This window comes from Sphingobium sp., assembly GCF_033795625.1.
Lineage (GTDB): Bacteria > Pseudomonadota > Alphaproteobacteria > Sphingomonadales > Sphingomonadaceae > Sphingobium.
The window spans coordinates 57,672-157,225 of record NZ_JARYGI010000005.1; the positions used below are offsets into that span (position 1 = coordinate 57,672).

Consider the following 99,554-nt stretch of genomic DNA (forward strand, 5'->3'; position numbering starts at 1 on the left):
CAAACTTCTCCGCAGCCGCTTCCGCCAGAGCCACCAGCAACGTGCCGGGCGGCAGCCGGGCAAGCGGTTGCCCGGCAGAATCGTCCGCCTCGACGCCCCAGCGCTTAAGATGCGCTGCGACCCGCGTAGCAAGCGCGCGGTCCGGGGTGACGAGCGCGGCAGTGCGTTCCGGCGTCTCCAACACTTCGCGCAGAGCAATGGCGATCGCCTGCGCTTCCTTCGCGGGCGTCGCGACTTCCATGGCCTCTACCCCGGCAAGCGAACGCTCTGAAGTCTCCAGATCACGCCACTTGGATGTGAGATGAGGAACCAGCATCGCATGGGAGATATTCCGGCTCCGAACAGCGCGTGCGTCATGCCCCCCGCCCCAGCGCCACAATGCGACTTCTTCACGGGCTACGCCCATCAGATCGAGCAAGCGCTTCAATCCGAATTGCGGATGCGTTTCATGCGGGCGGCGGCTGCGGCCGGTGATCGGGTCTGGAGGGAACGGGCCGATGGCGTCCCATTCCTCCTTCGTCATGTTCTGATCGAGGTCAGCGAGGACCACCTGACCCCGTTCCATACGTGCAACTTGACGCAACAGGGCTGCTATCGCCGGAGCCGTGGTCGCTATGCCGGCCGCAACGATAAAGCCGGGCGGAGGGCTTTCAGACCATCGACTGGTCACGTGAGCAAGCAGGCGGTTCCGGCGATCAGCCATATCGATCATGCCACGTTCAGCCAACATCTTCGGCCAAATATCCAGCAATATATCAAAAAGTTGCAAGGACTTTTGCCAATGAGATGACAACTCCCCGGCAATATCCAGATCGCGGATCTTCCGGGGGTCGACTTGCTCGATCAGCAACTGATCCAGGGTGCTGGCGAGCGCCTGTGCCAGACGAATCGCTTCTGCCGCATCCACGGCTTGGCCCGTCCGCGCGCGGGCATATTGCACCAGCTTGGCCAGCAGCATCTGCCGTTCCATGGGCGATATGGCCGGAGGAATGCCTGCGCCTGCTCCTATGGGATCTAGGGCGCTGCTGAGAGTTTCATCGAGTTCCGGGTCGCCCACCGGAACAAGCCGGGGCAACAGGAGGCCGCCTTCCGAGCGGCGGACGAATGCTTCGGATATGGAACGCGCAGCACGGTTGTTCGGAACTAGCACTATGCCGCGGGCCAACCCCATGGGATCGCGTCCATGCTGGGCCAGAATTCCTGCCGCTAGTGCGTCGGAGAAGGCTCGATGTGCCGGAATGGTGTAGACGGCAGGCTTGGTACGCTCTCCCATCGACCCGCTACTCCTGCGCGATCACGGATTCCACGACGGGAATAGCCTGCGGGGTCCCAACGTCGAACCAGAGGCCTTGATGGGAAACGCCATAAAGGCGCCCGGCTTCCATGGCCCGGTTCCAGAACACGTTCGTCGAGAACACGTCGCCAGGCGGATCGACCAGCAGCCGCGGCGACATGATCTGTACGCCTGTGAAGACAAACGGCGCGACATGACCAGACTTGCGCCGCGTCAAGCGCCCCACCGTATCCATGTGAAAGTCGCCCGGGCCGCTGTGGCAATTGGCGCGCGCATGCGGGATCATCAGCAGGAGCGCGTCCATCCGTGAATCGTCCCAATGATCCGCCAGCAACGCTATGCTGTTCCGCGGACCATCGATCCAAAGATTGTCGCTATTCGCACAGAGAAAAGGCGCGTCGCCGAGCAGAGGCTTGGCCCGCATCAGCCCGCCACCCGTCTCCAGCAATTTTTCCCGTTCGTTTGAAATCTGGATTTCCATGGCACTTTTGCGCGACTTCAAATGTGCTTCGACGGTGCTTGCAAGATAATGGACATTGACCACCACCTTCGTGACACCGCCCGCCTCCAGCCGATCAAGAGCGTGATCCATCAATGCCTTACCGGCAACTTTTACCAAAGGTTTGGGGCGCGTGGCAGTCAGCGGGCGCATACGCTTCCCCAAGCCAGCCGCCATCAACATCGCAGTGGTTATGGGAGCACTCATCGGTCGGAAAACGCTTGGTGGCGCTTGTCGGCCGGGATGTTGGTAGCGAACCAACGCGACACCGGGGCCAATGCGGGATGCCTCAGGTCGCGTTCGAGCAACGTCCACATTCGGGGCAGGAAGTCGAGATAGCGGAGCTTCCCATCACGTTTCCACAGGCGCGTAAAGATCCCGATGATCTTCGCATTCCGCTGGGCTCCCAAGACGGCATAGGCCGCATCGAAATTGCCTCGAGGAGCAGCAAGCGCCTTGTAATGCGCGATCATCGCCGTCTCCACGGCTTCCGGAACGTCGCGCCGGGCGTCCTGAAGCAAGGAAACCAGATCATATGCGGGATGACCGATCAGCGCATCCTGAAAGTCGAGCAACCCAAGTCCGCGCGACTGCTCATGGCCTGGGATCAGCATTATGTTCTCGGCGTGATAATCGCGCAGGACCGTAACGCGCGGGGCATCATCTTCCTCCACCACATCAAGAACGGCATCCCAGGCCTTGGAATAAGCTGCATCGTCCACGGAGAGCCCCACTGCTGGAGCATACCATTCGGGTAGCAGTGCGGCCTCCCGCTGATAGACTCCGCGATCATACAATGGAACACTGGCGGGCGGCTGGGCGTGCAGATCGGCCAGGAGCGATACGGCCCTTTCGTAGACGGAATGCTCCTCATGCGGCGCCGCGTCGAGATACTCGCGCACGCGGATGTCCCCGAAATCCTCCAGCAGAACGAGGCCATGCTCCAGATCATGCGCAAGAATGGCGGGAGCGGCGAACCCCTGCCCGGTGAGATGATCGGCAATCGTGAGGAAGGGGCGCGGGTCCTCATGGGGCGGCGGCGCGTCCATCAGCACCGCTTGGCGTGCCGTGTCGTGAATGCGGAAATACCGGCGAAATGACGCGTCCCCCGCCAGCGGCAAAATCTGAGCATCGCCCCAACCTGCACGAGCGAGAAAAGCGGGAGCGGCAGCGGGCGGAGTCATTTCAGAGGCCATCGGTCTCTCCAAGCGTCCGGCACCTGCGCTGTCAAGCGTCGGGTGCCTTCGCTCTCGACATCGATCGTCAATATCAGGCTATGGTTCCAAAGACGCGATCCGAGACGCTCGGGCCACTCGACGATCAGCAAGCTGTCCTCGAGGTAGTCGTCCAGCCCTAATTCCTCGACACTCGCGCCATTTTCAAGTCGGTAAAGATCCACATGCGCGACGGGCAGCGTCAGCAATGGCCGTTCGTAAGGTTGAACCAGCGCAAAACTCGGGCTAGGCGCATCTTCTTCAAGTCCGAGAGCCGAGAGGATGGCACGCGCGAGCGTGGTCTTGCCGGCACCCAGGCCGCCTTTAAGCGCAATGACATCCCCGGCCTGACTGACGGACGCCAGCCTCGCGCCAATCTCCCGCATGGCAACTTCATCCACGATCATCGATCAGCCACTCAGGGCGTTTTCACGCGGAAGATCGATCGTGACCAGAGTACCCTGCCCCGGTTCGGAAACGAGCGTCAGCGTACCTCCATGGGCATCCACCAATTGTCGCGCGAGTGGCAGGCCGAGACCAAGTGCTTCGCCTCTCGTCGCTTGATCAGCGCGGTTGAAGCGATCGAACGCACGCGCCTGTGCAACGGCGTCGATGCCAGAACCATTGTCGGACACGATGAGGCGGGCGGTGCGCATCTGCCCATCGCCGTACAGCAACACCCGACTCCCGGCCGGGCAGTAGCGAACCGCGTTGTCCAACAGCCTATCCAGTGCTTGTCCCAGCCGACGTGCGTCGCCAGTAACCCGACCCAGAGATGGCTTTAGGTCCACGACGAAATCCAGCCCTTTACCCTTTGCCGCATCGGCTACGCGCTTTGCACTCTCTCTCGCAACAGTGGCAAGATCGACGGACCGGCTCTCCAGCGGCAGCGTTCCCGCCTCCCCTTGAGTAAGGTCGAGGACATTGTCGATCAGCACCGCGAGCCGCCCCGTGCTCTGCATGATCGCGTCCACATATTCCCTGGCCGCCTCAGGCAACTCTCCAGCAAACCCGGCCTGCATCATCTCCGCAAAGCCGGAAATGGACGTCAGCGGCGTACGTAATTCGTAGCTCATATTGGACAGGAAGGCCGTTTTCAGTTTGTCGGTTTCAACCAGCGCTTCGTTCCGGTCGCGCAAGACCTGCTCCATGCGGCGGCTGTCGGTCACATCCAGCATCGTAAACAGCGCGTTGCCGTCTGGCAGGGGGATGGCCGCAAAATCGAACACACGCCCATCGGCGAAGGCCACGCGCCCGCCACGCTGCTTGCGTTCCACCGTAGCGGCCCGGACGAGTTCGCGGACGAGGCTCGCTTGATGCGGCTTGGCGAGTGATTTGGCCACCTTTTGCATGAGTTCGTCGATGCGAGGATGAGAGCCCAGCAGTTTTTCCTCGACGCCCCAGATTTGCCTGAACCGGCTATTCCAGAGATGAAGGCGGCCATCCGAAGCAAAAACGCCGATCGCCTCGAACAGGTTGTCGAAAGTGGCGGTCCGGACCCGCAGCAGCGTATCGCGGGCACTGGAAAGCTGGACCTGCTCTGTCCGATCTTCAAAGATCAGCAGAAGCCCACCGTCCGGCAACGGCTGCGCGAACACGCGTAAATGCGTTCCGTCCGCCAGCAACCAGTTCTCTTCCTGCGCTTCTGCCGAAAGGAACCAGTCGCGGCGTTCCGCGCGCCATGCGGGAAAGTCGCGGTGCTCAGGGATGCGGCCCGCTTCCCGCATCCGATCGAGCACGCGCTCGAATTCAGGCCTGTCGGTCAGATGCTCGGGCTTGAGCGCGAACAGGCTGCTGAACGGCTGGTTCCAGAATTGCAGCGACCGATCCGCCGCGAACTGCGCCACGCCCGCGGAGAGCCGGTCGAGCAGATCGTGCTGAGCGTTCTCGAACCGGCGATGTTCGGCGCGGGCCTGCTCCAGTTCGTGCATGTCGATGGCGAAGCCGGCGATCCCCGCGTCGCCAAGCGGCACGTCCACCACGCGCATCACCCGACGCGCGCCGTCGATCGTAGCGGGCACCAGCCGTGCCAAAGGCTCCGCACTTTCCAGAGCCTGCGCCGCCGCCGCCATCGGGCTCTTTCCGTCCAGCGCTTCCACCAGTTCGATGCCTTCACTGATGACTTGCTGGGCAGATTCCGCATCCACGGCAGTGACATAGGCGCTGTTCACGAGAGCCAGACGCAAGTCCGGCGTGCGATGCCACATGGGCAAAGGCGCGGCTTCAATCAGGCCGGATAGCGATTCCAGCGCAGCGCGCAGTTGTTCACGCTCAGCCTGCAAGGCATGTATTTCCGACTGCGCATCGGTCGCATCGAAAATCCAGAGGATGACGGTCCCCGGTGCCCCCATGCTCGGCCCCGCTGGAGCGCCGCGCACCAGCAACGACCGAGCCGATCCGACAGCGCTGACCGCGCGAGAGAAGCTCTTCCCCGCCCGCTGAGCGGCCGCTATGTCCGTCGCCAGCAACGCGCCATCTTCCGGGCGGAGGCCGCTGTCTTCTGAGGTAAGTTCGGAGACGAAGGCAGGAACGCGATCTCGCCCGAGCCAGTTCTTCAATCGCTCGGGCGTTTCGATACGGCCATCCGTGCGGATCATGACCGGCAGGGCGGGCGCTGACTGCAGCAGACTACCCAGGCGGTCGGCCTGCATCCGAGCGTGAGCGCCCTCACGACGCATCGTCAGGCCAGTGCGCACCGCCCACACACCTGCCGCCAGCCACAAAGCCAGCACCACGCCAATAAGCGCCATGGCTGCAGGAGACAGCGACATCATGCGCCTACTTCTCTTGCCTCTGCCTTATCGACGCTGTTCATATTGCCCGCCTATCGCAAAGCGAGCGCAAGGTGAAGCGGTTGCTAAGCAAAAGGGCGCCGGTTACCCGACGCCCATCCACAAAGGATCAGTAGCGATAGTGATCCGGCTTGAAGGGCCCCTCGGTCGAAACGCCGATATAGTCTGCCTGCTGCTTGGTCAGCTTCGTGAGCTTCACGCCCAGCTTCTCAAGATGCAGCGCCGCGACCTTCTCGTCCAGATGCTTGGGCAGGACGTAGACGTCGTTCTTGTATGCGGAGCGATTGGTCCACAGTTCGATCTGCGCCAGCACCTGATTGGTGAAGCTCGTCGACATCACGAAGCTGGGATGACCCGTCGCGTTGCCCAGGTTCACCAGGCGGCCCTTGGACAGCACGATCAGCTTCTTGCCATCGGGGAACTCGACTTCATCGACCTGCGGCTTGATCTCGTTCCACTTCATGTTCGACAAAGCGCCAATCTGGATCTCGCTGTCGAAGTGGCCGATGTTGCAGACGATCGCCATGTTCTTCATTTCGCGCATGTGATCGACCGTGATGACGTCGGCGTTACCGGTGGCTGTGCAGAAGATGTCCGCGCGCTTTACAGCGTCTTCCATGGTGACGACTTCAAAGCCTTCCATCGCCGCCTGGAGTGCGCAGATGGGGTCGACTTCGGTGACGAGCACGCGCGCACCGCCATTGCGGAGCGACTGGGCCGAGCCCTTGCCGACATCGCCGAAACCCGCGACGCAGGCGACCTTGCCCGCCAGCATGACGTCGGTTGCGCGGCGGATAGCGTCCACCAGCGACTCCTTGCACCCATAGAGATTGTCGAACTTGCTCTTGGTCACGCTGTCGTTGACGTTGATCGCCGGGAAAGGAAGCTTGCCCTTCTTCGATAGTTCGTAAAGGCGATGAACGCCGGTCGTGGTTTCTTCGGAAACGCCCTGGATCGCCTGAACGGTCTTGGTCAGGAAGCCGGGCTTCTCGGCAAGGACGCGGCGCAGCGTCTTCACGAAAATCTCTTCTTCTTCGTTGGACGGCGTAAACAGTTCCTCGCCTGCCTCGACCCGCGCACCCCACAGCGCGAACATGGTGGCGTCTCCACCATCGTCCAGGATCAGGTTGCAGGTTTCGCCATTGCCCCAATCGAAGATGCGCTCAACATAATCCCAATATTCCTCAAGGGTCTCGCCCTTGATCGCGAACACCGGCACGCCCGAAGCGGCGATGGCGGCCGCGGCATGGTCCTGCGTCGAATAGATGTTGCAGGTGGCCCAGCGCACCTGCGCGCCGAGCGCCGTCAGCGTTTCGATCAGCACGGCGGTCTGGATCGTCATGTGCAGCGACCCGGTGATCCGCGCGCCCTTCAGCGGCTGCGATTTGCCGAACTCTGAACGCAGAGCCATCAGGCCCGGCATTTCGGTTTCAGCAATATCCATTTCCTTGCGGCCGAAAGCAGCGAGCGAAAGGTCCTTGATGACGTAGTCGGCCGTCTCGACGGCGGGGGCGGTGGCCACTGGAAATTCTCCTGATCATGGACGCAGCCACGCCCGGCACTATGCACGCGCGGCAACGAATATCGGCTCCTTACCAATCGACGCCCCAGCGATCAAGGCAATATAAAGTTTTCTTTATATCGTTAGGTCACGCCTGTCCTGCAGCGCCGGTCAGCATCGACGTATCGATGCCACTTGCGGCGAAAGCGCGTGACCAGCGACTTCGGGTCGGAGTGTCGAACAGGATGCCGCCGTCCGCCGGAGCAAGGAACCAGCTATTGCCGGTCATCTCATCTTCAAGCTGCCCTGCACCCCAACCCGCATATCCCAAGGCCACGAGATAGCGGCTCGGTCCGCGCTGTTCCGCAATGGCCTTCAATATGTCGAGCGATCCGGAAAGTCCCCATTGCCGGTCCACCTGCACCATATCACGCCCACCCCAATCTAGGGAATGAAGCACGAACCCGCGCTGCGGCTCAACAGGACCGCCTCGCAAGACGGGGGTGTCGGGCACATTGCTGCCGTCCAGATCGAACGTGGAAAGCAACTCGCGCAATCCCAGCCCGCCGATCTCCGAGCCGATATCGATGCCCATCGCACCATCCTCGTCGTGAACGCAGAGCGCGATTACGGAATGATGGAACTCCGATGCGCTGAGACTCGGCATGGCAAGCAACAGGTTGCCGACATAGAAGGGGGGCAGATCCATCGACTGATTATAGGAGTGCATCGGCGCGCTGCAATGGGAACGGTCGTGCCGCTGCAACATATTAAGGCATTTCCTTGATGCACTGCCTCGACTATGCCGCCGCCACGGATCAACAACAGCTGCATCTGGCTGGCTCACAAACTGGAGGGTTCATTTCATGACGATCGCAAAAGGCGAAAAGCTGCCCGAAACCACATTCGTCACACTGACGGAGAACGGACCAGAGCCGGTGAGCAGCGCAAACTATTTCGCTGGCAAGAAGGTTGCGTTGTTCTCCGTGCCGGGTGCTTTCACCCCGACTTGCTCCGCCAAGCATCTCCCCGGCTTCATCCAGAAGGCGGGAGACCTGAAGGCGAAGGGCATCGATGAGATTGCCTGCACCGCCGTCAATGACCCATTCGTGATGGGCGCGTGGGCCAAATCTGCCGGAGCAGAGCAGACCGTGACGATGCTTGCGGACGGAAATGGCGACTTCGTAAAGGCGCTGGGCCTTGAAATGGACGGCAGCAAGTTCGGCCTCGGCACGCGTGGCCAGCGATTTTCGATGATCGTCAATGATGGGGTCGTCGAGGAGTTGAACGTCGAGGCCCCCGGCGACTTCAAGGTCTCCACCGCCGAATATATGCTAGCTCAACTCTGAAACGGAGGCGCCCCTGCTGCATGTCGGCAGGGGCGCTCGCCGCGATGATGATGCCGGTTTAGTTCTATGCCGATCCAGCCTAAAACGGAGCGATGACCAGAATCATCGGCCCACACAGCATTGGCACTGCCATTGTCGCCCAACTGGACGACATCTACCAACAATCGATCCAGTCCCTGCGCGACGCCATGCAGGACTACGCCCGTGACGGCAGCACGCCCGGACCGCAGGCGAAGGTAGAGCGTCAGTTCTGCTACCCGCAACTGCGCGTGCATTATCGCCGTGAAGGCGATGCGCCGCCTCCCGGCCGGTCGTTCGCGCGCCTGTCACATCCCGGCGATTACGTCACGACCATCACGCGGCCGGCGATGTTTGCGGATTATCTCGCGGAGCAGATCGACCTCCTCGTGGCGGACTATGGCGTGGACGTCGAAGTAGGGCGTAGCGCACAGGAGATCCCCTTCCCCTACGTTCTGGATGGCCTCGACATGAGTGCGCTGGACGGCGTTCCACCCACCGAGCTTGCCCGCCATTTCCCGGCGACCGAACTTGCTGAAATCGGAGATGAGATTGCCGATGGCCTGTTCATGCCCGGCCTTGGCGGAGAGCGGCCGCTCGCGTTGTTCGATGGGCTGCGGACCGACTTTTCGCTAGCGCGGCTCAAGCACTACACCGGCACGCCTCCTGAGCACGTTCAGCGCTACATATTGTTCACCAACTATCACCGCTATGTCGATGAATTCGTTGCCTGGGCGTGTGCCGAATTAAAGAAGCCCGGCAGCCGGTATAAGGCTTTGTCTGGAGCAGGCGGCGTTTACGTCACCTCCGAAACTGCGGACCCGGCGCGCATGATAGCAGACAGCGCATGGCGGCGGCACCAGATGCCTGCCTATCACCTGATCGCCGAGGATCGCAGTGGGATCTCGCTGGTCAACATAGGTGTCGGACCGTCCAATGCCAAGACGATCTGCGATCACCTGGCGGTATTGCGGCCCGAAGCCTGGCTGATGATCGGCCATTGCGGAGGTCTGCGCCCCAGCCAGCGGATAGGAGACTATGTGCTTGCCCATGCGTATCTGCGCGACGATCACGTGCTGGATGACGTATTGCCTCCGGAGATCCCGGTGCCCGCCATCGCCGAAGTGCAGGTAGCAATGGCCCACGCTGCGGAGCAAGTGCTTGGAGGAGGCGACGATTTCAAGCGGCGGCTGCGCACGGGTACGATCGTGACGACGGATGATCGCAATTGGGAGCTTCGCTACTCCAACTCCGCCCTCCGGTTCAGCCTGTCGCGCGCTGTAGGCATCGACATGGAAAGCGCGACTATCGCGGCGCAAGGCTACCGTTTTCGCGTGCCCTACGGAACGTTGCTCTGCGTCTCCGACAAACCCATTCATGGGGAATTGAAGCTGCCGGGACAGGCAAACCGCTTCTACGAAGAAGCGATTGCCGGGCATCTCCGGGTTGGCCTGGAGACGTGCGAACTTCTCAGGCAGCAAGGCGCAAAGTTGCACAGCCGGAAACTGCGCGCCTTCAACGAGCCTCCGTTTCGGTAAGCGGTTCTGCCGGAGTGGCTGGCCTGGCCGTTGTGGAGCCCTGCCAGATCGTCACGCGATTGCGCCCCAGTTGCTTGGATTGATACAGAGCCTGATCGGCGCGGCCGACCAGGTCTTCAAGGCCAGTATCGCCCGGTCGCAGGGATGTCACACCGAAGCTGGCGCTGATGCTGCCGGGGCGCATCCGGTCAACAGCCAGACCTTCGACGCCGATGCGTACCCGCTCCATGACCTCGGCCGCGTCCTGCTCGGAGGCGTCCAGGAGCAGGACGAAAAACTCGTCACCACCAAAACGCGCGCAGATATCCTCCTGCCTGACGGCGCCGAGCAATACCCGGGCGAAGGCGCGCAGGGCCGCGTCTCCTACGATATGGCCATGGCCATCATTGACGGCCTTGAAGTCATCCATATCGCAGATAACGGCCGCGACTTCGCGCCCATGCCGTCGCGCGTTGGCGATCGCACGAGTGCCCGCCTCGTCGATACCCCGACGATTGAGCAAGCCGGTAAGCTGATCGTTGCTGACCATCTGCCGCAATTGCGCTGACAGGTCGCCAGCGATCAGGACCGCGGCAGTCATTCCCGTAGCAATATAGAATGTTGGCAGGCCCAAGGCCAACGTGGCGCGATGCAGGCTAAGGGCTGGACTGGTGGGCGCTTCCGGAATGGTAAGGCTCAATCCTGTCAATGCGAATTGAAAGAGAGCAAAGAGTAGAAGCGTTGAGAAAAAGGCGCGCTCCGGCGCACTGAACGACCGCTGGCGAGGCCATATGGCAAAAGCTGCTGCAATTGCCATTGCCCCGCTGTAGACGGCCGGGATGGAGGCCTGAAGCGCACGCGATCCCCAAGCGCTGTTCGCGATCAGACATCCGGTCAGGGCCAAGCCTCCGCCAAGCACAAACTGCCATTGCCGAATGGGAAGCCGGGCGCGTTGCCGGGCACCAATCGCAATGAGGGAGCCGCTTAGAAGAACACAGCACGATGCAGCGGCCGTAAATGATACATGTCCGGTAAAAAAGCCCGCGGCGTTGAAGATCCACTGGACCGCTCCTATCCCATAAGCGATAGCCCACAGAAGAACGTGTCGCTGTCGGCCAAAATGTTGCCACGCAAGCGCCAGCGTAAAGCACATTATGGTGCTAGTGCTGAACAGAACGGCCAATACAACCAGATTCGAATTCATAGGCCGAACTTAGACACAATAGAAACAAGGCGCTGCAATTTCTTCACCAACAGTGTGGTTCCTGTTCTTGCGTTCATCGTTCGCTTTACGACATCAAGCGGCAAGAAAGTCAGCCATAGCTTGGCCCAAGGACTTCTGCGTCACGCTGCCCATGTGCGTTCCCGGCACTTCGGCCAGCTTTGCATTGGGGAGTAGGTCCACTAGCGCTTCGGGCGAGCCGTTATCGCGATCTTCGGTGCCACACAGGACGAGCGTAGGCGCCTCCACTGTCTTCAAAACGGCAGGATCGAAATCCCCGAAGCTGTTTAATAACAGCGTGGCAGCGACGGCATCCACTTTCATGGTCTTCATGAACTGCACGGACAGCCAACGCGGATCGCCATGTTTGATGATGTCGCGATCTTTGATGACAGAGAGGAAGAAGTCTCGCCGCCTCCCCCAATCGGACAAACCTTCCAGTCCCATCCCCGCCAGGATCGCACGACGCGGGCGGATGCCCTGAGCCAAAAGCATGGCGGCGGTTCGCGCACCGAGCGAAAATCCACCCAGATCGTAATCCGTAAGCTGAAGTTGCCTGATGATCTGCTTGACGTCTTCGAGAAGGACATCGCGCGGGTAGGCATCAGGATCATGAGGCGACTCACTCTGCCCATGAACGCGAAAGTCCGGCATGATGACCCGAAAGCCCCGCCCCGCGATGGCCGCAGCATGGCCAAATTTGATCCAGTTCGTATGAGCGCTGGAAAAGAGTCCATGCAGAAGCAGCACGGGGTGCCCCTGCCCGGTCTCGTGGACGGCGAGCAAAGTGCCATCTCGGCCTGGAATCATTTGAGTGCTCACCGCGTTCGGCTTTTCCAACGTCCATATCCATGTTGATCTGCTGCGTTCCGGCGATATGGGACCAGGAAAGCAATGTCGAGAAAATGCGGCCAAGGCCACTCACGGCCTCAACATCACATGATCCGATCGCAATCTTGAATTTGCTTTATATAAGCAAGCTTATTATATCCCGGCCATGGAGCATATCGGATTCTACTTTGCTGACATCGGGCGGCTAATGCGCAAGCGGTTTGATGGCGCCGCGAAAGCTTTGGGCGTGACTGGCTCGCAATGGCGCGTTCTCCTGCTGCTAAACCGCAGCCCAGGACTGAACCAGGGGCAGATCGCGGAGCAGTTGGAGGTGGAGCCGATCACCACCTGCAGAATGATCGATCGTATGGAGCAGGCAGGGCTTGTGGAGCGCCGGCGCGACCCCTTGGATAGGCGTGCCCGGCTTATCTTCCTGACCGATGCGGCTGCTCCGCTCCTGGGAGGCCTCCGGGACATGGGCGAGACGGTTGCCTCGCATTCCCTTCGAGGATTCTCAGATGCGGATCGTGAGCAGTTGATGATCCTGCTCGATCGTGTTCGGAACAATCTGGCCAGTGATGACCTCGGGGATAGCCCCCGTCAACAAGTGGAAACGGTCCATGGCTGAAGCAGATCGTCCCATCATAAAGACTGGCGAGCCCTTCGAAATCGCCGGGGATGCTTCGGCAGATCCTGCATCGACCGCCGACGGCGAGCGCGTGCCCCCAAAGCGTGGAACGCGCCTGGCGCTGCTGTTGTCCCTGCCCTTTGCGCTCGCTGCCGTCGGCGGCTACTTTTATGTCACAAGTGGAGAGTCAGTCAGCACCGACAACGCTTATGTGAAGCAAGATATAGTATCGGTGAGCAGCGATGTCGGAGGCCGCATCATCAGCGTCAAGGTACGCGAAAACCAGATGATCCAGGCGGGCGACATCCTGTTTCAGGTCGACCCAGAGCCTTATAAAGTTGCCCTGGCTCAGGCCGACGCCGCGATCGCTTCCGCGCAGGTCAAGGTTACCGAACTTCAAACGGATTACAGCACGAGTGGCGTCGGCATTGCCGGGGCACAGAGCGATGTGACCTTTACTCGCGCCGAATTGCAGCGCCAGCAGGAGCTGATGAACCGCGGTTTCACGACCCGCGCCAAGCTTCAGGCGGCGCAGAATGCCTATCAGAATGCACTGCTGCGCGTGCAATTGGCACAAGTCGATGCAGAGAAGGCAAAGGCGGCGCTGGCGACAGGCGCGCAGGTGCCGGGAGAAAGCCCCGCAGTTGCAGCGGCTCGTGCGCAACGGGCGAAGGCCCTGCTCGACCTGTCACGCACCACGGTACGCGCGCCCGTTTCCGGCCGGATCAGCCAGTCGGACAGGCTGCAGGTTGGCCAGATGATGGTCACCGGCTTGCCTGCCGTGAGTATAGTGGCGAGCGACCGCAGCTGGGTCGAGGCCAATTTCAAGGAAACCGATCTGAACCATATTTATCCGGGCCAGCACGCCACCGTAAAGTTTGATGCCTATCCCGATATCGAATTGCCTGGGCACGTCGAGAGCATTGGAGCAGGCACCGGATCTGAGTTCTCTGTTTTGCCCGCCCAGAATGCCAACGGGAATTGGGTAAAGGTGACGCAACGTGTCCCTGTCCGAATTGCCTTCGACAAAAAGTCGCCGCGTCAGATGATTGCCGGCCAGTCTGTCGATGCGACCATCGATATCCGTACGGCGACAAAGTAGCGTCGGGCAGCGAAGATGTCCTTAAGTCCCGACGTCCCCGACGTCCCCAGCCTCGTCGTGAAGCAGAGGTGGCTTCTTATTGCATCGGTCATGGGCGCAATGCTGATGCAAGTACTGGATACCACGATTGCCAATGTGGCCCTGCCACACATGCAGGCTTCGCTTGGCGCTACGCAGGATAGCATAACCTGGGTGCTGACCAGCTATATCCTTGCGTCGGCAGTAGCGATTCCGGTGACGGGGTGGCTCTCTGACAAGTTTAGTATCCGCAGCCTGTTTCTGGTTTCCGTGGTAATCTTCGTCTGCGCTTCCGTGCTATGCGGCATCGCGACGAGCCTGCCGGAGATGGTCGCATTCCGGATCATACAAGGGATCGGCGGCGCGTTCCTGGCTCCCCTCGCCCAAACGATCCTGTTGGATGTCACCAAGCCGTCCGATCACGGCAAGATCACGTCGGTATATGGGATGGGCATAATGATCGGGCCAATCGTGGGACCGATCCTTGGTGGCTGGCTTACCGAAAGCTTCGATTGGCGGTGGGTGTTCTTCGTGAACATTCCGATCGGCATCACTTGCTTTATTGCGCTCTGGTTCCTGCTTCCGCGGAAGAGCCCAGATCCTCGAACCTTCGATCTGGCGGGGTGGGCGATGATCGCTCTTGGACTAGCCGGCATGCAGTTGATGCTGGACCGAGGGCCGCTTGAAGACTGGTTCAGCTCTACGGAAATCTGGATCGAGGCCGGGGTGGCCGTAACGGGCCTCTGGATGTTTGGTGTTCACATGATGACCGCGCGTAGGCCTCTGTTCCCCATTGCCATGCTTCGTGATCGCAACCTGATCTCGGGAGCCTTGTTCATGTTCGTAATGGGCTTGGTGATGATGGCGGCTATGGCGTTGCTGCCGACAATGTTACAGAGTTCATTCGGCTATCCCGTGATAGACACGGGGATACTTCTGGCGTCCCGGGGTGTCGGCGTCTTGCTGACGATGGCATTAACTGGCCGCCTGGCTCAGAAGGTGGATCCCCGCATGTTGGTATGCGCTGGTTTTTTAATCATGGCGGGATCGCTTTGGCTGATGACCGGCTGGTCTCTCAATATGGACTGGAAGCCAATCGTGACGAGCGGCTTCGTTCAGGGCGTGGGCCTTGGCTTGGTCTTTGTGCCGCTAAATATGCTGAGCTTTGCTACACTGCCAAGGAAATATCGGACGGACGCAGCTAGCTTGCTTAATCTTGCTAGAAGCCTCGGCTCATCGGTCGGCATAGCTATTGTTACGGCCCTGCTTTCCCATAATGTTCAAGTCAGCCATTCCGACATCGCCGCGACCATCACGCCGTACAACCTGCCCGTCGACCCAAGCATGGTGAGCGTACTTGGCAGGAATGGGGACGCAGTGATGAGTGCGCTAGACGGGATGGTCAACCAGCAGGCCGCCATGGTGGCTTATCTGGATGATTTCTACTTCATGATGTTCTTGACGCTAAGCGCTATCCCGCTGATACTCCTGCTGCGTAGACCAGAGCGCAAGGCCGCGGACGACGACCTTGCGCACATGGTCATGGAATAAGCTTCAGCCTTTCTTGAGGTGGCGCCGTCCAAGCAATTCGGCGATCTGTACCGCATTCAAGGCTGCGCCCTTTCGCAGGTTGTCGGAGACGCACCATAGTACCAGGCCATTTTCAACAGTGGGGTCTTCGCGAACCCGGCTGACGAAGGTCGCATAGTCGCCCACGCATTCGACCGGCGTGACGTAGCCGCCATCCTCCCGCTTATCGATCAACATGATGCCGGGCGCTTCTCGTAGGATCGATTGCGCTTTCTTGGCGGAGATCTCGTCCTCGAATTCGATGTTGATGGCTTCGCTATGCCCGACGAAGACGGGCACGCGCACGCAGGTCGCGACGACCTTTATCTTCGGATCCAGGATCTTCTTGGTCTCGACGACCATTTTCCACTCTTCCTTGGTGAAGCCGTCATCCAGGAAACTATCGATGTGCGGGATCACGTTGAAGGCGATCTGCTTGGTGAACTTCTTGGGTTCGGCCGGATCGCCGACGAAGATGTTGCGCGACTGCTCGAATAGCTCGTCCATGCCTTCCTTGCCCGCGCCGGACACGGACTGGTAGGTAGACACGACAACGCGCGTGATCTTCGCCGCGTCGTGCAGGGGCTTCAGCGCGACGACCATCTGCGCGGTCGAGCAGTTGGGGTTCGCGATGATGTTCTTCTTCGTATAGCCGTCGATCGCCTCGGGGTTCACTTCGGGCACGATCAGCGGCACGTCTGGGTCCATGCGGTAGAGCGAGCTGTTGTCGATCACGATGCAGCCAGCAGCAGCAGCCTTGGGCGCGTAGATCTTGGTAGGCTCCGACCCTGCGGAGAACAGCGCGATATCCCATCCGGTGAAGTCGAAATGCTCGACATTCTTCACCTTCAGCATTTTGCCGGTGTCGCCATATTCAATCGTGGTGCCAGTCGAGCGCGAGGATGCCAAAACCGCAATCTCGTCCGCCGGGAATTCCCGCTCGGCCAGAATGTTCAGCATTTCGCGGCCCACGTTTCCGGTGGCTCCGACGACGACGACACGATAACCCATTACCGACTCCAGTTCTTTTGGCCATTGGACATGGCGCGATGGCGCATAACGCGCTGCCTCCATTTGTCCAGTGCAGCTTTGCTATACGGTCACAAAGTAGGACCAGTTAAAGCCCGAAAAGTCGTGACAATGCCTTGTCCAGCATCACCAGTTGCCAAAGCAGCCGTCCGTTGTCCGCCAGGCCACTTCGATGGTCGGCCGCAGCCTTTCCCATCGCCTTCAAGTCAAAGAGGCCCGTGCGTGCAATCGCGGAGCCACCGGCGACGGCACTTGCCTCTCCGGCCAAAGGCCCGCGAAACCAGGTCGAGATCGGTGTCACAAAGCCCATTTTCGGACGGTATAAGATGTCCTGCGGCAAATAGGCTTCCATGGCCTTCTTCATCAGATACTTGCCGCTATTACCGCGGATGCGCTGGTTTACGGGCAGACGACCGGCGAACTCCATCAGTCGGTGGTCCAACAGTGGCTCTCGGGCCTCCAGCCCTACCGCCATGCTCATCCTGTCGGTCTTCGTAAGAATGTCGCCGGGCAGCCAGATTTTCATGTCGGCATATTGCGCTCGGTCCAGCGGATCTCGCGCAGGCGCATTGCGCATGGCCGTCACGTAACGATCTTCTGCACGGTGGCCCGCCAGCAATGCCATCATATCGCGGGTGTAGAGCCGTTGCCGCATGGTATGAGGCGTGACGCCGACCGAAGCGGCATACGCCTCGGCGCCGTCTTGAGCGAGTTCGAGAAACGTCGACTTCGCTCTCAATGCGCGGGGCGCCCAATCCGCCTTGGGATAGAAACGCCCCAATGTCCCGAACAAAGGCTGCCGGACGGCATTGGGGATCAACGACCGCAGGCGCTCCCCCTGATATTGGAACCGATGGCGTCGATATCCGGCGAAGGCCTCGTCCGCACCGTCTCCGGATAGCGCGACGGTGACATTCTCCCGCGCCAACTCGCACACGCGGTAGGTCGGCAGCGCGGAGGCATCGGCAAACGGCTCGTCGAAATGATGCGCCAGGATATCGATGAGGCCGTAGTCATCCGCCGAAACGATCCGCGCGCGATGATCCGTGGCGAAGCGACGCGCTATGCGGTCGGCATAAGCGGTCTCATCCAAGGCCGCGACATCGAAGCCAATGGTGCAGGTCTTGACGGCCTGACTGCTCGCCTCCGCCATCAGGGCAACGACGCTGCTGCTATCGACGCCGCCCGACAGGAACGCACCGAGCGGCACGTCTGCGACCATGCGCGAGCGGACCGCGGTCCGCATGAGGGAGACGAACTCTTCCTCAAGCGCTTCGGGACTGGCGGTACTCCGATCCGCGAAGCTGATGTCCCAGTAACGCTGCGGCTGGCCAAGCGGCTTTCCCCTCACCAGCCGGAGTGTCTCGCCCGCACCCAGCTTCTTCACGCCTGCCACCAGGCATGTGTCATCGGGAACATAGCCATAAGCCATGTAGTCTTCGATCGCCGTCACGTCGGGCTCACGCCGAAGCAGCGGATGCACCAGCAGGCTCTTGAGTTCCGACGCAAAGATCACGCTGCCATCGGAAACCTGAGCATAATGCAGCGGCTTGACGCCCAGGCGATCACGCACCAGCCACAGCGCGCTCGCATGCCGGTCGAACAGGGCAAAGGCGAACATGCCATCGAAGCGATGCACACATTCCTCGCCCCACTGCCGATAGCCGTTCAGGATGACTTCGGTATCACTGCCGGTACGAAAGCGGTGCCCCTTTGCCTCCAGTTCCCGGCGCACTTCGGCGAAGTTGTAGATTTCACCGTTGAACGTGACAGCCAGGCTTTCGTCCGGAGTCAGCATCGGCTGAGCGCCGCCGCCCAGATCGATGATGGACAGGCGGCGATGGCCAAGTCCTACGCCCGGCGCGGTCCAGACCCCCGCCCCGTCCGGCCCGCGATGCGCAATAGCATCCGCCATCTGCCGCACCCGCGCCGGATCTACGGGCTTGGCCGTCTCTAGGTGAAAGATGCCCGCAATTCCGCACATGGCCCGATGCCTAGCGGATGCCCGCGCTCGCGTCAGCCAATTCCTTCACGGGGCCAAGATCGCGCAGGAATGCCGTCATGGCGGCTTGAGCGGACTGGCGCTCCTTGTCCTCTGCAGACACCAGTATCGCCACCGCACGTTGATCATGGCCGAGCAAACGGGCCTTCAGAGTCTGAAGCTTCACCTTGCCCGCACTACCCGTCACGAAGCCATCCACGCTGTAGAAGCTCATGACGTCACGCACTACAGGTCCAGGTGCCGTGATGCGCTCGCCATGTCCGTTCGCGGGGGCGGGCGCGGGCTCGGTCCACGCCCATTCGCTATCGGGACCGACTGCGCCTTGCCCGAAGCCGACAAGCTCCCGGCCATCCTGTTGCCGGGCATATACGGCTATGGCCAGGTCCACGACACGTCCGGATTTGTCCGCATAGCGCCCAGCCAGGAGGTGGTCCGCGCCTCTGAAATGCGGCTGCCACGGATAGGCTTGCGGCGAGACGGTTCGGCTCCATCCGGGAACCTGCGGCAGCGAAACGGATGTGGGCAGATCGCCCGAGCCCGAGGTCATAAGGCTTGCCCATACCGGCGAGATGGCAGCGATGGCGATAGCGGCCGGAGCAATCCAGCTCGCCGCAGTTCGTGTGAAGGGCACCGAAAGCGCCGCAGGATCGAACCAGGCATCATTCGGCTTGCGGTCGAAGAACGGCCAGGCCGCGACCATCACGATCGTCATGATGATCCCGAAGAAGATCCAGCCGAACACGACATGGTCGAAGCCCATCGCCATCTCCACGGATACGAAGTGCGCGACGAGAATGGTTGCAAACGCCCGCACTCCATTGGCCAATATGGATAGAGCAAGAGCGCTGCCCACGAACACTGTGCGGCGTCGCCAGCTGCGAAAGCACACATTGCCGACGAGAACGCTGTAGGCCGCCATCGCGATCAGGAACTTCGCACCGGAACAGGCTTCCGCGACCTCGAAATAGCCGGTGGGTGTCGTTATGAACACGCCATCCATGTGCGCCGGTATGCCTGCCACTCCGAGCAGGATCATGGAAATGTGTGCGGTGACGATCTGCAACGTTGGCACGACTTCTTCGCCGAAAGGCACCATGAAGAAGGCATAGAAGAGGGGGAAAGTCAGCGCTCGCGACACACCCGGCCCAAGGAGAGCGATCACGGCGCCCTGCAGCACCACGATAAGCCCTGCATGTCGAAACAGCGCAACCCCCGCAGCATCGCCAAGCAGCCAGGCAAAGCTGCCCGCAGCCAGCCACAGCAGCCCCGGCGTCCATGCATAAGGCTCCAACTGCCGCAGGCCCGGCAGGCGCTGCTGTACGAGCCAGCCGATCAGGAACGGCACGAACAGGCAGTGCTGGAACGTGGAGGCAGTCCACCATATCAGGACCATGTCCGCGGCATCTCGCGCGAACAGCAACAGGATAGCCGCTGCCACAATTCCCAAGCCCGTCAGGCTCGTGCGGCATCCGCTAGCATCACGCCGTGGATGGGCGGCAGCCGCCATGCTCATGCCGATGGCCCGCCCAGAACCAGTTCGGGCAAGGCAGAAAGCGTATGCCGCCACTGGTAGCGCTCGATCATGCGTTCACGCGCAGACTGGCCGAGGGAAGCGGCGCGGTGAGGATCGTCGAGCAGGGAGAGAACCATGGGCGCCTCCTTTTCAGGAGAGGATGCCACCAGAAGGTGCAGATCGTGAATCGCATCGATCCCTTCAGCCGCCTGCGACGATGCCACGACCGGTCGCGCCATGGCCAATGCCTCCAGAACCTTGTTTTGAATACCACGTGCGATCCGGAGTGGCGCGACTACGACGTCCGCCGCCACTAGCCAGCCCCGCACGTCGTCGACGCTCCCCGTCACGAGAACGCCGGGCAAATCCCGTAACGCCAGCACCGCTTTGGAGGGGCCACGCCCGACGATCGCAAAGCACGCGTCGGGATAGCGCTCCCTGATCGATGGAAGGCTCTGGCGGGCAAAGCTTTCGACTGCCTCGACATTCGGCCGGTAATCCATTTGCCCGGTGAAGACGATCAAGGGACCGGCATCGCGGGAGATCGGAGGGAAAGCGGCAACCGGATCGAAGTAGTCGAGTGCGACCCCGTTCTCCAGCGCACGAACGCGATCCAGTCCCGCTCCCGTAGCGTCGCGAAACATCGCGGCCTCCGCTTCGCTGACGAAGGTGCTGACATCGGCACGTCGGGCAACCTCACGCTCGAACGCCAGCAGCTTGCGCCCCTCGCGCCGGTTGATCCAGCCCATAGGCCCGAATTTTCCCGCACCGTAAGCCGCATACTTCGCGGAATCGAAATCCACGAAGTCCATGAGGAATCTTACATCAGGTGGCAGGACCGGGACGAAGTTGGCCATCTGCACGGAATAGGCGAACACTGCTCTGATGGGGCGCTCCGCCAGCGTGCGCCGAACCCAATCATGCATAGCGGGAGCATCGAACAACGACACGAGCAGCGGCTGCCCCTTTGCCAGCCCCCGCAGCCCGCCTGCTACTCGCGAACCACTTCTCCTCAGCACGAGCTGGCTCTGGGTGAGTTCTTCCAGTGCCGGAGCAAAGGTCAGATCCCGCTCGTCATCTGCAAGGCAGCCGACGTGAACGGGCGCGATCTCCGCCAACTGCCGCAGGATGTTGAAGGAGCGGATCTTGTCGCCGCGATCCGGCGGAAACGGAATCCTGTGGCACAGGAACAGGATCTCTCCCGCCCCGGCAGGCGCGACAGTCATCCCAACCCTCGGGCGATATGCGGACCGATCAGAGTGGCCAGACGCAGCGGCAGCTTTTTCCAAAGCTCGACCTTGCGCTGATATTGAGGCGAAAGTGGATTGATGTCTCGCGCTTCCTGCCCCTCCGTCGAGCGGACGGCATAGGTGAGCGGCGTGCCCTCCCACCCCCAGCTCTTCTTCCAGGCGGCCGGTCCAGTTCCCATCTTCGACCGCCCGAAATCGAAGCTATGGCAGCCCCGCTCGCGGGCGTGGCTCATCAGCCTGAAGTAGGCGACTTCGTTGGATCGCATCGCCCGCGCCGCACCGCTGGCACCCTGCCAGTAGGGCATGCAAACGCCCTGATGGTAGAGCGAGAGAATGGACGACAGCGGCACCCCATTATGCGAGACCAGACAAATGTCGGCAGCCGGTCCCATCCGATCCAGCACCTCATCGAACAGGCGCCGGGGGAACACCGGCGTACCAAGCCGGTGTACGCTCTCCGCATAGAGGCGGTAGTGGATCGCCCGTAGCCGCGCGGTGTCGCCGATCTCGCAATGCAGGTCCTTGTCCAGTCCCTTCCGCACCTCAGCCCGGTGTTTGCGTGGTATCTGGGCAAGTTGCTCGGCATCAGTGCTGGCGAGCGCACGTGAAAAGTTCAGATATGTGCCTTCGCGCAGGTTCCATCCCATGGAGGGCAATAGGCCGCCGCGAAGCTCAGCCGTGGTGCAACGATGGCGTTCAGCCTCGGCCCAGCAGGCAATTGCCAAAGCATCGGCAACGGCCGGATCGTCCGCCAATATGCCTCCGTCCACGGAGAACCCTACCGACACCAGCGCCTTGCCGAACAGCAGGGAGCGGATCAGGGTGAGCGGCAACAGGCCCGCGATAGAGCCCGCGCCGTTACGAGCGACCAGCATGATGGCAGTCTGCGCGGTGCCTTGCGCCACCGCCTGCACCCATGACGGCCGATGGAAAGGCGTAGAGCGCGGTTGTGCCAGCACCCAGGCCTCCAACTCTGCGCTAATGGCGCTATCGCCGGACGGCACCGCGGCGACTGTAACGGCGTTTCTCCATTCCGCAGGATGTGCAGCCATCGTCATGCGCCCTGCTGCCCCAGGCGAAGCGCCTCTTGTGCCGCAATCGCATCCACGCGCGTCCAACGGAAATCCCCCGCCAGCCGCCGGAGCTTTGGAGCCATGACCGAGAGATTGCTATAGTGCCGCAGCCGCGACCGCATCGGTGCATTCGCCACGCGCGGCTGATCGGGATCGATTTCCCAGGGGTGAAAATAGATGATCGCAGGCCGTTGCGCCTCTCCATTCACCTGTCGAATCGCCCATCGGGAGAAGGCATAAGGCAGCAGGCGGAAGAACCCCCCGCCCCCTGCCGCCATCGTCCGGCCCGCAAAGCGCGCCGTCGTCACGGGTAATTCGACAAGCCGGCTATCCTCCACGGGTCCCCATGCAAACCGCGGAGAATCCGGCCAGCCATAATGGTCGTGCTTCACCGGCGCGACGCTGCTGGAATAGGCATAGCCTTCCTCGGCAAGTATGCGATGCGCCCATGGGGTGCGGGCATCGATCGAAAAGCTCGGGGCTCGATACCCGGTGACAGACGTTCCCGAAGCATCCTCCAGCAACGCACGCGCCTTGCGCAAGTCCGCGCGCCATTCCTCGGGCGTGAAGGTGAAGACCCGGCGATGATCATAGCCATGGCTGGCCAGTTCATGCCCCGCATCCACGATCCGCCGCATCAAGGCGGGATACCGCTCCGCCACCCAGCCCAAGGTGAAAAACGTCCCCGTCACGCCAGCATCCGCAAACAGCGAAAGCACGGCCTCGGTATTCCGCTCCACACGATGGGCAAGGCTGTCCCAGTCGGACCGTTTGATCGTATTCTCGAACGCGCCGACCTGAAACCAGTCCTCGACGTCCACGGACAGGGCGTTCTGCATGGCTTCCTCTGTATACACGCTGCCGTCAGGCAGCGTGACTGCGTTGCTGAACGGATTGTTCGTCACGCTCGACCCAGTCCACCAGCAACGTCAGGACACGGCGTAGTGCATTGTCCTGATCACGTGAGCGCGTGTCGATGACGTCAAGGCGCTTGTCGAAATACACCATGACTTCCGCCACTTCCTCGCTGTCTGCCTCTGCGCCGCGTGCGGCCAGCGCTTTCTTGACGTCGGCAAGCTCGGCCCGAAGTGCCTCCACTTCGGCCTGCAATTCCGCCGCTCCGCCAAGATCGGCTGATGCATGGTGCCTCGCCTGATGCTCGGTTGCCTGATCTAGTGGCGAAGGCGCGACCGGAGCGGGCTCGTCTTCCTCTTGCCCCATGTCCGCCAGCACCGCGGCCACTATGTCAGCGTCGATGATCCCGAGCTTGTCGATCGCGCCCAGCAGCAGCAGTCGACTGGCGATCACGTTTATCCGGCGAGGTATGCCTTCAGTAGCGGCGTAGAGCGCTGCGAAGGCTTCCGGAGTGAACTGAGGATTGCCCTTCCAGCCGACAAGCCCGAGACGATGCTGGACATAAGGCTCCACTTCATTCGCCAGCATCGGCTCAAGATGATGGGTGGCGATAACGCGCTGGCGCAGTTGCTCCAGCTCCGGCGACTTCAGGAGATCCCGGAACTCAGGCTGGCCCAACAGGAAGATTTGCAGCAGCGCTTGCCCGCCTAGTTGGAAATTGCTCAGCATCCGCAGTTCCTCTACCGCCGAGACCGCGAGGTTCTGCGCCTCGTCGACGATCAGCAGGCTGCGCTTGCCCGCTCTTGCCTGCGCATGAAGGAATGCTTCCATCCGCTGGAGCAATTGCGCCTTGGGCACATTGTCCGCAGCCAGGCCGAAGCTCTGCGCGGCAAGGCGCAGGATGTCGTCGCCGCCCACTTGCGTCGACACGATCTTGGCCGCCGTCAGGCGCGCCGGGTCCACGGTGGACATGACATGCCCCACCAGCGTCGTCTTGCCCGCGCCGATGTCGCCGGTGATGACGATGAACCCTTCGCCTTGCGCCAGCCCATAACCAAGGTAGGACAATGCCTTACGATGGGTGGCGCTTTCGAAATAGAAATGCGGATCCGGCGTCAGCTGGAACGGGCGACCCGTCAATCCGTAAAACTGATCGTACATCCTGTTCTCTCCGGCCTTCAGAATTGGTAACGCAGGCCAAGCTGGCCCAGCAAGCTGACGATGCTCTCGACGCCCTGCGGATCGACGGCGTCCACGCCCACGGCAGCGGTGCCTCTCAGGCGACGCCCGAACTCGTGATAGTAACCCGCATTCGCTCCCAGGTTCAGCACATCGCCGAACCCGACACTGCCGCCGCCGATGCCGCTGTCGTAGTAGTTGGCGTACAGCGTAGCATCGATTCCGGAACGCGGGTCCAGTTGCCGACTGGCGAACAGCTGCGCATAATAATTCTCGTCGTGAGAACGGTCGACGCCGGCAAAGACGCTGCCGTCAGGCGCGATGAAGGTGCGGCGTGAATAGCCGGCACCGACGCCCCAGCTGGTGCGCCCCTGCCGCGTGGTGAACTGCCCCGCAATGCCGCGCCGCCGGAAGTTCGATCCGCTGATCGCCGTCAAGGCATCGTTGAAGCACTGCCCGCCGCCGGTCGTCGCCGTAACGCAAGGACTGATGTCGCCGCTGAACGGATTGCGCACGGCGTTGAAGTCCGTCGAAAGCCCCGCAAGGTTGCCATTCAGCAACCGCCCAAAGCTTTCGATGCTATTATACACGGCTACGTTGACGGAAGTGTTCCGCGAAGGCTGCCAGGCGAAGACGCCAGTGTAGTTCATATTGCCATAGCGCCGCCCGATATGCGCCTCCAGAGAGGTACGGCGGCTCGGGCGCCACAATACGCCCGCGTCCCAGATCAGGCCGTCCGTGTCATAGGACAACCGCCTTGGCGATGCCGGATCGGTGATCAGGCGACCGCGGCCGTCGAGTATCGGAGCCCCGGCGCCATCCAGCAGCGCGCCGCGCTGGCTGATCTCGACATCCTCATAGCCTACGCCGCCGAGCAGCGCGACCGTGGGTGACACGGGAACAGTGATATCGCCGCGCAGGAACTTGTCCTCGAACCGCTGGTCGAGAAGATTGGTGTCTTCGCGATTATAACCGCCGCCGATGGCCCAGCCGAACGGCAATGGGCCTGGCTGCATGCCGGTCGAGAAAGTAGCGCTATGACTGGTGCTCTCATCAAAACCGCCAGGTGCCGAAGCGCCGGGCGCGCCGAAGCCGAAGTCGTCCTCGATCCGGGTATATCCGAAACGATAGGCGGCATTGATGCCAAGATCGCCCACTCGGGTGGTCAGCGTCGGGCCGACATAGCCGGAGTAGATCTGCGTGGTGGAACCGACGTCGCCGGTCAGCGCATTGTTGGCGCCGGTGAAGCCATCCGAGCGAATGCGCGTCGCAATCGCGCCGCCTTCCAGGCTCAGAAAATCCTGAACGAGGCTGACGCGGCCGCGGAACAGGCCGCTGATCACGTTCTCGTCGCCGAGATCCCCGCTCCAGCTGAAACGATGCTCGTAGCGCACATTGACGCCGACTTCCGCATGTTGCGTCGACATGCTGGCGTCCACGCCTGCCGCGGCGGAGGTATAAGTCAGAACGTCGCCATCGCCGCCCTTTACGTCCGCCACCACGATCTGGTTCAACTCCAGATAAGGCGAGACGTCGGTTCGCGAGCGAGCGAACGCGGCCTGCGAGGCAGCCGCCGCGATTGCAACCGCCGTCCAGCCTGCAAGAATGCGCCGCGCCTTCATGCCGCTTTTCCATAGTAGTTGCCAAAGCGGCGTCCGCTGGCGGAAAACTTCACGCCGTTCAGCAGCAGTTGGACATGAGCGCAGGCCTTCAGCAGATTGGCAGCATCCCGCAGCGCGTTCTCCGTGGTGCTGTCGGCTCGCACGACCATCAGCGCCTGCCCCACATGCCCCGCAAGCACGGCGGCGGGCGACGCTGCCAGCAGCGGCGGCGAATCGAACAGCAGAATGCGATTGGGATTGCCCGCCGTCAGCGTGTCGAGCAGTTGTCTGGTTCGGGCGGAGGCAAGATATTCGGTGTCGTTGTTCGTGCCATTGCCCGCCGGAAGCACCGCGAGCGAGGCGAACTCGGTCCGCAGCACGCATTCCTCAATCGGTAGGCTGGGATCGGCCAGAACATCCATGAAACCGGGGCCATCCGGCAGCCCCAGGGTCGAGACGATGCTGGGCTTGGCGAAGTCCGCATCGACCAGCAGGACCTCGATGTCCTTCTCAGCCGCCATCGAGAGCGCAAGGTTCACCGCGCAAAACGTCTTGCCTTCCCCCGGATGCGCGGAGCAGACGAGGATGCGGTTGCCGAGCGCCAAGGCGTCTTCCCCATTGTCACCGCGAAGCGCGCTCAGAAGTTGCCGCTTAACGATGCGAAATTCTTCGCTGATCCCGCTTACCGGGCCGTCAGGGAGGACAAAGCCCGCCGCTTCCAGCCCTTCGCGATCTACCGAATGCATCGGACCGTACCATTGAGGTGCGATCGATGCGGGGGCATCGTCCACAACTGCCGTCGGCTCCACCACCTGCGGCACGATCGGCGGCATGCCGGTGCCGCGCAGGACGGAGCCGAAGTCGTAGAGGTCGGAGGCCCGCTCCAGCAGGGAGTCGCCGGGCTGCCGGGGCATATCGATGGGGCTGTATTTCGTCATTGTCTATGCCTCAGGCCATGCCACGCTGGACGAATTCGACGGCGACCAGCAACAGGCAGACGCCTGCCAGACCGCCGCTGCCCGCCAGGAACAGCTTCAGCCGCTGCTTCCGGACGACATGCTGTGCCGCCGTCAGTGTCTCGGTGATCGCGCCTATCACCGGCAGCCCCGCCGCCTTCTCCAGCCGCGCGGCCGTCGGATAGGTCGTCTGCACCTGCCCCAAGGCAAAAGCCGTACCCAGTCCGCCGAATATGCCGACGATCAGGACCGCCAGCAGAAGCAGGGGGCGGTTCGGCGCGGCAGGCTTCGAAGGCACGCTCGGCGGCTCGATCACGCGGAATTTGACAGCACCGGTCTCGCTCTGGACGTCTCCGCGCAAACGCACTTCTTCGCGGTCGGCAAGCAGCTTGTCATATTGCGTCTTGAGCGCTTCATATTCGCGGTTCAGCCGTTCCTGTTCCGATGCGACGCCGGGTTCCGACACCTGCCGGTCGGTCATCGCATTCAGGTCCGCCTGGATCTGGCCCTTGCGCACCTGCAGCGCCTGAACCGTGGCCGCGCGCTCTGCCTGCATGGATTTCAGCGACGTATAAGTTGGATTTGGCGTGCCGGTAGCGGCAGACGCCCCGCCCTGCCCCTTCAACGCAGCGGCCTGACGGCGCAGCGCAACGATGTCGGGATGATTTTCGGTCCAGCCCCGCGCCTTTGCGGCGGCGATCTCTCCCATGACCGACCCGAGAGCGCTCGTACCGCCACTTGCGCCGCCTGAAATGGAGGCGGGTGTTCCGGCAAGTTGTGCATTCATGGCCGACAGCGCGCTCTGTGCAGCGACCAGTTGGCTGTCGATCGCGTTGATCTCGGTCCGTGCTGCATCCATGCGCGCGCTGATCGATCCTGTACCGGGGAGCAGCCCCATATACTTCTGTTCGAATTCGACCCGGCGCTGATCGGCAGCCTGCAACTGTTTACCGCGCTGGGCGACCTGCGAGTCCAGAAAGCTCAGGCTCTGGCGCGTTTCATCGCGATCGCCTGCGACATTCTCTTCCTCGAAGATGTCGATGAGCTTCTGCGCGATCTGCGCAGCGATCCGGGCGTTGGCGCCATCCGAAATGCTGGTGTCCGACGACGATCCGGTGATTTCGAACAGATTATCCTGCGTCGAAACGACCTTGATATTGGCGCGAAGCATGGCGACCTTGCCTGCCAGATCGCGATCGTTGGAAACCGACTGTGCCAGATCCGTGCCGCGCACGACCTTTTCGAGGTTCTCGGCGCTGGCAAGCGTCTGCCGCACGCGGTTCACGTTCTGCTGTTGATCGCCTGTGCTGATGCCGATCTGCTCGGGCAGGATCGATTGCGTCTGGACATACACCTTGGCCTTCGATTCGTAGCTGTTCGGGATCAGCGACACGACGAGCCAGCCCACCATGCAGATGCCCCAAGCGACAGCGAGCGCGAGCCAGCGGCGGTTCCACACGCCGTGCAGTGCAATCAGGATTTCGTCATAGAGACCAGACATAAGCGGCTGTTATTCCTGATTATTCGGTTCAGAACATGCTTTCGGGGATGATGATCACATCGCCCGGCGCCAGCAGAACATTGGCGCGCGTGTCGCCCTTCTTGATGAGGTCGTTCAGCCGCACCGCGAATTCCTGCTGCTTGCCAGTCTGCCGCTCATGCCGGATCAGTCGCGCCTTGTTGCCTGCTGCAAACTCTGAAAGGCCGCCGACCGAGATCATCGCATCCAGCAATGTCATGTTGGCGCGATAGGGGATCGACGCGGGCTTTTCGGTGGCTCCGACGATGCGGATCTGCTGGCTGAACGTGCCGGAGAAGTTGTTGACGATCACCGACACCAGCGGATTCTCGATATATTTGCTCAGCGCCTGCTTGATGTCGTCAGCAAGGACGGCTGGCGTCTTACCGACTGCTGGGAGGTCCGTGATCAGTGGCGTGGTGATGCGGCCGTCCGGGCGGACCTGCACTTTAGCGCCCAACTCCGGATTGCGCCATACGAAGATGGTGAGTTCGTCCAGCGGACCGATCACATATTCTTCGCCCGGTCCTTCGTCAGCGCCTACGAACGAAGCCGTCGGGAGCGTCGGAGCGTCGCGCGTCGTCGTGCAGCCGGTCAGCGCTACCGCGACCAGCGAAGCGCCAAGCGAAACTCGACCGAAAGCACCAGAACCCATGATCTTCTCACCCTCTTTGCCTGCCGCACGGGCTGCGGCACCATGAGGGAGGCAGCCGCAAAGCACGCATGGCTTCGGCTGCCTTCATGGGCACTAAGGGTAAAGATAGCGTTAGGCGTGGGCGGATCCTGAGGCTTTTCCATCCATATCGGTGCTATTCGACGAGTATCTCTTTCGGGGCAGGATGGCCAAGAAACGCTGTCGGGCTAGCCGTCGCGCCATAGGCCCCCGCCACGAACACCGCGACCAGATCACCGACGTGGATTTCCGGCAGGAGTATCTTGTCTCCTAACCTGTCCAAGGGCGTGCAAAGGCATCCGACAACGCTGACCGGCTCATCCGTATTTGGTGAGCCAAAGCGATTTGCCACCGCTACAGGATAATTTCGCCGGACCACCGTTCCGAAATTGCCACTGGCGGCGAGTTGGTGATGCATCCCTCCGTCCGTGATTACGAAGCGCTCGCCCTGGCTTTCCTTCACGTCGATGACACGCGTCAGGTATACGCCAGCCTCTCCCACCAGCCAGCGCCCAAGTTCCAGCGCGAAGTGCGTCTCACGCAGGATGGGCGAGCGCTTGCCCAGAGCCTCGGCCAGGGCAGCGCCGATCGGCTGCACATCCAGACGCGTGTCGCCAGGGAAATAGGGAATCCCCAATCCGCCGCCCAGGTTTACGAGCGGCGGCGACACGCCGACTTCTTCGGAGAGCCGGGCTGCAAGCGCTACGGTAGCGGCCTGCGTCTCGATCAAGGCCTGCGCATCGAGCGCCTGGCTTCCTGCAAAAATGTGCCAGCCGCGCCACTCTGCTCCGGCATCGATCATCAGGCGAGCCAGCGCAGGGGCTCGCTCGGCGTCGACGCCGAAGGGTTTCGCTCCACCGCCCATGCGCATCCCGGAACCCCGCAAGTCGAAGTCAGGGTTCACGCGCACGGCAAGCTTAGGTGTTCGCCCGAGCCGTGTGGCGATCGCCAACGCCCGCGCGGCCTCCCCTTCCGACTCCAGATTGAGCGTCACGCCCGCCCTAATCGCCGATGTGATCTCGTCATCGCGCTTGCCGGGACCCGCGAAGCTGATGTGGTCGGGCGACTGCCCCGCCTCCAGTGCCATCTCCAGTTCACCGCCCGAGGCGATGTCGAAGCCGTCCACCAGCCCTACCATTCGTTCCAGTAGAGGGCCGAAGGGATTGGCCTTGATGGCATAGTGGATCGCCAGTTCCGCAGGCATGGCATCGCGCAACGCGTCCACCTGTGTCTGGATCACCCCCATGTCGTACACGAAGAGCGGCGTATCCCCTGCTTCGTCGACCAGCGACGCCGCGCCGCAACCGCCGATCAACAGCATGCTCTCTTCGCTTGTGAACCACGGCGGGATTGGTCCCATCGGTTTCACTCGCCATACTCCTTCGCGAGAGCGACTCTGTCGATCTTGCCATTGGCGTTGGCAGGGAAAGCTCCGACGAAATGAATGTCAAGCGGCTGCATGAAGTTGGGCAGCTCCTCTTTCATGTGGCTACGCACGTTGCTCTCCAATTCGGTAGTATCCACGCTTTCCCGCGCCCTCAGCAACAGTCGAACGGCAGCGCCCAGCCTTGCATCAGGAACGCCCAGCGCCACCGCCTCAACGACGCCGTCCACGGCCACAGCCGACTCCTCTACTTCAGTCGGGCTGATGCGGTTGCCTGCGGACTTGATCATGGCATCATCGCGCCCGACGAAGTACAGCAACCCTTCCGCATCCCTGCGAACTGTGTCGCCCGACCACACTGCCATTCCACCATATGCCGAAGCCGCCGGAGCAGGGCGAAAACGTTCCGCCGTCTTTACAGGATCACGCCAATAGCCATGCGCCACCAGCGGTCCGCAATGCACCAGTTCTCCGGGTTCGTCGTCATCGGTGAGAGTGCCGTCCGGCCGCACGACCAGTATCTCAGCAAACGGTATCGCATCGCCCATGCTGTCCGGATGGCTGTCCACCAGAGCGGGCGGCAGGTAGGTAGATCGAAACGCTTCGGTCAGGCCATACATCGGGTAAAGATCGGCATGGGGAAAAAGCGTTCGCAACCGTCGCACCAAAGGAGGCGTCAAGGCCCCGCCGCTGTTCGTCAGTCGTTTCAGCTTTCCAGCCACTTCAGCGGGCCATTCGAGTTCGGTAAGCTGAACCCAAAGTGGAGGCACGCCCGCAAGGGTCGTCACTGCCCGCCGCTCTACCGAACGAACGACATCGCGGGGCGTAAGATAGTCGAGCGGAACGACGCACCCTCCTGCATACCAGGTAGAGAACAGCTGATTCTGGCCATAATCGAAGCTGAACGGGAGTACGCAAAGCGTCCGGTCCTCTGGCCTCAACTTCAGATACTCGGCAACCGCCACCGCCCCGAGCCAGAGGTTCGCGTGGCTCAGCATTACGCCTTTGGGCTTTCCTGTGGAGCCGCTGGTATACAGGATTGCAGCCAAGGCGTCTGGCGCAGCGTCGGACGGCGGCAGGACGGGGCCGCCCGTCATTGCGCACGCCGTGTCGCTCTCGCTATGCGCCTCACATCCCTGCGGCAGATCGCCGTCCTCCAGCGTATCCAGGCGCGCCTGTGTGCCGATGAGCACACTGGCCCCACTGTCGGCCAGGATATGCGCGACCTGTGCGCGCTTGAGCAGCGGGTTGATCGGCACATGCACCAGTCCTGCGCGGGGCGCCGCCATGGGCAACAACGCCGCCACGGTTCCTTTGGCGACCCAACTCGCCACGCGCGCGCCCGGCGCAAGGCCGTAGCCGTGCAACCAAGCGGCCAAACGCCCGAGACTCGTTTCAAGCTCGGCGAAATCGAGATGTCCCGCTCGTCCGTCGAGCGCCGGACTTCCGGGATCGCCGCGGAGCAGAATATGATCGATCGGCAGGACTTCGGTGTCGTTAGGGGACGGCGCCGCGTTTAACCTCATGTCCAGACTTCCTCACTATCGCGGCTTTCAAGGCGGGAGATAGTCGTTTGCAGGCGCTATGGGAATATCACAGCTTTGTGGAAGCCTGGCGTCCAATGGCTTCCTCGCTGGACCGCGCTTCGCAGGCATCGCTGTTCGATCGCTTCGAATGGCTCGAACTGCTTCACCGCCATTGCATGCCCGAACAGGCCGTAGACATCCTCCACGCCTGCGAAGGGGACGCGCAGGCGTGGCTGTGCCTTGCGGACAGCGGCAGACGTGGCCGCACCGCCATCGCGAACTGGTACAGCTTCGGCGTGCGCCCGTTGTTCAGTGGCGCGCCGGACGAAGCGACACGGGAGCGTCTCGTCGCCACCTTGACCCACAGGCTGGCCAAGCGAGTGTCTAGCGTCAGTCTCTATCCGATGACCAACGACGATGAAGACCTGGGCATCATGACGAAGGCGCTGCGATCCGCCGGCTGGATCACGCGGGTTCGGGCGATGGGCATCAACTCCATCCTCGATCTCGAAAGCCGGAATTTCGACGCCTACTGGTCGGACCGCCCTACTCGACTGCGCAAACTGGTTAGTCGTAAAGGGAAACAAGGCACGCTAGCCTTTACCATCCACTGCGACATCACGGATGCCCTTTGGGCGGATTATCTGCATGTCTATGACAAGAGTTGGAAATCCTCCGAGCCATATTATTCCTTTCTAATGGCGCTGGCGAAGCAGGAAGCCCGTGCGGGCACTTTGCGCCTTGGCTTTGCGCGAAAGAATGGCGTCCCTGTCGCAGCACAGTTGTGGACCGTCGAGAACGGCGTAGCCTTGATCCACAAGCTGGCGCATGACGCCGCGCACGATGCGGACTCGCCAGGCACTCTGCTCAGCCACCATATGTTTCGTGCGGCCATCGATCAGGATCGGGTCTCCCGCATCGACTATGGCACCGGCAACAACGCCTACAAAGCCGACTGGATGGAGCGGCAAAGGACGTTGTACCGCATCGAGGCATATAATCCGCGCTTCGCGTCTGCGTGGCCGGGCGCGGGTCGCACGTGGATTTCCCGTCTTGTCGGGCGCAGGTTCACGCGATAGGACGACGGCGTCATGACAGCAGAAAGCCAACCCGCCTCCATGCCCGACCCCAGCCCGGCGGAAGTAGCCCTCAGTCATCAACTTCGTGATATTCTTCGCGACGTACTTTCGTTGAGCGAAGCACGAGTAGCCGCGTTCGATGACGCCACGCCGCTGTTCGGCGCCTTGCCGGAGCTGGACTCGATGGCCGTAGCGGGACTGCTCACGGAGATGGAGGATCGCCTCCACGTCATCATCGAAGATGACGACGTGGACGGCGAAACCTTCGAGACCTTCGGCAGCCTGCTGGCCTTCGCGGCCAAGAAAACCGGCCGCTGAAGGCGTTATTCGGCGGCTTTCGCCATATCCTCGAAATCGGCCTCCGCCAGGAAGCGCTCCGCATCCAGCGCCGCCATGCAGCCCATGCCTGCCGCGGTTACTGCCTGACGATAGATCTTGTCGCTGACATCGCCTGCCGCAAAGACGCCGGGAATGTTGGTGCGGCTCGTGCCCTTCTCCACCACCAGATAGCCGTCATCCATCGGCAGCAGCCCCTCGAACAGCGTCGTGGCCGGCTGATGGCCGATCGCCACGAACGCGCCGTCCGTCGGGATGTGTGACGCTTCGCCGGTAACCGTGTCGATCAGATCGACACCGACGAGGCCCTCTGGCGTCCCACCGCCCACAAAGCGTTCTACGGCCTTGTTCCAGACGACCTTGATGCTCGGATGGGCGAACAGCCGGTCCTGCAGGATCTTCTCTGCACGGAGGGAGTCGCGGCGATGGATCAAGGTCACGTCATGGCTGTGATTGGTCAGGTACAGAGCTTCTTCGACAGCGGTATTGCCGCCACCGATCACGACGACCTTCTTGCCGCGATAGAAAAAACCGTCGCACGTGGCGCAGGCGGACACGCCCTTGCCGCTCAGTTCCCCTTCGCCCGCAACATGCAGCCACTTGGCCTGCGCGCCGGTCGCGATCACCAGCGTATCGCCTGAATACACCGTGCCGCCATCCCCGATCAGGCGGAAAGGCCGCTGGCTAAGATCGACGCTGACGATCTGGTCGTACATCATCTGTGCCCCGACATGCTCGGCCTGCGCCTGCATTTCCTCCATCAACCACGGCCCCTGGATGACATCACGAAAGCCGGGATAATTCTCCACGTCGGTCGTGATCGTCAACTGACCGCCCGGCTGCATACCCTGCACGACGATCGGGGCCATCCCGGCGCGCGCTCCGTAGATGGCGGCGGACAGACCGGCTGGGCCGGAACCCAGGATCAACATGCGAGTGGAATGCGTTGCAGTCATGAGGTGCCTTCGATCGACGATTTCGTTGCACCTCGAAATAAGCGCTAACGGCGCAGTTGCAAGCGTGTCTACGAGCGGTGTCAGTCCAGGACCGAAGGCAGGTCCTCGAAACCCTTGCGCAACGCCGCCGACCAAGCGCGGGAAATCGCCGCGAACTGCTCGTCTTCGGGCTCGATCCTGTAGCGCGTGCGGAAGGCATACTCGTTCCGCGGAATGATGGTCAGGTCCAGCGGCATGCCTACGGAGAGGTTGGATCGCAGCGTCGAATCCATCGACACGCATACCGCCTTGGTCGCTTCTGCCAGCGACGTGTTCGGTTCGATGATGCGGTCCAGGATCGGCTTTCCATATTTATGTTCACCGATCTGGAAAAAGGGCGTTTCCGCCGTGGCCTCGATGAAGTTACCGGCGCTGTAGACCAGATACAGGCGCGGCTTGCCGCCCCGGCGCTGACCCGCGACAAGGATAGACGCATCCGCCCCGGCTCCCTGCATCTCTATCGTATCGCGGTACCGCTTTTGCATGGAGCGCATCGCGTCCCCGACCAATTGCGCCGCGCGGTGCATCGTCGAGCAGTTAAGGATCGTTTCGATATCGGGGTCGTCTTGCGAATCCTTTATCGCGCGGGAGAGGCAGCTTTTTACTTCCTGTGTGATCGACAGATTGCCCGAGCACATGATCGCGAGGGCACGCTCACCTGGCTGTTCGTAAGTAAAGGTCTTCCTGAACCGCGCGATGTTGTCCATCCCCGCATTGGTGCGCGTGTCGGACAGCATCACCAGCCCCTGATCCACACGTACCGCAACACAATAGGTCATAGCCCCCCGGCTCCCGCTCGTCTTCTATATGGCGCCAACATGTTGCAATTGCTGCTGCTGTTGCTTCTGCAATTGCTGTTCGCGCTCGTCTTCGCTGGCCTGCGCTATCCGAACGTCCGCGTCAATCCAGATCGAACCCGCCGCCGTAACGGAGCCCCGCACCGGGGCTGCGTCATCGGCATCCAGTCCGCAGGCGACACGGATATAGTTCTCCGTCACACAGATCTGATTGGAGGGATCGAACCCTACCCAGCCCAGGCCCGGCACCAATGCTTCTGTCCAGGCGTGGGTTTCGTGCAAGGCGTCCTCCCCCTGCGCCAGCAGATAGCCCGTCACGTAACGGGCAGGCACACCAACACTGCGCGCCGCGCCGATGAATATCTGGGCGTGGTCCTGACACACGCCCGCCCCCAAGGCGAATGCCTCGGCGGCGCTGGTCGTAGCGCTGGTCGCCCCCGTCCTGTACGTGACTTTCCCGATGACGGCAGCAGACAAGGCGTGAAGCCGCGCAAGCGGATCGTCGCCCGACACATTTTGCGCCATCGCCTGAATAGCAGGCGATGGTCGCGTCAAAGGGGTGTCGCGCAAGAAGACGCGTGGGTTCACTTGCTCCTGAAGGCCAGCAATGACCCCGGCGGTATCACTGGTCTCGACCAAGCCGGTCGCCAGGATCGTCGCGCTATCGGTGCGATCATGTCGTATCCACAGGGCTTCCAGATCACCGAACGCGTTGGGCGTGAAATTGGTGACAGGTTCGCCATTCACGCTGACATCCCACTCAACAACGTGCTGTCCTTTGTGACCGCGAGGCTTGAGTTTCAGCATCATCGCCACGCGGCTCGATCCCGCTTCGTAATTGTAGATCGTCTGATGCCGGACGAGAAGCTTCATGCGCTGCAGCCCTTATCCCTTTGCGACCATCGGATACCTGTCATCCGAAGTGATAGTCTTCCGCAATCTCCAGTGCCAGCCTGTCGGTCGTGGCGATGCCGCTCTGGACGGTTTCATGCAGGCCGCGGCGGAAGATTTCTCCGCTGTCGATACTCTCCAGCCCCGTCACCATCCGCTGCACGGTATCATGCGCCTTGCCGCGGGCATCGTGCCACCCTGCGAGGCGATTGAGGCGATAGGCCAGCTGATCGTAGCAATAGGCGACGCTGCGGGGAAACAGCCGGTTCAACATGATGAAGTCGGTGATTTGCCAGGGCGTGTAGGCGCCGCCATAGACGTGATGATAGGCCCGACTGCCCGACAACGCGTGCAGCACGGATGTCCACTGATAATGGTCCCGGTTGCCACCGATCACTTCGGTTTCCGGCAATAACACGTAATATTTCACGTCAAGCAGGCGCAATGTCATCTGCGCTCTCTCCAGCGCTGCGCCGGTGCGGAGAAAGTCGTGCCCCTCGTTGCGGAGCTGTCCGCTGTCGGCCGCACCGCGGAAAGTCATGGCCCGCGTCTTCACCCAGTCGATCAGGCTGGGCAGCTGCTGCCGTGCTTCGGCCACGTCATAGCTGTCGAGCTTGCGCCATCCTTCGTTCAGCGCCTCCCACATGTCCTGCGTCAGCATCGTCCGCGCCGACTTGCCGTTGGCGCGGGCGCGAGCGAGGCAGGATCGGACCGAGGAGGGATTCTCCGGATCCAGCATCAGATAGGCGACGACTTCGCTCTCGCGCACATGCGCGTCCGGCGGGAAGTTCTCCTCGCATCCGGTAGCCCGCACGACCGAACGCCATTCATCGCGATGATGCGCGCCGGGCAGGATCGCCATGCGCTGCCCCATCGTCAGCAAACGCGCCGTGGATTCGGCACGCTCCATGTAGCGCGCCATCCAATAGAGATTTTCCGCGGTCCGGCTCAGCATCGCATCAATCCTGCAGGACCCAGGTATCTTTTACCCCGCCCCCCTGGCTGGAGTTCACCACCAATGACCCTTCCGTCAACGCCACGCGCGTCAGTCCGCCGGGGACCAGCCGCAATTGCTTCCCCACCAGGCAGTAAGGCCGGAAGTCTGCGTGGCGTTCCACTATGCTCGCAGGCCCCAGCGTCGGAACGGTCGACAAGTCCAGCGTCGGTTGCGCGATGAACTCGGACGGATTTGCCCGGATGCGGGCGGCATATGCCTCGATCTCGCCCGAAGTGGCTTTCGGACCGATCAACATCCCGTAACCGCCCGATCCATGCACTTCCTTCGCCACAAGCTCATGCAGATGCTCCAGAACATAGGTGCATTCGTCGGGTCTGGCGCATTGCCAAGTCTGGATATTCGCCAGCACCGGCTCTTCGCCAAGATAGAAGCGGATCATGGCCGGGACGTAGGTATAGACTGCCTTGTCGTCCGCTATCCCCGCGCCCGGCGCGGAACATAGCGTCACGCCGCCGTTGCGGTACACATTGAAGATACCGGGAATGCCGAGCAGGCTGTCGGGATTGAAGGCAAGCGGATCGAGATATTCGTCGTCGATGCGGCGATAGATCACGTCCACGGCTGTCGGGCCGCCGGTAGTCTTCATCCACACGCGCCCATCCTGCACAAACAGGTCCATCGGTTCGACCAGTTCGACGCCCATCAGATCGGCAAGGAAGCTGTGCTCGTAATATGCGCTATTGAGCGAGCCGGGCGTCAGGACGACGACTACCGGGTCGCCCTTGCAGGCAGGCGGGGCAACTTCCTTCAGGCTCTTCAATAATTCCGCGGGATAGTCGTCCACGGGAGCGACCAACCCTTTCGCAAAGAGGTCGGGGAACATGCGCGTCATGATGTCCCGATTCTCCAGCATGTAGGACACGCCCGAGGGGGTACGGCAGTTGTCCTCCAGAACCTCGAACCGGTCGGGCGCCGTGCGAACGATGTCTATGCCGACGATGTGGCTGTACACCTTGCCCGGCGGAGAAAACCCGGCCATTTCCGGCTTATACGCGCTGTTGTTATAGATGATCTCGCCCGGTATGATGCCCGCCCGGATGATCTCCCCGCGATGATAGACGTCATGCAGGAACGCATTCAGCGCCCGCGTACGCTGGCGAATACCGCGGTCGAGGACACGCCATTCCTGCGCGGTGAAAATCCGGGGAAGCAAGTCGAACGGTATCAGCCGCTCGGGATCGCCGCCTTCACCATATACTGCGAAAGTGATGCCGATCCGGCGGAAGATGGCCTCGGCTTCTTCCAGCCGTCGATTAAGCCCGGCAATCCCCGTCCGCTGGACCCAGTTCTGTACCTCCGCGTAGCAGTCGCGAACTCCGCTCTGGCCATCCAACATCTCGAAGAAGGGCAATCCGATTTCCTTCCGCCTGGACGCCATGACAGAGTCCTTGTGCACTGCAACATTAGTGCAATCGCATGGGGATATTGCAAGGACAAAATGCGCCCTGACGTTTTAACGCCAAACGCCGGTACAATCAGCTACGGCGCACCAATTCCAAAACGCAAATGAGGACGCACCTCCGAAGCGGTGCGTCCTCGAAAACAGGCCGATATCTCTGACCGTGCGAGATCAATCCTCGCCATTGTCCTTCACGCCGACAACCGGAACTTCGATTTCTTCCTTCTTCGTGCCGACGACGACTTCCTTGGAATCGACGTCCACATCCGGAAGCTTGCCCCCGTCAGCCGATACTTTGACGTCAGGCAGCGCGCCCTCTTTGACATCGGCGCTCCAGAAACCCGTAGCGAACAGGATGATACCGATCAAAACCACGGCGGCGACGATCCCTAGCAGTACATTGCGTGACATGTTGTTCCTCCCATTGTCGAGACTGAGTGATAACTGCCCATTTCGCAAAAAGTGCCACACCCGAAACGAAAGATGCGAAAAACCCGATTTTCCTGCTCTCCACCAGGTTGGGAAGGGCGATGGCGACGTCGATGCGCTTGTCGGCACGGCGATCACTCCTATGTTGTCGTCTTGCTCGTCGCGTAGGCGCCGCGTTTGTGTCAGCCTCGCGTCGATCAGGATCTGAGTTGGTCTTCTGCAACATAAAAGGAACGTATATGCTCAACAGGAAGGTACCCGACGTAACGCTGAAAACGCGCGTTCGGGACGAGAGTATCGAAGGCCCTAATCCCTTCAGGTGGCAGGACGTCAAGACGGGCGACCTGTTCAAGGGCAAGCGCGTCGTCGTATTCTCCCTGCCCGGAGCCTTCACGCCGACCTGTTCGACAGAGCAATGCCCCGCGTTCGAGCGCTATTATGATGATTTCAAACAGCTTGGCGTCGACGAGGTCTACTGCATTTCCGTGAACGACGCCTTCGTGATGTACCAGTGGGGCAAGCATCTGGGCGTAGAGAAGGTGAAGTTGCTGCCGGACGGTTCGGGAGATTTTACGCGCCGCATGGGCATGTTGATCAAGAAGGATCATCTGGGCTTTGGCGACCGAAGCTGGCGCTACGCGATGGTGGTGGACGACGGCACGGTCGTGGCGTGGTTCGAAGAGCCCGGCATCAATGACGAAGGCACCGACGAAGATCCTTACGGAGAATCGAAGCCAGAGCCCGTATTGGAATGGCTGAAGGCGCACCCCTCCAGTTGATGGCGCACGGTCAGCAGGCTCCCATCATCGTAACGGCTTTGATGGGACCTGCCGACTTTGCCTGGGCGGACGGGCTTCGCCGCATTCATTTCCCGGCGGAACGAAACTGGCTGCCCGCTCACATCACCTTGTTCCACCATCTTCCGCCATCCGGCGAGCCTGAGATATTGACGCGGCTGAAGCGTTTGACTTCAGCGCCGCCCCCACCTGCTATGCTGTCGGACGTGACGAACCTCGGCAGAGGCGTGGCTTATCGAGTAAACAGCCCCGCGTTGCTGCTGTTGAGGCAGGAACTGGCTGACGCATTCCATGGAATGCTTACGCCGCAGGACAGCGCCTCTCCTCGCCTGCATGTCACTATTCAGAACAAGGCCCCGGTGGAGCAGGCACGAGCGCTCTTTCATGAGCTCCGGGCGGAATTTCAGCCACGGCCTCTGACCATCAGCGGACTCGCCGCGTGGTGGTATCGCGGCGGGCCTTGGGAGGAAATCCGGAGCTATCGCTTCCGCGGCTGATTACGCGAGGCCAACCTCTTTCAGCGGAATGCTGGCGTCGGCCAGTTGCGCCTGATCCAGTGTAGCGCCAGACACGACATGGGCGCGGCCCTGCACGTAATCCTTGATCATGTTGACGCAATCTAGCGCGATCAATTTGCCGCCTTTCAGGTACAACACCGAAAAACTGCGCGTGGCAGGGTCTCCGCGTACAATGGTATGGTCGTAGCCCGTGGACAGCCCCACAGTCTGAAGCTTCAGGTCATATTGATTTGACCAGAACCATGGCACCGCATCATATTCGTTTTCCTGGCCGAGGATGTGCTGAACCGCGACCTTCGCCTGATCATTGGCATTTTGCACCGACTCGAGCCGGATTTGCGCCCCGCTTGCAAAGCCGTTGGAGTGGGCCGCGCAGTCCCCCACTGCATAGATATCGGGAAGACTTGTCCGGCAGAAGGCATCTACGTCCACGCCATTGCCGCCGCTGGCGCCTGCCGCAATCAAGGGGCCAGTCTCAGGAATGATGCCGATGCCGACGATCACCATGTCCGCGGCGATCCGTGTCCCGTCAGCAAGAAGAACCGCCGTAGCGCGGCCATCGGTCGACTCGATGCAATCGACGAGGGTCTTGGTCCGCAGATCGACTCCATGGGCACGGTGTTCCGCCTCGTAGAACTGCGATAACTCCGCTCCAGCCACGCGCGCCAATACGCGATCCAGGGCCTCCAGCAACGTCACCGACTTGCCAAGTTTGGTCAGGACCGCTGCGGCTTCGAGTCCGATATATCCTCCGCCTATCACGACGACGTGGCCGACCTCCGGCAGATGCGCCATGATGGCATCGACATCGTCGCGGCGGCGGACCGAGTAGATCCCGCTCGCATCGCTGCCTGCGCAAGTCAGCAGACGAGGCGTGCCCCCCGTTGCCCAGATAAGCTTGTCATAACCGATCACCTCATCATTGCTGGTCGTGACCGTTTTCGAAGCGGCATCCACCTTGTGGACTCTTCGCCCCAGCAACAAATCGACTTTGCGTTCGCTCCAGAACGCGTGCGGGCGAATCAGGATGCGGTCGAAAGACTTGTCGCCTGCAAGATACTCCTTGGAAAGCGGAGGACGCTCGTAAGGCGGTTCCTTTTCATCCCCGAGCATAGCCACGGAGCCTTCGAAGCCCATCTGCCTCAGCTGAATCGCAGCCTGCGCCCCGGCATGGCCTGCGCCGACGATCAGCACATCGTATTCGCTCATCCGTCACCCTGTCGTATGTTATTTCCGTTCCGCTGCCTTGGCGCGCTTGCATCCTCAGTGCAAGTCTACTGAGCGACAAAAGCATGCCAACTGCCGGTTGACCACCACAGTAAGGCTGCGTATAGCGCCGCCTCACCCAACATGCGGACGCATGAGGGTGCCCATCGTTTCGCGCATCTGTAACACCTTTGCGCAGATCGGGGCGGAGTAGCTCAGCTGGTTAGAGCAGCGGAATCATAATCCGCGTGTCGGGGGTTCAAGTCCCTCCTCCGCTACCATTTCCTTTCAATACATCATAAATCTTTTGAGGCACTTACGCGATACACCTTTGCCGCTGCCTATTCTGTAGTTGCGACTTTGTTCTTTGTATGTTCCTATGAGACATGGGCACGATCAAAGGCCGCGGAGCCACGGATAACAGCAGCAGTAAGCGCTTTTCTCTTCCCGAAAGAGAAGCTGACGGAGACTGGCTTGATTCACTGGACACAGTGGATGGCGCCCCGCCCCGGCCTTCCACGACCGTCACGGTAGAACGGCCCAGAACCATATTGGCCAGAAACAGCTCTCCCGACATCGGCTTCGACCAATCCCTGAACGCCTATCGCGGCTGTGAGCATGGCTGCATCTACTGCTACGCCCGGCCCACCCATGCCTGGCTCGACCTCTCGCCCGGACTCGACTTCGAAACCAGGCTCTTTGCCAAGCCGGACGCAGCTTCCTTACTGCGGCGCGAGTTGGCAAAACGGTCCCATGTCGTCACCCCGATCGCTATGGGCTCCAATACCGATCCCTATCAGCCCATCGAGCGCGAGTGGGGCATCACGCGGCAATGCATAGAAGTGCTGGCGGAGTGTCGCCACCCGCTGTTCATCACCACCAAGTCCGACCGCATAGTGCAGGACATAGACCTTCTAGCGGGCTTGGCGCGGGATGGTCTGGTCGCCGTCAGCATTTCCATCACTACTCTCGATGCTCGCCTTGCCCGTATTCTTGAGCCACGTGCGGCGCATCCGGAACGCAGGGTTTCAGCCATAGCACGGCTGGCAGATGCCGGCATTCCGGTCCATGCCAGCGTCTCGCCGATAATTCCCGCCATCACGGATCATGAGATCGAGGCCATAGTGGCTCGCGTGGCCGCTGCGGGGGCAAGGGGTGTGTTCTGGATACCCGTCCGCCTTCCGCACGAAGTCGCACCGCTTTTCCGCGCGTGGCTGGATGCGCATTACCCCGACCGGGCGGGCAAGGTCATGAGCATCATCCGCGATATCCGGGGCGGGCGCGACAATGATCCGAATTTCGGCTCCCGGATGCGGGGCCAAGGCGTCTGGGCCGACCTCATACGCACTCGCTTCGACAAGGCACGGCTGAGAGCGGGGCTTCAGGGAGAACGCATTGCCTTAAGAACCGATCTTTTCCGACCGCCTCAGGGCGACCAGCTCACCCTGTTTTGAGGACGAACATCATCGGGAGGCTTGCACTCTCATCAGGAAACCAGAGCAAGCCGAGGGGGCTCAGGCGCTGAAAAACTATGCCCTATCACACCCGGCACAATCGACAGTTTCTCGGCTATTTCTGCGTCGATCAGGAAGTCGCGGCCCAGCCTTATGCGCACGACATGGCCGTCGGGCATCCTGCTCCGGATTCCGACGTCGCTTCGCCCGCCCCTGCTGACCGACAAGATAGCCTTGATCGCAGCGACAGCGCTCTCCTGAGCCACATCCAGCCATAGCTCCATACGCGTCGTACCGGCGATGCGATTGAAAGGCTGTACGCCCCTGATCGTAACACGAGGCGTTTCTTCACCAGGCTGCCTGTCCAGTTCCACTGTCAGCAGGCAGCAATCGCCGTCCTTCGCCATCGCATCGATCGCTTTGCAAGCGTCTTCCTCGAAGCAGCTTGCCTGAAACTGACCACTGCTGTCGGAGAAGGTGGCGGAAATGTAGCGCCCGCCTTTGCGCGTATCGCGCCAGCGAACGTCTTCCACCAGAGCGGCCATGAGCGCATGCGCCCGGCCTTCTGCGTTCATCGCGGTCGGGCTGGCGCAGATTGCGCCGAAGCTGCGAGCGCCCTTGGCCTCTGAAATGTGGCGATAACGGTCCACGGGATGCGCGGAGAAATAGAAGCCGAATGCTTCCTTCTCCTGCGCCATGCGATCGGCCACGGACCAGGCGGTGTGCGGCGGAATATGGACATCGGCATGCGCGATTTCTTCACCCCCGAACAAACCACCCTGCCCGCTTTCCCGCGCCTCTGCTGCACTGGAAGCCACCGACAATATGGTTTCGGCTGCTGCGTGGACCCCCGCCCGATCGGGGTGAATGCCGTCGAAGGCACCCGCTGCGGCAAGGCTCTCCAACTGCCTCCGGTTGAGCAGGCGCGGCTCCACCCGATCGGCGAAGTCATCGAGGTCGAGAAAAGGTCCATGCGCCTCGCGCTCGGCGACCAGCGTCTCCATCGCTTTCTCACCCACGCCCTTCAGCCCGCCCAGTGCATAGCGGACCGCAAAGCCATAACGCGGATCATCGGCCCGATCTTCATGAGGCGTTACCGACTGCACAGAGAAGTCCGCTTCGCTGACATTGATGTCGGGCGGAAGGCACGTCAGCCCCATCCGCCGCATGTCGTCGACGAAGATGGTGAGCTTGTCCGTCAAATGGATATCGAAGGCCATCGACGCGGCATAGAATTCCGCGGGATAATGCGCCTTCAGCCAGGCCGTCTGATACGCCAGCAACGCATATGCGGCCGCATGGCTCTTGTTGAAGCCATAGCCTGCGAACTTGTCGATCAAATCGAACAGTTCGTTAGCCTTGGTTTTCGGAATCTGGCTCCGCTCGGCACAACCCTTGACGAAGCGGTCGCGCTGTGCGTCCATTTCCGCCTTGATCTTCTTGCCCATCGCGCGGCGCAAAAGGTCGGCGTCACCCAGCGAATAGCCCGCCAGGATCTGCGCGGCTTGCATCACCTGTTCCTGATAGACGAAGATTCCGTAGGTCTCTTCCAGTATCGGCTGCAGGAGAATATGGGGATATTCAATGTCTTCCTGGCCGTTCTTGCGGCGGCCGAACATCGGGATATTGTCCATCGGACCCGGACGATACAGCGACACCAGTGCGATGATGTCTCCGAAGTTAGTGGGCTTCACCGCTGCCAGCGTCTTGCGCATCCCTTCGGATTCAAGCTGGAACACGCCCACGGTGTCGCCGCGCTGGAGCAGTTCGTAAACCGCTACATCGTCCCAGAGCAGCGTTTCGAGGTCTACAATCTCGCCGCGCTTCGCCAGAAGCTGCACGGCCTTCTGCAGCACGGACAGGGTTTTGAGACCAAGAAAGTCGAACTTCACAAGCCCAGCATATTCGACATATTTCATGTCGAACTGCGTCACCGGCATGTCTGATCGCGGATCACGATACAGCGGCACGAGCTTCTGCAATGGCCGATCGCCGATCACCACCCCCGCCGCGTGCGTGGAGCTATGCCGCGGCAAGCCCTCCAGCTTCAGCGCCAGGTCGATCAGCCGCCGTACCTGCGCATCGTTCTTATACTCCTGCGCGAATTCGCTGATGCCGTTCAACGTCCGGTCCAGCGTCCAGGGGTCGGTCGGATGATTCGGCACCAGCTTTGCCAGCCGATCGACTTGCCCATAGCTCATCTGGAGCACGCGCCCGGTGTCCTTTAGCACGGCCCGCGCCTTCAGCTTTCCGAAGGTGATGATCTGCGCGACGTGATCGGTCCCGTACTTTGCCTGAACGTACCGAATGACCTCGCCGCGCCGCGTTTCGCAGAAATCGATGTCGAAGTCCGGCATGGACACGCGTTCGGGATTGAGGAAGCGCTCGAACAACAGCCCTAGCTGCAGCGGATCGAGATCCGTGATCGTCAGCGCCCATGCAACAACGGAACCAGCGCCCGATCCGCGCCCCGGTCCCACGGGAATATCGTTGTTTTTCGCCCACTTGATGAAGTCGGCAACGATCAGGAAGTAACCGGGGAACCCCATCTGGACGATGATGTCCAGTTCGAAATCCAGGCGGCTGAAATATTCAGTGTAGCGCGTCCGCAGCGCTTCGCCGTCCAGGTCCAAGGCCTCAGCGCCTTCCTGAATAGCCACCATCTTCCGCAGCCGCATCTCTAGCCCCGCCGTGGCGTCAGCCCGCAACTGCCGCTCTTCGCCCAGGAGATCGCCCGCCAAACTTGGGAGAATCGGCTTCCGCTTCGGCGCCATCACCGCGCATCGCTGCGCGACGACCAGAGTGTTGGCCAGTGCTTCGGGCAGATCCTCGAACAGCCGCTTCATTTCAGCCGCGGGCTTCATCCATGCATCGCGGCAGCTCTTCCGCCGATCGTCGCTATCCACATAGGCGCTATCGGCAATGCAGAGCATGACATCATGCGCTGCATGGAAATGTGGCTCGGCAAAACAGGTTGGGTTGGTCGCCACCAGCGGCAGGTCCCGCGCATAGGCCAGGTCGAGCAGTTCTGCCTCTGCCTTACCTTCGACCGCATCGAGTCGCCGGACGATTTCAATGTAGAGGCGTTCGGGAAACAGCGCTTCCAGTCGCTCGCAGTAGGACAGCGCAGCATCGGGCTGCCCTTCGGCAAACAACCGCGCCAGGCCACCTTCACCGCCAGCGGTCAGGGCAATCAGCCCGTCCGTTCGCCCCTCCAGATCGCCGAGCGAAACATGCGGCTGCTCTTCGATCGGACGATCCAGATGCGCCATCGAAACAAGTGCGCACAGATTGTCATAGCCGGTGCTGTCCTGCGCATACAGTGCCAGCCAGTCATGCACGGGAGCGGCGTTGGACGGGCGGCCGGGCCGGACGATGCCCACCATCGCGCCGATAATCGGCTGCACCCCCTCGCCCTTGCATGCGTCGGAAAAAGCCATCGCGGCGTAGAGACCATTACGGTCGGTCAATGCGGCCGCAGGGAAACCCAGCGCCTTGGCCTGCTTGGCGATCGCCTTCGGCTCGATCGCGCCATCCAGCATGGTATAGGAAGAAAAGACGCGTAACGGGACGAAAGAAGCGTGAGGCATTAGTCCGTTCTGTACGTTAATGGCCAGTTTTTAAAGCCCCGGCGAGACAAATCTGTGGGTAGTTTACCTGAACCCCAAATTTGACGTACTCTTCTGCTGAACTGTGACCATAGCCACGGCGGGGCCGCCATATAGCGATAGAGACTTTCGAGCACCAACAGGGGATGAGCCATGAGCACCGAGATACCGACGCCCGGTTCCAGGTCGATAGTCGACCGCGTCAAGGCGATATTGCTGCAGCCCAGGGAAGAATGGCGGCAGATAGACACCGAGCCTGCTACGATCTCCGGCCTGTTCACGGGCTATGCGCTGATCCTTGCCGCGATACCGCCGCTGGCCGGCCTGATCGGCGGCCTCCTGTTCGGGTATGGAGCCCTCGGTATCACCTTTCGCCCTTCGATCGGCGGCGCGATCAGCATGGCCGTTGTCCAATATGTGCTGTCGCTCGTCGGCGTTGTCGTCATTGCGCTCATCATTGACGGGCTCGCCCCGAAATTCGGCGGGACCAGTAACCGCACACAGGCTTTCAAGGTGGCGATCTATTCCTATACCGCCAGTTGGGTCGCAGGTATCTTCGCGCTCGTACCGGCGCTAGCGATCCTGACGCTACTGGGCGTCTACAGCCTGTATCTGCTGTACACCGGGCTTCCGCTCCTGATGAAATCGGCTCCTGAAAAGGCCGGGTCCTATACGGCCGTCACTGTCCTTGTCGCCATCGTCGTGTCGCTCATCATAGCCTCCATAGCGGTACCGCTTAGCGGCATGTTCGGCGGATCGCCCTACGGCGCGATGAGCAGCAGCGCGCCCGAAGGCGAAGTCAGCATTCCCGGCATCGGCACCGTGGACCTCGCGAAGATGGAGGCTGCCTCTAAAAAGATGGAAAGCGCCGCCAGGAAAATGGAAGAGTCGGCCAAGTCCGGCAAATCCGACGCGGTTGCTCCTGCCGCATTGCAGGCGATGCTTCCCGCCTCCATCGGCGGCTACAAGCGCACCGAAGTAGAAAGCGCTGGCCTGGGTACGGGCGGATCGAACGCGTCGGCCCGCTATGAGGCACGCGACCGCAGCTTTCGCATAGAATTGACGGACATGGCCGCGCTAGGCGCACTCTCCGGCCTTGGCGCAGCGATGAACGTGAACCCGAACAAGGAAACGGCCAACAGTTACGAACGCACCACTACCGCCAACGGCCAGATCGTCACCGAAAGCTGGAACAAGAGCAGCGGCGAAGGCAAATATGGCACGACCGTCGACAATCGCTTCATGATCGAGGCGAGCGGTAATGCCGCCAGCATCGACGAACTGAAGGCGGCTGTGGCTGCAGTTGGACCGGAGAAACTGGCCGCACTCGCAAAGTGATGTCGCAAGGGGGCTAAAGCAGCCTCTCGATGTCCGTCCTCAACGCTTCGGGCTTCACGGTTGGGGCGTAGCGGTCAACCACCTTGCCGCTACGATCGAGAAGGAACTTGGTGAAATTCCATTTGATGCCCTGCGTACCCAGCACGCCGGGCGCCTCCGCCTTCAGCCATGTGAACAGGGGTTCGGCATGTACCCCGTTCACATCCACCTTGGAGAAGACGGGAAAGCTGACATCGTAATTCAGCGAGCAGAAATTCGCGATGTCCGCCGCGTCGCCCGGTTCCTGCGCGCCGAACTGGTTGCAGGGAAACGCCAGCACTTTAAATCCGCGCGGACCATATTCCCGATGCAGTGCCTCCAGCCCCGCATATTGCGGCGTGAATCCGCATTTGCTCGCTGTGTTGACGATCAGCAGCACCTTGCCAGAGTAATCGGCAAGCGCCTGCGACGCCCCATCGGCAGTTTTTACGGAGAAGTCGGACAGCTCCATTAGCGCTCCTATTCCAGCGTCCCGCCGTGCAGCCTCACCACGCGGTCCATCTTAGCCGCCAGTCGCTCATTATGCGTAGCCACGAGCGCCGCTGAACCTTCCTCCCGCACCAGCCGCAGGAACTCCGCAAGCACGACATCCGCCGTCGTCTCGTCCAGATTGCCGGTAGGTTCGTCCGCGAGCACCAGCATCGGCTGGTTAGCCAGCGCCCGCGCGACCGCCACCCGTTGCTGCTCGCCTCCGGACAACTGGCTTGGCCGATGGTCCAGCCGATGACCCAGCCCCAGCGCCGTGAGCAGCGCCTCGGCCCGCCGCCGGGCGTCAGCGGGGCTCACGTCGCGAATCATCTGCGGCAGGATGACATTCTCCGCCGCGTTGAAGTCGGGAAGCAGATGGTGAAACTGATACACGAAACCCAGCGAATCTCGTCGCACCCTCGTCCGCCCGTCGTTGGTAAGCCGAGCAGCTTCCTCGCCGCCAATCATGATCGACCCGTCGAACCCGCCCTCCAGCAGCCCTACCGCCTGCAGCAGCGTCGACTTGCCCGACCCGGAGGGCCCCAGCAGCGCGACGATTTCCCCCGCGCCCACAGTCAGGTTCACACCGCGGAGCACATCGATGGTCACATCGGCCTGCGTAAAGCTGCGCTTGAGGTCAGTGACTTTCAGCACATCATTCATAACGCAGCACCTGCACGGGATCGGTGTTGGCCGCCTTGAACGCCGGGTACAGCGTAGCGAGGAAACTGAAGACCAGCGCCATCACGCAGATTGCGGTGATCTCAACGGGATCGGCTTTCGACGGCAACTCGGTGAGGAATCGGATCGAAGGGTCCCAGAGATTCTGTCCCGTCACGAACTGGATCGCATTCACGACGGACTGCCGGAAAAACAGGAAGGTGAAACCGAGGATCGTCCCCGCGACCATGCCGAGCGTCCCGATGGTCACGCCGACCGTCATGAAGATCTTGATGAGGCCCGACCGCGACGCCCCCATCGTCCGCAGGATCGCAATATCGCGGGTCTTAGCGCGCACCAGCATGATGAGGGAGGACAGGATGTTGAATACCGCCACCAGCACGATGATCGACAGCACCACGAACATCGCCACGCGCTCCACGGCCAGCGCTTCGAAGAGCGAAGCGTTCATCTGCCGCCAGTCCATGATCTGGGCGCGGCCCACAACCTTGTCGGCCAACGGCGCCAGTATGTCCTGTACCCTGTCGGCATCCACGGTCTGCACTTCGATCATGCCAACGACATCGCCCAGCAGCAGCAAGGTCTGCGCGTCTTCCATCGGCATGATGATGAAGGCCTTGTCATATTCGTACACGCCGACCTCGAAGATGGCCGCGACCTCATAGCTGATCTCGCGCGGCACGGTGCCGAAGGGCGTCGCGCGCCCGGCAGGGTTGATGATGCTGAGCCGCCCTCCCACGGCGATCCCCAGATTCTCAGCCAACCGCGCGCCGATGGCGATCTTTCCGGCATTGGGCGTGAGGGCGGCAAGACTGCCGGCCAGCACCTTGCCCTTCAAAGTCTCGTTGTTGCGAATGTCCGGGACGGTCATCCCGCGCACCAGCACAGCCTCCACCCGCCCCTGATAATTGCCCAGCAACGGCTGCTCGATCAGCGGCGTGGCGCTGGTTACTCCCGGTGTCGCCTTCGCTTCCTTCAGGATGTCGCGCCATTCCGGCAGCCTGCCGCCATAGCCCTGCACCACCGCGTGCCCGTTCAGGCCAACGATCTTGTCGAACAACTCCGCGCGGAAGCCGTTCATCACGCTCATCACGATGATCAGTGCGGCGACGCCCAGCATCACGGCGGCCAGGCTGATTCCCGCCACCAGAAAGATGAAGCCCTCGCCCTTCCCCGGCAGCAGGTATCGCTGCGCGATCATCCGTTCGTATCTTGAAAGAATCATGTGGCTGTATGCAATCCGGAAGGGTCGATCAGCACGCTCTAGGGAGGGTGTAACCCGGAGACAAGGTTAACGCCTGTTGCTCATACAACACAGGGGTATCTCAAAATGAATCCGGCCTTCACTTTGCTGGTGACAGGGGGGCAGGGCAGGCATAGCAACACAAATGAAACATAGGCAATGGCCGTGGTTCAGGGACGCTGCAGTCCCGTTCTGGAGCTTGGGGGCTGAAGGAACGGTTGACGCGGTACTTAAGGGGGAGACGAGCAATCGTCTATCTACGCCCGGGTCGGCAACGATCCGGGCGTTTATGATTCCGGTCCCGCGCCCCTGAAAAGTCCTCTTGAACCGATAAAAACCGCAACCATATCTCTCCTGTCCAGCCGCCGTTCCGGGGTTTGGACGAGCGTTTGACGGGCGCCGCTTCGGGTCCGTCGCATAGGTTTTATGCTCATAGGAGATATGACAATGCGTGGTTTTGATTTGACTCCCTATCGCCGCTCCACGGTCGGCTTCGACCGCTTGTTCGACCTGATCGAGAACAATGCGCGACTGAACCAGGGCGACAACTATCCTCCCTTCAACATCGAACGGCTGAGTGAAGATCGCTATCGCGTGACTCTGGCAGTTGCGGGCTTCCGCAGCGAAGAGCTTGAGATCACGGCACAGCAGAACCTGCTCCAGGTCAGCGGCCGCAAGGAAGACGTGTCGAAGTCCGAGCAGGGCAAGTATCTACACGTCGGCATTGCCAACCGCAGCTTCGATCGCCGGTTCGAACTGGCTGACTTCGTCCGGGTGGACAACGCCGAACTCGCCGATGGCCTGCTGGTGATCGAGCTGGTGCGCGAAGTCCCCGAAGCGATGAAGCCGAAGAAGATTGCCATCAACGGCGGTCAGCTGATCGACATCAACAAGGATCAGCGCGCCGCCTAAGCGCTCTGTCCACTGATGACAGTGAGGGAGCCGTGGCGACACGGCTCCCTTTTTCATGGATCGCGCCGCGTTTCCATGATCCAGGGATGCGCATCCCCAGCGGCGCGCACCGTTCGGACCGTGCCGTTCCGCAAGTCCACTGCTACGCCGCCGGTCCGCCGCAGCATCGCTTTGTCGATCTTCAGCCAGCGGGGCACGCAGTTGCGAGGCAGCCAGCGCTCGCTCACCACGATGTCCGCCGCCGCACATTCTCGCGCAAGCACCGGCACGTCCACCAGATCGCGGCTACGCGTCGCCAGCAATCGCCATTGCCGCCCGCCTTCGGTCAGCGTTACGGCGCAGAGGTCCTCACTGCATCGCGCCTGACGCAATGACGTCATTGCCTCCAGTTCGCCCTCAAGTCCGGCGCTCTCCGACAAGGTATCGCGCACATAGTCTCCGGCCCGCTCCCGCAATACGGCCATGCCGCCATTGCTGGTCCGCACGGCCAGGTGCCTTCCATCTCCCGTCACCAGCACATCGGGGGCGCGGGCCGCCAGCATCATGGCGCATCCGGCCAGCACCGGTGCAATGCCAAGCCAGCGCCAACGCGTCCGCCACAACAGGCACCACAGCCCGCCGCCAATCACCAGCGCGAAGGCACCAGCCCCGAAAGCGGGAAGCAGCGCCACCGCATAAGGCTGCGCCGCCACCGCGTGCGCCAGATAGAGAAGCAGCTGCAAAGCTTCCTTTACCACCCACCACGCGGGCGCTCCCAATCCCCAGCCGAACGCTGCTCCCACGCCGTCCAGCGCCAGCGCCAAGGCTTCGAACGGCATCACGATGAAAGTTGTCAGGGGGATCGCGATCAGATTCGCCAATGACCCCAGCATCCCGGCCTGATGAAAATGGAACAGCGCGATCGGCGCGAGCACCACTTCAACCATTATGCCAGTCATGAACAGCACGATGATGTGCCGGCCGAGCCGCATCGGCCAGCCTTCGTCACGCGCATAGGTTAGCTGCCGGAAACCGGGATGTTCGGCCAGAGCGACGATCGACACGACAGCGGCAAAGCTCATCTGAAAGCTCGGGCCGACCAGGGATTCGGGCCATAGCAGCAGGACGAACACCGCGCCCGCCGCGATCAGCCTGAGCGTAATCGCCTCTCGCCCCATCGCCAGCCCACCAAGCACCAGCAGCGAGGCTACGCAGGACCGCACGGTCGGAACATCCGCGCCGGTCATCAGCGTGTACGCTATGCCAGCAATTGCCCCCGCCGCGGCGGCGATCAGCATCAAGGGCCAGCGCAATGCCGCTCGTCGGCTAAGGGCTAGCACGCGAAAGATCAGGAAAATGACTGCCCCGATCAGCGCGGTCACATGCAGCCCGCTGATCGACAGCAGATGCGCCAGTCCGCTGCGCCGCATCGCCTCCGCGTCCGCTTCGCTGATCGCGCCCCTGTCACCGCTCGCGAGCGTCGCGGCGATGGCGCCCGCGCCACCTTCCACTTGCTCCTGCACATAACTGGACAGCCTTTGCCGGACCGGAGGAATGGCGGATGGCGCAGGCGTCACGACCTCGATCGGCGGCAAGGCGCGTCCGGTTGCCCCGATCCCCATGAAGAAGGCGCGTTGCGCGAAGTCATAGGCGCCCGGCACCGCTGGCGGCGCGGGCGGCATCAATCTGGCGCGGAACCGGACCGTAGCGCCTGCGGCAATGTTCTGGGGCCAGTCCTTTTCCATGACATTCAGACGGATCTTGGCCGGGAGATCGTCGCGCGCGACTGGCCGGATGATCAGCCGCGTCATGCGCTGCGCCGGCAGCGGCTCCACGCCCTGCACTTGCCCGACCAATTCGACGAAAGCAGCGCGGGCTATAGGCGGCGTACCTGCCACCATCGCTTTGCCCCAGACGATCAGGCAACCGGCACAGCCAAGGAGACCGCCCGCAACCACGATCCGCCGAACGCGCCCACCGTCCGGCAGGAACGCGGCTCCCAGCGCCATCGCCAGCATCAGGCAGCAGAATGACGCCCATGCCATCGGATTGGGCAGCACGAACCAGGCTGCAATTCCGCTGCCCAAGCCCACTGGGAGCCACAGCGGAACATGCTCCCTCTCCCGCTCCAGCCAACCTTCCAGAGCCGCGAGGAAAATTGTCCCATAGCGCTGCAATCCTACCGCAAGGTGGGTTTGTCCCGGCTCAAAAGCCATGCTAGGGGGCTGCGCAGTCATCTTCTGTTAATCTGGAATGTCGGGGATTCATTGCGTGAGCGCAACCGCTGAAAATCTTTCTGTCGTTACGCGCTTCGCCCCTTCCCCCACTGGGTTCCTGCATATCGGCGGTGCGCGGACCGCACTGTTCAACTGGCTCTTTGCGCGGCACCATGGCGGCAAGTTCCTGCTCCGCATCGAAGACACCGACCGCGCCCGATCGACCGAACCTGCGATCGAAGCGATCTTCGATGGCCTGAGCTGGCTTGGACTCGGTGGTGACGAGGAACCGGTGTTCCAGTTCGCCCGAGCGGCCCGCCATGCCGAGGTGGCCAACGCCATGCTGGACGCGGGTCATGCCTATCGTTGCTACGCGACGCCCGAGGAATTGGCGGAACTGCGCGAGCAACAGCGCGCTGCCAAGCAGCCGATGCGCTATGATGGCCGCTGGCGTGATCGTGATCCTTCGGAGGCACCCGCAGGCGCGCCTTTCGTCATCCGCATCAAGGCGCCCCGCGACGGCGAGACTGTCATCGAAGATGCCGTGCAGGGCCGCGTCGTCGTGCAGAATGCCGAACTGGACGACATGATCCTGCTCCGCTCGGACGGCACGCCGACCTACATGCTCGCGGTCGTCGTCGATGATAACGACATGGGCGTCACGCATGTCATTCGCGGCGACGACCATTTAAATAACGCTTTCCGTCAGTTGTGCATCATTCGCGCGATGGGTTGGAAGGAACCGACCTACGCGCACATCCCCCTGATCCACGGCACGGACGGCGCGAAACTCTCCAAGCGGCACGGCGCGCTCGGCGTCGACAGCTATCGTGACGAAATGGGGATGCTACCCGAAGCCGTCCTCAATTATCTGCTTAGGCTCGGCTGGGGCCATGGCGACGAGGAAATCATCCCGATCGCCCGCGCCATAGAGCTTTTCGACCTTTCAGGCGTAGGCCGGTCCCCTTCCCGCTTTGACATCAAGAAGCTGGAGAATCTCAACGGCCACTATATCCGCGAAGCCGATAACGCCCGCCTTGCTGCGCTCGTTGCACCTCGCTTGGCGAAGCTGACCGGCAGCGACCTGACCGACGGAGACATAGCTCTGCTGAGCGCCGCAATGGCTGCACTGAAGCCCCGCGCGAAGACGCTGGACGAGATCGCGGAGGGCGCGCTTTTCCTGTATAAAAAACGCCCGCTGGATTTTGACGAGAAGGCGTCGGCTCTGCTAGACGATGCGTCGCGCGCGCTGATCGGAAAAACCGCCGACGCCCTTTCCCCCGTCCAGCCCTGGACGACAGAGGCGATCGAGGAAGCAATACGGCATGTCGCAGAGGATGCCGGACTTGGTCTTGGTAAAGTTGCCCAGCCCCTGCGTGCAGCACTGACGGGGCGCACAACTTCACCGGGCATATTCGACGTGCTCTTTCTGCTTGGGAAAGACGAAGTACTTTCAAGACTTTCGGACGTTCGCCAGCCCCCAGCGGCTGACGCGCAATAAAGGAGAACAACATGGCCGACACCAAAGCCACCCTGAATATCGGAGAGAAGACCCAGGATTACGGTATCCTGAGCGGCTCGGTCGGCCCGCAGGTCATCGACGTGCGAAAGCTGTACGCCAATACCGGCATGTTCACTTACGATCCGGGTTTCACATCGACGGCTAGCTGCGAATCCGCGCTGACCTACATCGATGGCGATGAGGGCATCCTGCTGCATCGCGGCTACCCCATCGAACAGCTTGCCGAGCAGTCGAGCTTCATGGAAGTGTCGTACCTGATGCTGAACGGCGAACTGCCGGACAAGGAGACGCTGGAGACCTTCACGCGGACGATCACGCGCCACACCATGGTGCATGAGCAGCTTTCGACCTTTTACCGCGGCTTTCGTCGCGATGCGCATCCCATGGCGATCCTGTGCGGTGTCGTAGGCGCGCTTTCCAGCTTCTACCACGACTCGACTGACATCAACGATCCGGTTCAGCGCACGATCGCGAGCCATCGCCTGATCGCCAAGATGCCGACGATCGCAGCGATGGCCTACAAATATTCGGTGGGTCAGCCCTTCCTGTATCCTCGCAACGACCTGTCCTACACAGGCAACTTCCTGCGAATGACCTTCGGCGTTCCAGCGGAAGAATATGAAGTAGATCCCGTGATCGAGTCGGCGATGGACAAGATCTTCATCCTGCACGCCGACCATGAGCAGAACGCCTCGACCTCGACTGTCCGTCTCGCCGGTTCTTCGGGCGCAAACCCGTTCGCCTGTATCGCAGCCGGCATCGCCTGCCTGTGGGGTCCGGCACACGGCGGCGCGAACGAAGCGGCGCTCAACATGCTCCGCGAAATCGGTACTCCAGATCGTATTCCGGAATATATCGCCCGCGCCAAGAACAAGGACGATCCGTTCCGCCTGATGGGCTTTGGCCATCGCGTGTACAAGAACTTCGACCCACGCGCCAAGGTGCTGTCCAAGGCAGCGACCGAAGTGCTCGACAAGCTCGGCATCAACGATCCGGTCCTCGATACCGCGCGCGAACTGGAGCAGATTGCACTCAGCGATCCCTATTTCATCGAAAAGAAGCTGTATCCAAACGTCGATTTCTACAGCGGCGTGATTCTCTCGGCTATCGGCTTCCCGACCGAGATGTTCACCGTCCTCTTCGCCCTCGCCCGCACTGTCGGCTGGGTGGCGCAATGGAACGAAATGATTTCCGATCCAGCACAGAAGATCGGCCGTCCGCGCCAGCTCTACACCGGCCCGACGCAGCGCGATTACGTGCCAGTCGATCAGCGCTGATCGCCCACTCGATAACGGAAACGGCGGCGTCCCTCTATAGAGACGCCGCCATTTTCATTTCAGCGGCAGGCTGAGCACGAATTTTGCACCTTTGCCGGGCTCGCTCTCGACGATCACGTCGCCGCCCATCGCCCGGGCAAGCCGCCGGGAAATGTACAGCCCCAGCCCGCTGCCTCCTGCTTCATCACGTCCAAGCCGTTCGAACTTATCGAAAATGCGCTCGCGGTCTTCCTCGGCAATACCTTGCCCCTGATCCGTCACTGTCACTCGCGCCACCCTATCAACCTGCTCGACGCCGATTCGTACTACCGAACCTTCCGGTGAATAGCGGATCGCATTGCCGATCAGATTGACCAGCACCTGAAGGGCACGACGAAACTCGCCTTGCGCCTCCAACAGTGCTTCCCCGCCCGGCGCTTCGAGATGAATGGAGCGGTCCGCGGCCTTGACGGCTAATAACCCCGACGCCCGCCGCGCGAGGTCCGCGACATCGACGTCTTCAACCGACACTTCGAAGTCTGGCCGGTCGATCGCCTGCAGATCCGCCAGATCGTCGACCAGTTCCATCAAGTGCCGGCCGGCCGTGGCAATATCTGCGGCATAGGCCGCGTAATCCTGCCGCAAGGGCCCCTCAAGCTGATTGCTGATGGTATCGGCGTTTGCAATGATCCGTCCCAGGGGCTGTCGCAGCGCCCGGTCCAGTCGCCGCCCGAACAGCGGCAGCGCCTCGCCTCGATTGGGCTCGGATGGAGCCTCAACTATCAAGGGAAGCGCTTTGCCCCGATAGCCGCTCAGGCGGCCATTCACCTCAAACATGGGCAGTCCGGACAGCGCATATTCCCGGCCATCCGCGCCTCTCGCCTGCTGCCCGGCGAAGGATCGCCGTTCGGCAAAAGCACGCAAGATAGGCATGTCACCCTCCGCATCCGCCGCCATGGCGAACCATGCCGTCAGCCGACTTCCGGGCTTGGGGAGGTCCGACACCGCAGACTGCTCCGCATCGGCAATCACCAATCGCAGTTGAGGGTCGATCTGCCACAGCCATCCCTGACCCGCCGCGATCAGGTCGGCGTCACGCGCAGCCTTGTCTTCCAGAGAAACTCGCGGCGGGCGCTCGCGCCACTCGACTACGGACAATTCGACCTTGGGACCGCGCGGCTGAGCCCGTACCCACATGTCGATGTCCGATACCGGACCTGCGGCGATCACGGGCCGGGACAGCGGTATGTTCATCCGCCCGGCCAACCGCGCCAGCGCCGCCAGTTGAGGCACGGCGAGCAGGCCGCCCACCACACCGCCCGCCTGCGCCTGCAATCTCGCGATCGGCCCGTCTGCGGACAGCAGGCGACCGTCGGCGTCGACCGTGGCTCTCAGTATCTCGGAGGCGTTCATCCCTGCTCCACCGCCGGGATCATTGCCAACTTGGCGCGTAAGGCGGCAGGCAGGCGCAACGCGACGGTTTCAGCCGCCACATCGTCATCTTGCAAAGCATCGTAGTTCTGCGCCAAGCGCACGAGCGCAGGATCGTCTCGCTCCCCCCGAACAACCCGCAGGTCCATCAGCAGGTGACGGTAATCCGACGCAGTTCCGCCCAGCGCCCTGCATAGGGCAGCTAGTTGCGCGTCTCCGCCGTGCACCAGAACGTCGAGCACGGCTTCCATTTCCACATCAGCCAGCTCTCCAGCCAGCGCTGCGAACAACAGATAGCGCCGTTCAGCCAAGGCCTGCCCCAGCAACTCAGCGTGCCGTCCCCGGTCGCGCAATATCCGCGCGAGCCGGATCGCAAGCGCAAACCCGCCAGCTTCCTCCTGATGCCGCGCCAGCATGGAATAGGCCGCCTCAGTCATGGCAGCCATGGCCACATGTCTCTCGGCAAGTCCGCCCGAATGGAGCGCGGTTCCCAGCAACGCGGCGCCAGTCCAGACCAGTTCGGCAAAATTTTCTGCGGGCAGATCCGCCGGAACTGACGCCGATGCGTTTCCGCTTGAGGACCAGCGCGCTTCGGCCAGTGCCAGAGCAGCGGCGATTTCGACTAACGCCGGATCATCATCGCCGATCAGCCATCCGGAGCCCTGCGCCGGTTCGGCGGCCGCATCGCCGTCTCCCCGAACGGCTTGTCCACCCAGCAAGCCCACGGCAGCGCGCAATCGCATGTGCGCCAGCACTTCGGGTGAGAGGATGTGCGGATGCCTTTGCACCGCAGGCCACACTATCGGTCCGTCGATCAGCGTCAGCAGCCGCCCGATCGCATTATCGCGCGCAGCAACAGCAAACGCCGTTTCGATGCTGGCAAGGCAACCGGCCAGATGCCGCCGGGTTTCGCTCGTCAAAGCATCCGGCCAGTCGTGCATACCGCGGCCGAAAAACTGACTAAGGTCCATCAAATGCCGTACCGACGCACCAACGGGGCCATTTCCGGCCGCAGCATGCGGCCAGGAACCAGCGGGTCCTGCATCTAAAGTCGTGAACGGTCGGGCGCTCATGCGCCTGCTATAGGACGACTATCGTTAATTTGCGCTAAACCGAAGTTGCCGCATTAAACCGGGCGATCTGGTCGGTCCCGTCCGTCTGTTCGGTCGAAAGGCGGCGGTCAGGATCCACTTACGTTTGGGAAGAGTGGATACTGTCTCACCGGCTTGTGGAATGCCATGAAAGATGAGGCGCTATCTATGACGTTCAGTCGATCGGACCAGCATTTGGAGCAGCTATCCGTCGGCAAAGGTTCGTCATTTCCGCATCGGCTGCATTTTGCGTATGGCTTCACGGCGATCCCTCCCTGGCTCGCGCTGGCCTGTCATCATGCCAGTTGGAAAGCTTAACATGCAAATGGGGTCTGAAATATCGGTGGAAAACCTCTACGTCTTGTCAGCGAGACATTCAGGGCTTCCCTGATGTCGTCACGCCCGCTTTCCAAGCACCAGCGAGCCCACCGAACCGAGGGCGCACAGCGTCGCCAGCATCAACCCCCCGCTAACGCCGGAAACCAGCGTAGCCAGGAATATCAGGATCAGCGCAGACCCTGGTGTGAACAACAGCCACCACTTCTGCCCACTTGCCCGGCGCCAGCGTACTGCCAGCAAGACAATCCCGAGCAGGATAGCGAGATATATTCCTTCCATCCGCGCCCCCGCTTCGTCGCCCAGGACGATCACCCCCAGCAACACGATCAGGCTCGGCATCAAGGCGACCCAGCCGTCATCCTGGCTATGCCGCGCAAGTTGCCCCAGACGATCGGCCGTGAGGGATGCGATCAACCCGCACAGCATCAGCAGGATACCAAATAGCGGCCAGCCCAGCACGGCAGCGATGACACCCATTGCAGCGAGGGCCATGCCGCCCATGCGGACCTGAATTGCAGGCACTTGGGTTCTAAGCAACATCGGGGCAATTTGTGCTGCAAGACGAGAGAGAACATAGTGCTCTGCGCCGCCTTCTGTCGATGGAATATCCCGCTGCGCGCCTAGCAGCGCCTGCGCAACCAGATCCGCGGATGCCTGGCTTTCGACCAACGCGACGCGGCCTTCCAGCAGATCCTCCTGCGGAACCACCACGCGGTAGCCGCCAGCCTGCACCGCTGCACGCATCAGCGTGAGTTCAAGGTCCCAATCCCCCAACATGTCCAGGGTACCGAACAGCAGATCGGGCGAAACGCGGAGCAGTCCCGCCCAGCGATGCTGCCCGTCGATCCGCTCGAACCCGGCGCTTGCCCGCGTATCGTCGAGGCACAGCAGGACATTCCCCGGATGTGCGGCAACGGCAGTGAAATATTTCTGGGCGATGATCGCTCCGTCCGCGATCAGCAGCATGTCCCGGTCCCTAGGAGCTTCCCGAACCAGCGACACCATATCCCGCACCAGCGCCACCGGAATGCGATCGGCCGTCAGGCGGTCCACTGCACGAGACAAAGCCTGTGTGACGGCACTCACCAGGATCAGGATATGAGACGCGCCTGCCTCAGCAGCCTGCCGCGCCTGATATTCCACCAGGCTATGTCCAGCAAATTGCAGACCCGCGCGCAGTTCAACGCCGCCCCCCTTAGCTGGCGAGGGCGTCGCGACTGTGGAATGGCTGGCGCATATTACGGCCGCAAAGGACATGGATGATAAGGAACCCGGCTATGATGCTCTTGCCGGTCTTTTCGCAACCGCAGGTGCGCGATGCAAGGTTTGCTTTTGGTGGTCAGCCTGTCCGAAGCTCGAACACAGCAAGTGCAGCCTTGATGCGCCGCACGATCCGGGGTTCTCCGGGCGCGGACACTGCCGCTTCTTCTGCAAGAGCCATCAGTCCTTCGACGCCAAAGCTGGCTGCCAGACCCTTGAGACGCCACGCCGCCAGTTGCCAGTTGGCGTCGCAGCGGGCGCGGCCCAGCAGGTCGGCCTGCCGATTCGCACTTTCGAGGAATGCGCCGCGCAAATCCGCAATGAGGGCAACATCATCACCTACGGCCGCGGCCAGCGCCGCTTCCAATGCTCCGGGGTCATAAGACATACCGCACGAATACGCGCCGGGCTGTTAAGTTTTGGTTGCAATGGCCATTTCCGCGTCGGGAAAACGTGATAGAGAGAGGGAATGACCGGGGGCATAAAAATCGTCGACCTACGACGCGGGAGCAATCGCGCTTTGGCGCAAGATGTTGATGATGAACAGGAACTGCTGTTGGAAAATAGCCTTCCTGCAGAAGAGGCCGTGGCAGAGCCGGTCCAGGAAGAGGACCCCGCACCTCGATCAAACTTCTTTTCGGTCCTCCGTTTCCTATTTGGCTTTGCAGCCATTGCGTGGATGGTCTTCAACCTCTGGATACTCTTCGGCCGAGGTACGCCGCTTCCGGCGATCGACTCGGCTCCGTCGATAATGGCGACAATTGCGATGCCTCTCGCGCTACTTGCGACCACGTACATTCTGCTGATCCGCAACAGTCGCGCCGAAGCGCATCGCTTCGCCGACACCGCGCGTGTGCTACGTGAGGAAAGCGCCGCGTTGGAAGCACGCGTCAAGCGGCTGGGAAGGCAACTCGATACCGCCCGGGAAATCATGGTGGAGCAAGCTTCGCTGCTGGAAAGCTACGGCGCTGCGGCCAGCGCCAATATGGAAGCCTCTTCCGAATTGATTGCAGCCCGTGCCGCCGAGACAGCTACCAATGCCGCAGCCGCTGAGCGCTCCAGCACGCAACTGGCCAACCAGTTCGCCAGCATGGTTCACTCGCTCCCACAGCTGGAAGACCGTGCCGCCGAGATGACGGCGCGCTTGATAGATGGCGGCCATGCTCTGTCCGAGCGCATCGATGGGCTCGAGACCCGCCTCCACGCCATTGCCGAACTGTCCGATGATGCCCGCAGCCGCACGCTTGCGGCCACCAAGAGTCTCAGCAGTCAGCTTGGTCAATTGCAGGATGCAACCCGCTCGACATCCGACGAAGTGAACGGCATGGCGGAGCTTGCGGGCAACCGGATCGAGGTCGCTCTTGAACGCGCCCGCGCTGCGCTGACCGAGACCTGCAACGGCCTGGACGCGCAGAGCGCTACGTTGACCTCGCTGGTCGAACGCGCCCGTGAAGGGCTAGCCCAGATCGGCTCCGATTCCATCCGCGAATTTTCGGACAATACTGCGGAGATCGAATCCCGTCTTCATGATCTCAACCGTCTCATCGAAGGACAAAGCACGCTCGCCTCCGGCCTGAGTGACGATCTTACCGTGAAGCTCGCCGTTCTGGAATCGCGCTTCGCTGCCTTCGAGCAGGATGGCCTGGGCCGCAACGAACGTTTGGCAAGCGCCCTTGCCACGCTCACCAACGAAGCTGACCGCATGGACCAGGCGCTTGCGGCCGGCAACGCATCGGCGGAGCAGTTGATCAGCAAGTCGGAAACCCTGATGCTGGCGATCGATTCGAGCGTGCGGGAAGTCGACGAGACATATCCGGTCGCCCTCAATCGCTTGAACGCGAAAGTTACGGAAACCCGCTCGCTACTGGCCACGGCTGCTCCCGAGATCGAGGCGCTCGAAGCCGTCGCGGATGCTATACTGGGACGGACGCAGGAGGCCGAGGAATTGCTGCGCGGCCAGAGCCGTCGCCTGACCGAATGGCTTGACAGCACAGAACGAGGATTGGTCGCCAACCGCACGCAAGTCGACGGCCTGCAAGACGCGCTCGACACCGCTGGAAACACGACCTCGCGGCTTACCGAGAGTGCAGGGCCGCAGCTCATAGCTGCTCTGCTGCGCGTCAAGGACACTGCCGATCAAGCTGCGGATCGCGCTCGGCAGGCTCTTAGCCGGGCCATCCCCGAAGCTGCTCAAGCTTTGGGCGAAGCCAGTGAGGCAGCCATGCAGCAAGCCATTGGCGACCGTGTGACCGCCCAGATCAAGGAAGTCGCGGAAGTGGCAGAACGCGCGGTGAAGGCTGCGCATCAGGCATCGGATCGACTCATGCGGCAGTTGCTCACCATCGCCGACACGAGCGCGAGCATCGAACAGCGGATCGAACAGGCTGAACAGGCCGCAGAAGAGAGGGACCGCGACAACTTCGCGCGTCGTTCCGCTCTCCTCATCGAGTCGCTCAACAGCACCGCCATCGACGTGTCGAAAATCCTGTCTAATGACGTCTCCGACTCGGCTTGGGCGGCTTATCTGAAAGGCGATCGAGGCGTCTTCACGCGTCGCGCCGTCAAGCTGCTGGACGCCGGGCAGGCACGCGAGATCGCGATGCACTACGACAACGATGCCGAATTCCGTGAGCATGTGAACCGCTATATCCACGATTTCGAAGGAATGCTCCGGACGATCCTGTCCGCGCGCGACGGCAGCGCGCTTGCTGTCACGATCCTCTCGTCCGACATGGGCAAGCTGTACGTGGCTTTGGCGCAGGCTATCGAACGCCTGCGCCAGTAAGATCAGCGCGAGATGTGCGTGAGCGAGTCCGTCGTAACCCACCCGTAGGTGTAATTCGCATAATAAATGGCGAACAGTATCGTCGCCAGCACCGTCGCGCGCGTCATGACCAGAAGCGGCCGGAAATTGCTGGGCGCACTATCGGCCTGCCCCGGCAACTTTACTTCGCCGGTCTCATCTGGAGTTCGGATGCCGAATGGCAGCGCGATAAACGCTGCCATGACCCAGAACAGGAAGTAAATCGCAAAAATCGAGAAGCTGTTCATGGCGCTTCTTTACGCAGCCACGATCAGTACGTCCACCACGGGCTTCTTACCCGTCCAACGCGTGGCCGCTCGGCGGACGGCAAGACGAACCCGTTCGCGCACGGCGTCTTCCTCCTTCCCACCCTTCGTAACGGCCTTGGCCGCTTCATCGGCGGCTTCGGATATGAACGCGTCCTTGTCTTCCTCGACCGGCACGCCCTGCAGACGGACAGCGGGCTCTCCGATCAGGCGACCGGAACGATCCACGGCGACCGCGACGCTGATCTGGCCATGGAGGGCGATCTTCCGCCGCTCGTTCATGGTCGTCCCGTCGGCAGGCAAGATAACGTCACCATCCAGGACCAGCCGTCCCGCTGTTTCCCGGCCAATGATCTTCGGCGCGCCGGGCGCCAGTCGAACGATGTCGCCATTGCCCTGAACCACTGCATGGGGGATGCCTTCGCTCAGGCCAAGGCGCGCCTGTTCCGCCATGTGCCGCATCTCGCCATGGACGGGCAATAATATCTGCGGCCGAATCCATTTGTACATCGCCTGCAATTCGGGGCGGCCAGGGTGGCCCGATACATGCACTTCGGCCTGACGATCCGTGACCATCACAATGCCCTTGGTAGCAAGAGCATTCTGTATGCGGCCGATCGCAATCTCGTTCCCCGGAATCTGCTTGGACGAGAAGACCACCATGTCGCCTTCATCCAGCTTGATCGGGTGGCTGTCGAAAGCGACGCGCGCCAGTGCGGCGCGAGCCTCGCCCTGCCCGCCGGTCGCGATGATCATCACCTTGTTCCGCGGCATTCCCATTGCCGTTTCCCAATCTACCATTTCCGGGAAATCACGCAGATAGCCCGCGCTCTTGGCATTACCGATGATCCGGTCGAGCGAGCGCCCCGCTACGCAAATGGCGCGACCCGTCTCCCTTGCCACTTCGCCGAGCGTCTGGACCCGCGCCGCATTGGAAGCGAAAGTCGTCACGAGCACGCGCTTCTTCGCGCTTCTCACCACCTCCAGAAGCCCCGTACGCACGTCGCCTTCCGAACCGCTCGCCTCCGGGTTGAAGACGTTCGTGCTATCGCAGACGAGGGCCAGGACACCCTCATCCCCCACCGCCGTCAGTTGTTCGGGCGTGGAAGGTACGCCCAACAGCGGCCGGTCGTCGAGCTTCCAGTCTCCGGTATGAAAGATCGTCCCATGCGGCGTGTCGATCACCAAGGCGTTACCTTCGGGGATTGAATGCGCGAGCGGCATGTAACGGAACCCGAAGGGCCCAAGCTGAACGCTTCCGCCATTCTCGATCACGTGCAGCTTGACCTGGTTCTTGATGCCTTCCTCTTCCAGCTTCATCCGGATCAGGCCAGCCGTGAACGGCGTCGCGTAGAGAGGCACGCCCAAGTCTGCCGCGAGATAAGGGATTGCGCCGATATGATCCTCATGCCCGTGCGTCAGGACAATGCCGAGCAGGTCATCGCGATTATCCTCGATAAAGGTAAGGTCCGGCAGGATCAGGTCTACCCCCGGATAATTCGGATCGGCAAACGTCAGGCCGAGGTCGACCATAACCCATTTGCCCTGGCAACCGTAAAGATTGACGTTCATACCGATCTCCCCCGACCCGCCTAAGGCTAGGAAGAGCAATTCATCCTTGGGTGTCATTACGAAACAAAACTCCTGTGGCACCGCCCTATGTGTGTGGCGAGGTGCTTGGTTCAATCAGGTGCTGGAGAATGATCCAGCGGTCAGATTCTGCCGTGCATCAACGCCAAACCCTGGATCGTCAGGTCAGGCGCGATTGCATCGAAAATGTCGGTGTGCTGGTCGAAAAGCACCGCAAGGCCGCCTGTGGAAATGACCTTCACCGGCCGCCCTATCTCCGCTCGCATGCGCTGAACCAGCCCTTCAATCATCGCCACATAACCCCAGAACACGCCGATCTGCATCTGCGCTTCGGTCGTACGGCCGATCACCGAGCGATCTTCGGGCGCTGCAATGGCAATACGCGGAAGCTTCGCCGCAGCACTGACCAGCGCGTCCAGTGAAAGGTTGATCCCGGGTGCGATGATCCCACCTTTATACGCGCCGCTATAATCCACCACGTCGAAAGTCGTCGCCGTACCGAAGTCGATCACTACTAAGTCGCCGTTGTAAAGATGGTGCGCTGCGATCGCATTTACAACCCGATCCGCACCGACCGATGCCGGTTCGGAGACATCCAGTTCGATGCCCCATGCGACCGGTGGCTGGCCCGCGATCATCGGGGTAACCTTGAAATATTTGGACGAGAGCACTTCCAGATTGTGGAGGGCGCGCGGCACAACAGTAGCGATGATAACGGCTTCCACGTCACGCATCGCGAAGCCTTCGAGACCCAGCAATTGGTTCAGCCAGACGGCATATTCGTCCGCCGTGCGGCGCGGATCTGTGGCGATCCGCCAACGCGCGCGGATTTCCCCGGCATCGACCAAGGCAAAAACGACATTGGTGTTGCCAGCATCGACGGCGAGAAGCATCAATCAATCCTTGAGGCTGAGATGAACATGACCATCATAGCAGGAAGACGTCGCCCGCGTGAATGGCTCGCTTAGTGCCATCCGGAAGATCCACTATCAATGCGCCGTCATTATCGAGTGTGTAAAATTGACTATCAAATGCGGTTCCGTCCGGCAGGTTGATCCGCAGTGGCGTGCCCGGTTCATGCGCCGCGCTAAGCCAAAGTGCGCGAATGGGATCAAGACCATAAGTTCGCCAAGTTTCCAGCAACTTATTGAATAGGCTGGACAGCTTTTCCAGCATGTTGGACGCATTGGCCTCGACAGCGCCCTGAGCCCAGAGGCTGGTTGTGGGCCGCTCGGCAAGATCGGGATGCGCTCTGATATTGAGGCCGATGCCCACTATGATCGCGTCACCCGCACGTTCGAGCAGGATGCCGCAGAGCTTCGCGGGCCCTATCATGATGTCGTTGGGCCACTTGATCCTGGCGCGGCCGGGGAGGACGAGTTCGACCGCCTGCCAGACTGCAACGGCCGCCACCAGCGCCAATGTCGCCGGCGCTGGCTCTCCAGGGCGCATTCGCACTATCGTCGAGCAATAGAGATTGCCGGGCGGGCTTTCCCAGGCACGATCGAGACGGCCCCTGCCCCCGGTCTGAGCTTCCGCCCGCAACCAGAGACCTTCGGGCGTGCCCTCCGCCGCTAACACCAGCATATCGGCGTTAGTGGACGCAGTCTCCTGCACCGTGCGGATTTCGATGGTCAGAAAAGCGCCGCCGCCGCCGCCGCGCTGGCGCTGTCCAATGCGGGGTTCAACAGATAGCCTAGCACGATGATCGTCGCGCAAACGGCAATGATCGCGTTTTCGAGCAAGGGCGTGCCGGTGGCATATTCCGCAGCCGGTTCATCGAAGTACATCGTCTTGATGATCTTCAAATAATAGAACGCTCCGATGACCGATGCTGCGATACCGAATGCCGCTAGCCCCAAAAGCCCTGCGCCTACCGCCGCATCGAACACCAGGAATTTTGCCCAGAAACCGAACAGCGGCGGAATACCGGCAAGACTGAACATGAAGATCGCCAGCGCTGCCGCCAGACCCTTGCGCGATTGCGACAGGCCCGAGAGGCTGGCGATGGTCTCGACCGGCACGCCGTCCTTGTCGCGCATCTGGAGGATGCAGACGAAACCACCTATCGTCATCACCACGTAGATCGCCATGTAACTCATCGTTGCCGCGACCCCCGCAGGCGTTCCGCAGGCGAGGCCGATCAGCGCGAAGCCGACATTGTTGATCGAGGAATAAGCCATCAGGCGCTTGATGTTCGTCTGGCCAATGGCCGCCACCGCCCCGAAAAGGATGGACGCGAGCGCCACGAAAATGACGATCTGCTGCCATGCCATGCCACCCGGCCCGAGCGCTTCGATGGCCACGCGAATGGTGAGGCCGATGGCCGCAACCTTGGGCGCGCTGGCGAAGAAGGCTGTGACTGGAGTGGGTGCGCCTTCGTAGACGTCGGGGGTCCACATGTGGAACGGCACCGCGCTGATCTTGAACGCCAGCCCCGCCAGCACGAACACCATGCCGAACATCAGGCCATTGGACAGGCCATTGCCCATTGCAACCGCCACGCCTTCGAAGCTGGTCGAGCCCGAGAAGCCATAGAGCAGCGAAATGCCGTAGAGCAGGATGCCGCTGGCCAACGCCCCAAGGACGAAATATTTAAGACCAGCTTCCGCCGAGCGCGTGTCCTGCCGCATGAAGCTCGCCAGCACGTATGCGGAAAGGCTCTGGAGTTCCAGGCCGACATAGAGCGTCATGAGATCGCCCGCCGACACCATCATGCCCATGCCGATGCAGGAGAAGAGGATGAGGATCGGGAATTCGGCTCGGACCGCGCCAACGCCTCCGGTCGTCAAAGGCGCGAAGAAGCGCGGAGCAACCAAGATGGATGCTGCCGCCGCCGTGTAGATCAGCACCTTGGCATAGGCTGCAAAGGCATCGGCGCGATACAGGCCATCAAAAGCGATGCCGCCATGGCCCGGCAAACCGATCAGCGTCAGGCCCGCAGCCAGCAGCGTCGCGACCGAAAGCCAGCTTACAAGCTGCGCCGTGCGATCACCCGCATAGGCCGCGACCATCATGAGCACGAGGCCGCCGATGGTCAGGACCAGTTCCGGCATGACCATCAGGAGGGAAGCGTTGTCGATCATCAGTGCGCCTCCCCCGGCGTTTCATGGTTTTCGGTAGAGTGGCTTTCAGCGGCAACGCCGGGTTTGCCTGCAGCGAGCTTCGAGTCACCGGCAGGCTTGGCCCGGTCGGTGCGCGCGACGAGCGATGCAACATCGGCCCGCATCGGCGCAATGAAGCTTTCGGGATAGATGCCCATCCACAGCACGGCGACTGCGATCGGCGCCAGCAACCACATCTCGCGGCCCGAAAGGTCAGGCATGGCGCGAACATCGTCATGGACGAGTTCGCCATAAGCCACGCGACGATAAAGATAGAGCATATACGCCGCGCCAAGGATGATGCCGGTCGTTGCGACGATCGCGACCCAACTCGACGCCTGATAGACACCCATCAGCGCGAGGAACTCGCCGACGAAGTTGCTGGTGCCGGGCAGACCCACCGCGGCCATCGTGAACAGCAGGAACAGTACGGCATATTTCGGCATGTTGATCGCAAGGCCGCCATAACGGCTGATCTCGCGGGTGTGCAGGCGATCGTAGATCACGCCGACGCACAGGAACAGCGCGCCGGAGACGAGACCATGTCCCAGCATAACCATCATCGCGCCTTCGATACCCTGCTGATTGAAGGCGAACAGGCCGACCGTCACGATGGCCATATGCGCGACGGACGAATAGGCGATCAGCTTCTTCATATCGCTCTGCACCAGCGCGACGAGCGAGGTGTACACGACCGCGACCATCGAAAGACCGAATACCAGGGGTGCGAATTGCGCAGAGGCTTCCGGGAACATCGGCAGCGAGAAGCGGATGAAGCCATAGCCACCCATCTTCAGCAACACGCCCGCCAGAATGACGGAGCCTGCGGTAGGCGCCTGCACGTGCGCATCCGGCAACCATGTATGCACTGGCCACATCGGCATCTTTACCGCAAAGCTGGCGAAAAAGGCCAGCCAGAGCCATGTCTGCGCCTGCGCGGGGAAATCATAGGCCATCAGCACCGGAATGCTGGTCGATCCGGCTTCCTGCACCATCCACATCATCGCGATCAGCATCAGCACCGACCCGAGCAATGTGTAGAGGAAGAACTTGTAGCTGGCGTAGATGCGCTCCGCGCCGCCCCAGATGCCGATGATCAGGTACATCGGAATAAGGCCCGCTTCGAACATGACATAGAAGAGGAAGATGTCCTGCGCGGTGAAGACGCCGATCATCAGCACCTCCATCAGCAGGAACGCAGCCATATATTCGCCGACACGCTTGTCGATCGCCACCCAGCTTGCACCGATGCAGATCGGCATCAGGAACACGGTGAGGACGATCAGCATCAGCGCGATGCCGTCGATGCCCAGCGCCCAGGCGAAGCGGCCGAACAACGGCGCATATTCGGTGAACTGCCATTGCGCGGCATTGGCCGATTGATCGAAGGACAACCACAGCACCACGCCAAGCGCAAGATCGATCAGCGTCGCGATCAGGGCGATGCTGCGCGCTGCCCTGTCATTCGCGTACAGGCAGGCAATGGCCGCCGCCATCGGGACGGCCATCATCAGCGTGAGAATGGGAAAGCCAAGCTGGTTCATTATCGTGCGATCGCCCAGGTTGCAGCCGCGGCGAGCCCGAGCAGCATCACCAGTGCGTAAGTGTAAAGATATCCCGACTGAAGCCTGCGCGTCAGCTTGCCGCCCTGCACTACCAGCCCAGCGAGGCCGTTGGGGCCGAAGCGGTCGATGAAGCCGATGTCGCCGAACCTCCAGAAGGCGCGACCGATGGCGAAGGCCGGCTTCACGAACAGCACGTTGTACAGTTCGTCGAAATACCATTTGTTGAGCAGGAACTGATACAGGACGCCAAACTGGCCGACGAACTGGCGAGGCCATTCCGTGTAGCGGATATAGGACAGCCAGGCGATGGCAAGGCCAACCAGCATGACCGCGGCCGGGGTAAGCTTCACCCACAGCGGCACTTCATGCATGGCGTGCATCAGATGCGTGTCAAACGCGATAGCACCCTTCCAGAATTCCGCGCCATGTTCGGCATCCACGAAGCTGTGGTGGAACAGGTAACCTGCGAAGATCGCGCCGATGCTGAGGACGATCAGCGGGATCAGCATAGTCCAGGGGCTCTCGTGCGGATGATAGCCGCCCGTGCCTGTGGGAAGTGCATGGGCATTCGTCTCATGGCCATGCGGCTCGTGCCCGGCATCTTCCTGAGTAGGCGCATTGTCGTGTTCGCTGCCATGGCTGTGCGTCCCGTGAGCATCATGCCCATGCGCGTCATGACCGTGTGCTTCGTGAAGCGCGTGCTGAATATGCTCCGACGCTGCCCAGCGTGCTTTGCCGAAGAAGGTCAGGAACACCAGCCGCCAGCTATAGAAGCTGGTGAGCAATGCCGCGAATGCGCCGACATAGAAGGCAAGCCGTCCGCCGCCGCCCGCTGCATAGGCCGCTTCGAGGATTGCATCCTTGGAGTAGAAGCCCGCAAACCCGAACACGTCGATAATGCCTACGCCCGTGATCGCCAGCGTACCCGCGGTCATCGCCCAGAAGGTGATCGGAATCTCACGGCGGAGCGCGCCATAATAGCGCATGTCCTGCTCATGGTGCATCGCGTGGATCACCGAACCTGCGCCGAGGAACAGCAGCGCTTTGAAGAAGGCGTGCGTGAAGAGGTGGAACATCGACGCACCGTAAGCGCCTACGCCGGCTGCAAAGAACATATAACCGAGCTGCGAACAGGTTGAATAGGCGATGACGCGCTTGATGTCGTTCTGCACAGTACCGACTGTCGCGGCGAACAGGCAGGTCGCCGCCCCAACGAAGGTTACGACGCCCAATGCCGTCGGGCTCGTCTCGAACATCGGCGAGAGGCGGCACACCATGAACACGCCCGCCGTCACCATCGTCGCGGCATGGATCAGCGCGGACACGGGAGTCGGGCCTTCCATGGCGTCGGGCAACCAGGTGTGGAGGCCGAGCTGCGCCGACTTGCCCATCGCGCCGACGAAAAGCAGCAGGCACAGGACCGTCATCGTATCGAAGCGGCCGCCCAGGAAGCCGATGGTCGATCCCGCCATGGACGGCGCGGCTTCAAGGATTTCGGGAATAGAGATCGTGCCGAACACCAGGAAGGTGCCGAAGATGCCCATCATGAAGCCAAGGTCGCCAACGCGGTTGACCACGAATGCCTTGATCGCAGCGGCATTGGCCGAAGGCTTGCGAAACCAGAACCCGATCAGGAGATAGGAGGCAAGGCCAACCCCTTCCCAACCGAAGAACATCTGCAACAGGTTGTTCGCCGTCACCAGCATCAGCATCGCAAAGGTGAACAGCGAGAGATAGGCGAAGAAGCGCGGCTGGTCCGGGTCTTCCTCCATATAGCCCCAGCTATACAGATGAACGAGCGCCGATACGGTCGTGATGACCACCAGCATCACCGCCGTCATCGTGTCGACGCGCAATGCCCATGCGGCATCGAAATCACCCGAACGTATCCAGGTGAAGACCGGCTCGACATAAGGCGTCGCTTCGCCACCAACGAAGGACAGAAAGATCGGCCAGCTCAGCGCGCACGATGCGAAGAGCGCGCCCGTCGTCACGATCTTGGCGGGTACATTGCCGATGATGCGATTGCCGAGCCCTGCAATGATCGCCGCGAGCAGGGGGAAAAGGGCGATGAGGGAGATCATATCGAGGTCTTCAGCCCTTCATCCGGTTGACATCATCGACGGCAATGGTCCCGCGCCCGCGGAAATAGATGACGAGGATCGCCAGCCCGATTGCCGCTTCGCCCGCCGCGACGGTGAGCACGAACATCGAGAACACCTGCCCCACCAGATCGCCCAGGAAGGCGCTGAATGCGACCAGATTGATATTCACCGCGAGCAGGATCAACTCGATCGCCATCAGGATGATGATGACGTTCTTGCGATTGATGAAGATGCCGAGCACCCCCATCACGAACAGAATGGCGCTGACAACCATGTAATGCTGGAGCCCGATCACAGCTCTACCCCCTGCCCAAAGGGCTGATTGATGTTGCGGACGGCATCCTGCGGACGGCGGCGGTTCTGCTTGTCGATGTTCTGGCCACGGACGCCGCCGCGTGCGCGATGCGTCAGCACGATCGCCCCGATCATCGCGACCAGCAAGACGATGCCCGCCGCCTCGAACAGGAAGATATAGCGCGTATAGAGCAGGACGCCGATCTGCTTGATGTTCGACACATCCGCCGTCGCCGGCGCCGCACGCTGAGCCAACTCGATGGGACCTGCCTGCCATATCCCTACGCCCAGCACGATCTCGGCCAGCAACACCAATGCGATCGCAAGCCCGAATGGCAAGTAATTCACGAAACCTGCCCGCAACTCGGCAAAATCGATGTCGAGCATCATGACGACGAACAGGAACAGGATCGCGACTGCGCCGACATAGACGATCACCAGCAGCATCGCGATGAATTCCGCGCCAAGCAGCACCATCAGGCCCGCCGCATTGAAGAAGGCGAGGATCAACCACAGCACCGAATGGACCGGATTGCGCGAAAAGATGGTCATCGCCCCACTGGCGATCACCACGCACGCAAACAGGTAAAAGGCAAGCACATGAATCACTGGATCAATATCCCCCGGCGGTGCCGCAGCGCTTAACGATAGGGTGCGTCGGCGGCAAGGTTCGAGGCGAGAGCCCGTTCCCACTTGTCACCGTTTTCGAGGAGCTTCGCCTTGTCGTAGATAAGCTCCTCTCGCGTCTCGGTCGAAAATTCGAAGTTCGGGCCTTCGACGATTGCGTCCACCGGGCATGCTTCCTGGCACAGGCCGCAATAGATGCACTTCGTCATGTCAATGTCGTAGCGGGTCGTCCGACGGCTGCCATCGTCGCGCGGCTGTGCCTCGATGGTGATCGCGAGCGCCGGGCAGACGGCTTCACACAGCTTGCAGGCGATGCAGCGTTCCTCGCCATTGGGATAACGGCGAAGGGCATGTTCTCCCCTGAAACGTGGCGAGATCGGGTTCTTCTCGTAAGGATAGTTGATCGTTGCCTTGGGCTTGAAGAAATACTTCAAGGTGAGCCAGTGCGCCTTCAGGAATTCGACGAGGAAGAAGGACTTGATCGCGTGGATCATGATGCGCCTCCATAGCGCGTGAACATCAGGAAACCGGAGACCAGCACCACCCAGAAGAGCGATAGGGGCAGGAAGACTTTCCAGCCAAGGCGCATAAGCTGGTCGTAGCGGTAACGCGGCACGGTGGCCTTCACCCAGCTGAAGATGAAGAAGAAGAGAAGGATCTTGATGAAGAGCCAGATGATACCGGGAACGAAATAGAGCGGCGCCCAATCGAACGGCGGCAGGTAGCCACCCCAGAACAGAATGGCGTTCAGCGCGCACATCAAGATGACGTTGGCATATTCGCCGAGCCAGTAGAGCGCGAAGGCCATCGACGAATATTCGGTCTGATATCCGGCGACGAGTTCGCTTTCCGCCTCAGTCAGGTCGAACGGCGCGCGGGCCGTTTCAGCCATGGACGAGATAAGGAATACGACGGACATCGGGAACAGCAGCGGATTGAAGCCATTTCCGTTGATGAAGCCATAATAGCCGCGCTGGCTCTCCACGATGGCCGAGAGGTTGAACGATCCGGCCCACAACACCACTGAAATCAGCACGAAGCCGATGGAGACTTCATAGGAAATCATCTGCGCCGACGCACGCATCGCCGAGAAGAAAGGGTATTTGGAGTTCGACGCCCAGCCCGCGATGACGACGCCGTAGACGCCGAGCGAACTGATAGCGAGAATGTAGAGCAATCCCACGTTGATGTTTGAGAGCACCACTTCCGCCTGGAACGGGATCACCGCCCAGGCCATCAAGGCGACGGTGAAGGTGATGATCGGCGCGATCAGGAACAGGCCGCGGTTCGCCGCCGAAGGGATGATCGTCTCCTGCAGGAACACCTTCGCACCATCCGCGAAGGATTGCAGCAGACCGAAAGGCCCGACGACGTTCGGCCCCCGGCGCAGCGCCATCGCTGCCCAGATCTTGCGGTCGGCATAGATGATCATCGCCACCGCCAGCATCAGCGGCAGCGCAATGATCAGGATGCCGATGATCGTGGAGAGGAACCACGCCCCGGAATAGGGCAGTCCAAAGCTCTGGAAAAAGGCAGTCATGACAGATCAACCCTGGAACCATTCGACACGCTCAGAGCGAACGGATAATAAGAATGTGCAAGCGCGCTCACTCTGCCGCCTCCGCAAAATCTTCGCCCTGGATCAGTTGTGCAGAGCAGCGCTGCATGGTCGGGCTAGCCCGGCAGATCGCGTTGGTAAGGTAGAAGTCCTTGATCGGCGACGTGAATTCGCCTGCTGCGTCGACGGGAAGTGACGGCGGCGCCCAATCGTAAGAGGCGAGACCCTCGACGCCCAGCGCCGGAACTGCCTTCGCCATCTCGGCGCGTAGTTCCTCGAAGCTGTCGAACGGCAGGCGCCGACCCAGAACGTCGGACAGCGCACGCAGGATCGACCAGTCTTCACGCGCGTCGCCGGGTGCGAACACTGCCTTCTCGCTGCGTTGAACGCGGCCCTCCAGATTGACGTAAGTGCCCTGTTTTTCGGCATAGGTCGCACCGGGCAGGATCACATCGGCATGATGCGCGCCATTGTCCCCGTGATGGCCGATGAACACCTTGAAGCTGTCGCCGAACAGATCGTAACTCACCTCGTCGGCCGCAAGCGCGAACAGCAGCTTTGGCTTGGCAGCTGCGACCGCCTTGATCCCGCCCGTCGTTGCGTAGCCGAGCATCAGCCCGCCCATGCGTGCCGCGGCGAAGTGCAGCAGGTTATAACCGTTCCAGCCTTCCCTCACCAGATTGAGCGACTGGGCCAGCGCCAGCGTCGCACCATGCGCGCCGTCCTTGGTCAGAGAGCCGCCGCCGACGATAACCGCAGGACGCACAGCCTTGCCAAACGCCTCAGTTACGGCGTCGGGCAACTTGCCCAGCAGCGCGGCGTCATTACCCAGCCATTCGACTTTGTAGGTAAGATCCACTTCCGGCCCGATGGCGAAGACCTTCGCGCCCTTCTTGATGGCCTTGCGGATACGCGTGTTTATCAACGGCGCTTCCCAGCGCAGGTTGCTGTTGATCAGCAGGATGACGTCCGCAGTCTCGATCCCAGCAATGCCGCTGTTGAAATTGACGGCAGCCAAATTCGACACGTCATAGGCAAGCCCGGTCTGGCGCCCTTCCAGCATCGTTCCGCCCAGCTTCTGGACCAGCAGTTTCGCGGCGAACATCGTCTCGCAATCGAGCATATCACCCGCGACTGCGGCGACGGAGCCATTTGCGGAAGCGGCGACATCTGCAATTGCCTGAAATGCCTCGGCCCAGGTTGCTTCGACCAGCCTGCCGTTCCTGCGGACGTAGGGCTTATCGAGGCGGCGACGGACGAGGCCATCGACATGGTGCCGCGTCTTGTCGGAAATCCATTCCTCATTCACGTCGTCATTGATCCTCGGCAGCGCGCGCAGCACCTGGCGGCCGCGGCTGTCGAGACGAATGTTCGACCCCAGCGCATCCATGACATCGATGGAAAAGTTCTTCTTCAATTCCCACGGGCGCGCCTCGAAAGCATAGGGCTTCGACGTCAGCGCGCCGACGGGGCAGAGATCGACGACATTGCCTGACAGCTCGCTCTTGGCGGCATGTTCCAGATATGTCGTGATCTGCATATTCTCGCCGCGATACAGCGCGCCGATTTCCGGAACGCCCGCGACTTCCTCGGCGAAGCGGACGCAGCGCGTACACTGGATACAGCGTGTCATCACCGTCTTGACGATCGGACCCATGTATTTCTCGGTGACCGCACGCTTATGCTCATGATAGCGCGACTTGCCCCGTCCATAAGCGACCGACTGGTCCTGCAGGTCGCACTCGCCACCCTGATCACAGATCGGGCAATCGAGGGGATGGTTGATCAGGAGGAACTCCATCACCCCTTCCCGCGCCTTCTTGACCATCAGGCTGTCGGTGCGGATTTCCTGCCCGTCGGCGGCGGGCAGAGCGCAACTCGCCTGTGGCTTTGGCGGCCCCGGCTTAACTTCGACCAGGCACATGCGGCAATTGCCGGCGATCGACAGGCGCTCATGGTAGCAGAAGCGCGGTATTTCCTTGCCTGCCATCTCGCATGCCTGAAGCACGGTGGCTCCGGCGGGTACTTCGATTTCCTGGCCGTCTACTGTGAGTTTAGGCATGTTACTCCGCGGCCTCCATCACTGGGGCAGGCCCTTGATTTTCATGGATGCGGCGTTCGATTTCGGGGCGGAAGTGCCGGATCAGGCCCTGGATCGGCCACGCGGCCGCGTCGCCGAGCGCGCAGATGGTGTGGCCCTCGACCTGCTTGGTCAGGTCCTGCAGCATGTCGATCTCCGAAATGTCCGCCTCGCCCGTGCGCAGGCGTTCCATCACGCGCCACATCCAGCCGGTGCCTTCGCGGCAAGGCGTGCACTGTCCGCAGCTTTCGTGCTTGTAGAAGTAGCTGAGGCGACTGATCGCGCGAACGATGTCAGTGGACTTGTCCATCACGATCACCGCCGCCGTGCCGAGACCGGAGCCAACAGCCTTGAGCCCGTCGAAGTCCATCGGCGCGTCCATGATCTGCGCCGCCGGGACCAGGGGAACCGAGGAGCCGCCCGGAATGACCGCCAGCAGATTATCCCAACCGCCACGAATACCGCCGCAGTGGGTGTCGATCAGTTCCTTGAACGTCAGGCCCATCACGTCTTCCACAACGCAAGGCTTGTTCACATGGCCGCTGATCTGGAACAGCTTCGTGCCCTTGTTGCCCTCGCGGCCGAAGCTCGCGAACCACGCCGCGCCACGCCGCAGGATCGTGGGCGCAACCGCGATGCTCTCGACGTTGTTGACGGTGGTCGGGCAGCCATAAAGGCCAGCGCCTGCTGGGAAAGGCGGCTTCAGGCGCGGCTGGCCCTTTTTGCCTTCCAGGCTCTCGATCATCGCGGTTTCTTCACCGCAGATGTAGGCGCCCGCGCCGCGATGAACGAACACGTCGAAATCATAGCCGGATCCGGAGGCATTCTTGCCCACGAGGCCCTTGTCATAAGCCTGCGCAACGGCGGCTTCGAGGATCTTGGCCTCGTAGATATATTCGCCGCGAATATAAATGTACGCCGCCCGCGCACGCATCGCATAACCTGCGATCAGCGCGCCTTCGACTAGCTTGTGCGGATCGTGGCGGATGATCTCGCGGTCCTTGCAGGAACCAGGTTCGGACTCATCGGCATTGATCACGAGGAAGCTCGGACGACCGTCCTTGCTCTCCTTGGGCATGAACGACCATTTCATCCCGGTCGGGAAGCCAGCGCCGCCGCGACCGCGCAGGCCTGACGCCTTGATCTCGTCGATGATCGCGTCCTGGCCTCGCGCCATCAGGCCCTTAGTGTCGTCCCAGTCGCCGCGCTTCAACGCGCCGTCCAGGCCCCAATCCTGAAAGCCATACAGGTTGGTGAAGATGCGATCCTTGTCAGCGAGCATCACCACTCTCCCCGATAGTCATGATTGGCGGAGACCATTTCCTTCAACGTCGTCGGGCCACCTTCCGGGCAGCTCGTCTGGCGGTCGATCTGCGGGCCGATATGCGGCTTTTCGCCTGCGGTCAGCGCATCGAGGATCGCCGTGGTCTTGTCGTAATCGAGGTCTTCGAAATTATCGTCATTGATCTGCACCATCGGCGCATTGGCGCAGGCGCCCAGGCACTCGACTTCGGTCAGCGTAAACAGGCCGTCGGGCGTGGTGTGCCCCTTGATCAACCCCTTGTTCTTGCAGGCCGCGAGAACATCGTCGGACCCGCGCAACATGCAGGGCGTCGTTCCGCACACCTGCACATGATAGCGACCGACCGGCGCGAGATTGTACATCGTGTAGAAGGTCACGACCTCATAGGCGCGCATGTACGGCATATCGAGCTGCGCGGCGACATATTCGATCACCGGCACAGGCAGCCAACCCTGCGTTTGCGTCTCTGCCCCCACCTGACGCTGGGCAAGGTCGAGCAGTGCCATCACCGCGGATTGCTGGCGTCCTGCGGGATACCGCGCGATGAATGTCTTCGCCTTGATCGCATTGGCAGGCGTCCACTCGAAGTCGCCCCAGCGGGCGCGAACTTCGGTTTCGTCGGGGATCTGAGGTGCGTCAGCCATTTTGCGAACCGGTAATGTTGGACATGTTCAGATAGCCTGCCTTCACCGGTCACACTCCCCGAACACAATGTCCATCGCGCCGAGAACGGCGGTCACGTCGGCGAGCATGTGGCCCTTCATCATGAAGTCCATGGCCTGAAGGTGCGAGAAGGCGGTGGGGCGGATCTTGCAGCGATAGGGTTTATTGGTCCCGTCGCTGACCAGATAAACGCCGAATTCGCCCTTCGGGCTTTCGGTCGCGACATACACTTCCCCGGCAGGCACATGGAAGCCTTCGGTGTAGAGCTTGAAGTGGTGGATCAGCGCTTCCATGGAACGCTTCATTTCCTCGCGGCGCGGCGGCGCGACCTTACGGTCGTCGGTCAGCACCGGGCCTTCGGGCATCTGCTGCAGGCACTGCTTCATGATGCGCGCGGATTGGCGGACTTCCTCGACACGGACCATGAAGCGGTCGTAGCAGTCGCCATTGGTGCCGACGGGCACGTCGAAGTCCATGCGGTCATAAACGTCATAGGGCTGCGACTTGCGAATGTCCCAAGGAATACCCGAGCCGCGGATCATAGGGCCCGAGAAGCCCCATTTCACGGCGTCTTCCTTGTTCACTATCGCGATATCGACATTGCGCTGCTTGAAGATGCGGTTGTCCGCCACCAGGCTGATCGCGTCCTCGAACAGCTTGGGCAGGCGCGTGTCAAGCCAGTCGCCGATGTCCGTAAGCAACTTCAGCGGCACGTCCTGACGGACGCCGCCGGGACGGAAGTAGTTAGCGTGCATGCGCGCGCCGGACGCCCGCTCATAGAAGTTCATGCAGTCTTCGCGCAATTCGAACAGCCACAGGTTCGGCGTCATCGCGCCAACGTCCATGACGTGCGAACCCAGGTTCAGCATGTGGTTCTTGATACGCGTCAGCTCCGCGAAGAACACACGCAGATATTGCGCACGCAGCGGCACTTCCAGGTTCAACAGCTTCTCGATCGCCAGCACATAGCTGTGCTCCATGCACATCGGCGAGCAGTAATCGAGCCGGTCGAAATAAGGGATTGACTGGATATAGGTCTTATACTCGATGAACTTTTCGGTGCCGCGATGCAGCAGGCCCACATGCGGATCGACGCGCTCGACGATCTCGCCATCTAGTTCCAGGACGAGGCGCAGCACGCCATGCGCGGCTGGATGCTGGGGACCGAAGTTGATCGTGTAGTTTTGTATTTCGGTATCGCCGGGGCCCTCGACATTGGGGTCTTCGGCGATTTCCTTCAGCAGGTCGTAATGATCGGCCATCAGGCTTCACCCTCGGGAGTCTTAGGCTTGCGCGTACGCTTGGGCTTGGCGACGCCTTCGCCGGTCGCGCTGTCGGTGGCCTTGGTCCGGTTCTTCTTGGGCGCGACGACCTTCTCCACCCCCGGCGGCATAGCGCCAGCGGGTGGCGACGGCTCATGCCCTACCTTATCGGCAGGCGCACCAGCTCCGGTATCGCTAGGCTTGTCGGTAGTCTTCGGCGTTCCAGCCGCTGGACTGCCTTCAGGCTTTGCGGGAGGCGCCGCTGCGGCGGGAGCGGCCGCGGGCGTCGGCGCGCCAGGAGCCTGCGCGACCTTCTCGTCGCCGGGCAGCACATATTGTGCGCCTTCCCATGGCGACATGAAGTCGAAGCTGCGGAAATCCTGCGCCAGCTTCACTGGCTCATAAACGACCCGTTTTTCCTCTTCGGAATAGCGCATCTCGACGTGGCCGGTGAGCGGGAAGTCCTTGCGGAAAGGATGCCCCTTGAAACCATAGTCGGTCAGGATGCGGCGCAGGTCATTGTTGCCAGCGAAGATGACGCCGTACATGTCGAACACTTCACGCTCAAGCCACCCGGCCACCGGCCAGAGCGATGTCACCGAAGGCACAGGCGTATCTTCGTCAGCGGAAACCTTGACGCGGATGCGGTGATTACGCGTCAGGCTAAGCAGATGATAGACCACCTCGAAGCGCTCAGGCCGATCGGGATAATCGACGCCCGCTATTTCCATAAGCTGCTGATACTGCGCACGATCGCGCAGCGCCGTCATCGCCTCCAGCAACCGGTCGCGATCGACGGTGAAGCTCAGCTCATCAGCGGCGTCCACGGTATCGAGCAGCATCGAACCGAGCACGCCAGCGACTTCGTCAGCGATTCCGGGGATCGACGCGATCTTGGGGGCGGAATGCACCATCTTGATCACCGTTCGATCGTCCCGATGCGGCGGATCTTCCGCTGCAACTGCAACACGCCGTAGAGCAGAGCCTCGGCGGTCGGGGGGCAACCGGGAACATAGATGTCCACCGGCACGATCCGGTCGCAGCCGCGCACGACGCTGTAGCTGTAATGATAATAGCCGCCGCCATTGGCGCAGGAGCCCATGGAAATGACATATTTGGGCTCGGACATCTGATCGTACACACGACGCAGCGCCGGGGCCATCTTGTTGCACAACGTACCCGCGACGATCATCACGTCACTCTGGCGCGGAGATGCGCGCGGCGCAGCGCCGAAACGCTCCATATCGTAACGCGGCATATTGACGTGGATCATCTCCACGGCGCAGCAGGCCAGACCGAACGTCATCCACCAGAGCGAACCGGTGCGCGCCCAGGTGAACAGATCCTCCGTCGAAGTGACAAGGAAGCCCTTGTCGTTCACTTCGCTGTTGAGGTCGTTAAAGAAATCGGCGTCCGGCGCAGTGCCGTGCGGCGGGACGACCGGGCTGAGTTCTACTCCCAATCGAGTGCTCCCTTCTTCCACGCATAGACAAGACCAAGAACGAGTTCGAGGATGAAAACCATCATCGTCGCCCAGCCCGCCCAGCCGATCTGATCTAGGCTGACGGCCCACGGAAACAAGAAGGCCGCCTCTAAATCGAATATAATGAAGAGGATAGCCACCAGATAGAAGCGGACATCGAATTGGCTCCGCGGCTCTTCGAAGGCGGGGAATCCGCACTCATACTCGCTGAGCTTAGCCGTGTCGGGCTGATGCGTTCCGGTCAGCCGCGCAACTGCCATGGGCAGGAACACGAACGCGCTGGAAAGGACCAGTGCGACGCCGAGGAACATCAAAATCGGCAGATATTGAGCGAGGTCGACCAACGGAATCCCCTTGGCGGAAATGGGCTTGATGGGTGGGCTTTAGGACTGCTGCACCCGCGAAGCAAGTGCGCGGGGGTGTGAGAATGATTCTCAATTGTGGGGTAGAGACACGTGCATAACCACGTGCGAAGATCTATATCGATCCTCTGTCCATTACCGCAAAGCGCTCGCCAAAAGCTTATGCAACTTGCTGTGGATTACATCATTTCCCGCCAGCACTTCACGCCGTTCGAGGACCTGATCGCCACCCCGGAAATCGGTCACGAAACCGCCCGCTTCCCGTACCATCAACATGCCCGCGGCCATATCCCAGCTTTGCAGGCCGCTTTCCCAGTACCCATCGTAACGACCCGAAGCGACATGGGCGAGGTCCAGCGTGGCGGAGCCGAAGCGGCGAACACCGGCGACCGATGGCGCCACGGCCCCGAATATCCGTGTCCATTGCGCCATGTCGCCATGTCCGAAGAAGGGAATGCCCGTGGCAATCAGCGACTCACCCAAGTCGCGGCGTGCCGAAACACGCAGACGGCGGTCATGGAGCCATGCACCCCGGTTCTTCTCCGCCCAATAACTCTCGTCGGTGATCGGCTGGTAGATCAGCCCTGTCGTGATCTCGCGCTTACCGTTCGGCATTGGCTCCTCCACCGCAATCGCAATGGCAAAGTGCGGGATGCCGTGCAGGAAGTTGGTGGTGCCATCCAGCGGATCGATGATCCAGCGGGGCTTGGTCGGATCGCCGGGCGTCTCGCCGCCCTCTTCCGCAAGTATGCCCCAGTCCGGGCGCGCCTTGCGCAGTTCCTCAACGACCGTCTGCTCGGCGCGCTTGTCGGCCATGGAGACGAAATCCGCAGGGCCTTTCTTGGAGACCTGCAGATGCTCGACCTCGCCAAAGTCGCGGCGGAGACGCGGCGCGGCCTTGCGGGCGGCGCGCTCCATGACAGTGAGGAGGCCTGAATGGGATGCCATAGTATGTTCCTTTGCCTCTCCCGTGCAGGAAGAGGGCAGAGTGTTTTACGCTTCTGCGCGCTTCACATATTCGCGGGCGTATACGTCCACGACGATGCGCGTGCCGCTGACGATGTGCGGCGGGACCATGACGCGGACGCCATTGTCCAGGATCGCGGGCTTGTAGGAAGCAGAAGCCGTCTGCCCCTTCACCACGGCGTCGGCCTCTACCACGGTCGCTTCGATCGTGTCGGGCAGCTGCACCGAGATCGGGCGCTCCTCGTACATTTCCAGGGTCACTTCCATGCCGTCCTGCAGGAAGTCGGCAGCGTCGCCCAACAGTTCGGCGGGCAGATTGATCTGTTCGTAGGTTTCCTGATCCATGAAGACGAGCATGTCGCCCTCAGCATAGAGATACTGGAAGTCCTTGGTATCCAGCCGGATACGCTCGACGCTCTCGGCGGAGCGGAAACGGACGTTGTTCTTGCGCCCGTCGATCAGGTTCTTGAGTTCCACCTGCATATAGGCGCCGCCCTTGCCCGGCTGCGTATGCTGGATCTTCACGGCGCGCCACAGGCCGCCTTCATATTCGATATTATTGCCAGGACGAATGTCCACGCCGCTGATCTTCATGCGCGTCTGCCTATTTCAGAAATTGGAAAGAGCCGGTGGCGGGCCTTACAGCGGCATGCGCAGAAGGGCAAGGCCCCGCTCTAGTTCTGGAAATGCGCCTTCACGCCCGTTCCCACCATCTGCGCAAGGCGCACCGCATCCCAATTTGTAAGGCGGATGCAGCCATGGCTTTCGCTGCGACCGATCAACTCGGGGTTGGGAGTGCCGTGAATGCCGTAATGGGGCTTCGACAAGTCGATCCAGACGACGCCGACATCGCTGTTCGGCCCAGCAGGCAACGTCACGCTGTCCTCATTGTCGCTGACGTCCCAGAACAGACGCGGATTATAGTGGAATTGCGGATTGCGGCTGACGCCCTTGATCGTCCAGTCGCCAAGCGGCAACGGATCATGCTCACTGCCCATGGTGGCGGGGAACTGGGCAATCAGCTTGCCATCCTCGGCATAAGCCCGCAGCACCGATTCCGACTTGTCCACCACGATCCGATCCGCCTTTGGCTGGCGAGCAGAAACGCCAAGCTGCATGAGCGTCTCCTGCCACTGCTTGTTATCCGGCGCATCGGTCAGGTCGACTTCGCCAACATTGGGCACACGCAGGATATCATCGCGCCGCCCGTTCGCCGGGTTCAACGCAACCAGCATAGCAGGCGTGGTGTGGAAGCGTTCCGCCAGCATCTCAGCGATGTCACGATAGGCAAGGCTTGGCAGCTTGGCCTTGTCCTTTGCCTCCCTGGGCATGTTCGGCAAGAATGCCGCCTTGGCGAAGCCTTCGGGGATGCGGATCAGGCGGGTTGCCGGGCGGTCCTTCCATTGGGCCAGAGCAGCGGTCGTCTTCTCGTCCAGCTTGCCGGTGTCGGGGAGATCCCTCGAAATCTGGAAGCCCCGGAGCGCCAATTCAAAATCGCGCCCCGCTTTGCCGTCGAGAAGTTTTGGAGAGAAACCGAGGCTGTCGAGAACCGCCTGCGTCTGGAGAACCGGGTTGTTAGGCGCCGCTTGGTCCGGTCCTGCATCGGCAAAACCGTAGGCCGTCGCCATCACCGCCTGCGGGTTCAGCGGCTTCCGATCGGTCGCGGATATCGCGGAAGTCGTATTCGCTGTTCCATCGCCATCGGATATGTTGCACCCCGCCAACGCCACCACTGTCGTCAGCCAAATCCGATTTCGCATGATATCCCTTCCAGCAACTCTACGCACACACAACGCACGAGCAGGGCGGAGAGTTCAGCGCGATGCCGCGAGTATCTCCACGAACGCCTTCACGCCCGCAGCAGCACCTTCAGGATGCTGCCAAACTGCGCTGGAAACAGCGATGAAGTCCGCGCCTGCTTCGATCAACGGCCGGGCGTTTTCGGGCGTGATACCGCCGATGGCAACGCAGGGCAGTTCGAAGACGGTGGTCCACCATCCCAGTAACGCGGGATCAGCGATGTGCTGAACCTCTTTGGTCGTGGTGGGATAGAAAGCCCCGAAGGCCACGTAATCCGCCCCGGCCTCGCCCGCTTCCATGGCGAGATGGCGGCTGTCGTGGCAGGTGACGCCGATCTGCACCTTTGGCCCGAGTTGCGCGCGGGCATCGCGCGGATCGCCATCACCCTGCCCAAGATGCACGCCATCTGCCCCCAGTCGTTTGGCGAGGCCGATGCTGTCGTTGATGATGAAGGCGACTTCCCGATCGGCGCAGATGCGCTGGAGCGGCTCCGCAAGCGCTGCGATGGCGTGGTCGTCGATGCCCTTCAGTCGAAGCTGGAAGGCGGCGACCTTGCCTGCATCCAGTGCGCCTGAAAGCGTATCGGCAAAGCTCTCGTCGATAGATGGCGGAGAGATGAGGTAAAGCTGGCACGGCGGACGAAAGCCCGGCTCCCCGAACTGGGCAGCAAATTCGGGTGACAGCTTCAGGTCGTCGTCAGTAAAATCAGTCATGGCAAGCCCCTACCCTAACTGTCATCCCCGCGAAAGCAGGGATGACAGGGATACGAGGTAGATCAGGCCTTGACGGTAGAAGCCGTGTAGATCTCGTCAATCGCGCCACCGAGCGAGCCGTTAAAATCCTCATCGCTCATCTGGAAGCGCAGGTCTTCGAGCAGCGCGCGGCTGAAGCTGGCGATCATGCCGCGGTTCTTGGCGAGTTCCGCGCAAGCCTCGGGACGTGCATAGCCGCCCGACAAAGCGACAACGCGCAACACGCGCGGATGATCGACGAGGGGATCGAACAGCCCGGGCTTGGATGGGATGGAGAGCTTCAACATCACCTTTTCATCGCCCGGCATAATGTCGAGCGCCTTCAACAGTTCCTCGAGAAGGATCTGCTCGGCTTCTGCGCGTTCCGGGCTCTTGATGTTCAGTTCGGGTTCCAGCATCGGCATCAGGCCGGCGGCAAGTACCTGCTGACCGACCTCGAACTGCTGCTTGACGATGGCGGCGATGCCCTCGCGGTTCGCAAGGTTGATGACCGAGCGTTCCTTGGTGCCGTACACGCCAAGCGCCTTGGAGCGGCTCAGCAGCGCGTCGAGTTCGGGCATTGGCTTCATCATCTGGACGCCGTTCACTTCGTCCTCAAGACCCTTGTCGATCTTGATGAAAGGGACGACGCCGCGCTCTCTCAGCGCCTGCGGAACGGGCTTGCCGTCGACCTTGCCATCCATCGTGCGCTCGAAAAGGATCGCGCCGAGGACCTTTTTGCCATTAAAGCAGGGCGAGGTTATGATGCGGCTGCGCATGTCATGGATGAGGCCGTACATTTCATCGTCGTTATTCCACGCGCCTTCTTCGACGCCATAGCCCTTCAGTGCCTTGGGCGTCGACCCGCCGCTCTGGTCGAGCGCGGCGATAAAGCCTTTGCCGTCTGCGATTTTGGCCGTCATCTCTTGATCGAGCATCTGCACATACTCCTGTTTGTTTGATAAGGGTGCGCTGAGCGCGCGAGGAATTGAAACGCCATGCCGCAGTGCAGCATGAATCTCAAGCTGTCATCAAGGCTTTCACGCCGGGCAGTTCCTTGCCTTCCATCCATTCGAGGAAAGCGCCGCCGGCGGTCGAGACGAACGTGAAGTCTGCGGCTGCACCGGCATGGTTCAGCGCGGCAACTGTATCACCGCCCCCAGCTACCGACACCAGCGATCCTTCCTTGGTCAGAGCCGCGGCGGTCTGCGCAAGAGCGACCGTTGCCTTGTCGAACGGCGCGATCTCGAACGCGCCAAGCGGGCCGTTCCACACCAACGTCTTGCAAGTCTTGAGCACGTCGCCCAGCGCCTCAACGGCGGAGGGACCAACATCGAGGATCATTTCATCGGCCGCGACTTCGTGGACGTTGCAGGTGCGGACAGACGGCGGGTTCGCGGCGAATTCCTTTGCGACCACCACGTCATAGGGCAAGTGGATGGTGCATCCTGCCCGCTCGGCCGCATCGAGAATGCCTTCGGCCGTAGCGGCAAGGTCATGCTCGCACAGCGACTTGCCGACATTGACGCCCCGCGCCGCGAGGAAGGTATTGGCCATGCCGCCGCCGATGATAAGGTGATCGACCTTGGTGACGAGATGCGTCAGCACGTCGAGCTTGGACGAAACCTTCGCGCCGCCAACGACTGCCGCGACCGGCTTTTCCGGTTCTCCCAACGCCTTTTGCAACGCGTCGAGTTCAACTTCCATCGCGCGTCCGGCAAAGGCTGGCAGTTTATGCGCGAGCCCCTCGGTGGAGACGTGAGCGCGGTGCGCGGCGGAGAAAGCGTCATTGACATAATAGTCGCCGAGCGCCGCCATCGCTTCGATCAGCGCCGGATCGTTCTTCTCTTCGCCTGCATGGAAGCGGGTGTTCTCGAGGATGGCAATGTCGCCGCCGCGCATCACGGCGATGCCGTCCACTGCCGCCTGCCCCTGGCAATCGGGAATGAACTGCACGTCGCGGCCCAGCACGTGCGTGAGCGCCCGCGTCACGAGGCTCAGCGACATGTCGGGCGACTTCTGCCCCTTGGGGCGACCGAAGTGCGCGAGGATCAGGACCTTCGCGCCGCGATCCGCCAGTTCCAGCACCGTCGGCATGGCAGAGCGAAGCCGGGTATCATCGGTAATTGCACCGTCCTGCATCGGAACGTTGAGATCTTCGCGGACCAGTACGGCCTTGCCCGTGAGGTCACCCATATCGTCGAGCGTCTTGAACGGCTTAGCCAATGTATTCCCCTGTGATTAGCAAAACGCCCGCCGATCTGCTGACCGGCGGGCGAAGTTGATCTTAAAGCAGGCCAGCGACAATGCCGCTGGTGTCGACCATGCGGTTCGAAAAGCCCCATTCATTGTCGTACCAGCTCAGCACGCGAACGAGCTTGCCATCGATCACTGCCGTTTCCAGACTGTCTACGGTGGAGCTTGCGGGATCGCCATTGAAGTCGATTGAGACCAGCGGCTCGTCGGTATAGGCGAGTACGCCCTTCAGAGGGCCGGATTCCGAAGCGGCCTTCAGCAGGCTGTTCACTTCCTCGATGCTCGTGTCGCGCTTAGGCGTGAAGGTCAGATCGACGACCGAGACGTTGGGAGTAGGCACGCGGATCGATGAACCGTCGAGCTTACCCTTCAGTTCGGGCATCACTTCGCCCACCGCGCGGGCAGCGCCGGTGGTGGTTGGGATCATCGACATGGCGGCAGCACGGGCGCGGCGCGGATCGCTGTGGATCTGGTCTAGGATCTTCTGATCGTTGGTGTAGCTGTGGATTGTCGTCATCAACCCGCGCTCGATGCCGATGCTGTCGTTCAGCACCTTGGCGAGCGGCGCAAGACAATTGGTGGTGCAGCTTGCGTTGGAAATGACGATGTCGTCGGCAGTCAGCGTCTCATGGTTGACGCCGAACACGATGGTCTTGTCGACATTCTTTGCGGGCGCCGAGATGACGACGCGCTTTGCGCCTGCGTCCAGATGCTTCGACGCGCTGGCCTTGTCGGCGAAGAAGCCGGTGCATTCCAGTGCGATGACGACGCCCTGCGCCGCGTGCGGCAGGTTCGCCGGGTCGCGCTCTGCCGTGACGGCGATACGCTTGCCGTTGACGATCATGTCGTTGCCGTCAACTTCGACGGTGCCGGAGAACGGGCCGTGGACGCTGTCGCGCTTGAAGAGCAGCGCATTGGCCTTGGCGTCGCCCAGATCGTTGATGCTGACCAGTTCAAGCTCGTGGTCCGTGCGTTCCAGAATGGCGCGGGCGACCAGACGACCGATGCGTCCAAAACCGTTGATTGCTACTTTGACAGCCATCTGCACTAGCTCCTGTTATTAGGTGTCGAGGGCCGCAACGATTTGCGGCGTGATCTTTGCGGCGGTCAGGCCGAAATGGTCGTAAAGGGCTTCGATCGGAGCCGACGCGCCGAACGTGTCGATGCCGAAGCGCAGCCCACCGATCCCGGTGTAACGTTCCCAGCCGAAAGTGACGCCAGCCTCGATCGACACGCGCAGCACACCTTCGGGCAGGATTTCCTCGCGATAGGATTCGGGCTGCGCGTCGAAGCGCGACCAGTTGGGCATCGAAACGACGTCTGCGCCAAAGCCCGCTGCTTCAAGTGCGTCGGCGACCTGCACCGCGATCTCGACTTCCGAACCCGTCGCCATCAGCACGACGCGACGATCAGCCTTGGAGGCGCGCAGGCGGTAAGCCCCCTTGGCCGACAGGTTCTCGCTCTTTTCGGTACGCAATTGTGGCAGGTTCTGACGCGTCAGCGCCAGCAGTGATGGACCGTCCGCATCCTGCAGCGAGAGTTCCCAGCACTCCGCGGTCTCCACGATGTCGCAGGGGCGATACACGTCGAGGTTGGGGATCATGCGCAAGCTCATGACATGCTCGACTGGCTGGTGAGTCGGGCCGTCTTCGCCAAGACCGATGCTGTCATGAGTCATGACGTAGATCACGCGGGCGCGCTGCAAGGCGGACATGCGGATGGCCGAGCGGCAATAATCGGAGAAGACGAGGAACGTTCCGCCATAGGGAACGACCCCGCCGTGCAGCGCCATGCCGTTCATCGCGGCCGACATGCCGAATTCGCGGATGCCATAATAGACGTAGCGGCCGGAATAATCGTCTTTCGTCAGCGGCGTGGTCGACTTGGTCTTGGTGTTGTTCGATCCGGTAAGATCGGCCGAGCCACCCAGCGTCTCCGGCAGTAGAACGTTGATTGCGCCGAGGGCCAGCTCGCTCGCGCGGCGCGTCGCCACCTTTTGCGGATTTGCGATCAGGCTGTCGATATAGGCTTCCAGGCTGAAACCTTCCGGAAGATCGCCTGCCGTCCGGCGCTGGAATTCGGCTGCATCCGTATGGGCTCCGAGCCGGCCTTCCCATGCGGCGCGAAGGTCCGCGCCCCTCGTACCCGCCTTGCGCCAATCGGCGGCAACATCTTCGGGGATGACGAACGGCTCATGGCTCCAGCCAAGGAAGGCCCGCGACGCGGTTACTTCATCCGCCCCGAGCGGCGAACCATGGACGCCCGAGGTGCCGCCCTTGTTCGGCGAACCATAACCGATCTTGGTGGCGCAGGCGACGAGCGAGGGGTGCGGATCGGCCACTGCCTCCGCGATCGCGCGGCGCACATCGGCGGGATCATGGCCGTCGCATGACACGACATGCCAGCCGGTAGCCGCGTAGCGCGCCGGAATATCCTCGCTGCTCGACATGCTGACGGCGCCGTCGATCGTGATCTTGTTGTCGTCCCACAGCACGATCAGGCGGCCAAGACCCAGATGTCCCGCCAGACCAATGGCTTCGTGATTGATGCCTTCCATCAGGCACCCGTCGCCGGCAATCACCCAGGTGCGGTGATCGACCAGATCGTCCCCGAAGGTCGCGTTCAGATGACGCTCGGCAATGGCCATGCCGACGGCGGTCGCAAGCCCCTGCCCCAGCGGCCCGGTCGTCGTCTCGACGCCGGCCAGCTCGAAATTCTCCGGGTGCCCCGCACACGGGCTATGGAACTGGCGGAAATTGCGGATATCTTCGATGGTTGGTCGCGCATAGCCTGTCAGATGTAGCAGGCTATAGATCAGCATCGAGCCATGGCCGGCCGACAATACGAAGCGGTCACGGTCGGCCCAGTGCGGCGCGGCCGGATCGAACTTCAAATATTCCCGGAACAGCACAGTCGCAACGTCCGCCATGCCCATCGGCATGCCTGGATGCCCGCTATTGGCGGCCTGCACCGCATCCATGGACAATGCCCTAATGGCGTTTGCGAGCATCGTTTCAGAGACGGTCATTAGTGCTTGTGGTCTTCCTGTTCGAAGGTCGCGCAAGGGTTGCGGTGAAGGACGCGACGAAGGCGATTCGTAAGTTCGCCCCCATTTGTCGTCAGAAGCCGCGGGCGTCAACCGCAGCAACCATTTGTTGCGGGGTCCTATACTGGCCGAGCATCAACCCTAGGTACTACGCACGCAGACATCAGCGCTTTTGTTTCGGTCAAACTTCCTGCTATGCATGGGCAATGCCGAGTGATCGCATGATGGAGGCCATCGGCCGCATGGAACGGGCCATGTCCCGTATCGAGCAAGCTGCCGAGGAATGCCTTCGCGCGCCGACTTCTCCGACAATCGACAGAGCGGAGGCCGAGGCGGCATTGCAATCGCTGGATGCGTTGATCGCCGACCTGAAGGGAACCGCGCATGGCTGAAGTGACGGTCACGGTTGGCGGCCGGCAATATGCGCTTAATTGCCGCGACGGCGAAGAATCGCATCTCGCCCTGCTCGCTGGCATCGTCGATGCCAAGACCCACACAGCGCGACAAGTCACTCCGGGCCTTACCGAAGTGCGCCAGCTCCTGTTTGCTGCTTTGTTTCTTGCGGACGAGATCAACGACCTGAAACGCGAGGCGGCGGGGCGACAGGTGCGCCTTCCACTGCAGGACACGGACGATGCTGCGGCAAAGTCCATAGAGGCGCTCGCGGAAAGACTTGAAAGCCTTGCGGAAAGGCTTGCCCCCGCCCCTGCGGCACCCTAGATATACAGGCGGCGGGCACTGCCTGGTACGAGCTTTAGCGAACATCCCTGAGGCGATAATCACATCCAAGGGGGCTGTCCCTGACCGGGCTCCGGCCCGACTTACATGGTCCCCACCTGACGTTGAGGCGTCAGAGGATATTCCAGCAAACGGCCGAGGCGGTCCCGCCACCCCCATGAGCCTGTTCAGGCCCTACGATTCACAGGACGCATCGATTGGTCGAGAAGCAGCAGTTGCGCGAGGAAGCCCGGAGCAGGCGGCGCGCATTCGTGGCGGGGCTCGACCCTCTCGCGCATCGGCTGGCGTTCAAGGTGCTGCCTTCGCCATTGGCGCAAATGATCGGCGCGCGCGATACGGTGGCGCTCTACACGGCGATGGACGACGAGGCTCCGGCGCAGCGGCTCGGCCATGCCCTGATCGCGCATGGGAAGACGGTAGCGCTGGCCTGCGCACTGGATCGGCTGGGGAGCATGGAGTTTCGCCGCTGGAACCCGGACGATCCACTAGTACCCGGCCCGTTCGGCACCAGCCATCCGCCTGTCGGCAGTGAAGTGCTGAACCCTGATGTCATCGTTGCGCCCTTGCTTGCCTTCGACGCCCGAATGGGGCGCCTGGGGCAAGGTGGTGGATATTACGACCGGGCGTTTGCGCGTCACCCCGATGCGCTGCGTATCGGCCTTGCATGGTCGGTGCAGGAGATCGAGATCGTGCCAACAGATCCCTGGGACCTGCCGCTGGACGCGGTGCTCACCGAAACCAGCCTGATTGAAGGAGTGCTCGCATGACCGGCTATCCGACACCGCCGCAGCCAAGCTGGCGCAAGCCCGTCGGTATGTTGCTGATCGTGCTTATCATCACGGTCTGGGCGATTATCGTGGGCAGTTGCTCGCGCTTCATCGGGCAATGGCCGATGCCGGTGCAAATCGTGGTATATCTGATCGCCGGGATCGTCTGGATCTTGCCCCTGAAGCCGTTGCTTGCGTGGATGGAAGTCGGCCGCTTCCGCTGGCGGGAATAACGCCTGGCGGAATGTTCTAGAGCGGTGGGTCTCACTTGAACGCGGTGCCATTTTCCTAGATTTTCCAAGGAAAATGGCGCGAGTGACGGGACTTGAACCCGCGACCTCCGGCGTGACAGGCCGGCGCTCTAACCAACTGAGCTACACCCGCGTTCGGTGTGGAGGTGGCCAACTAGAAGAGCCCGCCTGACCTGTCAACCGTCCTGCACGCCCTCTTTCACATTATCGCTATTTTCGGAACGCGGGTTGGCGGTCAGCGTCCCTGCCTCGAACAGGAAGCCTGCAATATCGGGCTTCCCGGCGGCCGCTGCGACAGTCTGGATGATGATCAGCAACGGCACAGCCAGCAGCGCACCGGGCGTACCCCATACCCAGCTCCAGAAACTCAGGGACACGAGAATCAGCAGCGGGTTCATGGTCAGGCGACGGCCCAGCACCAACGGCGTGATCACGTTCGCTTCGACGAGATGGAAGCCGATCTGGATGGCTGCGGGCAGCAGCGCATACCACACGTCATTGAACACCATGAGGCCCCCAAGCCCCAACAGCACCGCGGCTACTATCGGTCCGAAATAGGGGATGAAGTTGAGCAACGCGACTATGCCGCCCCACATCAGCGGCGATGGCATGCCCACCAGCCAGACCGCCAGCGCAATGGCGAGGCCGAGGCTCAAGTTGATCGTCGCAATTGTCAGTACATAGGCGGAGGTCGAATCGACCACGTTCTGAATGACGCGCGCAACGGCGAGCGCGCCGGTATAGCTTTCGCGGCTACTGATCGTCCGCTTGCGCAGCTTCGTCCATCCGGCGAGGAAGAAATAAATGGCCAGCAACGCGAAGAACATCTGGATCAGCGCTGACGGGGCTGACGTTGCGGCGAATTGCAGCAAGGACCGTGGCGTTTCGACAGCCACGGTTTGTGCCGCCTTCACCGGGCCGCTCGCCAGCATTTCCACGGTCCTGTCGACAAACCGCTGAAGTTGCGAGTAAAAGTCGATCAGCGGCGCGAGGTTCGCCTGTATTTGCTCGATGCGGTCGGGCAGGAGCTGGAACCAGTCGGTAGCCGGAACGACAATGAGAACAAGCGCGGTGTTTGCGACAATCAGGAAGGCGCTCACCGCAATCAGGGCCGCGAGCGAGGACGGGACGCGGCGGCGTTCCATCCACTCAAGGAACGGCACCAGCGCGATCGCGATCACGATGGCAGCCGTCAGCGGCAGGAAGAATTCAGCCCCTGCCCGCAAGGCGAACGGTATCGCCAGCACCAGCCCCACGCCCGCGATCAACGCCAGTGACGCCAACAGACGGTCCCGCCGCCGATCGACTTCGGCTCTGTCGTTCGGCTCAGAGGACACACGCACTCCCACAACAAGAATTTCATACCCTATGCACGAGAGAGGGCCGGCATGAAATGGGGGGTAACGACTCGTTAACTGTAATTTGGGAAGCCTGTGACCAAGTAGAAACAGCTATGCCATGATGGAACCCGATGCGCCGTCCAATCGCCTGCCTTTCCTTTGTCGCTCAGGCGGTCGCCGCTGGGTCCGCCAATGCCGGTACGCCAGCCGTAAAGCTGGTGGCGCAGACGTTCGTGGAGCGCGTCAGCACCGACGTAAACGGCCGCCAGCGCCGGATCCTTGTTCAGCCGCAGGAACTCGGCCGCGGCGACCGGCTCGTGTTCCTCGTTCGCTACCGCAATGAAGGTTCAGCGCCCGTCAGGGGCTTCGCCGTCACCAATCCGGTGCCGACAGCCTTGCAGATCGATACGACGCAGCCTCAGATGCAGGTCTCGGTCGATCACGGCCGTAGCTGGGGCCGCATCGAAGCCCTCTCTGTCGCAACGCCGCTTGGCGGTACGCGCCGGGCTACGCCTGCCGATGTTACACACGTCCGCTGGAATGTGCCGCGGCCGGTCCGCCCCGGGCAGGAAGGCCGCATCAGTTATCGGGCCACCGTCAGGTAACTTGCCGATGGCAGCCGAACGTCATTGATCGAACAGCAATACCGGCGTTTCCAGCAGCTTCCGAACTGCCTGCACATAGCTGGCCGCGTCCCATCCATCCACGACCCGATGATCGCAACTGATCGACAGGTTCATCAACTTCGCCGCCGCGATTTGGCCGTCCCGGATCACCGGCCGCTCGATGACGCGGTTCGGCCCGATGATCGCAACCTCCGGACGATTGATGACCGGCGTGGTGGATATCCCGCCTAAAGGTCCGAGCGACGTGACGGTCAACGTCGAGCCGGACAGTTCCTCAGACTTGGCCTTGCCGCTTCTTGCAGCTTCGGACAGGCGGCGGATTTCGCTGGCCAGTTGCCAGACATTCCGGTCCTGCGCATCGCGGATCACCGGCACCATCAGCCCCGCATCCGTCTGCGTCGCCATGCCAAGATGCACAGAGCCATGCCGCGTGACCACGCCAGCCTCATCATCATAGCGCGCGTTGATCATCGGAAAGTCGGGAATGGCCTTGCACACCGCAACGATGATCAGGGGAAGCAGGGTGAGCTTCGGCCTGTCTCCCCGATTGTCGTTCAGGGCGGCGCGCATGTCCTCCAGCGCCGTCACGTCGATTTCCTCGACATAGGTGAAATGCGGGATGTGACGCTTCGATGCCGCCATGTTCTCGGCAATGCGGCGGCGCATTCCGATGACCTTGATCGGCTCGTCGGGACGCTTGCGGGAGGCACCCGCGGGGCGATACCCCTCCCCCTGCCCGTAGAGCAGGAACGCATCCAGATCGCTGTGCCGGATGCGGTCGGCAGTGGTCCGCACCTGACTGAGATCCACGCCCAGTTCCTTTGCCCGCGCTCGAACGGCCGGGGACGCGAGCACAGCTTCCGTCCTGGGTGCCGGTGCAGCCTGCGCGGGTGGCGGCGCAGGCGGAGGAGCCGGAAAATCGTCAACTACGAGAACGCTCGGCTCCGGTTCCAAGGGTGCGACTTCCTCGACGCCCGGATTCTCGGCCTCGACCACATCCGGCTTCGTGGACTCCACTTCGCCTTCGGTTTCAATCACGACCAGCATCGCCCCAATCGATATCTGATCCCCCGCCTCGCCCGCCAATTCGACCACCGTGCCAGCGACCGGCGATTCCAGTTCGACCGTCGCCTTGTCCGTCATCATGTCGGCAAGGCCCTGGTCTTCCTCGACCGTATCGCCGACTTTCACGTGCCAGGCAACGATCTCGGCTTCCGCGATGCCCTCACCAATGTCGGGCAGTTTGAATGTAAAGCGTGCCATGCCGATCAGTCCTTCAGGATCTTGGTTATTGCGTCGCGGATGCGGATCGGCCCAGGGAAATAGGCCCACTCCAGACTATGCGGGTACGGCGTGTCGAACCCCGTAACGCGCTCGATTGGCGCTTCCAGATGATAGAAGCACCGCTCCTGCACCAGCGCGGAAAGCTCCGCGCCAAAGCCGCTGGTGCGCGTCGCTTCATGGACGATCAGGCAGCGGCCGGTCTTCCTGACCGATGCTTCGATGGCCTCGATGTCGAGCGGAACGAGCGTCCGCAGATCGATGATCTCCGCATCGACGCCCATTTCGTCGACGGTGCTGGCGACGACATGCACCATCGTGCCGTAGCAGAGGATAGTGAGCGCCTCGCCTGCTCTGGCTGTCCGGGCTTTGCCGAGCGGGATCTTGTAATAGCCTTCGGGCACTTGCGCATCGGGGTGCCCGCCCCAGTTTTGCGATGGACTATCGTAATGGCCGTTGAAGGGGCCGTTGTAGATGCGCTTCGGTTCGAAGAAGATCGTCGGATCATTGTCTTCGATGGCGGCGATGAGCAGACCTTTGGCGTCATAAGGCGTAGCGGGAATGACGGTCTTGATGCCGGAGACGTGCGTGAAGATGCCTTCGGGCGACTGGCTGTGCGTCTGCCCACCGAAGATGCCGCCGCCAAAGGGCGAACGGACCGTTATCGGCGCGATGAACTCGCCTGCAGAGCGATAACGGAGGCGGGCTGCCTCCGACACCAACTGATCGAGCGCGGGATAGATATAGTCGGCGAACTGGATTTCCGGCACAGGACGGAGGCCATAGGCACCCATGCCGACGGCTACGCCAATGATGCCGCATTCCGTGATCGGCGTGTCGAACACCCGGTTCTTGCCGTGCTTCTTCTGGAGGCCCGCCGTCGCGCGGAACACGCCACCGAAATAGCCGACATCCTCGCCCATCACGACGACATCGGGATCACGCTCCATCATGACGTCGAGAGCGCTGTTGATCGCCTGGATCATATTCATCTGGGCAGTGCCCGTTTCGGCTATCGCGTCGCTCATACCCCGGCCGCCTTCTTCTCACTCAGCGCCATGTCGAGTTGTTCCTTCAGATGCCAGGGCATTTCCTCGAACACATCCTCGAACATTGTCTCGAACGGCTGATGCATGCCGTGGCCCAATATGCCGTTCTGCTCGGCCTCACGCGCTGCGGCTTTGACGATGTTGGCGAGTTCCAGATCCATGGCGGCGTGGCGCTCATCGTCCCAGATGCCAAGGCCGATAACATGCGCCTTCAGCCGGGCGATGGGATCGCCCAGCGGCCAGGCGCTGCCTTCGTCGGCGGAGCGATACTGACCCGGATCGTCGGAGGTGCTGTGCCCCTCTGCTCGGTACGTAAAATGTTCGATCAACGTCGGCCCGGCATTGTTGCGCGCCCGGTCCGCCGCCCAGCGCGTCGCGGCATAGACCGCCAGAGCATCATTGCCATCCACGCGCAGGCTGGCGATGCCATAGCCGACGCCCCTCGCCGCGAAGGTCGTGTTCTCGCCACCGGCAAAGCCTGAAAAGCTGCTGATCGCCCATTGGTTGTTGACGATGTTGAGGATGACCGGCGCACGATAGACGCTGGCGAAGGTGCAGGCGGAATGGAAGTCGCCCTCCGCCGTCGATCCCTCGCCGCACCATGTCGCGGCAATCCGCGTGTCACCCCGCGCCGCACTCGCCATCGCCCAACCCACTGCCTGTGGCCACTGGGTCGTCAGGTTGCCGGAAATGGAGAAGAACCCCGCCTCCCGCACCGAATACATGATGGGAAGCTGCCGCCCCTTCATGCGATCTTCGCAATTGGAGTAAATCTGGTTCATCATGTCGACCAGCGACCAGTCGCGTGCGATCAGCAGGCCCTGCTGACGATAGCTCGGGAAGCACATATCGTCGCTTGCAAGCGCCAGTGCCGCTGCCACCGCCACCGCCTCTTCGCCCGTACACTTCATGTAGAAGCTCGTCTTGCCTTGGCGCTGCGCCCTGAACATGCGTTCGTCGAAGGCGCGCGTGAGCGCCATGGCACGCAACATCTTGAGCAGCGTGTCGGCATCGAGCTTGGGGTCCCAAGGGCCGACTGCAGCACCTGCATCATCCAGCACGCGCACCAGCCCATAAGCCATTTCGCGCATTGACCCGGGAGGAGTGCTCTCGTCGGGACGCCCCGTCGCACCTGCCTCCGGGACCACTATGTCGCTGAAGTCGGCAACATCTCCGGGGCGGAAGCGGGGCTCCGGCACATGCAGCGTCAGCGGCGGCAGGTTCCGCTCTTTGAGCGGTGCACCTGTGGATTGGCCTTCACTATGATCGGTCATCACTGCTCCAATCATCAATCTGGTTGGCGTAACATTGTGTCTCTTGTGCAGTACAATATTACGTCAGTAGAAAAAGGCAAGTGATCCTGACCTAAAATTTTCTCTACACGGCGACGGGCGCTAAAATCGCTCCCAGTGGAGCATAATCCACCACTTCAAAGTCAGAAATCGCATAATCGAATATGGTCGCTGGACGAGAGTTTATCCGGAGCTTTGGCGCACCGGCCGGCGTCCGCGACAACTGAGCCTCCACCAGATCGGCATGGTTCAGATACAAATGAACGTCCCCACCGTTCCATACCACGTCGCCAGGCTCCAGATCGCATTGCTGCGCCAGCATCCGGGTCAGCATCGACAATCCGAAAATGTTGAACGCGAATCCCAATCCCAGATCGCAACTGCGCTGGAACAGAAGCCCCGAGAGCTTCCCGTTCGACACGTGGAACTGATAGGTCATATGGCAGGGCGGAAGCGCCATATCGGGCACTTCGGCGACGTTCCAGCCAGTGAAGAGTAGGCGACGGGATGACGGCGTCTTCCGAATGGAGTCGACCAGTTCCGCGATCTGGTTATGCCCCCGCTCCAGCCGCCGATAGTTTCCATTGCCAAGTGGCTCGTAGGCGGGCCAGTTCGTCCACTGCGCGCCATAGACTGGTCCAAGATCTCCCCATTGTGCGGCAAATGCATCGTCAGTGATGATCCGCGCCTCAAACGCTTCACGGTCGATCTGCTCGCCTGTGGTTCTCCGATAATTGTCGAGCGGCCAGTCGGTCCAAATGTGGACGCCCTGCTCAACCAGCGCCCGGATGTTCGTGTCGCCGGTCAGGAACCACAGCATCTCCCGGGCGGCGACTTTCCAGTAGACGCGCTTGGTGGTGAGCAGCGGCACGGCATCGTCAGCAAGGCTGAACCGCATCGTGGCGCCGAAAATGGATCGCGTGCCGACTCCGGTGCGATCCACGCGCTCGTCACCGTTAGTCCAGATGTGGCGCATCAGATCGAGATATTGCTGTTCGTAATGCGGCATCGGACCAGTGCGGCTTTCGATTCTAGAGGACGCTTTCCTGACGTTTAGACCACAGGCAGGCGTGCTCCAACCATGACGTCGGTGGAATCTAGTGAGCATTTCGGATTATGTTCTCCGAACATCCCTCCAAAACGAACGGGGTTGCTGTGGCACGAGGTTGATGCCGTCGGCACCGTTGGGCCATGTGGGATGCGGGCGCGGCATATGTTGATGATACTCTGCCGGGCAGCACGGAAGCAGCGAGCGTTCTTCTACTCGACAAAGAAGGGCAAATAATCCGCCGAATGGCCTTCGATGGACTGTTGGATCAAGTCACGCTCCCACTGCGCCAGATCGTGAGGGAAGCGCTCAAGCTTGACTGCCATGGGCTGATCCTCATTCACAATCATCCATCCGGTGACGTGCGGCCGAGTGGGGCGGACATTCAGGTCACTCGAAGATTATGCCAGGTTTTCCGTGCCTTGGGGATCAGGCTGCTCGATCACATTATCGTGGCGCCGCATGAGCGTTTCAGCTTTCGCGATCAGGGGATGCTTTGATCACGACGCTGCCCGATCATCGGCAAAAATCTCGCAACGCGACGCTTGCCACGGGAGCAACCCCAAACTATAGACCGCCCCCTGCCTCGTCGGGACTGCTTCTGGTGGTCCTGCATCGGTCGGGGAATAGCTCAGCCTGGTAGAGCACTGTCTTCGGGAGGCAGGGGCCGGAGGTTCGAATCCTCTTTCCCCGACCAACTTCTTTGCATGACTCTCACAAACTTCGCGCCTTCGTTCCGGGCCAGCTTCGTTTCGCTGGCCCGGCACAGTTCGGATGATTGTAACGCAAGAATGACGGCGGCCCATTAACAGGGTGCGGAAATAGGGTCGTTCGGGGATCGATCTGAGGACTTCGACAGTTTGACGTCGGTCATTTGAAGCG

General features: G+C 61.4%; 90 protein-coding genes and 3 tRNA genes (1 of these 93 only partly in view). 23 read left to right on the forward strand and 70 right to left on the reverse strand.

What is annotated here, in order from left to right; all coding sequences use genetic code 11:
- The 7 genes from addB to QHC67_RS03925 all read right to left on the reverse strand — a co-directional run.
- Positions 1–1,273 carry the beginning of a double-strand break repair protein AddB gene (addB, locus tag QHC67_RS03895; RefSeq protein WP_319291246.1) on the reverse strand. 1,712 nt of this gene lie to the left of the window's left edge, so 1,273 of the gene's 2,985 nt are visible here — the first part of the coding sequence; the start codon lies at positions 1,271–1,273; its stop codon lies off the left edge, out of view.
- Positions 1,274–1,280: 7 nt separating this feature from the next.
- Positions 1,281–2,000, reverse strand: coding sequence for a nucleotidyltransferase family protein (locus QHC67_RS03900; protein WP_319291249.1), 720 nt, complete (start codon positions 1,998–2,000; stop codon positions 1,281–1,283).
- Positions 1,997–2,977 (reverse strand): aminoglycoside phosphotransferase family protein, encoded by a 981-nt coding sequence (locus tag QHC67_RS03905; RefSeq protein ID WP_319291465.1) that lies wholly within the window; start codon positions 2,975–2,977, stop codon positions 1,997–1,999. The genes QHC67_RS03900 and QHC67_RS03905 overlap by 4 nt, the downstream gene beginning before the upstream one ends.
- Positions 2,974–3,414, reverse strand: coding sequence for a tRNA (adenosine(37)-N6)-threonylcarbamoyltransferase complex ATPase subunit type 1 TsaE (tsaE, locus tag QHC67_RS03910; RefSeq protein ID WP_319291251.1), 441 nt, complete (start codon positions 3,412–3,414; stop codon positions 2,974–2,976). The genes QHC67_RS03905 and tsaE overlap by 4 nt, the downstream gene beginning before the upstream one ends.
- A 3-nt stretch (positions 3,415–3,417) precedes the next feature.
- Complete coding sequence (locus QHC67_RS03915; protein WP_319291468.1) at positions 3,418–5,778, reverse strand: sensor histidine kinase; 2,361 nt, start codon at positions 5,776–5,778, stop codon at positions 3,418–3,420.
- A 130-nt stretch (positions 5,779–5,908) separates the two neighbouring features.
- Entirely contained in the window at positions 5,909–7,321 is a 1,413-nt protein-coding gene (ahcY, locus tag QHC67_RS03920; protein ID WP_319291254.1) for an adenosylhomocysteinase, read from the reverse strand.
- A gap of 127 nt (positions 7,322–7,448) precedes the next feature.
- Complete coding sequence (locus QHC67_RS03925) at positions 7,449–8,030, reverse strand: YqgE/AlgH family protein (RefSeq protein WP_413818484.1); 582 nt, start codon at positions 8,028–8,030, stop codon at positions 7,449–7,451.
- Between the two features lie 136 nt (positions 8,031–8,166).
- Here QHC67_RS03925 and QHC67_RS03930 point away from each other — a divergent pair, with 136 nt between their 5' ends.
- Together QHC67_RS03930 and QHC67_RS03935 are read left to right on the forward strand one after the other, a co-directional pair.
- Entirely contained in the window at positions 8,167–8,649 is a 483-nt protein-coding gene (locus QHC67_RS03930) for a peroxiredoxin (RefSeq protein WP_319291256.1), read from the forward strand.
- 92 nt (positions 8,650–8,741) lie between these two features.
- A complete protein-coding gene (locus QHC67_RS03935) occupies positions 8,742–10,205 on the forward strand; it encodes an AMP nucleosidase (RefSeq protein WP_319291259.1) in 1,464 nt (487 codons plus the stop codon).
- Here the strand turns inward: QHC67_RS03935 and QHC67_RS03940 are convergent.
- Both QHC67_RS03940 and QHC67_RS03945 read right to left on the reverse strand, forming a co-directional pair.
- A complete protein-coding gene (locus QHC67_RS03940; protein WP_319291261.1) occupies positions 10,183–10,884 on the reverse strand; it encodes a GGDEF domain-containing protein in 702 nt (233 codons plus the stop codon). The genes QHC67_RS03935 and QHC67_RS03940 overlap by 23 nt on opposite strands.
- Before the next feature lie 597 nt (positions 10,885–11,481).
- Complete coding sequence (locus QHC67_RS03945; RefSeq protein WP_319291264.1) at positions 11,482–12,216, reverse strand: alpha/beta fold hydrolase; 735 nt, start codon at positions 12,214–12,216, stop codon at positions 11,482–11,484.
- A 229-nt stretch (positions 12,217–12,445) separates the two neighbouring features.
- On the opposite strand from QHC67_RS03945, the gene QHC67_RS03950 reads away from it, so the two are divergent.
- The 3 genes from QHC67_RS03950 (at position 12,446) to QHC67_RS03960 (ending at position 15,536) form a co-directional block, all read left to right on the forward strand.
- Positions 12,446–12,865 (forward strand): MarR family transcriptional regulator, encoded by a 420-nt coding sequence (locus tag QHC67_RS03950; RefSeq protein WP_319291266.1) that lies wholly within the window; start codon positions 12,446–12,448, stop codon positions 12,863–12,865.
- Positions 12,858–13,967 (forward strand): HlyD family secretion protein, encoded by a 1,110-nt coding sequence (locus tag QHC67_RS03955; protein ID WP_319291269.1) that lies wholly within the window; start codon positions 12,858–12,860, stop codon positions 13,965–13,967. The genes QHC67_RS03950 and QHC67_RS03955 overlap by 8 nt, the downstream gene beginning before the upstream one ends.
- A 90-nt stretch (positions 13,968–14,057) precedes the next feature.
- Positions 14,058–15,536 (forward strand): DHA2 family efflux MFS transporter permease subunit, encoded by a 1,479-nt coding sequence (locus QHC67_RS03960; RefSeq protein WP_413818485.1) that lies wholly within the window; start codon positions 14,058–14,060, stop codon positions 15,534–15,536.
- A 3-nt stretch (positions 15,537–15,539) separates the two neighbouring features.
- Here the strand turns inward: QHC67_RS03960 and QHC67_RS03965 are convergent, their stop codons facing one another.
- The 13 genes from QHC67_RS03965 to QHC67_RS04025 form a co-directional block, all read right to left on the reverse strand.
- Positions 15,540–16,565 (reverse strand): aspartate-semialdehyde dehydrogenase, encoded by a 1,026-nt coding sequence (locus QHC67_RS03965; protein ID WP_319291274.1) that lies wholly within the window; start codon positions 16,563–16,565, stop codon positions 15,540–15,542.
- 106 nt (positions 16,566–16,671) lie between these two features.
- Positions 16,672–18,567, reverse strand: a complete 1,896-nt coding sequence (locus QHC67_RS03970) for an XrtA/PEP-CTERM system amidotransferase (RefSeq protein WP_319291277.1) — start codon at positions 18,565–18,567, stop codon at positions 16,672–16,674.
- 10 nt (positions 18,568–18,577) lie between these two features.
- Positions 18,578–20,098 carry an exosortase A gene (gene xrtA / locus QHC67_RS03975; protein WP_413818486.1) on the reverse strand — a complete coding sequence of 507 codons (1,521 nt, stop codon included), beginning with the start codon at positions 20,096–20,098 and terminating at the stop codon, positions 18,578–18,580.
- Complete coding sequence (locus QHC67_RS03980) at positions 20,095–21,324, reverse strand: TIGR03087 family PEP-CTERM/XrtA system glycosyltransferase (protein WP_319291279.1); 1,230 nt, start codon at positions 21,322–21,324, stop codon at positions 20,095–20,097. The genes xrtA and QHC67_RS03980 overlap by 4 nt, the downstream gene beginning before the upstream one ends.
- The gene (locus QHC67_RS03985; RefSeq protein ID WP_319291282.1) at positions 21,321–22,400 is read right to left on the reverse strand and encodes a FemAB family XrtA/PEP-CTERM system-associated protein; all 1,080 of its coding nucleotides are present in this window, start codon (positions 22,398–22,400) and stop codon (positions 21,321–21,323) included. The genes QHC67_RS03980 and QHC67_RS03985 overlap by 4 nt, the downstream gene beginning before the upstream one ends.
- Before the next feature lie 2 nt (positions 22,401–22,402).
- Entirely contained in the window at positions 22,403–23,260 is an 858-nt protein-coding gene (locus tag QHC67_RS03990; RefSeq protein ID WP_319291478.1) for an XrtA system polysaccharide deacetylase, read from the reverse strand.
- 25 nt (positions 23,261–23,285) lie between these two features.
- A complete protein-coding gene (locus tag QHC67_RS03995; protein ID WP_319291285.1) occupies positions 23,286–24,437 on the reverse strand; it encodes an XrtA/PEP-CTERM system-associated ATPase in 1,152 nt (383 codons plus the stop codon).
- Between the two features lie 17 nt (positions 24,438–24,454).
- Complete coding sequence (locus QHC67_RS04000; RefSeq protein ID WP_319291288.1) at positions 24,455–26,077, reverse strand: hypothetical protein; 1,623 nt, start codon at positions 26,075–26,077, stop codon at positions 24,455–24,457.
- Complete coding sequence (locus tag QHC67_RS04005; RefSeq protein ID WP_319291290.1) at positions 26,074–26,994, reverse strand: P-loop NTPase; 921 nt, start codon at positions 26,992–26,994, stop codon at positions 26,074–26,076. Before QHC67_RS04005 ends, QHC67_RS04000 begins: the two co-directional genes overlap by 4 nt.
- Before the next feature lie 10 nt (positions 26,995–27,004).
- Complete coding sequence (locus tag QHC67_RS04010) at positions 27,005–28,513, reverse strand: XrtA system polysaccharide chain length determinant (protein WP_319291293.1); 1,509 nt, start codon at positions 28,511–28,513, stop codon at positions 27,005–27,007.
- Between the two features lie 28 nt (positions 28,514–28,541).
- On the reverse strand, positions 28,542–29,186 hold the full coding sequence (locus QHC67_RS04015) for an XrtA/PEP-CTERM system exopolysaccharide export protein (RefSeq protein WP_319291296.1): 645 nt from the start codon (positions 29,184–29,186) through the stop codon (positions 28,542–28,544).
- Between the two features lie 154 nt (positions 29,187–29,340).
- A complete protein-coding gene (locus QHC67_RS04020) occupies positions 29,341–30,573 on the reverse strand; it encodes a pyridoxal-dependent decarboxylase, exosortase A system-associated (protein ID WP_319291298.1) in 1,233 nt (410 codons plus the stop codon).
- Complete coding sequence (locus tag QHC67_RS04025; protein WP_319291301.1) at positions 30,570–32,114, reverse strand: acyl-CoA ligase (AMP-forming), exosortase A system-associated; 1,545 nt, start codon at positions 32,112–32,114, stop codon at positions 30,570–30,572. The genes QHC67_RS04020 and QHC67_RS04025 overlap by 4 nt, the downstream gene beginning before the upstream one ends.
- Before the next feature lie 95 nt (positions 32,115–32,209).
- Between QHC67_RS04025 and QHC67_RS04030 the strand changes: the two genes are divergently transcribed.
- Complete coding sequence (locus tag QHC67_RS04030) at positions 32,210–33,193, forward strand: GNAT family N-acetyltransferase (protein ID WP_319291304.1); 984 nt, start codon at positions 32,210–32,212, stop codon at positions 33,191–33,193.
- A gap of 39 nt (positions 33,194–33,232) precedes the next feature.
- Positions 33,233–33,511 carry an acyl carrier protein gene (locus tag QHC67_RS04035; protein ID WP_319291481.1) on the forward strand — a complete coding sequence of 93 codons (279 nt, stop codon included), beginning with the start codon at positions 33,233–33,235 and terminating at the stop codon, positions 33,509–33,511.
- Between the two features lie 5 nt (positions 33,512–33,516).
- Here QHC67_RS04035 and trxB read toward each other — a convergent pair whose 3' ends face one another.
- The 6 genes from trxB to QHC67_RS04065 form a co-directional block, all read right to left on the reverse strand.
- Positions 33,517–34,485: a thioredoxin-disulfide reductase gene (gene trxB, locus QHC67_RS04040; RefSeq protein ID WP_319291308.1), complete on the reverse strand. Its 969-nt coding sequence runs from the start codon at positions 34,483–34,485 to the stop codon at positions 33,517–33,519.
- A gap of 80 nt (positions 34,486–34,565) precedes the next feature.
- Positions 34,566–35,303: a peptidase gene (locus QHC67_RS04045; RefSeq protein WP_319291311.1), complete on the reverse strand. Its 738-nt coding sequence runs from the start codon at positions 35,301–35,303 to the stop codon at positions 34,566–34,568.
- Positions 35,304–35,327: 24 nt separating this feature from the next.
- Positions 35,328–36,194, reverse strand: coding sequence for a transglutaminase family protein (locus QHC67_RS04050; RefSeq protein WP_319291314.1), 867 nt, complete (start codon positions 36,192–36,194; stop codon positions 35,328–35,330).
- A 40-nt stretch (positions 36,195–36,234) separates the two neighbouring features.
- Positions 36,235–37,167 carry an alpha-E domain-containing protein gene (locus tag QHC67_RS04055; RefSeq protein WP_319291317.1) on the reverse strand — a complete coding sequence of 311 codons (933 nt, stop codon included), beginning with the start codon at positions 37,165–37,167 and terminating at the stop codon, positions 36,235–36,237.
- 4 nt (positions 37,168–37,171) lie between these two features.
- Complete coding sequence (locus tag QHC67_RS04060) at positions 37,172–38,566, reverse strand: circularly permuted type 2 ATP-grasp protein (protein ID WP_413818488.1); 1,395 nt, start codon at positions 38,564–38,566, stop codon at positions 37,172–37,174.
- Positions 38,567–38,800: 234 nt separating this feature from the next.
- Entirely contained in the window at positions 38,801–39,040 is a 240-nt protein-coding gene (locus tag QHC67_RS04065) for a hypothetical protein (RefSeq protein ID WP_319291319.1), read from the reverse strand.
- Between the two features lie 257 nt (positions 39,041–39,297).
- Between QHC67_RS04065 and QHC67_RS04070 the strand changes: the two genes are divergently transcribed.
- A complete protein-coding gene (locus QHC67_RS04070) occupies positions 39,298–39,837 on the forward strand; it encodes a peroxiredoxin (RefSeq protein WP_319291322.1) in 540 nt (179 codons plus the stop codon).
- On the forward strand, positions 39,810–40,352 hold the full coding sequence (locus tag QHC67_RS04075; protein WP_319291325.1) for a 2'-5' RNA ligase family protein: 543 nt from the start codon (positions 39,810–39,812) through the stop codon (positions 40,350–40,352). The genes QHC67_RS04070 and QHC67_RS04075 overlap by 28 nt, the downstream gene beginning before the upstream one ends.
- Here QHC67_RS04075 and QHC67_RS04080 read toward each other — a convergent pair whose 3' ends face one another.
- Complete coding sequence (locus QHC67_RS04080) at positions 40,353–41,582, reverse strand: NAD(P)/FAD-dependent oxidoreductase (protein WP_319291327.1); 1,230 nt, start codon at positions 41,580–41,582, stop codon at positions 40,353–40,355. It abuts the gene before it with no gap.
- Between the two features lie 201 nt (positions 41,583–41,783).
- On the opposite strand from QHC67_RS04080, the gene QHC67_RS04085 reads away from it, so the two are divergent.
- Both QHC67_RS04085 and QHC67_RS04090 read left to right on the forward strand, forming a co-directional pair.
- A tRNA-Met gene (locus tag QHC67_RS04085) sits at positions 41,784–41,860 on the forward strand.
- A gap of 105 nt (positions 41,861–41,965) precedes the next feature.
- Positions 41,966–43,033, forward strand: a complete 1,068-nt coding sequence (locus QHC67_RS04090) for a PA0069 family radical SAM protein (protein ID WP_319291330.1) — start codon at positions 41,966–41,968, stop codon at positions 43,031–43,033.
- 32 nt (positions 43,034–43,065) lie between these two features.
- On the opposite strand, the gene dnaE is transcribed toward QHC67_RS04090, so the two are convergent.
- On the reverse strand, positions 43,066–46,623 hold the full coding sequence (gene dnaE, locus QHC67_RS04095; RefSeq protein ID WP_319291333.1) for a DNA polymerase III subunit alpha: 3,558 nt from the start codon (positions 46,621–46,623) through the stop codon (positions 43,066–43,068).
- Positions 46,624–46,794: 171 nt separating this feature from the next.
- On the opposite strand from dnaE, the gene QHC67_RS04100 reads away from it, so the two are divergent.
- Positions 46,795–47,979, forward strand: a complete 1,185-nt coding sequence (locus QHC67_RS04100; protein ID WP_319291336.1) for a Yip1 family protein — start codon at positions 46,795–46,797, stop codon at positions 47,977–47,979.
- A 13-nt stretch (positions 47,980–47,992) separates the two neighbouring features.
- Here QHC67_RS04100 and QHC67_RS04105 read toward each other — a convergent pair whose 3' ends face one another.
- From QHC67_RS04105 to QHC67_RS04115, 3 genes are read right to left on the reverse strand one after another with little or no spacing between them, the layout of a single operon-like run.
- Positions 47,993–48,469: a glutathione peroxidase gene (locus QHC67_RS04105; RefSeq protein ID WP_319291339.1), complete on the reverse strand. Its 477-nt coding sequence runs from the start codon at positions 48,467–48,469 to the stop codon at positions 47,993–47,995.
- 8 nt (positions 48,470–48,477) lie between these two features.
- A complete protein-coding gene (locus tag QHC67_RS04110; protein WP_319291342.1) occupies positions 48,478–49,149 on the reverse strand; it encodes an ABC transporter ATP-binding protein in 672 nt (223 codons plus the stop codon).
- Positions 49,142–50,392, reverse strand: a complete 1,251-nt coding sequence (locus tag QHC67_RS04115; RefSeq protein WP_319291344.1) for a lipoprotein-releasing ABC transporter permease subunit — start codon at positions 50,390–50,392, stop codon at positions 49,142–49,144. Before QHC67_RS04115 ends, QHC67_RS04110 begins: the two co-directional genes overlap by 8 nt.
- Positions 50,393–50,851: 459 nt before the next feature.
- On the opposite strand from QHC67_RS04115, the gene QHC67_RS04120 reads away from it, so the two are divergent.
- Complete coding sequence (locus QHC67_RS04120) at positions 50,852–51,322, forward strand: Hsp20 family protein (RefSeq protein ID WP_319291347.1); 471 nt, start codon at positions 50,852–50,854, stop codon at positions 51,320–51,322.
- Between the two features lie 53 nt (positions 51,323–51,375).
- On the opposite strand, the gene QHC67_RS04125 is transcribed toward QHC67_RS04120, so the two are convergent.
- Positions 51,376–53,517: a ComEC/Rec2 family competence protein gene (locus QHC67_RS04125; protein WP_319291349.1), complete on the reverse strand. Its 2,142-nt coding sequence runs from the start codon at positions 53,515–53,517 to the stop codon at positions 51,376–51,378.
- A 37-nt stretch (positions 53,518–53,554) separates the two neighbouring features.
- Here QHC67_RS04125 and gltX point away from each other — a divergent pair, with 37 nt between their 5' ends.
- Positions 53,555–55,018, forward strand: a complete 1,464-nt coding sequence (gene gltX / locus QHC67_RS04130; protein WP_413818487.1) for a glutamate--tRNA ligase — start codon at positions 53,555–53,557, stop codon at positions 55,016–55,018.
- Between the two features lie 11 nt (positions 55,019–55,029).
- The gene (locus QHC67_RS04135) at positions 55,030–56,316 is read left to right on the forward strand and encodes a citrate synthase (RefSeq protein ID WP_319291355.1); all 1,287 of its coding nucleotides are present in this window, start codon (positions 55,030–55,032) and stop codon (positions 56,314–56,316) included.
- Between the two features lie 54 nt (positions 56,317–56,370).
- Here the strand turns inward: QHC67_RS04135 and QHC67_RS04140 are convergent, their stop codons facing one another.
- The 4 genes from QHC67_RS04140 to QHC67_RS04155 form a co-directional block, all read right to left on the reverse strand.
- Positions 56,371–57,708, reverse strand: coding sequence for a HAMP domain-containing sensor histidine kinase (locus tag QHC67_RS04140; RefSeq protein ID WP_319291358.1), 1,338 nt, complete (start codon positions 57,706–57,708; stop codon positions 56,371–56,373).
- Positions 57,705–58,799, reverse strand: coding sequence for a DUF2336 domain-containing protein (locus QHC67_RS04145; protein WP_319291359.1), 1,095 nt, complete (start codon positions 58,797–58,799; stop codon positions 57,705–57,707). Before QHC67_RS04145 ends, QHC67_RS04140 begins: the two co-directional genes overlap by 4 nt.
- A gap of 414 nt (positions 58,800–59,213) precedes the next feature.
- Positions 59,214–60,413, reverse strand: coding sequence for a hypothetical protein (locus QHC67_RS04150; protein WP_319291362.1), 1,200 nt, complete (start codon positions 60,411–60,413; stop codon positions 59,214–59,216).
- Positions 60,414–60,495: 82 nt separating this feature from the next.
- Positions 60,496–60,804, reverse strand: a complete 309-nt coding sequence (locus tag QHC67_RS04155; RefSeq protein ID WP_319291364.1) for an Hpt domain-containing protein — start codon at positions 60,802–60,804, stop codon at positions 60,496–60,498.
- Between the two features lie 81 nt (positions 60,805–60,885).
- Here QHC67_RS04155 and QHC67_RS04160 point away from each other — a divergent pair, with 81 nt between their 5' ends.
- A complete protein-coding gene (locus tag QHC67_RS04160) occupies positions 60,886–63,201 on the forward strand; it encodes a hypothetical protein (RefSeq protein ID WP_319291367.1) in 2,316 nt (771 codons plus the stop codon).
- Positions 63,202–63,203: 2 nt separating this feature from the next.
- Here the strand turns inward: QHC67_RS04160 and QHC67_RS04165 are convergent, their stop codons facing one another.
- From QHC67_RS04165 to tkt, 26 genes are all read right to left on the reverse strand, one after another.
- Complete coding sequence (locus QHC67_RS04165) at positions 63,204–63,467, reverse strand: DUF1467 family protein (RefSeq protein WP_319291369.1); 264 nt, start codon at positions 63,465–63,467, stop codon at positions 63,204–63,206.
- A gap of 9 nt (positions 63,468–63,476) precedes the next feature.
- Positions 63,477–65,114, reverse strand: coding sequence for a ribonuclease J (locus QHC67_RS04170; RefSeq protein ID WP_319291370.1), 1,638 nt, complete (start codon positions 65,112–65,114; stop codon positions 63,477–63,479).
- A gap of 83 nt (positions 65,115–65,197) precedes the next feature.
- Positions 65,198–65,968: a type III pantothenate kinase gene (locus QHC67_RS04175; RefSeq protein WP_319291372.1), complete on the reverse strand. Its 771-nt coding sequence runs from the start codon at positions 65,966–65,968 to the stop codon at positions 65,198–65,200.
- Positions 65,969–66,002: 34 nt separating this feature from the next.
- Positions 66,003–66,662, reverse strand: coding sequence for a biotin--[acetyl-CoA-carboxylase] ligase (locus QHC67_RS04180; protein ID WP_413818489.1), 660 nt, complete (start codon positions 66,660–66,662; stop codon positions 66,003–66,005).
- Between the two features lie 47 nt (positions 66,663–66,709).
- Positions 66,710–68,161, reverse strand: coding sequence for an NADH-quinone oxidoreductase subunit NuoN (gene nuoN, locus QHC67_RS04185; RefSeq protein ID WP_319291374.1), 1,452 nt, complete (start codon positions 68,159–68,161; stop codon positions 66,710–66,712).
- The gene (locus QHC67_RS04190; RefSeq protein WP_319291376.1) at positions 68,161–69,723 is read right to left on the reverse strand and encodes an NADH-quinone oxidoreductase subunit M; all 1,563 of its coding nucleotides are present in this window, start codon (positions 69,721–69,723) and stop codon (positions 68,161–68,163) included. The genes nuoN and QHC67_RS04190 overlap by 1 nt, the downstream gene beginning before the upstream one ends.
- On the reverse strand, positions 69,723–71,828 hold the full coding sequence (gene nuoL, locus QHC67_RS04195; RefSeq protein WP_319291379.1) for an NADH-quinone oxidoreductase subunit L: 2,106 nt from the start codon (positions 71,826–71,828) through the stop codon (positions 69,723–69,725). The genes QHC67_RS04190 and nuoL overlap by 1 nt, the downstream gene beginning before the upstream one ends.
- 10 nt (positions 71,829–71,838) lie before the next feature.
- Positions 71,839–72,144 (reverse strand): NADH-quinone oxidoreductase subunit NuoK, encoded by a 306-nt coding sequence (nuoK, locus tag QHC67_RS04200; RefSeq protein WP_319291382.1) that lies wholly within the window; start codon positions 72,142–72,144, stop codon positions 71,839–71,841.
- A complete protein-coding gene (locus QHC67_RS04205; protein ID WP_319291384.1) occupies positions 72,141–72,752 on the reverse strand; it encodes an NADH-quinone oxidoreductase subunit J in 612 nt (203 codons plus the stop codon). Before QHC67_RS04205 ends, nuoK begins: the two co-directional genes overlap by 4 nt.
- A 32-nt stretch (positions 72,753–72,784) precedes the next feature.
- Positions 72,785–73,264, reverse strand: coding sequence for an NADH-quinone oxidoreductase subunit NuoI (gene nuoI, locus QHC67_RS04210; RefSeq protein WP_319291386.1), 480 nt, complete (start codon positions 73,262–73,264; stop codon positions 72,785–72,787).
- Positions 73,261–74,310, reverse strand: a complete 1,050-nt coding sequence (gene nuoH / locus QHC67_RS04215) for an NADH-quinone oxidoreductase subunit NuoH (RefSeq protein WP_319291389.1) — start codon at positions 74,308–74,310, stop codon at positions 73,261–73,263. The genes nuoI and nuoH overlap by 4 nt, the downstream gene beginning before the upstream one ends.
- 67 nt (positions 74,311–74,377) lie before the next feature.
- The gene (gene nuoG / locus QHC67_RS04220) at positions 74,378–76,390 is read right to left on the reverse strand and encodes an NADH-quinone oxidoreductase subunit NuoG (protein WP_319291392.1); all 2,013 of its coding nucleotides are present in this window, start codon (positions 76,388–76,390) and stop codon (positions 74,378–74,380) included.
- A 1-nt stretch (position 76,391) separates the two neighbouring features.
- Positions 76,392–77,690, reverse strand: coding sequence for an NADH-quinone oxidoreductase subunit NuoF (gene nuoF / locus QHC67_RS04225; protein WP_319291395.1), 1,299 nt, complete (start codon positions 77,688–77,690; stop codon positions 76,392–76,394).
- Entirely contained in the window at positions 77,690–78,355 is a 666-nt protein-coding gene (locus QHC67_RS04230) for an NAD(P)H-dependent oxidoreductase subunit E (RefSeq protein WP_319291398.1), read from the reverse strand. Before QHC67_RS04230 ends, nuoF begins: the two co-directional genes overlap by 1 nt.
- A 42-nt stretch (positions 78,356–78,397) precedes the next feature.
- A complete protein-coding gene (locus QHC67_RS04235) occupies positions 78,398–79,636 on the reverse strand; it encodes an NADH-quinone oxidoreductase subunit D (protein WP_319291402.1) in 1,239 nt (412 codons plus the stop codon).
- A complete protein-coding gene (locus QHC67_RS04240; protein WP_319291406.1) occupies positions 79,636–80,550 on the reverse strand; it encodes an NADH-quinone oxidoreductase subunit C in 915 nt (304 codons plus the stop codon). The genes QHC67_RS04235 and QHC67_RS04240 overlap by 1 nt, the downstream gene beginning before the upstream one ends.
- A gap of 5 nt (positions 80,551–80,555) precedes the next feature.
- Positions 80,556–81,098 carry an NADH-quinone oxidoreductase subunit B family protein gene (locus tag QHC67_RS04245; protein ID WP_319291409.1) on the reverse strand — a complete coding sequence of 181 codons (543 nt, stop codon included), beginning with the start codon at positions 81,096–81,098 and terminating at the stop codon, positions 80,556–80,558.
- Complete coding sequence (gene ndhC, locus QHC67_RS04250) at positions 81,089–81,463, reverse strand: NADH-quinone oxidoreductase subunit A (RefSeq protein ID WP_319291411.1); 375 nt, start codon at positions 81,461–81,463, stop codon at positions 81,089–81,091. The genes QHC67_RS04245 and ndhC overlap by 10 nt, the downstream gene beginning before the upstream one ends.
- A 153-nt stretch (positions 81,464–81,616) precedes the next feature.
- On the reverse strand, positions 81,617–82,429 hold the full coding sequence (locus QHC67_RS04255; RefSeq protein ID WP_319291414.1) for an inositol monophosphatase family protein: 813 nt from the start codon (positions 82,427–82,429) through the stop codon (positions 81,617–81,619).
- Positions 82,430–82,474: 45 nt separating this feature from the next.
- Positions 82,475–83,041, reverse strand: a complete 567-nt coding sequence (gene efp, locus QHC67_RS04260; RefSeq protein ID WP_104953376.1) for an elongation factor P — start codon at positions 83,039–83,041, stop codon at positions 82,475–82,477.
- 80 nt (positions 83,042–83,121) lie between these two features.
- The gene (locus QHC67_RS04265) at positions 83,122–84,207 is read right to left on the reverse strand and encodes a L,D-transpeptidase family protein (RefSeq protein ID WP_319291418.1); all 1,086 of its coding nucleotides are present in this window, start codon (positions 84,205–84,207) and stop codon (positions 83,122–83,124) included.
- A 54-nt stretch (positions 84,208–84,261) separates the two neighbouring features.
- Complete coding sequence (gene thiE, locus QHC67_RS04270; protein WP_319291421.1) at positions 84,262–84,960, reverse strand: thiamine phosphate synthase; 699 nt, start codon at positions 84,958–84,960, stop codon at positions 84,262–84,264.
- Positions 84,961–85,022: 62 nt separating this feature from the next.
- Positions 85,023–85,916 carry a fructose bisphosphate aldolase gene (locus QHC67_RS04275; RefSeq protein ID WP_319291424.1) on the reverse strand — a complete coding sequence of 298 codons (894 nt, stop codon included), beginning with the start codon at positions 85,914–85,916 and terminating at the stop codon, positions 85,023–85,025.
- 82 nt (positions 85,917–85,998) lie between these two features.
- Complete coding sequence (locus QHC67_RS04280) at positions 85,999–87,204, reverse strand: phosphoglycerate kinase (RefSeq protein WP_319291426.1); 1,206 nt, start codon at positions 87,202–87,204, stop codon at positions 85,999–86,001.
- A 61-nt stretch (positions 87,205–87,265) separates the two neighbouring features.
- Positions 87,266–88,276: a type I glyceraldehyde-3-phosphate dehydrogenase gene (gap, locus tag QHC67_RS04285; protein ID WP_319291429.1), complete on the reverse strand. Its 1,011-nt coding sequence runs from the start codon at positions 88,274–88,276 to the stop codon at positions 87,266–87,268.
- 18 nt (positions 88,277–88,294) lie between these two features.
- Entirely contained in the window at positions 88,295–90,262 is a 1,968-nt protein-coding gene (gene tkt, locus QHC67_RS04290) for a transketolase (RefSeq protein ID WP_319291432.1), read from the reverse strand.
- 224 nt (positions 90,263–90,486) lie between these two features.
- Between tkt and QHC67_RS04295 the strand changes: the two genes are divergently transcribed.
- The 4 genes from QHC67_RS04295 to QHC67_RS04310 all read left to right on the forward strand — a co-directional run bounded on the left by QHC67_RS04295 (position 90,487) and on the right by QHC67_RS04310 (position 92,018).
- Positions 90,487–90,672, forward strand: a complete 186-nt coding sequence (locus tag QHC67_RS04295; RefSeq protein ID WP_319291435.1) for a hypothetical protein — start codon at positions 90,487–90,489, stop codon at positions 90,670–90,672.
- A complete protein-coding gene (locus tag QHC67_RS04300) occupies positions 90,665–91,000 on the forward strand; it encodes a cell division protein ZapA (protein ID WP_319291438.1) in 336 nt (111 codons plus the stop codon). The genes QHC67_RS04295 and QHC67_RS04300 overlap by 8 nt, the downstream gene beginning before the upstream one ends.
- Positions 91,001–91,215: 215 nt before the next feature.
- The gene (locus QHC67_RS04305) at positions 91,216–91,785 is read left to right on the forward strand and encodes a 5-formyltetrahydrofolate cyclo-ligase (protein ID WP_319291439.1); all 570 of its coding nucleotides are present in this window, start codon (positions 91,216–91,218) and stop codon (positions 91,783–91,785) included.
- Complete coding sequence (locus QHC67_RS04310; protein WP_319291442.1) at positions 91,782–92,018, forward strand: DUF2842 domain-containing protein; 237 nt, start codon at positions 91,782–91,784, stop codon at positions 92,016–92,018. Before QHC67_RS04305 ends, QHC67_RS04310 begins: the two co-directional genes overlap by 4 nt.
- Positions 92,019–92,092: 74 nt before the next feature.
- On the opposite strand, the gene QHC67_RS04315 is transcribed toward QHC67_RS04310, so the two are convergent.
- Together QHC67_RS04315 and QHC67_RS04320 are read right to left on the reverse strand one after the other, a co-directional pair.
- Positions 92,093–92,169 (reverse strand) — tRNA-Asp (locus QHC67_RS04315).
- 43 nt (positions 92,170–92,212) lie between these two features.
- Positions 92,213–93,373, reverse strand: a complete 1,161-nt coding sequence (locus QHC67_RS04320) for an AI-2E family transporter (RefSeq protein ID WP_319291445.1) — start codon at positions 93,371–93,373, stop codon at positions 92,213–92,215.
- A 134-nt stretch (positions 93,374–93,507) separates the two neighbouring features.
- Here QHC67_RS04320 and QHC67_RS04325 point away from each other — a divergent pair, with 134 nt between their 5' ends.
- A complete protein-coding gene (locus tag QHC67_RS04325) occupies positions 93,508–93,981 on the forward strand; it encodes a hypothetical protein (protein WP_319291447.1) in 474 nt (157 codons plus the stop codon).
- A gap of 21 nt (positions 93,982–94,002) precedes the next feature.
- Here the strand turns inward: QHC67_RS04325 and QHC67_RS04330 are convergent, their stop codons facing one another.
- The 4 genes from QHC67_RS04330 to thyA all read right to left on the reverse strand — a co-directional run bounded on the left by QHC67_RS04330 (position 94,003) and on the right by thyA (position 98,633).
- A complete protein-coding gene (locus QHC67_RS04330; protein WP_319291450.1) occupies positions 94,003–95,265 on the reverse strand; it encodes a dihydrolipoamide acetyltransferase family protein in 1,263 nt (420 codons plus the stop codon).
- 5 nt (positions 95,266–95,270) lie between these two features.
- The gene (locus tag QHC67_RS04335; RefSeq protein WP_319291490.1) at positions 95,271–96,275 is read right to left on the reverse strand and encodes an alpha-ketoacid dehydrogenase subunit beta; all 1,005 of its coding nucleotides are present in this window, start codon (positions 96,273–96,275) and stop codon (positions 95,271–95,273) included.
- Between the two features lie 32 nt (positions 96,276–96,307).
- Positions 96,308–97,606 carry a 3-methyl-2-oxobutanoate dehydrogenase (2-methylpropanoyl-transferring) subunit alpha gene (locus QHC67_RS04340; RefSeq protein ID WP_319291453.1) on the reverse strand — a complete coding sequence of 433 codons (1,299 nt, stop codon included), beginning with the start codon at positions 97,604–97,606 and terminating at the stop codon, positions 96,308–96,310.
- Positions 97,607–97,709: 103 nt separating this feature from the next.
- Entirely contained in the window at positions 97,710–98,633 is a 924-nt protein-coding gene (thyA, locus tag QHC67_RS04345) for a thymidylate synthase (protein WP_319291456.1), read from the reverse strand.
- Between the two features lie 182 nt (positions 98,634–98,815).
- Between thyA and QHC67_RS04350 the strand changes: the two genes are divergently transcribed.
- The gene (locus tag QHC67_RS04350) at positions 98,816–99,172 is read left to right on the forward strand and encodes a JAB domain-containing protein (RefSeq protein WP_319291459.1); all 357 of its coding nucleotides are present in this window, start codon (positions 98,816–98,818) and stop codon (positions 99,170–99,172) included.
- A 120-nt stretch (positions 99,173–99,292) separates the two neighbouring features.
- Positions 99,293–99,369 (forward strand) — tRNA-Pro (locus QHC67_RS04355).
- Positions 99,370–99,554: the final 185 nt, after the last annotated feature.

Excerpts from the sequence above, each read along its gene's own strand:
- nuoF (WP_319291395.1), bottom strand. The coding sequence starts at position 77,690 with ATGCTCGCTGACAAGGATCGCATCTTCACCAACCTGTATGGCTTTCAG.
- nuoG (WP_319291392.1), bottom strand. The coding sequence starts at position 76,390 with ATGCCTAAACTCACAGTAGACGGCCAGGAAATCGAAGTACCCGCCGGA.
- QHC67_RS04265 (WP_319291418.1), bottom strand. The coding sequence starts at position 84,207 with ATGCGAAATCGGATTTGGCTGACGACAGTGGTGGCGTTGGCGGGGTGC.
- QHC67_RS04275 (WP_319291424.1), bottom strand. The coding sequence starts at position 85,916 with ATGCTCGATCAAGAGATGACGGCCAAAATCGCAGACGGCAAAGGCTTT.
- nuoI (WP_319291386.1), bottom strand. The coding sequence starts at position 73,264 with ATGATCCACGCGATCAAGTCCTTCTTCCTCGTCGAATTCCTGAAGGCG.
- nuoH (WP_319291389.1), bottom strand. The coding sequence starts at position 74,310 with ATGACTGCCTTTTTCCAGAGCTTTGGACTGCCCTATTCCGGGGCGTGG.
- QHC67_RS04005 (WP_319291290.1), bottom strand. The coding sequence starts at position 26,994 with ATGACGAAATACAGCCCCATCGATATGCCCCGGCAGCCCGGCGACTCC.
- QHC67_RS04075 (WP_319291325.1), top strand. The coding sequence starts at position 39,810 with ATGGCTGAAGGCGCACCCCTCCAGTTGATGGCGCACGGTCAGCAGGCT.
- QHC67_RS04025 (WP_319291301.1), bottom strand. The coding sequence starts at position 32,114 with ATGAGGTTAAACGCGGCGCCGTCCCCTAACGACACCGAAGTCCTGCCG.
- QHC67_RS03965 (WP_319291274.1), bottom strand. The coding sequence starts at position 16,565 with ATGGGTTATCGTGTCGTCGTCGTCGGAGCCACCGGAAACGTGGGCCGC.
- trxB (WP_319291308.1), bottom strand. The coding sequence starts at position 34,485 with ATGACTGCAACGCATTCCACTCGCATGTTGATCCTGGGTTCCGGCCCA.
- QHC67_RS04235 (WP_319291402.1), bottom strand. The coding sequence starts at position 79,636 with ATGGCCGATCATTACGACCTGCTGAAGGAAATCGCCGAAGACCCCAAT.
- QHC67_RS04000 (WP_319291288.1), bottom strand. The coding sequence starts at position 26,077 with ATGAAGGCGCGGCGCATTCTTGCAGGCTGGACGGCGGTTGCAATCGCG.
- dnaE (WP_319291333.1), bottom strand. The coding sequence starts at position 46,623 with ATGCCTCACGCTTCTTTCGTCCCGTTACGCGTCTTTTCTTCCTATACC.
- QHC67_RS04180 (WP_413818489.1), bottom strand. The coding sequence starts at position 66,662 with ATGCTGGTGTTAGCGGCGGAGGGCACGCCCGAAGGTCTCTGGTTGCGG.
- QHC67_RS03915 (WP_319291468.1), bottom strand. The coding sequence starts at position 5,778 with ATGTCGCTGTCTCCTGCAGCCATGGCGCTTATTGGCGTGGTGCTGGCT.
- QHC67_RS04160 (WP_319291367.1), top strand. The coding sequence starts at position 60,886 with ATGACCGGGGGCATAAAAATCGTCGACCTACGACGCGGGAGCAATCGC.
- tkt (WP_319291432.1), bottom strand. The coding sequence starts at position 90,262 with ATGACCGTCTCTGAAACGATGCTCGCAAACGCCATTAGGGCATTGTCC.
- QHC67_RS04145 (WP_319291359.1), bottom strand. The coding sequence starts at position 58,799 with ATGAGCGCCCGACCGTTCACGACTTTAGATGCAGGACCCGCTGGTTCC.
- QHC67_RS04010 (WP_319291293.1), bottom strand. The coding sequence starts at position 28,513 with ATGTCTGGTCTCTATGACGAAATCCTGATTGCACTGCACGGCGTGTGG.
- QHC67_RS04175 (WP_319291372.1), bottom strand. The coding sequence starts at position 65,968 with ATGCTTCTCGCCGTCGATGCTGGCAACACCAATGTCGTTTTTGCCTTG.
- QHC67_RS03935 (WP_319291259.1), top strand. The coding sequence starts at position 8,742 with ATGACCAGAATCATCGGCCCACACAGCATTGGCACTGCCATTGTCGCC.
- QHC67_RS04135 (WP_319291355.1), top strand. The coding sequence starts at position 55,030 with ATGGCCGACACCAAAGCCACCCTGAATATCGGAGAGAAGACCCAGGAT.
- QHC67_RS04350 (WP_319291459.1), top strand. The coding sequence starts at position 98,816 with ATGTGGGATGCGGGCGCGGCATATGTTGATGATACTCTGCCGGGCAGC.
- nuoN (WP_319291374.1), bottom strand. The coding sequence starts at position 68,161 with ATGATCGACAACGCTTCCCTCCTGATGGTCATGCCGGAACTGGTCCTG.
- QHC67_RS04335 (WP_319291490.1), bottom strand. The coding sequence starts at position 96,275 with ATGAATATGATCCAGGCGATCAACAGCGCTCTCGACGTCATGATGGAG.
- QHC67_RS04105 (WP_319291339.1), bottom strand. The coding sequence starts at position 48,469 with ATGGAGCTGTCCGACTTCTCCGTAAAAACTGCCGATGGGGCGTCGCAG.
- QHC67_RS04295 (WP_319291435.1), top strand. The coding sequence starts at position 90,487 with ATGCCGAGTGATCGCATGATGGAGGCCATCGGCCGCATGGAACGGGCC.
- QHC67_RS04255 (WP_319291414.1), bottom strand. The coding sequence starts at position 82,429 with ATGGCATCCCATTCAGGCCTCCTCACTGTCATGGAGCGCGCCGCCCGC.
- QHC67_RS03980 (WP_319291279.1), bottom strand. The coding sequence starts at position 21,324 with ATGACTGTCGCGCCTGCCGGGGCGGGAGAGATCCTGTTCCTGTGCCAC.
- QHC67_RS03995 (WP_319291285.1), bottom strand. The coding sequence starts at position 24,437 with ATGTACGATCAGTTTTACGGATTGACGGGTCGCCCGTTCCAGCTGACG.
- QHC67_RS04030 (WP_319291304.1), top strand. The coding sequence starts at position 32,210 with ATGGCTTCCTCGCTGGACCGCGCTTCGCAGGCATCGCTGTTCGATCGC.
- QHC67_RS03960 (WP_413818485.1), top strand. The coding sequence starts at position 14,058 with ATGGGCGCAATGCTGATGCAAGTACTGGATACCACGATTGCCAATGTG.
- QHC67_RS04325 (WP_319291447.1), top strand. The coding sequence starts at position 93,508 with ATGCGCCGTCCAATCGCCTGCCTTTCCTTTGTCGCTCAGGCGGTCGCC.
- QHC67_RS04330 (WP_319291450.1), bottom strand. The coding sequence starts at position 95,265 with ATGGCACGCTTTACATTCAAACTGCCCGACATTGGTGAGGGCATCGCG.
- thyA (WP_319291456.1), bottom strand. The coding sequence starts at position 98,633 with ATGCCGCATTACGAACAGCAATATCTCGATCTGATGCGCCACATCTGG.
- QHC67_RS03930 (WP_319291256.1), top strand. The coding sequence starts at position 8,167 with ATGACGATCGCAAAAGGCGAAAAGCTGCCCGAAACCACATTCGTCACA.
- QHC67_RS04140 (WP_319291358.1), bottom strand. The coding sequence starts at position 57,708 with ATGAACGCCTCCGAGATACTGAGAGCCACGGTCGACGCCGACGGTCGC.
- QHC67_RS04115 (WP_319291344.1), bottom strand. The coding sequence starts at position 50,392 with ATGATTCTTTCAAGATACGAACGGATGATCGCGCAGCGATACCTGCTG.
- QHC67_RS04340 (WP_319291453.1), bottom strand. The coding sequence starts at position 97,606 with ATGACCGATCATAGTGAAGGCCAATCCACAGGTGCACCGCTCAAAGAG.
- QHC67_RS03925 (WP_413818484.1), bottom strand. The coding sequence starts at position 8,030 with ATGCACTCCTATAATCAGTCGATGGATCTGCCCCCCTTCTATGTCGGC.
- QHC67_RS03990 (WP_319291478.1), bottom strand. The coding sequence starts at position 23,260 with ATGCAGAACGCCCTGTCCGTGGACGTCGAGGACTGGTTTCAGGTCGGC.
- QHC67_RS04190 (WP_319291376.1), bottom strand. The coding sequence starts at position 69,723 with ATGAACCAGCTTGGCTTTCCCATTCTCACGCTGATGATGGCCGTCCCG.
- QHC67_RS04015 (WP_319291296.1), bottom strand. The coding sequence starts at position 29,186 with ATGGGTTCTGGTGCTTTCGGTCGAGTTTCGCTTGGCGCTTCGCTGGTC.
- QHC67_RS04070 (WP_319291322.1), top strand. The coding sequence starts at position 39,298 with ATGCTCAACAGGAAGGTACCCGACGTAACGCTGAAAACGCGCGTTCGG.
- QHC67_RS04165 (WP_319291369.1), bottom strand. The coding sequence starts at position 63,467 with ATGAACAGCTTCTCGATTTTTGCGATTTACTTCCTGTTCTGGGTCATG.
- QHC67_RS04125 (WP_319291349.1), bottom strand. The coding sequence starts at position 53,517 with ATGGCTTTTGAGCCGGGACAAACCCACCTTGCGGTAGGATTGCAGCGC.
- QHC67_RS04045 (WP_319291311.1), bottom strand. The coding sequence starts at position 35,303 with ATGACCTATTGTGTTGCGGTACGTGTGGATCAGGGGCTGGTGATGCTG.
- nuoL (WP_319291379.1), bottom strand. The coding sequence starts at position 71,828 with ATGATCTCCCTCATCGCCCTTTTCCCCCTGCTCGCGGCGATCATTGCA.
- QHC67_RS04120 (WP_319291347.1), top strand. The coding sequence starts at position 50,852 with ATGACAATGCGTGGTTTTGATTTGACTCCCTATCGCCGCTCCACGGTC.
- gltX (WP_413818487.1), top strand. The coding sequence starts at position 53,555 with ATGTCGGGGATTCATTGCGTGAGCGCAACCGCTGAAAATCTTTCTGTC.
- efp (WP_104953376.1), bottom strand. The coding sequence starts at position 83,041 with ATGAAGATCAGCGGCGTGGACATTCGTCCTGGCAATAATATCGAATAT.
- QHC67_RS04080 (WP_319291327.1), bottom strand. The coding sequence starts at position 41,582 with ATGAGCGAATACGATGTGCTGATCGTCGGCGCAGGCCATGCCGGGGCG.
- gap (WP_319291429.1), bottom strand. The coding sequence starts at position 88,276 with ATGGCTGTCAAAGTAGCAATCAACGGTTTTGGACGCATCGGTCGTCTG.
- QHC67_RS04155 (WP_319291364.1), bottom strand. The coding sequence starts at position 60,804 with ATGTCTTATGACCCCGGAGCATTGGAAGCGGCGCTGGCCGCGGCCGTA.
- QHC67_RS03950 (WP_319291266.1), top strand. The coding sequence starts at position 12,446 with ATGCGCAAGCGGTTTGATGGCGCCGCGAAAGCTTTGGGCGTGACTGGC.
- QHC67_RS04090 (WP_319291330.1), top strand. The coding sequence starts at position 41,966 with ATGGGCACGATCAAAGGCCGCGGAGCCACGGATAACAGCAGCAGTAAG.
- QHC67_RS04230 (WP_319291398.1), bottom strand. The coding sequence starts at position 78,355 with ATGGCTGACGCACCTCAGATCCCCGACGAAACCGAAGTTCGCGCCCGC.
- QHC67_RS04100 (WP_319291336.1), top strand. The coding sequence starts at position 46,795 with ATGAGCACCGAGATACCGACGCCCGGTTCCAGGTCGATAGTCGACCGC.
- QHC67_RS04150 (WP_319291362.1), bottom strand. The coding sequence starts at position 60,413 with ATGTCCTTTGCGGCCGTAATATGCGCCAGCCATTCCACAGTCGCGACG.
- QHC67_RS04170 (WP_319291370.1), bottom strand. The coding sequence starts at position 65,114 with ATGACACCCAAGGATGAATTGCTCTTCCTAGCCTTAGGCGGGTCGGGG.
- xrtA (WP_413818486.1), bottom strand. The coding sequence starts at position 20,098 with ATGAGCATGGCGGCTGCCGCCCATCCACGGCGTGATGCTAGCGGATGC.
- QHC67_RS03945 (WP_319291264.1), bottom strand. The coding sequence starts at position 12,216 with ATGATTCCAGGCCGAGATGGCACTTTGCTCGCCGTCCACGAGACCGGG.
- QHC67_RS03905 (WP_319291465.1), bottom strand. The coding sequence starts at position 2,977 with ATGACTCCGCCCGCTGCCGCTCCCGCTTTTCTCGCTCGTGCAGGTTGG.
- QHC67_RS04310 (WP_319291442.1), top strand. The coding sequence starts at position 91,782 with ATGACCGGCTATCCGACACCGCCGCAGCCAAGCTGGCGCAAGCCCGTC.
- QHC67_RS04065 (WP_319291319.1), bottom strand. The coding sequence starts at position 39,040 with ATGTCACGCAATGTACTGCTAGGGATCGTCGCCGCCGTGGTTTTGATC.
- QHC67_RS03900 (WP_319291249.1), bottom strand. The coding sequence starts at position 2,000 with ATGAGTGCTCCCATAACCACTGCGATGTTGATGGCGGCTGGCTTGGGG.
- QHC67_RS04050 (WP_319291314.1), bottom strand. The coding sequence starts at position 36,194 with ATGAAGCTTCTCGTCCGGCATCAGACGATCTACAATTACGAAGCGGGA.
- QHC67_RS04055 (WP_319291317.1), bottom strand. The coding sequence starts at position 37,167 with ATGCTGAGCCGGACCGCGGAAAATCTCTATTGGATGGCGCGCTACATG.
- QHC67_RS04300 (WP_319291438.1), top strand. The coding sequence starts at position 90,665 with ATGGCTGAAGTGACGGTCACGGTTGGCGGCCGGCAATATGCGCTTAAT.
- QHC67_RS03955 (WP_319291269.1), top strand. The coding sequence starts at position 12,858 with ATGGCTGAAGCAGATCGTCCCATCATAAAGACTGGCGAGCCCTTCGAA.
- QHC67_RS04035 (WP_319291481.1), top strand. The coding sequence starts at position 33,233 with ATGCCCGACCCCAGCCCGGCGGAAGTAGCCCTCAGTCATCAACTTCGT.
- QHC67_RS04110 (WP_319291342.1), bottom strand. The coding sequence starts at position 49,149 with ATGAATGATGTGCTGAAAGTCACTGACCTCAAGCGCAGCTTTACGCAG.
- tsaE (WP_319291251.1), bottom strand. The coding sequence starts at position 3,414 with ATGATCGTGGATGAAGTTGCCATGCGGGAGATTGGCGCGAGGCTGGCG.
- QHC67_RS04060 (WP_413818488.1), bottom strand. The coding sequence starts at position 38,566 with ATGTTGGATGGCCAGAGCGGAGTTCGCGACTGCTACGCGGAGGTACAG.
- QHC67_RS03970 (WP_319291277.1), bottom strand. The coding sequence starts at position 18,567 with ATGTGCGGAATTGCGGGCATCTTTCACCTAGAGACGGCCAAGCCCGTA.
- QHC67_RS04240 (WP_319291406.1), bottom strand. The coding sequence starts at position 80,550 with ATGGTGCATTCCGCCCCCAAGATCGCGTCGATCCCCGGAATCGCTGAC.
- thiE (WP_319291421.1), bottom strand. The coding sequence starts at position 84,960 with ATGACTGATTTTACTGACGACGACCTGAAGCTGTCACCCGAATTTGCT.
- QHC67_RS03985 (WP_319291282.1), bottom strand. The coding sequence starts at position 22,400 with ATGGCTGCACATCCTGCGGAATGGAGAAACGCCGTTACAGTCGCCGCG.